The sequence below is a fragment of the Sorangium sp. So ce204 genome, assembly GCF_051526795.1.
GTDB classification, from domain to species: Bacteria; Myxococcota_A; Polyangia; order Polyangiales; family Polyangiaceae; genus Sorangium; species Sorangium cellulosum_B.
In genome coordinates this window covers 7738977-7854319 of the sequence record NZ_CP150317.1, presented here as the reverse complement: position 1 = coordinate 7854319, position 115343 = coordinate 7738977, and the positions used below count along the sequence as shown (strand labels likewise).

Sequence of the window (115343 nt, the reverse complement as noted above, 5' to 3'; positions counted from 1 at the left end):
GCTCGTCCAGCGAAACGCGCGGCGCGGGCGCGGCGGGGCGCGCAGCCCCCTCTGCCGGAGGAGCAGGCGGGCCGGCGATTTCCTCCAGTCAGGGTTCTCCCTCGCTCCCCGCCCTGCGCCGCGTCGGCGCCGCACCGAGAAGAGCGCCCACTGCCCGTCGCGCGCGGCGAGCTCGAGCCGCCGGCGCGCGCCCCCCGCGGGGGTCGCCACCGGGCGCGGGCGCGCCACCCCGCGCGGCGCACGATCACGACGCTCGACGCTGTTCGCGCGATGGAAGCTGCACGACGGCGGGACGAAGCCCGATCGATCCACCGCGTCGAGCCGGTCCCGGCGGCGCGCGCTGCTTCGATCTCGATACGCAAGTCCTTGCACAGGTGCGCAAGCGCCCGCTCCACACGTGTGGACTCCATCGCTCCGCGCTTGACCTCTGGACCGCAAAGTCAAGCCATCGCGCGTGCGGCACGTCGCTTGCCAATATCGGACAGCGAAACCGGACGCCATCCGCGTCCGTACCAGCAGTCGAGTCGGCCCGACCCGCCGTGGGGGTCCCGTGGCGCCGTCCGGCGGAGCTCACTGCGGTGCTGCGCGCCCTCGCCTGACCCGAGAGGGAAAGGCATGAACGAGAGGTACTTGTATGATGAGTCATCTGTCCACGAAGTCTCTTGGTCTCCTCGTCCTGTCGCTCGCGTCGGTCGGGTGCGCCGCCGGCGCGCCTGGGGGAGAGGAGATCTCCGAGCAGGTCGGCGATACAGAGGTGAGCTTCGACGAGTTCGAGGCGCGCGCCTATCGTGAGCCGGAGAGCGGCATCTACATCGTCGATGGCGACATTCCCGTCGAGGGCCTCGACGGGCTCCAGCGGTTCTACGAGCGCCACGTCCAGCGCGGAGCGCTCATCGTCGATCAGAGCCGTGGGAGGGACGTGAGGTGGAGCGACAGGGAGAAGCGGAACCTCAGCTACTGCGTGAGCGAGGCGTTCGGTGACGACCATGGCGCGGTGGTCTCCGCGATGGAGAGCGCCGCCGCGGCGTGGGAGGAGGTGGCGGGCGTCCGCTTCGTTCACCGCGCGGACCAGGACGACGCGTGTGATGCGCGCAACAAGAGGGTCGTCTTCGACGTGCGCCCGGTCGAGGGGCAGCAGTACTACGCGCGCGCGTTCTTCCCCGACAGCTCGCGCCGCGCGCGCAATCTCCTCATCAACTCGACCGCCCTCGGCCCGCTGGATCTCTGGACGCTCACGGGCGTCCTGCGGCACGAGCTCGGCCACGCGCTCGGGTTCCGGCACGAGCACACGCGGCCCGAGGCGGGCGCCTGCTTCGAGGACGGCGGCTGGCGCGCCCTGACGCCGTACGACGCGGGCTCGGTGATGCACTATCCGTGGTGCAACGGCACGAACTGGGGCGACCTCGACCTGACGGAGCACGACGCGCGCGGCGCCGCGGCCCTGTACGGCCCGCCCTGCCGGTGAGCTCCGCCCCGCGGCGCGCTGCGTCCCGCGCGCGCTGCGTCCCGCGCGCCGCGCCGGCGGGAGCGCCGGCGAGGTGTAGGGAGCCCGAGGGCCCATGGCGCGCGCGCGCCGCGCGTGAGATCATGGCGCGCCATGGATGAGGTCGAGCTCGGTGTCCGGCGATACTCGGCCGAGGTGGTCGCGCACCGCCACGCGCACCACCAGCTGGTCTTGCCTCTGGAAGGCGCGATAGCGCTCTCGATGGACGGTCGAGAGCTCATGGCATCCGGGCTCTCGGGCGCTCTCGTCCCGTGCGAAACCCGCCACGCCTTCGCGGCGCCGGACCGGAATCGCTTCCTCGTCATCGATGTGCCGCCCGCCTCCGCGGAAGCGCTCGGCGCCGCGCCGTGGTTCGAGCGGATCGCCGGCGGGTCGATCGCCCTCGACGCCGCTGCCGCGCACCTGGTCCGGACCGCGGCGGACGAGCTCGACCGGGGCGGCTCGGTCGCGCTGCGCCGGCGGTGGGCGGGGCTGCTCGTGCTCACGCTGGCCGAGCGCGGGGCGAGCGGCGCGCTCGGCGCGCTCGGCCCGACGCGCGCCCCGGAGAAGCTGCGCCGTGCGCTGCGCTTCCTCGAGGACCACGCGCACGAGCCGCTCACCGTCGCGGACGTGGCCGCGCGGGCGGAGCTGAGCCCGGGGCACCTCCACCATCTGTTCCGCACGGTCCTCGGGACGACGGTGCAGGAGCGCATCGCGGATCTGCGCCTCGCGCGCGCGACCGACCTGCTGTCCCGCACCGAGCTCGGGATCGCGGAGATCGCGATCCGCTGCGGCTACGCCGACCAGAGCTGCCTGACCCGCAGCCTGCGGCGCCGCCGCGGCGTGACCCCGGCGGCCCTGCGTCGCGCGGTCCGGGCCGAGCGTCGGGGCGAGCCGCGGCGCGGGCGAGCGTAGTCGCGCTGCTGGCGCGCAGCCTGGGCACAGCGAGCCGGGGCGCGGGTGAATGTCGCTGCGGCGCGGGCCCGTAGTCCCGGCACACGACGCCGGAGCCTGAGCCAAGACGGCGGCCGGCCGGCGCGCCATGCTCGGCGCCATGTCGGACACGACGCACGGCGACGCCCTGTCGGACGCGGTGATGGCTGCGACGCCAGCGGCGCGCCCCTCGCGGCGAGCCGCCACCCTGGCGGGCGTCGCGGCGATCGGGCTCTGGGGCAGCCTCGCCCTGCTCTCGACCGCGGTGCGCCGGTTGCCGCCGCTCCAGGTGCTCTCGTCGACGTTCGCTCTCGCGGCGCTCCTCGGCGCGGCGCGGCTCGCCCGGCGCGGCGGGGGCGGCCTCGGCGCGCTGCGCCAGCCGCTCGGCAGCTGGATCCTCGGCGTGGGCGGCCTGTTCGGCTATCACGCCCTCTATTTCTATGCGCTCTCCGCCGCGCCGCCCGTGCAGGTCAGCGTCATCTCATACCTGTGGCCGCTGCTCATCGTCCTGCTCTCGGCGGCGCTCCCCGGCGGGCGCCTGCGCGGCGGGCACGTGGTCGGGGCGCTGCTCGGGCTCGCGGGCGTCTGGACGCTCGTCGCCGGCGGGGACGCCGTCCGCCTGAGCGCCGCACACATGCCCGGTTACCTGGCCGCGCTCGGCTGCGCGCTCCTCTGGTCGACGTACTCGGTGCTCCAGCGCCGCTTCGCCGAGGTCCCTGCCGACGCCATCGCAGGCTCCTGCGCCGCGACGGCCGCCCTGGGCCTGGCCGGGCACCTCGCGTTCGAGCGCACGGTCGTGCCGACGGCCGGAGAGGCGCTCGGCCTGCTCGCGCTCGGGCTCGGCCCCGTGGGGGTCGCGTTCTTCGCGTGGGATCACGCGACGAAGCACGGCGACGTGCCGCAGCTCGGGGTGCTGTCCTACGGCGCGCCGATCCTCTCGACGCTGCTGCTCTGCGTCGCCGGCCACGCCGAGGCGAGCGCCCAGCTGCTCGCGGCCTGCGCGCTCGTGGCCGTCGGCGGCCTCGTGTCGACCGCGCCCGCGGCGAACGTCAGCGCCGGCACCCGCGGGCTGTCGACGTTCGCGCGCTGGATCACCCGCCCTCGATCGCGGCGCTGACGCGCCCGCGATCGAGGGCGCTCTCTTTCGTCGCGGCTCGTGGCTACGTGCGGCGTGTGGGGGTCGGCTCGTCGTCCAGCAGGCCCGCGTTCGCGCTCGGCGTCACGAACACCCCCTGCACGTCGTCGGCCGGAGCCCAGTGCCCCGCGCACATGAGCGCGCCCCCGGTGATCTCGGGCTGCGGCGAGAGGTGGGCCTGCACGTCGTCCGCGTGCACGCACACGTTGACGTGCAGGCGCGGGTCCGCTTCCGGTCGCTGGGTCAGCGCCCGGTGCACGGTGGTCGCGAGCTCGATCGCCGCGCGCCGCTCCCGCAGCGCCTCGGCTGCGTTTGCCGGGAGGAGGCGAACGCCGAGCACCTCGTTGCCGGTGATCGACGCGAGGATGAAGCCTGCGCGCGAGAGCTGCGACTCGGCGATGTCGAGCACCCGACCGATGTCGAAGGTCAGCGCGTCGTCCAGCTCGCCGGCGTCGCCGCGGGTCCGGACCTCCAGGTAGACCGCCACCGCGGGGTGCGTCGGGTCGGGCCCGCTCGGCATGCCCGACGCGGGCCCGCCGATGGCGTCCCTGAGGGCGCGCATCAGCTCCTCGACCGAGCCAAAGCGCCGCTCCCGCCGCTTCTCCATGCACCGCAGCACCACCGCGTCGAGCTCGATGGGCAGCGGGACCCGCAGGCTCGGGGGCAGCGGCTGCTCCTCCAGGTGCTTCCGCACCATCTCGTCCATGTCGTGTGTGTGGAACGGTAACCGGCCCACCAGCATACGATGAAGGAGGACGCCAAGCGCATAGACGTCCACCCGCGCATCGATAGGACCGCCGAGGATCTGCTCTGGAGCCATGATGGATGGCGTCCCGGGCATACGTCCGGCGGTGGTGAGCCATGTCGACCCCTCCTCGGGCGCCATCATCTTTGCGATACCGAAATCGAGCAGCTTCACGGTACGTGGCGGGCTCGAGCAGATGAAGATGTTGCTCGCCTTCACATCCCTGTGAACGATGCCCGCTGTGTGCGCGGCTGCTAGCGCTGCGCACACAGGCTCCATCAGCTCCAGGGTCTCGCGCGGCGTGAGCCGCGTCTGGGACCGGATCAGCGCGTCGAGAGTCTGGCCATCGAGGCGCTCCATGACATAGAATGGCTGATAGTTGTTCAGCTCACCTACCGCATAGATTTCCACGATGTTCGGGTGGGATATCGACCGCAGCACCTCGATCTCGCGTGCGAACCGATCGACAACGCGGCGAGAGTGCGCCACCGCCTCGCTCAGCACCTTGACCGCGGCGGGCCTGCCCGATCGGACGTGCCTCGCCCCGTAGACCACACCGCAGCCGCCACGCGCGATGAATCCTTCGAGGATGTACTCGCCCGCCAGGGTGCCCGGCGGGAACTCGCCGCGCGCGGACGACCTCTCGAAATCCGAAAACGGCCTGGTCTCGTCCTCTTCGTCGCTCATCTGCTCCTCCGCGCCGTGCGTCGCGATGCGTCGCGGCGCGTTACAGCTCTGCTGCCAGCGAGCGCTCTGGATCGAACGCATCCTTTACTAAAGCGCTATGCAGAAGCATTTCGAAATGGTAACTTAAACTTTGCGGCTACTCGACCTTAAACGCCAAATCGCGGCGATGAAAAGGGGGACCATCATGGTTCTTTGCTGTTCACGAAGTGTCGCGGTCTTCGCATTACCTCTGCTTACCGCTGCCTGCATCGGCGCCGAGATCGACGAGCAGGCGGAGGAGCTCGTCGGGGAAGCCGAGAGCGAGCTCGTTGCCAACAACGGCTACCTCTGGAACGGGTTGACCCCAAACGGCCTGACCCCGAACGGCCTGACCCCGAACGGCCTGACCCCGAACGCGCTGAACCCGACCGCGCTGAACCCGACCGCGCTGGCGACCATCAAGAGTCCGGGAACGAACGGCGCCCTGGCGCGGGAGCTCATGCGCTATATCGTGAGCTGTTCTCTGCGCCCCGACCAGACGTTCGCGTTCTCATGGACCGACAGCAGCGGGGTCGCCCACCCGGAGTTGTACCGCGGCGATCTCGGCTACGCGCACTGGTGGGCGACCAGCCCCATCAGTAACGATACATATGTCCAGCATCAGATCTCGGCCTGCATCGCCGCGCGGGTAAACTGGTACGGTGTTTCGGTGAACATCTCCCTTCGAAACAACGAGCTGACGTCGACTTGGGCGGAGCGCGCGGCCTATCCGGTGAGAGAGGGCGCGTTCTGGGGCAACCTGTTCGCCGCGACGCCCTACCTGGGCGCCTGCTACGATTCGGTGGGCTACGTTCGTGCGCGACAGGTGCAACGCGACTGCGCGGCCGGCCACGTCGAGACCGACCCTACCACCGGGGAAGTCACCTGGCAGCAGTGCGGATCCATGGTGATCTGGGGCTCGTGCAATCAGCTGTGCAACGGGGTCGACACCAACGCCGGCTTCTTCAGGGGGTGCATCACGAACTATTTCGTCAGCCCTTATGTGCGCACGGACCAGGTGGTGACCACGTTCTTGACGCCCGCCCCCTAGGAGCGGAATGCGCTCGGAAGCCCTGCGAGACGAGGAGCCTGAACGCGCGACCCGGGAAGGGGGGCGCTGTCCGGCTTGCGGGCGGCGGAATCAGGGCGCGTGCCCCGAGTGCGCGCAGTCCGCTCGGACGCCGTCCGGCCAGTCGTCGATTCCTCCGGAGATCACGGAGGTCGTCCCCGTCGCTTTGCCTCGTTTCCCCGGCTACTGGACCCGCAGGACGCTGGGGCAGGGCGGCTTCGGGCTCGTCTTCGAGGCCGAGCCGGAGGGCGGCGGCGCGCGCGTGGCCATCAAGCTCGCGCGCGCCGATCGCCGCGGCGCAGGCCAGCGCCTCCGGGATGAGGTCGAGGCGCTCTCGGCCATCGGCGCCCCCCACGTGCCGGCCGTGCACGCGTGGGGGGCGCTGGACGACGGCTCGCCCTACGCGGTGATCGAGCACATCGCCGCGCCCACGCTCGCCTCCCGCCTCGCGGCGCGCCCTGCTCCGCGGATCGAGGAGGCCGCCCGGCTCGGGCTCGCGACGCTCGCGACCCTCGAGGCCGTGCACGCGCGCGGCTACGTGCACTGCGACGTCAAGCCCGAGAACATCCTCGTCGACGAGGCGAAGGCGACACTCATCGACCTCGGCATCGCCCGCGTCGTGGGGTGGCGCTACGACGGGCAGGACGAGGACCTCGCCGTGGGGACGGCCGAGTACATGGCGCCGGAGCAGTCGGCCGGGTGGCCCGATCTCGACGCGCGCGCCGACATCTACGCGATGGGCGTCATCCTGTACGAGCTCTTCGCGGGCAGGCCCCCGTTCTGGGGGCCGCGCGCGGCGGTGCTGGAGGACCACCGGAGCCGCAGACCGCCGCGCCTGTCGGCCAGCGCGGCCGTGCCGCAGGCGGTCGAGGAGGTGGTGCACCGCTGCCTCGCCAAGGAACGGAGCGAGCGGTTCGCGAGCGCGAGCGAGCTCCGCGTGGCGCTGGAGCGCGCGCTCCGGGACGAGGTCGCGGCGAGCGTGCGGGAGGGGTCGCGCTCCGGGGCCGGCATCGAGCGCCGCGTGATGGGGCTCCTGTTCTTCGAGAGCGCGGCCGATCGCATCGCGGTGCAGCGCAGGCTCCTGGCGCTCGGCGGCGAGCTCGCGCACGCCTCCGGCGCTCGTTACGTGGGCGTCTTCGGCCAGGAGGGGACGGCGAGCCCCGCGCGCCGCGCGCAGCGGGCGGCCGACGAGCTCCTGCGACGCGGGCTGTGCACGCGGGTCCTCATCGATCTTGCGCCCGTGTCGATCCAGGCGCGCCCGGACGGGACGCGGCGGTTCCTGAGCCCGCTCTTCTCGCGCGCCGAGCGGTGGCCGTCCGCCGCCGGGCCGCTGGGGCCTTTCCTCACGCCCGAGGCGTCGGCCGCGCTCCCGGAGCCGTCGCACCCCACAGCGGGCGACGAGCTCCCGCCGGGCATCGAGGAGCAGTCGCGGGACGCGACGCGCCCCGGCGGGTTCGTCGGCCGTCGCGACATCCTCGAGCAGCTCTTGCAGAGCGCCGAGGAGGCGCTCTGCATGAAGAAGCCCACGGTCGTCTCGGTGACCGGCGGGCCCGGTCACGGGAAGAGCCGCCTCTTCGTCGAGCTCGGCAAGCAGCTCCGCGAGCGCCTGCCGCACGCCCGGATCATCGAGCTGCGCGGGCAAGAGCCCACGAGCGGCGCGTCGGACGCGACGCTCCACGAGCTCGTGCGCAAGGCGCTCTGCGTGCCCGAGCAGCCCCCGGAGAGCGGCGTCCGCGGGGCGCTCCCGGAGTCGCTCGGTGCCGTGCTCGGCGAGGAGCTCCGCTTGGGGCTGGCGATGGCGCTCGGATGGGTGGACGAGCAGACGGGCGTCGACATCTTCCCCGAGCTCGAGGCGCTCCGGGCCGCGCCCGGCGCGCTTCGCTCGGCGCGCGTGCGGGCGGCGGGCGAGTGCCTGCGCCAGTGCGCGGCCGCGTCGCCCGTGATCCTCCTCCTCGACGATGCGCACTTCGCCCACGACGCGACGCTCGCCGCGATCGAGTACGCGGCGCTCGCGGACGAGGCCACACCGCTGTGGATCTGCGCGATGGGGCGCCCGGCGTTCGCCGAGGCGCACCCCTCCTGGGGCGAGCGCGCCGCGCGACACGAGGCCCTGCGGCTCGAGCCGCTGGACGACGAGAGCGCGCGGGCGCTGTGCAGGCGGCTGCTCCTGCCCGCGCGGGACGTGCCGGAGCCGGCGATCGATCGCCTGCTCGAGCGCTCGCAGCGGGTGCCGCTCTTGCTCGTGGAGCTCGTGCACGGGCTCAAGCGCGAGGGGATCCTGCGCCGGCACCTGCGGGGTGACGCGTGGTATCTGGCGACCGACGAGCTCGAGCGCCTCCCTGTGCTGCCGTCGCTCGATCCGCTGGCGCACGCGGAGATCGCTGCGCTCGGGCCGGCGCTCGGGGCGCACGCGCGGCTCGTCTCGCTGCTCGGCGCAGAGGTGTCGATCGACGAGATCGCGGGCGTGCTGCGCCAGCTGGATCTCCGCGGCGACGGCGCGGCCTTCCCGCTCGATGCGCGCGTCGGGACCGAGCGGTTGCTGAAGGTGGGCGTGCTGGTCGGCGATCGGAAAGATCGGCTGCGCTTCCGGCACGCGCTGGTGCGGGAGGCGGTGGCGCAGGACGTCGCCGAGGCCGAGCGGCGGCGGATCCACCTGGCAGCGTACGAGCACCACCGCGAGGCGGCCCACGAGGGCCGGGAGCAGCGGCGGCTCAGGATCGCGCACCACGCGGCCGAGGCGGGGCTCGCGACGGTCGCGGAGGACGCCTACCTGGAGCTCGCCGAGCGGTCGCGGGCGCGGCACGCCTACGTGGAGGCGGAGCTCTACTACAGCCGGGCGCTCGCGCAGCCTGTCGAGGCGCCCGGGGTGCGGCGGAGGAAGGCGTACCGGGGCCGGGGGCTGATGCGCTACCGCCTGGGCCGCTACCACGACGCGCTCGGCGATCTCGATCGCGCGCGCACGATGGCGACCCTGGAGGGCGACGTGATCGAGCAGATCGAGATCCTGCTCGACGAGGCCACGGCGCTCGACTGGATGGACGACTACGGTCGATCGAAGCAGCGCGTGGAGGGGGCGGGGGCGCTCGCGCGCGGCGATCTGCCGCCCGCGCTGGCGGCGCGGCTCTCGATGGGGGTGGCGCGCTCGCTGCACCGTGAGAGCCGGGAGGAGGAGTCGGCGCAACAGTTCGAGCGCGCGGCGGCGCAGGCAGAGGGGCTGGGCGACGAGGGCTACGAGACGCTCGTCGTGTCGCTGCTCCTCCTGGGCGCCATCTACCCGGGGCTGGGAAAGCTGGACGAGGCAGGCGCCGCGCTGGATCGGGCGATCCACATGTGCGAGGAGCGCGGCGATCTCCTGCACCTCGGGCCGGCGTTCAACGGCCGGGCGCTGCTCAGAGCCTGCCAGGGGGACACCGAGGGGATGATCGCGGATCTGTGCCGCCTGCTCACCATCTCGCGCCAGCTGGGCCTCGGGATGCTGGAGCTCGTGAGCGAGTTCAACCTGGGCGAGTATCTCTACCTGATGGGCGCCCTGGACGCGGCCACGCCCCACGTGGAGCGGACCGTGGCGCTCGAGCGCCAGCAGCGCGGGGAGGACGCGCGGCCGGTGGTGCGTCTGCTCCTGGCGAGGGTGCTCCTCTACCGCGGCGAGGAGAGCAGGGCGCGCGAGCTCATCGAGGCGATCCGGGCTCAGCAGGCGAAGGCCGCGGCGGCGGGGCGCGAGGACATGGCGATGGCCCCCGCGGAAGAGGTGCACTGGTCGATGATCGACCTGGCGACGCGGGAGGCGAGCGCCGAGGAGTGGGACGAGCTGGAGGCGCGGTCTGCCCGGTTCTCCGTGGGGCAGGAGCGGATCGAGGTCATCGAGGCGCGGGCGCGCGCGCTGTCTCGGCGAGGCCGTCACGCGGAGGCGAGCGCGGCGCTCGCGAGGGCGATCGAGGCAGCAGGGAGCATCCCCAACATGATGCGGGCGCGGCTCGAGCGGCAGCGAGGGAGCTAGCCTCACCGCGGGACAGCGGCCGCGGCGCGGCGCGGTGGGTCCTCGCGGTGGGAGACGCCCGTGACGGCGCCCTTGGCGCCCGCGTGCGCAGCGAGGTCGCCCGTCGCGTCGAACAGGGCGAGCGCCCTCGAATAATCGAGCGCCGCCCCGGCGGTGTCGCCCCGCTCGCAGCGCAGATCGGCGCGCGCGTGGAGCACCGCGGCCTGGCCCGCGCTGTCCCCGAGCTCCTCGAAGAGCCGCAGCGCGTCCTCGTAGTCGCGCTGCGCGCCCGGGAGCGCGCCCCGCTGGCGGCGCAGGTCGCCGCGGGCCTTGAGCGCGGCGGCCTCGCCTCGGCGATCTCCGCTGTCCCGGTACAGCAGGATCGCATTGCCATAGTCGCGCGTCGCGAGCGCCGTCTGCCGCTCTCGCAGGCGCAGGTCGCCGCGGGCCTGCCACGTGCGCGCGTGGGTCTGCTCGCACCCGAGCGCCCGGAGGAGATCGGGCTGCGGGAGCACCTCGCGCGCGGCGCGGGCGCGTGAGCTCCCCCCGCGACGCTCATCGCGGCTGCTCGGCGGGGGCGAGCGCAGCTGGCTGAGGACGCGCTCCTCCACGCCCTCGAGGATGTAGAGCGCGCGGTCGTAGGCGCGCGCGGCGCCCGCGAGGTCCCCCTCCCTGAAGCACAGATCGCCCTGCGCCTTCAGCACGTTGGCCTCGCCCAGGCGATCGCGGCAAGCCCTGAGGAGCGTGAGCGCGCACCCGTAGTCGCTCGCCGCCCCCGCCAGCTCGTCCTGGTCGAGCCGGAGGTTGCCGCGCGCGAGCAACCCCATCGCCTCTCCGGCCCGGTCGGACGCCGCCTTGAACAGCGACAGCGCCCGCTCATGATCGCGCGAGGCGGCCGCGAGGTCCCCCTGCCGCCGGTGCACGTCGCCGCGGAGCAGGAGCGCCGTCGCCTGGCCACGCCCGTGCATGGCCGCCTCGAACCCGGCGAGCGCTTCGCCGTAGTCCGCCACGGCGGCCTCGAGCGCGCCCTCGGCGAGGCGCCGGTTGCCGCGCGCGAGCAGCTCCTTTGCGCTGCGGAAGACCTCGTCGTCGGCCGGCGGCGAGCTCCGCGCCGCCGCGCGCTGCGCGTTCGCGCGCACCGCCTTGCGGAGGGCGTCGCGGTGACCCGGGCGGCCGCGCTCGCGGGCGGCCGGCGTCGCGCGGAGCGTCCCGAAGGTGCCGCGCCGCTTGCTCGCGAGCTCGGCGCGACGCGCGCTCTCGAGCGCCGCGAGCGCGCGCTCGCGCAGCTCGGGGAGCGCGCCGCCCGAGAGCCGCGCCGCCTCGTCGAGCAAGCGCTGCTGGAGCTCGGCCGGGAGCCCGAGATCGACCACCGTGCAGGCGTCGACGAGCGCCCGCGCCAGCACCTCGGCGCCGCGCTCGCCGTCCCGGAACGGCGCGAGGTCGAGGGCCGCGAAGAGCTCGCAGGCGACGCGCCGGCGCGACGCCGCCTCCGGCCGCCCCTCGGCCGCGGCCGTCCAGAAGAGCAGCGCCTGCATCGCGTCCGCCGAGCCCCGGTGGAGCGCGTCCCAGCGCCTCGCGTCGGCCGCCGCGTCCTCGCGGGCCGCGGCGCGCACGGGGGGCGTCATCGTGAAGGTCTGCGGCCCCTGCTCGAGCGACACCACCCGCCCATGCACGAGCAGCTGGAGCGGCCGCGCGGCGGAGGGCGCCGGCTTCCCCGCCGCGGCGGCGACCACCTCCAGCGGAATGCCCGCCGCAGGCAGCACGGCGAGCGCATGCACCACCCGGCGCGCCTCCTCGCCGAGCGACTCCAGCGCGTCGCCGAGCACCAGACCCAGGATCTCCCCCTCGGGTCCCCCCGGGTCCAGCTGCGCCGCGTTCTTCCGCAAATACGCCTCGACCGACATTCCCGTCCGCCGCAGCGTGGCCGCGGCGATCTCGATCGCGGCTGGCAGATACCCGAGCGCAGCGACGAGCGCATAGGCCCACTGGACCTCCGCTGCGGGCGGCGCGTCCGTCCCCCATGCACCCTGGGAGAGGACGGACATCGCAGCGGATACGGAGAGCGCCGAGACGCTGAGCTCGGCCATCTTCCGATCTCCGGACGTGGAGCGGAACCTCAACATATCGCCTCTGTCATTCCAGAAGAGCTGGTTGTCCGAGCAGGCGCCGTCCGGCTCTCGGCCCGCGGCGACATGCCAGCTGGCCCCCAATCAGCCTGGAGATTGATGTCTCGAAGCCTGTGTCGAGGAGCTTAGCGCGGCGCGCGACAGGCTCAACGGCCTTCCAGGTTTTCATGCGATCCCCGCGGCGGATTCGCGGCGAACCAGCCCGCGCTGGCACGCGTCCGGCAACGGCTCGCCGATCATGGGAAAGCGCGTTCGACGAAGCGGAACGACGGGATCCTGCGCCGGACGCTCGCTCCTTTTCGCCGGCTCGTATGTCCCCCGGTCGGGTCGAGGAGAGAAGATCCTGCCCATCTCCGCGGGCCCCGCGGCGAGGCGGAGGGCTCGGGCGGAAGGCTGTGGGCGTGAGATGCGGGTCGGAGGCGAGATCCTTTATGTGACCGAGACGGGCACCGGCGAGCCCGCGGTGCTTCTGCCCAGCATGCTGATCGACGGCGCGACCTACCAGCCAGCGGTCGAGGCGATGGCGCGCCACGCGCGGGTGCTCGTCCTGGAGCTGCCCGGCTCGGGCCGCGCCTCGCGGCTCCGCGCGCCGTGGACCCTGGAGCGGTATGCGCGCTGCGTCGCCGAGGCCTTGCGGGCTTTGCGCCTCGAGCGCGTCACGCTGATCGGCCACTCGCTGTCTGGCGCCGTGGCGCTGATCGTCGCGGCGCTCCACCCCGAGCGGCTAACCGGGGTCGTGCTCGTCGATTCCATCGGATTCAACCCGCAGGGCTCGGTCCTCTCGCTCGTCCTCGCCCGCGCGGCCGAGTCGCTGCTCGAGCCTCGCTTCGTCGCGCGGGGGACGCCTGCGCTCCTCCACAACCTGCTCTTCCACGCGCGGAGCGCGCTGAGCCTGCTGCGGATCGCCGCGACCGCGGACCTGAGCGGCCATGCGGCGCGGGTGCGCGTGAGGACGCTGCTCGCCTGGGGCGCGCGCGATCTCACGGTGCCGATCCGCTCGGCCCTCGCCATCCAACGCTTGATCCCCGACTCGACCCTTGTCGTCTCCTCGAAGGGAAGCCACGACTGGATCGTGGAGCGACCAGCCGAGTTCGCGGGCGCGGTGGCGAGGTTCATGGCGGGCAGCGGCGGAGCAGCCTGAGCAGGGGGGTATCGTGGAGCGCCGCCATGCGCTACCCTTGGCGAGGCGGTCTTCGGCGTGAACCTCAGGGAGCATGGCGCGCGGCGCGAGCCGAGCCGCCATGGCAGGGAGCGGGGCTTGACTGGTTTGTTGCGCCTGCTGGAACAGGCCGCGAGGTGGGGGCGGCGCGCGGCCTCGCTCCTCGCGCTCCTCGCGACGATTGCGCTGTGCCTCCCTGCCCGCGGCGAGGCGGCGGCGCCCGCCGCGGTCCCGGGCGGCGCGGCCGGAGCCCCCGCGCCGCCGGGCCCGCGGCCGCTCCCGCCGATCCCCGGCGCGGGGAAGGTCACCGTGGTCGCGATCTCCGGGACGATCGATCTCGGCCTCTCGCCCTTCCTGGAGCGCGTCGTCGCCGCCCAGCAGGAGGGCGACCTCCTCGTGCTCGACATCAGCACGCTCGGCGGCCGCATCGACGCTGCGCTCGCCATCCGGGACGCGCTGCTCCGGGCGCGCGTCCGCACGGTGTGCTGGGTCAACCCGCGCGCGATCTCGGCCGGAGCGCTCATCTCGCTCGCCTGCGACGTCATCGCGGTCGCCCCCGGCGCCACCCTCGGCGCGGCGACGCCCGTGCAGATCGGCGAGGGCGGCGAGATGAAGCCTGTCGCCGAGAAGGTCGTTTCCTACATGCGGAAGGAGATGCGCGCGACCGCGGAGGCGAAGGGGCGGCGCGGCGACATCGCCGAGGCCATGGTCGACGCCGACGTGGAGGTCCCCGGCCTCGACGAGAAGGGGAAGCTGCTCACGCTGGACGGCGCGCAGGCGCTCGCGTGGGGCGTCGCCGAGGTGCAGGCCGGCAGCGAGGCAGACCTCTTCGGCGCCCTGGGCCGCCCCCAGCCCGCGGAGATCCTCCGCCCGCGCCCCAGCTTCGCCGAGGAGCTCGCGCGCTTCCTCTCGGATCCCACGCTCTCCGGGATCCTCATGACCCTCGGGATGCTCGGTATCCTCCTCGAGCTCTACGCGCCGGGCCACGGCGTCCCGCTCGCCGTCGGGCTCTCGTGCCTCGCGCTGTTCTTCTTCGGGCACCACGTCGTGAAGCTCGCCGGCTGGGAGGAGCTCGCGCTCTTCGCGGTCGGCGCGATCCTCATCGCGGTGGAGATCCTGGTCCCGGGGCACATCGTCCCCGGGGTCGCGGGCGCGGCGTGCGTGGCGAGCGCCCTCCTCCTTTCGCTCCTCGATCTCGAGCGCGTGCCGGTCGACGTCGCCTGGCACGCCGGCTGGCTGCCGCGCGCCCTCGCCTCGGTGTGCGGCTCGCTCGCTGCGACGGCGGCGCTCGCCGTGGGCGCCGCCCGCGTCGCGCCGAGGACGCGCTTCGGGCGGCGGTTCGTTCTGGACGCGGCGATCCGCGGCGTCGCCGTCGGAGGACCTCCCGAGGGCTCCGCGGCGCCCGCGTCGCTGGTGGACCGGCTCGGCACGGCCGCGACCGATCTGCGCCCCTCGGGCAAGGTCGCGCTCGACGGCCGCCGCGTGGAGGCGCTCTCGGAGCTCGGCTACGTCGAGGCCGGCGCCCGCGTGCGGGTGGTCCGCGCGGAGGGGGGCCGGGTCGTCGTGAGGGCGGTCGCGCGCAGCGCGGACGAGGAGCGCGGAGCGTGACGCCCGCGCTGCTCGTCGTCGCGCTGCTCGTGGTGGGGCTCGTGCTGCTCGCCATCGAGGTGCTGGTCATCCCCGGCGTCGGCCTCGTCGGGCTCCTCGGCGGCGCCGCCGTGCTCGGCGCGGTCGCGCTCGCATGGGCGGCCCTCGGGATCGGCTATGGCCTGCTCGCCCTGGGCGCCGGCGTCTGCGTGACGGGGCTCCTGTTCTGGGCTGTCCCGAGGACGCCGGTGGGCCGCAAGATGGTGCTGCTCGAGACCCAGCGGAGCGGGCGTGGCCCGGACGCGCGGCTCGCCGCGCTGGCCGGCAAGGAGGGCAGGGCGCTCACGCCGCTCCGCCCCGCCGGCACGGTCGAGATCGAGGATCGCGCGGTCGATGTCGTGACCGACGGCCTCTACGTGGAGGCTGGCACGCCTGTGCGGGTCGCGAGCGTGGAGGGGAATCGGGTCGTCGTCGAGCCGCGCAAGCCCTAGGGAGCGCGCGAGAGGCGGCCCTTCACGGACAGGGACGGGTGGAGAGGGATATGGAGATCATCTCGGTCATCGTGATCGGCGGGCTCGTGCTCGTCGCCATCGTCGCGACGCTGTACATGGTGCCGCTCCGGCTGTGGGTCGCCGCGCAGGCGTCGGGCGCCGGGGTCTCGATGCTCACGCTCATCGCGATGCGCCTGCGCCGGGTGCCGCCCGATCAGATCGTCAACGCGCGGATCAGCGCCGTGAAGGCCGGTCTCGAGGGGGTGTCCGTCGACATGCTCGAGGCCCACTACCTGGCCCGCGGCCGGGTGGAGGCGGTCGTCAACGCGCTCATCTCGGCCGGCAAGGCGGGGATGGAGCTCGATTTCTCGCGCGCGGCCGCGATCGATCTCGCCGGCCGCAACGTGCTCGAGGCGGTGGCGATGTCGGTGAACCCGCGCGTCATCGAGACCCCGAAGGTCTCGGCCGTGGCCAAGGACGGCATCCAGCTCCTCGCGATCGCGCGCGTGACCGTGCGCGCCAACATCGATCGCCTCGTCGGCGGCGCGGGCGAGCAGACGGTGCTGGCCCGCGTCGGAGAGGGCGTCGTCTCGACCATCGGCTCGGCCGACGACTACAAACACGTCCTCGAGAACCCGGATACCATCTCGAAGAACGTGCTCAAGAAGGGCCTCGACGCGGGGACGGCGTTCGAGATCCTCTCCATCGACATCGCCGACGTCGACGTCGGCTCCAACATCGGCGCGAAGCTCCAGACGGAGCAGGCCGAGGCGGACAAGCAGGTGGCGCAGGCCAAGGCGGAGTCGCGCCGCGCGCTGGCGGTCGCGCAGGAGCAGGAGATGAAGGCCAAGACGCAGGAGATGCGGGCGAAGCTCGTCGAGGCGGAGTCGACGATCCCGCTCGCCGTCGCGGAGGCGCTCCGCACGGGCAAGCTCGGCGTCATGGACTACTACAACATGCGCAACGTCATCGCCGACACCGAGATGCGCCAGGGCATCGCCGGCACCACGGGGGGCAAGCCCGATCCCGTCGGGGAGTCGTGAGGTGCCGCCGCGCGACCCACCGAGCCCGCTCCTCGCGTGGCTCGGCCGCCGCGACGCGCTCGTGCGGCGCTTCGTCCTGGCCGAGGTGCTCGGCCCGCCCCGGGCGCTGTCGCCGCGCGCTGCGCGGCCGGAGAGCCGCGCGGCCGGAGAGCCGCGCCCCGACGACGCTGGAGGGGCGCCATGCGTGACATCGACCTCGAGAAATACGTCGGCGTCCTCATCGGAGTGATCTGGGCGATCGTCAAGCTCGCGAGCCTGTACGGGAACCTGCAAGCCAGGCGCGCCGAGCGCGCTGCGCGTGCCGCCGCGCGGCCCGGCGGCGAGGACGCCCCGCGGCGCGAACCAGCGCTCGTCGACGTCGCGCGGGGGAGCGATACGGGGCTCGTCGATGTCGCGCCGTCGAGCGCTGCGCCGTGGGCGGGGATGCCGTTCGGCGCCCCGCGCGCGCCCGACGCCGACCGGCTGCGCGTGGTGCTCCTGCGGCTCGCCGAGATCGAGCAGAGCGCCGCGGCGCTCGGCGACGTGGTGCGTCACGAACGGGCGAACCGGCGCTTCACGGACGTGCTCGTCGGGGCCGTCCCGCACGAGATCGGGAGCCTGCGCGCCGCGGTCGACGCGGGCCTCACGGCGCGCGAGGCGGAGGCCGCGGCGGACACCATCGAGCTCGTCGTGGGCGAGATCGCGGTGCTCGTGCGGCAGCGCCGCGACCCGTCGCTCCTGCCCGATCTCGGCGACGCGGACGCCCTCGCCGACGCCTGCTACGCCCCCGTGATCGCGTTCGCGCGGGCGGAGGGGCTGCCGCTCCGGAGCGGAGCGCCGGCCACGCAGCTCACGGAGTTCGATCTCGCGATCTGGACTGGCTTCATCCCGACGTCGATCGCGCCCATCTTCCTCCCTGTCGACTTCTTCTCGACCCCGCTGCGCTGGCCCGCGCTCGCGCACGAGATAGGGCACGATTTCCTGGCCTCGGTCGACGGCCTCGAGCCGGCCCTGCGCCGCGAGCTCGGCCTGGGGGGCGAGCGGGCGCGCCCGCTCGCGCCGGACGGCGATCGCATCGGGGCTCCCGCGCTCAGGCGGGTGTTCGGCGTGTGGTTCGAGGAGATCTTCTGTGACGTCTTCGGCACGCTCATGTTCGGCCCCGCCTACGTGCTCACGATGAGCGAGCTGTTCTTCCAGGAGGACGAGCCGTACGCGTCCATCGCCGTCCAGACGGACGTGACCGGCGCGCGTTATGACGATCATCCTCCGCCGCACCTGCGCGTGCTCATCGGGTGCATGGTCCTCGAGCGGGGCGGGCTCAACGAGGACGCGCGCGCCCTGCGGGAGGCGTGGGCGCGCTGCCACGCCGAGGTGAGCCTCGATGACCTGCTCCTGCCCGTGAAGGGCGCCTGGCGACCGGTCCCGCTGGCGCCCTTCGCCGCCATGGCCGCGTGGATCGTGGAGCGCCTCTATGCCGGCCCGCTCACCGCCCTGTCCGGCTTCGGTCTGCAGGACATCAGCGGGCTCGACTACGGCCCGCACGAGCGCCAGGAGGCGTCGCGCGCGCGCGACGCGCTGCTCGCCGGCCGGGTCCCCGCCGTCCTCGACGCCCGGGCGCTCCTCGCGGGCGCGGTCCTGGCGGCGCACCAGGCGCCCGCGCAGTCGCTGTCGATCCTCCTCAGGGCGCGCGCCGCGATCCCGGCGCTCGGCACGAGCGAGCGACGGCCCGACGCGTTCGGGCCGCGCCTCGACGCGTCCAGCGTCGCGCTGGACCGCCGCGCCGTGGCGGAGGCCCTGCTCTTCCGAGAGGTCCTGCTGCCGCCGCGAGCGCTCCGCGCCCGCCGCCGCGCCCGCCTCTGAGCGGCGGTCACCCGCTTCGGATACGGGCCCACCTCGGCGTTTTCGGTGCTCAGCGCACTGGAGTGCGCTTGCGCGCCGAAAACGCCGATCTGGGCCCGTCTCCTGTGCGGGTGACCGCCGCTCTGCGACGGCGTACCCAAGGCGGGTCAGTGCGCTTGCGCGCCGAAAACGCCGATCTGGGCCCGTCTCCTGTGCGGGTGACCGCCGCTCTGCGACGGCGTACCCAAGGCGGGTCAGTGCGCTTGCGCGCCGAAGACGCCGAGGTGGGCCCGTATCCGAAGCGGGTGACCGCCGCTCTGCTGCGGCTCGGGATGGGGCAGAGGGGGCGGAGACCGCCGTGGAGCGGGGCGCCGCTCGGATCAGATGGCGTCGAGCTCGGCCGCGCCCTGCGTGGGGTGAGCCGTCTGGATCGTGGGCGCCCGCGGCGCAACGAGGCTGCCCGCCGCGATCAGGGGCAGCGACGCCCGCGGCGGGGGGATGCTCTCCGAGCGGAGCTTCATGAGCTCCTCGCGCTGGTGCTTCCACACGGTCCGGTAGCGGAAGAACGGCACGGCCGGGTAGAGGTGGTGGATCAGGTGATACGTCTGCCCGAAGAGCAGCACGTTGAACAGCGCGCTGTCGACCGCGCGCGTCGCGCTGTACCGGTCCTGCGTCGCCGTGATCTCGTGGGGGTAGTGAGGCAGGTAGTCGAAGGCGAACGCGAGGAAGAAGATCGCCAGCCGCGCCGGCAAGATCCAGTAGAGGAGCGCGAGCTCGCCATAGCCGAGCCCGAAGGCCAGCGCCACGAGCGCGAGCATGGCCGCGAGCGACGCGACCGTCTCGATCCGCTCCGCGCGCTTCTGCGCGTGGTAGGAGCGCAAAAATAGATAGTAGTAGTGGAGATCCTGTGTCGCCCAGCGGAGCGGCAGGAGGTACCACGGGCCGCGCCCACTCCAGTGGTCGGGATCCCGGTCCGCCTCGTTCGTGTGTTTGTGATGCTCGAGGTGGAAGTGACGCACCGCCACGAACGGCGCCCCGAGCAGCAGCCCGGACAGCCGCCCGATCACGCCGTTCAGCAGCGCGGAGCGCGCCAGCGACCGATGCGAGGCCTCGTGCATCGGCGTGAAGGCGGCATACGCGGCGACCGCCGCTGCGAGCACGGCCGGAACGGTCGACACCGAGCCCGCGATGCCCGCGTAGACGGCCGTCGCCCAGAGGGCGTACGACCCGGCGAAGAGCGCCACCGTCGGCCACTCGATCGTCCGGGTCTGCAGCAAGCCGCTGTCGAGCGGCAGGACGCTCCAGAGGGCCGGCCGCCCGGAAGGTCTCCCCGACGGCCTGCTCCCGGGCCGCCCTGACGGCCTGCCTAAGGGTCTCCCCGACGGCCTGCCCGAGGGGCGGCTCGGACAACTCTCGTCGTCGTTCCTCGTGAAACTCCAGACGGCTGGCCGCCCCGATGGCCGACTGAGTCGATTCTCGTCGTTGTTCATGGCGCTCAAAACTCCCGGGGAAGCTTCGGATCTTCACGTTGGTGACAGCGAACGGCGGACACCGGATCAAGCGCAAACGAACGTTCGACCACTCGGGACCGCGTTCCAGGGATGGCACCGAGAGGTCGTCAGGGGTTAGCGACCTCCAAGGCGAGGCCGTCCACGGCCATTCCCTCGGACGAACAAAGGGGCGCCATGGGCGGTCCCACTGCGAGAGAAGGCGGTAAACGCTCGCAGACGAGCACGAATTCAATCTAGCAGCCTAGCAACAGGAGCACAACGGGACTTTCGGAGCGTTGCGTCGGGCTTTCTGGTTGGCTGGATTCCAGAGGCAGCGTCGTTTGTTTCGGTTCGTGGTGGTCGCGTGGGTTGCGTCGGTTGCGTCGGTTGCGTCGGTTGCGACGCTTACGACGGTTGCGACGCTTACGACGGTTACGACCGTTGAGACCGTTGCGATGGACGCAACCGTTGCGTCGGTTTGCGACGACTTGCGCGCGTCAAAACAGTGCGCTCGGCACATTCCGCTAGACATGGCCGTGTGTCGACGCGTTGCCGTCCCGCAGCATTGCGCTCACCTCGTGGGCACAACCCCATGCCAGCGTGTATCCCGAACCGCCGTGGCCGTAGTTGTGGATCACACGGCCTTCTCGCTCGACCCGCACGGTGCTCCGGTAAGGGCGCAGCCCGGCGCGTGAGCGGAGCGAGCGGCCCGGCTTGAGCCCGGCCGCGCGCACCCGCTGGAGCATTGCGTCAGCAAGCTCGGGATCAGGCGTCAGCGGGCGATCATCGGGCGACGGGATGAAACAACCGCCAATCACGATCTCGCGACGCCTTGGGATGACATAGACGAGCGCCAATTCGTCCCTTTCATCACCCAGTGCGACATCTGGGGGGATCTCGCCTGGTTCGACGATCGCCACCTGGCCGTACACGCCGATGAGCTCGCCATCGCCGGTGAGCGCGCGCGCCCCGAGCCCGGTGCAATTCACGATGCAGTCGCCCTCGACCTCGGCGAGCGATCGCACGTGCTCGGTGCGCACTGGACAGTCGAGCTGCGCCTCCAGCCAGGGCAGGTGCAACGATGGCTCGATGCGCGGCGCCGTGAATCGCAGGCTGTACGGCGCGCCCAGCGGGTGGGGTCCAGGCTCGAGCGCGAGGTCCGGGACGCTCGGAGCCCACCACGGCAGGCGCGTGTCGTCCGCCGCCTCGCGCGCGGTCAGGAGATCCACGCCCGCCTCCGGGTGTTCGTTCGCGATGCGCGTGAGTTCATCGAGGCTCCTCGAGGACCACGCGTTGACGCGCTCGGGCGGGTTCGCCAGGAATGGGTGCCACAGCGCCGCCGCGACCGCGGACGTCGTGCGCTCGCCGCGCGCCGCTGCGATCACCTGCACCCGGTGGCCGTCGCGCTGGAGGACGACCGCCGTGGTCAACCCGATCACCCCTGCGCCCACGACGGTGATCTGCTGCCCTTGAGCCTGGCCCCGCGATGACGCCACGATCGCGCGCTCTAGCACGCCGCGCCTCAGCGTCGACATCGCACACAACGCCCGGCGTCGAATCCGGTCGTGTAGACGTTCCGCGACGTCCCGCGACGTCCCGCGACGTCCGATCCGCGACGGTTTCCGCCCACCGCAGCTACATGCCGCTCTAGATGTCTCGCGCGCAGCGGGCGCCGATGTTGTTTACGCGGTCGATGGGATAACTGAAGTCGCGGTTGCCTGCGCGCACGTCCGTCGCCGGCGCGCGGTAGCTCCCGCCGCGGGTGACCCGCGTCGCGTCGCGATCGCCGTCCACGCGATGCACGCAGTCGATGCACGGCGTGGGGAGCGCATCCCGCCACCAGTCCATCGTCCACTCCCAGAGATTCCCGGCCAGATCCGAGTGCCCCCATCGCCCGTCGCCACGCGGCTTCGACCCGACCGGCAGGATGTCGCTCAGCGCGCAAGCCCCCGCGGCGCTTCCATCCCCGGTGCAGTTGTAGGAGGCGCGATCGCCGTCGATCCCGGAGCCCCAGGGGTAAGGTCGATGCTCGTCGCCACCGGCAGCCGCATAGTTCCACTCCGCCTCGGAGGGCAGGCGGCCGCCGTCCCACGCGCAGAACGCGAACGCCTCGAACCAGGTGATGCAATTGATCGGCAGGTCCTCGTTCGACCCGGGGGCGTCGGTCCACGTCCAGAGGCGATCGCCATTGCACTGCAGCGCCGTCCGGAGCGCCGCGGTGTTCGGCGCGAGCCGCGAGCTCCACCCCGCGATCCATCCGCTGCCGCTGACGTGGGGGTGCCGGCCAGCCCCGATGGCCGGCGGGCTCTCCTGCACGCCCTGCCCGGCATCCACGAACGCTCGGAATCGCCCCACCGTGATCTCGTACCTGTCCAGGCGGAAGTCGCTGACGGCCGCGGGGAACGCGTCGTCCGTGCTCGGCGTCCCGTCGTAGCCCCTCAGGAAAGTGCCGCAGGGGACCATCCTGTTGCCGCAGCAGCTCGCGTCGCCCGGCCCGCAGCTTTCCCCGGCGCCCGGCCCGCCCCCCGCGCAGCTCGGGGGCATGACCATCACGTCCGTCGATCCGCACGTGTTCGGGCAACCCGGCTCCCCGCACTCGCATTGCATGCCGCCCGCGCACGTCACGCAGTCCCCGGTGCCATCACACGCCGCGCTGCCGTCTGCCCCGCAGGGGGTCCGCTCCGGCCTCGGCCGCTCCGCACACCCACCCTCGCTGCACACCGCTTCCATGCAGGCGCTCTGCGCAGGCGGGCAGTCCTCCACCGGGTCGACGCAGCCATCCGTCGCACCGCCGCTGCTGCTGCTGCTGCTGCTGGCGCCGCCGCCGCTGCTGCTGCTGCCGAGGCCGCTGCTGGTGGTGGTGGCGTCACTGCTGCTTGCGGTGGCGCTGCTGCCGCCGCCGGCCCCGCTTCCACCGCTCCCGACGTCGTGGTCACCAGAAAAATCACGCACCTTCGGGCTGCAACCCGAGACGAGAGAGGTGGCCACGATGAGCGCCAATTTTCTCATGTACGGCATCATACGCGACCGGGCGCACCCCCGTCGCGGTGGATGCCGTAGCGGCCCGGAGCGTTGCTGCGCCCGACCTGCGCCGGGCGCCGAGGCGCGCCGGGGGCCGGGGCGGTGGCCACCGTTCCACCGGCGGCGGCCGCCGCGCTGCGGGCGCTGTGTCCTCGTCCGCGCCTCGCCTGCGTGGCTCGGCGGCTGGACGCCGGCTGGAGCTCCGTTACTTGCGCTGCGCGGGGGCGGCCGCGGTCGCGCCGTCCCCGGCGCGCCGGCTGGGCTCGATCTGACCGACGTCGCGGACAGCGCCGTTGGCGGCGCTCGTGGCCATCAGCGCGTAAGCCCGCAGGGCAGGGGAGACCTTGCGGTCGCGGTTCGGCCTGAACGCATCGGCGCCGCGCGCCTCGGCGGCGCGGCGGCGGCGATCGAGCTCCGCCTCGCTGACGAGGACATCGATCGTCCGGGCGGGGATGTCGATCCGGATGCGGTCGCCCTCCTCGATGAGCCCGATGGTCCCGCCTTCGGCCGCCTCGGGCGAGACGTGCCCGATGCTCAGGCCCGACGTCCCGCCGCTGAACCGGCCGTCGGTGATGAGGGCGCACGCCTTCCCGAGGCCCTTCCCCTTCAGGAACGACGTCGGATAGAGCATCTCCTGCATGCCGGGGCCGCCCTTCGGCCCCTCGTAGACGATCACGACCACGTCGCCCGAGCGGATCTGGTTGTCCCAGATCGCGTCGCACGCCGCCTCCTGCGAGTGGAACACCCGCGCGGGCCCCTCGAACTTCCAGATCTCGGGATCGACGCCGGCGGTCTTCACGATGCAGCCGTCCGCCGCGATGTTGCCGTAGAGCACGGCGAGCCCGCCTTCGCGGCTGTACGCGTGGTCGACGTCGCGGATGCAGCCCTTCTGGGCGTCATCGTCGGTGTCGGCGAAGTACTTGTCTTGCGAGAACGCGACCGTCGTCGGCACGCCGCCCGGCGCGGCGAGCGAGCGCTTCTTCGCGGCGGCCGTCGCCGTGGGGCGGCGGATGTCGTTCTCGTCGATGGCCTCGCCCAGCGTGCCCGCGTGGACCGTGCCCACCTGCCGGTGGATGAGCCCCGCGCGGTCGAGCTCGCCGAGGATCGTCAGCACGCCGCCCGCGCGGTGCACGTCCTCGACGTGGTGATGCGACGACGGCGCGACCTTGCAGATGTTGGGCACCTTGCGCGACATCCGGTCGATGTCCGCCATCTTGAAGTCCACCTGCGCCTCGCGGGCGACCGCCAGGATGTGGAGCACCGTGTTCGTCGAGCCGCCCATCGCGATGTCGAGCGCCATCGCGTTCTCGAACGCCTCGAACGTCGCGATGCTCCGCGGCAGCACCGAGGCGTCGCCGTCGACGTAGTGCCGCTGCGCGAGCGCGACGACGCGCTTCGCCGCCGCCTCGAAGAGCTCCCAGCGCGCCGCGTGCGTCGCGAGCAGCGTGCCGTTGCCGGGCAGCGCGAGGCCGAGCGCCTCGTTGAGGCAGTTCATGCTGTTGGCCGTGAACATGCCGGAGCACGAGCCGCAGGTCGGGCACGCGGACCGCTCCATCGCGGCGAGATCCGCGTCGGTCACCTTGTCGTCGCTCGCGGCGATCATCGGATCGATGAGGTCGAGCTTCCGGATGAGCGGCTTGCCGTCGCGGTCGTGGGTCCCGACGATCTTGCCCGCCTCCATCGGACCGCCCGACACGAAGACGGTCGGGATGTTGAGCCGCATGGCGGCGAGGAGCATGCCGGGCGTGATCTTGTCGCAGTTCGAGATGCACAGGAGCGCGTCCGCGCAGTGCGCGTTCACCATGTACTCGACGCTGTCGGCGATGAGCTCCCGGCTCGGCAGCGAGTACAGCATGCCGGCGTGGCCCATGGCGATGCCGTCGTCGATCGCGATGGTGTTGAACTCGACGCCCCACCCGCCCGCGGCGTCGATGACCTTCTTCGCCCGCTGGCCGACGTCGTGGAGGTGGACGTGCCCCGGAACGAACTGCGTGAAGCTGTTGGCGATGGCGACGATCGGCTTCTCGAAGTCCGCGTCCTTCATGCCGGTGGCGCGCCACAGCGCGCGCGCCCCTGCCATGTTGCGCCCCTGGGTGGATGTACGACTGCGGTATCCGGCCATGCCGGGAACCTACTCCGTTCCGGCCTTCGCGCCTAGCCGGCAGGCGGGGCCGGCGCCAGCGCACCGCCGCGCGCGCTGCGTCCACCGCCGCGCGCTGCGTCGCTGCGTCGCCGCGTCGACCGGCGGCGAGGTCGCTCGAGCGGCCGAGGCGGCGCGCACCAGGTCTCTCGGGGGCCTGGGCCCGCGACTCCGGGCGTCACCGCAGCCCGGGTCCGGCCCTTCGATCATCGGCCCCGTGGCTTGGACCACCGATCCACGGCGACCATCGCGGCGCCCAGCCCGTCGATGTAGGTGCCGTGCCGGAACGTCGCGCGCTTGAGCGCCACGACCAGCGTGGCCAGGAGCTGGCGCGCCTCGTCTCGTTCTCGCCGCAGGTCCTGGACCTCATCCCGCGACGGCCGGTTGACGACCGCAGCTTGCCCGGCGTCGTTCGTGCCTGTCTGACTCGCATTCTCGGACATGGGTCTCATCCTCCCATATCAAGTTAGCGCCGCGTCGCCCGCGCCATCAACCTCCATGAAATGTATTTGAATGGGTGTTCGTATCCCGGCCCACGTCAGCTCAGGAGCGCGCGACGAGGGTGACGAGGCCGCGCGCGATCTCGCGATGGATGACGCGGAGTCCGGCCGCGTCGAGCCTGTCGCAGACCCACTCGGGGGCGAGGCGCAGCTTGCGATAGAAGCTCGCTGACAGCGTCCACCGGCCGTCCTCTCGGCCGCGCGTGTGAACGAGGTCGTGCACCTTGACGGTCTCGGGTTCGTACTCGAGGAAACAGGTCATGATCACATCCGCGGAGTCGTGTACTGGGATGAACCGGTCGGCGCCTTCGAGCTCGCGGGTGAGGTCACGGAACGTGAGCGCGAGGTGGCCACCGGGCGCGAGTCGCCGGGCGCAGCCGGCGAACATCCGCTCCACGTCCGACTTGCTGCCGAGGTGGGGGAGCGTGTCGCCCATGCACACGGCGAGCGCGCAGGGGGGGCCCGAGCGCTCCAGCGCGTCAAGGAGGTCCCCTCTCACGATCTCGACGGCGAGCGGCCCGCGGCGCGCCTCGAGCTCGGCGAGCAGCGTGTCCGACGTGTCCACGGCGGTCACCCTGAACCCGAGCTGCGCCAGCGCGAGGGACTGAAAGCCGGAGCCGCACCCGAGGTCGATGGCCTCGGGCGAGCCTTCCGGGCGCAGGCCGAGGCGCTCGAACAGCGCCCGCTGCTCGGCGACCTTGGCGTCGTAATCCCCGAACATCCTCGAATAGTGCGCGGCGAGGAGCTTGTCGTAGTGATCGGCGACCGTGGGCATGGGCTCTGTTCCTCCGCGGCCATCCTACAGCGGCAGGGCTCGCCGGCGCACGCTTGCGCCGGCACACATGGACGCACGGGGGCTCACCAGAATCGACTGCGTCCGAAAATTTCTGCTCTGCTTTGACGAAGACATGATATCTTGGTTGAAACGCGACTCTTACTCCGACATCGATTTTCGGGTCGGCGGTGTTGGAAGGCACCGGGAAGGTTCCCGGAGCGAGGTTGGAGAGGGAGAGATCGCGTCGCTGTGCGCAGCTGGTTTCGTCGGACGGGTGGGAATGAGGTACGGCGGGCTTGGACCGAGCCAGCCTGTCGCTCGCGCGGGTGCTTTGCTCTTCGAGAGCGCGCCTCGCGAAGCGCGCTGATGGACCTGTCGGAGAACCAGCGAGGCGAGCCGGAGAGCCCAGGCAGGCGGTCACGCCGGGCGACCAGGCAGCCGGAACGACGGGCGAGCCAGATGACCAGGTGAGCTCGGGCGAGCCGCGCCGCGCTCCTCGTGCGCCGCGCAGCCGGAGCCCGGTCGGCCTCGCCGACGCGGCCAGCACCTGAATCTGAGCGAGGCGCGCCCGAGCGCTCAGCGCGGAGAGAAGCGGAGAGACGCGGAGAGAACCAGACGAGCAGCTGACGAGCTGTCGGCGATGAACGACGGACGACGGACGACGGACGATGAACGACGGACGATGAACGACGGACGATGAACGACGGACGATGAACGACGGACGATGAAGAAACGGCTCATGAGCGCAAACGCCGTCGAGATCGAGAAATGAGTTGCGGAAGGTGTCTGTTTGCGTCATGATGTGAAGTTTTGTAACTGCGGTGTTTGCGAACCTGCGGAGTTCGCGCGGGTCGTGGGATCGCGTCGAAGTAGCGAAGGAGCGTGGTGCATGAAGACGGTTGGTGATTGGCTCTCCAGGTGCTCGCGATCGCTCGTCGCCGCGGGCGCGGCCGCGCTCCTCTCCGCCACGCCGACCGCGGCCTCGGCAGATCACCCCGCCACGCCGCGGCAGGCTCCGCCGGCGGCGGCGGCCGGCGCGGAGAGCGCGCCTACGGCAGAGCCCGCCTCGGCCCCCGGCGCGGGCGAGTGGGACACCTTCTCCGTGGAGGTCTATGGCAGGCTGGTCTCGCGCGCGGGGAAGGTCGCGACCCTGCTGCCGCTCGTCTCCACGACCGAGAAGCCGGTCGCCGCGGGGACCAAGGCGGTGCTCTTCCGCAAGGTCGAGGACCCCGGCGGACCGAGATCCACGAAATGGGTCGAGATCGCCAGGGTGACCATGAAGAAGATCGAGTCGACCGGCAACATGCAGCTCACCATCGACTCGGAGCCGCAGGCGCCGCCCGGCGAGAAGGGCAAGACGCCTGGCCACTTCGTGAAGGGCGCTCGGCTCAAGCTCGCGATCCAGTAGCCCGGCGCCGCGCGCCGCGGGCGTGAGCCGGGTCGCACCGCTCCGAGGAAGGACCGCGCGGTCGCCGCGAGCGGGCACGGTGGGAGGGAGTCGGCGCGGGGGCCACGGCCGAATGTCGCCTCCGTCGCACGACATTTTGAAACGCGGCGCCTCATCGTTGATAGAGTCGGCTTGCGGAGACGAGCGACGACGATGAACGCCCTTCGATCCTGGCTCTCGCAGCTGAACCGCCCCGAGGTGACGGAGTTCGCCGTGGCCACCGGGCGCATGCCCAGCGTCAAGGTCTCGGGCACCTTCCAGGCCGTCGATCCCGGGGCCCTCTCGACGGAGGACATCCTCATGCTCCTCAGCGCGCTCGGCGGCGGCCGCCACATCGAGGCCCTCGGCGCGAAGCCGTCGCAGTGGCACATCCGCATCGAGGGCATCGGCGCCATCTCGGTCGTCGCCGCGCGCCAGGGCGACCTCGTGCACGCCCGCATGACGCGGATGCAGTCGTCCGCCGCATCGGGGACCGCGGCCGCCGCGCCTCCCGCGCGCCCCTCGCAGCAGCTCTCCATGCGGGAGCACCTCGCGCCCGAGGAGGGGCAGCGCCCACCGCCGCGCGAGCAGGACGCGAAGCGCACGAGCTCCTCGGAGGTCGCGCTCGACCTCCGCTCCCCGCCGCCGCCTGCGGAGCCCCGCGCCAGCCGGCCCTCGGTGGCCCGCTTCGAGGCGCGCGCCGACGATGCGCCGGCCGCCGAGCGCGCCGCGCCGGCCGCCCGCCCGTCAGCGCCGTCCCCGGAGCCCCGCGCCGCCGCGCGCGCGGTCGCCGCGGGCGGGCGCGCGCGGCCCTCCTCCGCCGAGGTGCCGTCGGCCGCCCTCGACGGGCTGCTCGCCATGGCGCGCGATCAGGGCGCGAGCGATCTGCACCTCGTCGCTGGCCGCCCGCCGCTCCTGCGCGTGGCGGGCGAGCTGATGCCGCACGGCGAGCCGCTCGACCCGGCGGCCGTCGAGTCCCTCCTCCTGCCGCGCGTCCCGGCGCGCCTCTCGCGGGTGCTCGAGGTCGAGGGCTCCTGCGATTTCGCCCTGGAGCTCGGCGCGCTCGGCCGCTTCCGGGTGAACATCTCGCGCCACCGGCAGGGGTACAAGGGCTCGTTCCGGCTGATAGCGCGCACCATTCCGACCCTCGCGTCGCTCGGCCTGCCCGACGCCATCGGGCTCGCCACCCGCCACCACCAGGGCCTCATCGTGATCACCGGGCCGACGGGCCACGGCAAGACCACGACGCTCACCGCGATCGTCGATATCCTGAACCGCGAGACCAGCCATCACATCATCACGGTCGAGGATCCCGTCGAGTTCGTCCATGCGCGCGGCAAGGCGATGATCAGCCAGCGCGAGGTCGGGACGCACACCCGCTCCTTCGAGAACGCCCTCAAGGCCTCGCTGCGCGAGGACCCCGACGTCATCGTCGTCGGCGAGCTCAGGGACACGGCGACGGTCCGCATGGCGCTGGCCGCGAGCGAGACCGGCCACCTCGTCCTCGGCACCATGAACACGCCGAGCGCGGCGAAGACCATCGATCGGCTGATCGATCTCTTCCCGCCCGGCGATCAGCAGCAGGTGCGCGTCACCCTCGCGGGCGGCCTCCGGCTCATCGTCAGCCAGCGGCTCCTGCCGAGCGAGGGCGGCAGGCGCATGGTCGCCGCCGCCGAGGTCCTGCCCGGCTCCGTCCCGCTCTGGAACCTCATCCGCGACTCCAAGACGTTCCAGATACCGAGCCTCCAGCAGCGGGGGAAGGGCCTCGGGATCATCCGCCTGGACGACTCGCTGGCCGAGCTCGTCCGCGCCGGCAAGACGACGCTCGAGGCCGCGCTCAAGGTGGCGGAGGCCCCCGACGAGCTCGAGGCCGTCCTCGCCGGCAGGCGGCAGCCCATGCTCACGCCGGACAGGCGGCCGCCCGCCCCCGCGCCCGACGCGTCGAAGTCCGCGCCCGTCGAGGCGGGCAAGGGCCTCTTCGAACGCGCGGGCGCGCTCTTCGGGAAGAAGGGAGCGTAACGTGGCCCGGATCGATCGCCTCTTCGACGAGCTGCTCGCCAGGAAGGGCAGCGACCTGCACCTCGGCATCGGCTACCCGCCGCTCGTGCGCGCCCGAGGCGAGCTCATCGCCCTGCGCGACACGCCCCTCGACACGGCCGAGATGGAGGCGCTCCTCTTCGAGATCACGACTCCCGAGGAGACGCGGCGGATCGTCGACGAGCTCGATCTCGACTTCGCCTATTCCTACGCGGACAGGGCCCGTTTCCGCGCGAACTACTTCTACAAGACCACCGGGCTCGCGGCCGTCTTCCGCACCATCCCGAGCAAGATCCTCTCGCTCGACGATCTCGGCTGCCCCGAGATCGCCCGCCGGCTGTCCGAGCGGACGAGCGGGCTCATCTTGATCACCGGGCCGACCGGCTCGGGCAAGTCCACGACGCTCGCGGCGATGATCGATCACATCAACCGCTCGCGCGCGTGCCATGTCCTCACGATCGAGGATCCGGTCGAGTTCGTGCACAGCCCCATCAAGGCCCAGATCACGCACCGCGAGGTCGGCCCCGACGCGGGCAGCTTCGCGAGCGCGATCCGCAGCGCCGGGCGCGAGGACGCCGACGTGATCCTGATCGGCGAGCTCCGGACCAACGAGACCATGAAGCTCGCCTTGCAGCTCGCGAGCTTCGGTGTCCTCGTCTTCGGCACCGTCCACACGAACAGCGCCGCCGCGACGATCGACCGTATCATCAACGCGTTTCCCGCCGACGAGCAGCTCCAGGTCCGCGGCATGCTCGCCGAGAGCCTCGCCGCGATCATCGCCCAGCAGCTGCTCCGCACGAAGGACGGCGCGGGCCGCGTCGCCGCGCACGAGATCCTCGTCGGATCGAGCGCGCTCTCCGCGATGATCCGCGAGGGCAAGACGTTCCAGATCACGAACCTGATGCAGGCGGGCCGCTCCGCCGGCATGCAGACGATGGACATGGCGCTGGAGCGGCTCGTCAAGAAGGACACCATCTCGGTCCAGGCGGCGCTGGAGAAGGCGATCGACAAGGACAGCTTCCAGAAGCTCTTCCCCGACGCGCAGGGGGCGTGACGCAGGATCGAGCCGCGGAGACGAAAGGGGGAGAGTGAACCGCTCGCTGCCGCTCTCCGGGCGTCCAGGCGCTCTGTCTCGCTAGGCCGCGACACCCCCGCTTTTCGGCGGGCCTCCCGAGGCAGATGACGTGGCGCCGTGACGCGGCAGATCCACGGTGAAGCAGGCGCCCTTGCCCTTCTCGCTCGACACCTGGATCGTGCCCCCGTGCGCCCGGACGATCTCGTTCGCGATGTAGAGCCCGAGCCCGAGCCCGCCGTAGGACCTCGACGAGACCGCCCGCTCGAACCGCTGGAAGATGCGATCCATGTCCTCCGGCGCGATGCCGGGCCCGTGATCGCGCACGACGACCCGCGCCGCGTCGCCGCGCTCGGCGACGGTCACCTCGATGGGCCCGCCCCTGCCGAACTTGATCGCGTTGTTGAGCAGGCTCCTCAGGACCTGCGCGACGCGGAGCCGATCGAAGCAGCCGAGCACCGGGGGCCCCGCCGCGATCTCGATCCGGCAGCCCGCCCGCGACAGGGGCTCGCGGAGCTCGCTCACGACGTCGCGGGTCAGCGCGGAGAGGTCGACCTCCGCGAGATCGAGGTCGAGCTCATGGCGCGCAATCTGGTTCACGTCGAGGAGGGCCTCGATGAGCCGCTCGATCCGCTCGACCTGCCCCAGGCTCACCGCGACCATGCGCTCGAGCGAGGGGTTCACGATCTCCGTCGCCAGCTCCTTTTGCATCATCCCGAGCTTCAGCCTGAGCGGCGTGAGCGGCGTGCGGAGCTCGTGGGACGCGACGGCGAGGAACTCCTCGCGGATCTGGACGGCCTGCTGCGCCTCGCGGTAAAGGCGCGCGTTGTCGAGCGCCATCGCGGCCCTGCGCGCGAGCTCCTCGATGAGCGGCGCATCGGCCCGGGTATAGCGCGGCGTCGCTCGGGTCCGCATCAGCGAGAGCACGCCGAGACAGCGGCCGCGGGTCACGAGCGGCGCGTTCATGTACGCCGCGGGCGCGAGCTCGAAGAGCGCCTCGGGGCGCGCTGCACCCGCGGCCCAGCGCCGCATCAGGCCGTCGTCCACGAGGCAGAGCTCGGCACGATCCGCGCCGAGGACACGGTGGGGATCCCCCGGCGCGCCCGGGGACGCCGCGGGATCGCCGGCGGGCGCGGCGAGCTCGCGCAGGCGCGCGGCCTTGGCCGGGGAGTCCGCCGCGACGGCCGCCGGCTGGAGCGCGCCTGCGTCGTCGAGCACGTAGAGCGCGGCGCCCTCGGCGAGCTCGGGCACCGCGATCCCCGTGATCGCGTCCAGCGTCGCCTCGTAGCCGAGATCGGCCGCCAGCCGCCTGCTCGACTCCGCCAGGAAGCGCTCGGCCATCTCCGCTCGCTTGCGCTCGGTGATGTCCGTCGAGATGCCGCAGAGGGCATAGACGGCTCCGGCGGCGTCGTGCAGGGTGAACTTGAGGGACAGGTATGTGCGCGGCTCGTCGTCCACGACCATGACCTCTTCCAGGTCCAGCGGGCTGTCCGCCTCGATCACCTTGCGGTCGTACGCGGCGAACGCGTCTGCCAGCTCCGGCGGGAAGAGCTCGTGATCCCTCTTGCCGATCACCTGCGCTCTCGACAGATGAACGAACTGCTCGAACCGCCGGTTGATCAGGAGCAGTCGGCCCTCCAGATCCTTGACGTAGATGGCGGCCGGCGAGCTGTCGACGATGCTTTGGAGCAATGCCTCGCTCTTCTTCAGGGCCGCGTAGAGCGATGCGTTCTCGAGCGAGATGGCGGCCTGCGACGCGAGCAGATCGAGCACCGAGAGCGTGTCCTCGGTGAACGCGCCGCGCATCGCGGCGTTCTCCAGGTAGAGGATCGCGTCGACCCCGGGGCGCCGCGCGATCGGCATGCACAGGACCGATCTCGGCCGGGCCAGCGCGATGTACTCGTCCGCCGAGAACCGCGTCTCCGCCGCGTCGTCGAGGAGGACCGGCTCGCCCGTCCGGACGACGTAGTTGACGACCGACAGCGGTAGCACCGCGGAGGAAGCGGGCGCGCGCGCCTCGCCGGCGAGCGACTCCACGAACGGCTTTCCTCCCTCGATCCTCGCCCTCGCCCGGATCGACGCGGCGCCGCGGCGAGCCTCCAGCAGGTAGCCCCTCTGCGCGCCCGCGTGCGCAAGGACGACCCTGAGCAGCGCTTCCTCGAGCCGGGGTATCAGGATCTCGCCCGAGAGGCTCTGAGATGCCCTCACGATCGCGAGCCGATCGAGCTCCTCGGCCGGCATCGTGACCGTGCTCGTCGCGGCGAGCGGGCGCGCCGCGAGGTGCGGAAAGAGCCTGTCGAGCTGCTTCACCTTGCCGTCGGCGCCCCAGCGGGCGTAGCAGCAGCGGGCCGCGCGGAGGTAGGCATCGGCGATCAGGTCGAAGCCGCGATCGCGGTAGAACGCCGCTGCGAGCTCCTGGCTCAGCGCCTCGCCGTGGACGAAGCCGCTCGCGCGCGCGGCCCGGATGGCCTGCTCGTAGAGGCGCATCGCGGAGAGCTCGTCGCCCGCGATGCGCGCGATCTCGGCCGACACGAGCGCGTGGCGGTCTGCCTGGTTCGCGGGCTGGACCTCCGCCCAGCGGCGGAGATCCGCCTCGTGCGCCCTCAGGGCGGGGACGAGCTCTCTTCGCTGCTCCTCTGGCAGGGCGCGGGCATGGCACGAGAGCGCGAGCGCGGCGACGTAGGCTTGCGTGCTGACGTGGAACTGGTCTGTCACGATCCCGAGCAGCTCGCCCGCCGCGCGCGACGCGGCCACGGCTTCGCCATGGCGACCGAACAGGAGCGCCGCCTCGGCGGCGTAGAGGCGCTCGTGGAAGCGCGTGATCCGCTCCGCCGCCCCGCCCGGCGGTCCCTCGATGTCATCGGCGCCCTCGCTCTCCCAGCCCGGATCGCGCCCGCGCAGGCGCTCCACGAACCGATGCACGACGGCCAAGGAATCGTGGATGACATCGTACCGGGCCCGGCGCGCGAAGTCCATGTGGCGCTCGGCCTCGGCGACGACGTCCGCCAGCGGATCGCCCGCGGCGAGGCGCAGCGTCACGCCCTGAAACGAGCAATACGACGCGTAGAGCAGCGCGCCGGTCTCGACGGCCTCGTCAAATGCCTTGTAGAGGAGGCCGACCACGTCCTGCAAGGGGCGGATCCAGGGGTCGATGAAGGTGCTGATCATATGGAGGATCTGTGCCCGGTTCCCGGCCCGGCCGCTGGTCTCCAGCAGCGCGCGGGCGAGCTCGCCGAAGCGGTAGCTCTCCCGGTAAAGGCCGAGGACGCGGCCGATGGTTCCGCCGAACGCGACGTATCCAGGCGGAGAAGCGTCCGAGTTGCCCGCGCGGAGGCTGAGCTGGACGATGCGGCACGCGATGAGGCTGTAGAGGTGCGGATCCGAGAAATAGGCTGACGGGAGCGCCGTCGACAGGGTGGTCGCCACGGCCAGCATGTCCGGATCGACCATGCGCGGCAGGCCGACAAGCTCCTCGATGCGGCGGTCGCACACCTCGCCCCAGATCTCGCGCGCCGCGCGCTCCACCGCGCCGCGCGTCGGGTGGAGCGGGATGTCGACGTCGAAGCGGCGCAGGCAGGAGAGGGCGCTCCGCGCCGCTCGCTCGAAATCGGCCCGGGTCGTGTGGAGGACGATCTCGATGCCGTGGACCTCCGAGAGCTCGATCCGGCTCCGGGCGCGCTGCATGAGCACGTCGACGAGCCGTTCCGAGGCGGCGAAGTCGCCGCTCAGGAAGGCGCAGCGCGCGCTCTCGCAGTGGAGGTCGAGCGCGAGCGCGCGCTCCTTGTCCCACGCGTCGTCGCCGAGCAGCGCCATGCCCGCCGCGAGGTAGCTGGCCGCGGCTGCGTAGGCTGCCGAGGCCTTGGCTCGCCGGCCCGCCGCCAGGTTGAGCCGGGCGATCCGGTCCTTCTCGTGCCGGTCGGTCACGAGGGCAGCGCCCAGGTTGAGGTGGCCGGCGATCTCGAAGACGCGCGCGTCGGCCGCGTCGGGAGGCGCGTGGGCGGCGAGCAGCTGCCCGATGCGGAGGTGCACCGCTGCCAGCTCGGCCTCCGGAATGAGCGCGTGAGCCGCCTGCTGGACACGGTCGTGGAGGAACCGGTACGTGTCGCCGGACCTGAGGAGCAGCCCCTCGCGCACGAGCTCCCGGTGCTCCTCGTGAATGGCGTCCTCGGACCGATCGCGGATGACGGCGAGGGGGCCGGCATCGACGGTATTCCCCACGCAGGCGGCCAGCGTGAGCGCCTTCTGGGCCGACGGGGAGAGGCGCTTGATCTTCGCGATCATGAGATCGACCACGTTGTCGGCGAGGCCCTTGCCGCGGATCGCGTCGATGTCCCACCGGAAGGCGCCTGCGCGCAGATCGACCTCGAACAGGCCCTGTTTGTGAAGCATGGTCAAGAACTGGGTGGCGAAGAACGGATTGCCGGCGGTCTTCTCGTAGACGAGGCGCGCGAGCGGGGCGGCGCGCTCTCCGCTCGTATGGACCGTATCGGCGACGAGCCGCTGCACATCCCCCTCGGACAGCCGAGAGAGCTCGATCTCGAGGAGCCTGGTGCCGGCGCCCCGCGCGCGCTCGATCATGCGCGTGAGCGGGTGGAGCCGATTCACCTCTTCATCGCGGTAGGCGCCGATGGCGAGCAGGCGCTGCGTCTCGGGGTGGGTGACGAGGTGCTCGAGGAGCGCGAGGCTCGCCGGGTCTGCCCACTGGAGGTCGTCGAGGAAGAGGCAGAATGGGCGCTCCTCGCGGCAGAAGGCGCCGACGAAGCGCCGGAACACCATCGCGAACCGGCTCTCTGTCTCGGTCAGCGGCAGCTCGGGGACGGGCGGCTGCTTGCCGAGGATGAGCTCCACCTCCGGGAGGACGTCGACGATGAGCTGCGCGTTCTTGCCGAGGGCCGCGGAGAGCCGCCTCCGCCACTCGTCCATGACGTGCTCGCTCCCGCTCAGGATCTCGCGCACGAGCTCGCGGAGCGCCTGGACGATCGTGCCGTAGGGCGCGTGTCGGCGCTGCTGGTCGAATTTGCCCGCCGCGAAGAGGCCCCGCTCCCGGACGGCCTTCCGGTAGAGCTCCTGCACCAGCGAGGTCTTGCCGACTCCGGCATTGCCGGAGATGAGGAGAAACTCGGGGGCTCCGCGCAGCGCCACGCGCTCGAAGGCGGCGACGAGCGCGCCGAGCTCGCGCTCGCGGCCGTAGAGCGCCTTCGGGATCTGGAAGAGACCAGAGAAATCGTGCTCTCCGAGCGGGAATGGGTCGATGCGCGCGCGCGTCGTGAGCCCCTCGAGGCACCGCTCGAGATCGAGCGTGAGGCCGCGCGCGCTCTGGTACCGATCCTCGGGGGCCTTGGCGAGGAGCTTCATGACGAGATCGGACACGGGCGAAGGGAGCCCCGGGACGAGCCCCGACGGAGGCCGGGGGAGCACCGCGGCGTGACGGTGGACCCACTCCAGGGCATCGCCGGCCGAGAAAGGCAGGACGCCAGTGAGCATCTCGTAGAGCGTGACGCCCAGCGAGTAGAGGTCGGTACGGAGATCGACCGCCCGGCTCGTGCGCCCTGTCTGCTCGGGCGACATGTAGGCGAGGGTGCCCTCGATGACGCTCGGGCGCCGCGCGTCGGGGTGGTCCTCGGGGAGGAGGGAGGCAAGATCGAAGTCCGCGATCTTCACCTCTCCAGACATGGAGTCGACGAGGATGTTCTGCGGCTTGATGTCCTTGTGGACGACCCCCTTTGCGTGGATGTCCGCGAGGGCTGTCGAGATGCTGGCGGCGATCGTCAAGAAACGTCCGAGATCCATCGGCGCCCCGAGCTCCCGATCGAGCGAGCGACCGTTGAAGTCTTCCAGGACGAGCGCCGGCCGGTCCCGGTACGTGGTGAGCTCACAGGGCCTGATCGCGGAGCGGCCGCTGAGCCTCCGTCCGATCTTGAGCTCGTGGCGCAGCCGCGCGGCGTCCCGGCCGTCGAGGGGCTCTGCCCGGGGGATCTTGAGCAGGACCGGACAACCGTCCTCGTTCCGGAGGCCGCGATGGACGACGAACCTGGTCCCCTCGCGGAGGATCTCCGTCACGGTATAGCGGTCGGGCGCGGGCATGTCGTTCGACCGGCGGCGACCAGGCCGCGCCGGGCGTGCTGCCCAGTCCGCCGCCGCTCGGGGTTGTGATCATCCCGGCGCTCCACGGACCGACCTTGCGCAGAGAGCCATCGAGCGCTCTCCGCAGCGAAGCCACGGAGCGGCCCAGCGCAGCCTGCATGGGTTCGATGGTCCTGCTCCACCGCCGTCAATGTGCTGACCGGCGCGTTGACGGTCAAGCGAGGGGCCGCGTATCCTCGCTGCACCGATCCAATGCTACCTTCCACACAGGACAGCGCATCGCTCGACCTCGACGCTTACCTCGCCCGCATCGGCTACCGCGGCGCGCTCGCCGCCACGCGGGAGGTCCTCGACGCGCTTCACGCGGCGCACGTCTACTCCATCCCTTTCGAGAACCTCGACGTCCTGCTCGGCCGGCCGATCCGCCTCGACCTGGCCAGCGTCCAGGCGAAGCTCGTCAGGGCGCGCCGGGGCGGCTATTGCTTCGAGCACAACACGCTGTTCGCCGCGGTGCTGCGCCGGCTCGGGTTCAAGCTCACGACGCTCATCGCGCGCGTGCGGTTCCAGCGCAGCGACACGGGCCCTCGATCTCACATGCTGTCGCTGGTCGAGCTGCCCGAGGGGCCGTTCATCGCGGACGTCGGCTTCGGCGGTCCGGGGCTCTTGCGGCCGCTCCCGCTCGTCGAGGGCGAGGGGCATGCGCGGGTGTTCGACGTGATCGGCTTGCGCCGGGAGGGCTCGTCATGGGTGCTCGCCTCCAGGGCGGGCGAGGTGTGTCAGGACATCTATGCGTTCACGCTCGAGGAGAACCTCCCGATCGACTACGAGGTGGCGAACCACTACACGTCCACGCACCCGAGCTCGCTGTTCGTGAACAACCTCATCGTGGCGCTCCCGTCGCCGGAAGGCCGGGTGACGCTGCGCAACCGCGAGCTGGGGTTTTGGCGGGTGGAGGGCGTCGAGCGCGTCTTGCTGCGCGACGACGCGCTCCTCGACGTCCTGAGAGAGCGCTTCGGGCTGGAGCTCCCGGCCGGGACGCGGCTCTCCTGCGCGGGACTCGATAGCTGAAGGGACGGCGCGTCCTCCTCGGGGCCCGCCCGGGAGGCCGGGCGGGCGCGGCTCGCCGTCCGCGCCCGCCGCCCCTCGCGCCGGGGCGCTACCGGATCAGTGGACGCGCCCGATGCCGTGGCGGATGAACGCCGAGCGGCTCGCGGCCGCGCTGGCCGCCGCGCCGCCCGTCGGCGCGGCCCTGAGCGCCGCGAAGGCCGGGGCGGGCTCGCAGACCAGCGCCGTCAGATCCTGATTCCGGCGCCTCAGATCGTTCAAGGTGCGCGGCTCACCGCTCACCGGGTCACCGACCGTGATCCCCGTCATGAAACCCGACAGCGACGCTTCGTTCCCGAGCGACCTCGGGTTCACGTGCAGGAACCCCGTCCCGGTCTCCTGCGCGCCGTGGCACCCGTTGCAGGTGTTGAGCGAGAACTTGTGCCGCGCCTCGTTGTTGAGGATGCCAGGAGCGGTCCAGGCCGTGAGGTTGTTGAACGACGAGCCGCCGAGGAACGGGTTCCCCTGGAACGTGTCGGGCACCGTGTGCTGCTCCGCGATGATCGCGGCCTCGTTCTGGTTCACGAAGTCAGCGAGCGTGGGCGATCCGTCGAAGCCGAGATCCGGCGTCAGCTTGACGGTCTCCGGCCGCAGGAAGCCCGTGTCGGGCGAGAGGACGAACTCGCGCAGCTCCCACGGCCCCGCGAGCGCGATCTCGTTCGTGCGGAGCTGCCCGAGCGAGCTCCCGTTCGGCTTGCCGGGCGCGGCGTTCCGGCCTGCGAACCGCGTTGTGATGTCCTGGAGCGCCGCGTTGTAGTCCTCGGACGGGAAGGGCAGGCTGCCGAGGGCGTGCCAGGAGCTCGCCCAGTCGAGCACGTCGGCCTCGGTCGACGCGGGGAGCTTGTACTCCAGGATCACGGTGAACTGCTGCGGGAAGCCCTGGCTGACGACGCCGAACACGAACCTCCCTTCGCCGGCGTGGCCTTCGGCGAGGTTGCGCACGTCGATCCTGTTGACGATGCCGAGCAGCAAGAGCGGCGCCTGCTGCAGGTCGAGCGACCCGTCAGGGCTCCTCGGCCACTCGTCGAGCACGACCTGCTGGATCGCCGTGCGCGCCGGCACGGTGAAGCCGTTCACGACCTGATCGGTCAGCCAGGTGCTGAAGAGCTCCTCGACCATGGCCGGCGCGTCGGCGGGCGTGGGCGCCATGTCCTCCATCAGGCGCGCGAAGGTCCATGCGCCCGTGCGGGGGTCGCCCGGCGGCCCATTGAACGTCGTGCGGAGGGGATCCTCGACCACGCTGAGGTCCTTCACGAAGATCTCCCGGCTCGTCCGGACGAAGCACCCCGTCGGCTCGGCCAGCTCGAAGTCGAGGGCCCCGGAGGCGACGATGAACTCGGGCGAGTTGAAGTCGATCACGGAGAAGGGGATCACGTGGGCGCCGGGATCCGCGTCCTCGGTGCCGGTGACGGTGACGGGGAACGTCGCCGTGCTCCCGGGCGGGACGCCGGGGAAGAACGAGGGATCGCTGGAGACGTCGATGCCCGCCGAGGGGCTGAAGACGTCGAGGAAGTAGTCGCGGCCCGCGCACGAGCCGACATCGTTGTTGGTGACGGCGATCTGGTACGCCACCGGCGTGTTCGGGGCGACCAGGCCGCTGCTCTGCGGCGTGACGACGGCCGTCGTGGGGCGCCTGAGGCAGGAGAGCTGGGCGATCTCGAAGGCGGTCGTCGGTGAGGCGGAGAGCCAGACCTCGTCGAGCAGGCCGGTGAAGCGCTCTTTCTGCACGTTGTTGCCGATGCGGATGGGCGCGTCGATGTCGTGGAGCGTGCCCGCCGCGCTGATCTGGCCGGCCTGCTCGCCGTTCAGGAAGAGCCGCACGAATGTGCCGTCGTAGATCCCCGCGACGTGGGTCCACACGCCGGCCTGGATGGGGGCCCGGGAGGTGACCGTCCGCCCGTTGGTCAAGGTCACGGTGAACCGCGCGTTGCTGTTCCGGATGTCGAGCGAGAAGCTCGTCTCTCCGCCGCCCTTCTCCTGCACGATGGTCCGCGGCGTCGACCCTGAGACCGCGGTCGGCTTGACCCACGCGGCGACGGCGAGGTGCTGTCCGAACGTGAAGCTGGCATCGTCGTCGACGAGGATCTTGTCGTTGTCCTTGTTGAAGGCGACGCCGAGGCCGCTGACACCCTGAGCGCACGCCACGTTGGCCGAGCGGGTGGCCGTGTTGCCGTTGCCCGAGGAGTCGAACAGCGCCGTGGTCGCGGCGTTGCAGTCGTCGAGCTGCCAGAGGCCGACGGCCGGCGGCCCCACCGGGGGCGGATCGTCGGGGTTGCCGCCGCCGACGCCGGTGGTGGTGGCCGAGCTGCTGCTGAAGCCGCCGGTGCCGACGCCGGTGGAGCTGGTGACCGAGCCGCCGCCGAAGCCGCCGGTGCCGACGCCGGTGGAGCTGGTGACCGAGCCGCCGCCGAAGCCGCCGGTGCCGACGCCGGTGGAGCTGGTGACCGAGCCGCTGCCGAAGCCGCCGGTGCCGCCGCCGCCGACGCCGGTGGTGGAGGTGGCGACCGCGCTGCTTCCGAAGCCGCCGGTCCCGGTCGCGCCGACGCCGGTGCCGACGCCGACGCTGGTGCCGACGCCGGTGCCGACGCCGGAGACGGTGCCGCTGATGGCGCTCGACCCGCTGGCCGCCGCTTCGAGCGCTAGTTCTGCATCGTTGAGTGAACCTTCATCGACGTCATAGCTTCCGCACGCGGCGCCCGAGGCGAGCAGGGCGAGGATCGCGGCCGAGCTGGTTTTGATTGAGAAAGGATGGGTGAAGCCGAAGGAGAGGTTCCGCATCTGCGTTCTCGTTGGGTAAGAGTTGACTGCACGAGCGCCGTCCGGCCGCAGCTCGAGCTGCGGCCGGCGACGCGAACAGGCGTCTGTCTGACCCGACCGGGCCGTTCGGGTTTGGGCGCTGGTGCGGAGCACCCGATTGGCAATTGATATGCCCGGTCCCAGATCGTGAATTTCGCCTTGTCGCGTCGAACCCAGCGTGTCTGGGCATGTCGGCGGACTCCGACACTGGCACATCTGGCACACCCATTTTGCGGCCCCAGGCGGGGGCTCGAGATCAAACAAGCACGCTTCCGACGCGTCCGAATGGTGCGCGGCGGAGCGCGGCAAAGGGAGACAACAAGGTTCCTTCTCGCAGCCGCACGCCCGTCGCACTTCGTCCCGGCCGCAGCCCCGCCGTCTAGCGGCCATCCATTGCGCCGCTTCTATATGCCGCGCCGCGCCGCCTCCTCCACGCATCGCGCCACCATCTCAATGCATCGCGCCGCGCCGCCGTCGCGCTATGCCGACATCTCTCTATAAGGAGGTGGGCTGCAGCCGTCTCCAGCTTGCGCCCTCCGCTCCGCCGCGCCCGGCAGGTTTCCGCCGCGCGATCCTCTCCGCTCTTTCTCCGAGCTCTGATACACCCGTTAGCGGAGCTCTCCCGCACAGGAGACGGGCCCAGATCGGCGTTTTCGGCGCGGAGGCGTACTCTGGTACGCCGAGCACCGAAAACGTCGAGATGGGCCCGTATCCGAAGCGGGAGAGCTCCTCAGGAGGAGGACCAGCGGGGCCCGCGGGGGGTATCTTCGAGCACGACACCTGCCTCGGTCAGCAGGTTGCGGATGGCGTCCGCCTTGGCGAAGTCCTTCGCCTTCCGAGCCTCCTGGCGCATCGCGATCAGCCGGTCGATCGCGGCGTCACCCCCGCGCCCAGCGGCGCCCTCGGCAGGGGCGAGCGCGTAGTCCGGAACGAGCTCCGGATAGAGCGCCGGCTCGGCGATCTCCACCCCGAACACCGCGAGGTGACGCACGATGGCCCGGTAGACCGCGAGCAGCGAGGGGCGGTCCTCACATTGCTCGATCCTCGCCGAATAGAGCGCGCTCACGTAATCGAAAAATGCAGCCACGGCGTTCGGCGTGTTCAGATCGTCATCCATCGCCTCGATGAAGCGCGCGATGAACCGCTCGGTGAGCTCCCCGAACTGGCCGTGAACGTAGTGGTGGCGCATCCTCGGGAACCGCTCTTCCTCGGGTCGCTGCGACGCGTACGCGCCCGGGGCGAGGGGGGCCTCCGTCGCGCCGCTCAGCTTCTCGGCGAGGACCGTCGCGAGCTTCTTGATGCGCGCATAGCCCTGAGCGGACTGCTGCAGCAGCTCCCAGCCGAACGGGAGCTTGCAACGGTAATGCTGCGTGACGAAGAACCACCGCGCCTCGTCGTGCCCGTGCCTCGACAGGAGCTCCTCGACGGAGATGACGTTCCCCAGGCTCTTCGACATCTTCATGTCCTTGAGATCGAGGTGCTCCGGGTGCAGCCAGTAGCGCACCCAGGGCCGCCCGCAGAGCGGCTCGCTCTGCGCGATCTCGTTCTCGTGATGAGGGAACATGTTGTCGATGCCGCCCCCGTGGACGTCGAAATGGTCGCCAAGGAGCGCCGTGCTCATCGCCGAGCACTCGATGTGCCAGCCGGGGCGCCCGGTCGGCCACCCCTCCTCGCCGGTGCGCCAGCTCGGCTGGCCCGCGCCTGTCGGCTTCCAGAGGCTGAAGTCCGCCGGGTGCCGCTTCCGAGCGAAGTCCTCCTCGACGCGGCCGCTCGCCCCGACCTCCTGCTCGTCGACCTTGCGCCCCGAGAGCTCACCGTAGGACGCCCACGTGCCGACCTCGTAGAAGACCTCGCCGTTCACCGTGTAGGCGTGGCCCTTCTCGATCAGGCGCTTCGCCATGTCGACCTGCTCGTCGACGAAGTCGGTGGCGCGCGTGTAGACGGCGTAGTCCTTGATGTGCAGCTTGCGGCAGTCGCGCCGGAACGCTGCGATGTTCCGCTCGGCGACGTCGACGGCGCCCTCGCGCTCGCACGCGCGCTGCATGATGCGATCGTCGATGTCCGTGTAGTTGATGATGCTCAGCACGTGATAGCCGCGGTACTCGAGGTAGCGGCGGAAGACGTCCCAGAAGCAGTACGTGCGCGCATGGCCGATGTGCATCGGGGCGTAGACCGTGAGACCGCACGTGTAGATGCGCACGACCTTCGGCCGGGCGGAGACGAAAGGCTCCTTCTTCCTCGTGAGCGTGTTATGAACCTTGAGCGGCATCGGCCACCTGCGTGAGTGTGCGAGCTCCCCCCCGGGGCCGCGTACGCTACCCTGGCCCCGCCGCCCGGTCAACGCGGAACCTCGCCGGTTTTCCCTGTGGTTTCGCGGTGTCTCGCCACGTCTTGCGGCCGTCCTGCCTCCGGTCTACGCAGCAGCGCATGCACATCACTTCAAGGACCTTGCTGTTCGTCCTCGCTGGCGCGCTCTCCGCCTGCGCGGGGAGCCCGCCGCCCGTCGAGAGCGCCCCGCCGCCCCCGCCGCCGGCCCCCACGCAGGCGCCGCCGGCCGCCGCGCCGGCCGCGCAGCCCGAGGCGGCGACGCCGCCCAAGGCGGACCCGGAAGCCGAGAAGAAGCAGGCGGAGCTCGCCAAGCTCGCCGAGGACATGAAAGCCATGGAGGCCAAGGCCGACAAGGAGGCGGCGCGGTTCGACGACGCGCTCAAGGCCGAGGTCAAGGCGCTCATCGCGGCCAACTACCCGAGCGCGGGCGCCGCGCTGCGGGCGGCGCTCAAGGGGAAGCACCGCGCCCCGGGCAACGCCGAGCGCGACGCCGCCCGGCACCCGGTCGAGAACCTGGAGTTCTTCGGCCTCAAGCCGACGAGCACGGTCATCGAGCTCGGGGCCGGCGAGGGCTGGTACACCGAGCTGCTCGCGCCGGTGCTCGCGAAGAAGGGCAAGCTCATCATCACGTCGCTCGATCCGAACGGCCCCGCGGACTCGCGCAACACGCTCTATGGCAAGCGCGTGAAGCGCCTGATCGACAAGTCGCCCGAGCTGTTCGGCAAGGTCGATGTCGTCGTGATCGATCGCGACAGCCCGAAGCTCGGGATCGAGGGCAAGGCCGACCTCGTCATCGCCATTCGCGAGGCGCACGGCTGGCACCGGAACGGCAAGTTCGACGCCTACGTCGCCGAGGCGTTCAAGGCGCTCAAGCCGGGCGGCGTCTTCGGTCTCGTGGCGCACCGGGCGAAGCCCGACGCCAACCCCGATGAGAGCGCGAAGCAGGGATACCTCCCGGAAGCGTGGGTGATCCAGAAGGTCGAGTCGGCGGGCTTCAAGCTCGGCGGCAAGTCCGAGATCAACGCGAATCCGAAGGACACGAAAGACTACCCGGAAGGGGTCTGGACCTTGCCGCCGAACTTCCGGCTCGGCGACAAGGACCGCGCGCACTACGCCGCGATCGGCGAGAGCGACCGCATGACCCTCAAGTTCGTCAAGCCCGCCCGCTGACCCATCCCGCGCTAGAGCGACGGTCGCCCGCTTCGGATACGGGCCCACCTCGACGTTTTCGGTGCTCAGCGCACAGGAGTGCGCTTGCGCGCCGAAAACGCCGATCTGGGCCCGTCTCCTGTGCGGGAGACCGCCGCTCTGCTCTGCATCTCGCGGAGGTGGGCGGAAACCGCTCTAGGCGGGGGCCGCGGCGCGGCCCGGCGGCCTCACGAACACGCGGCGCATCGGGATCGTGGCGCCGGCGGCCCCCGAGACCCGGTGGGACAGGAAGGCGACGCCATCGAGCATCGCCGGCGACGCGTACACGCCCGGCTCCGCCGTCTCCGGCAGGCACGAGGAGAGCTCGAGGAGGTTCCCGCCCACCGGGGCGCCGTCCTCGGTGAGCACCACGTCGCCCGCGTGGAGGCAGAAGCGGACGCTGATCCTGGGATCGCGCTGGGCCGGCCCGGCGAGCCGCGTGTGCAGCGCGACGGCGGCCGCGATCGCGCGGTGGCGCGCCTCTTCCTCCGGCGTGCCGCGCTCGCCGCGCCGGGAGGGCGCCGCGAGCAGCACGCTGGTGCTCGTGATCGCGAGCGGCGAGAACCCCGAGGGCGCGAGCGCGGCCACGGCGTCCGGGACCACGGCCTCGAGCTCGGCCAGGAAGGCGTCGGTGGGGGCCTCGAGCGCGCGGCTCTCGGCGAGGACCTCGACGAGCAGCCCGATGGCGAGGCGCCGGATGTGCCCCGCCTCCACGGCGCCGGTCCGCGCGATCCGCGCCGTCGCGGCCCGCACGTCGCCCAGGAACGCGGCGACGTCCGGGTGGCGGCCGGCGGGATCCTTGCTCATGGCCCGCACGACGATATCGTCGAACGCCGGGTCGACCGGCGCGTGCAGGCTCGGGCGGGGCGGCGCCTGGTGCAGGTGCAGGTGGCGCAGCACCGGGTACGTGGTCGCCAGGAACGGCGTGGATCCCGCGATCATCGTGTAGAGCAGCGCGCCGAGCGCGTAGACGTCGGTCCGCATGTCGACAGGCCGGTTGAGGAGCTGCTCGGGCGACATGAACGCCGGGGTCCCCACGACGTGCCGCGACGACGTGAGCGAGAGATCCGTCGCGCCGAGCAGCTTCGCGATCCCGAAGTCGAGCAGCACCACCCTGAGCTCTCCGCCGTGCTCGCACAGGATCACGTTCGAGGGCTTCACGTCGCGGTGGATGATCCCGAGCGCGTGGACCGCGGCGAGCGCGCTGCAGAGCGGATCGAGGATCGCGAGCGCCTCGTCCGCCGAGAGCCGGCCGCGCGCGAACAGGTGCTGCTCGAGGCTCTTGCCCTGGAGGAGCTCCATCACATAGTAGGGCCGCCCGTCGTCGAGCCGCCCGACGTCGAGGATCTCCACGACGCTCGGGTGCCGGATCCGCCCGATCGCGTCCACCTCGCGCTGGAAGCGGAGCACCACGTCGGCGCGCGAGATCAGGTCGGCGTGCATGATCTTGACCGCAGCCGGCGCCCCGCTCGTCGCGTGCACCGCGCGGTGGACGACGCCGAACCCACCCTCGGCGATGACGCCGTCGAGGAGGTACTCGCCTGCCCGCAGCGCCGCGGCGCGCGGGGCGCCAGGACCCGCGCCCTCGCGATCGCGCGTGTCGGGCGTGCGTTGTTTGCATGTCCGCGACGTGACGATCGGCGGCTCGCCCGTCGCGGGGGCGCCGGCCGGCGGCGCGGCGGGGAACGGCTCATCGTTCTGGCCAGGGTTCTTCATGGGATATGCGACAGCCGCTTACTTCCTCAATGACAACTGCTGAGCCCGCACATTACAGTATGCGTAAGCCGGTATCGAATGCGACCCCCGGCTGCCGGCAAGCAACCGAATCATGCACCGTTGCTCCGTATGTCACGGGCGGCTCGCCGCTGACGCTCCGTGCGTCAGAGATGGCTTTATCCCCCCGCCCGGTGAGCGTGACATCGTGGCGCGCGCGGCGCCCGTGATAGAGGGCTTCTCGCTGCTCGGTCCGCTCGGTCACGGCGGCTTCTCCGACGTCTGGGCCGCTCAGCAGGACTGCGATGGATCGCCGGTCGCCATCAAGGTAGGGAGGCACGCGGCGTGGAGCCTGCGCGAGCGGTTCCGGCGGGAGGCCGCGCTGCTCGAGCGCGTCGGCGCGCCGCACGCCCCGCGGCTCGTCGCTCGCGGCGAGCTCCCCGGGGGGCAGCCCTATCTCGTGATGGAGAGGCTCTTCGGGCAGACCCTCGCCGAGGAGCTTTCGGCGCTGCGCGCGCCGCTCGATCCGGAGCTCGCCGCCGGGCGCGCGGACGCGATCCTCGCCGTGATCGAGGCGGCGCACGCGCGCGGCGTCATCCATCGCGATCTCAAGCCGGAGAACCTCTTCCTCCTCGGATCGAGCGGGCGCGCGGTGCTGCTCGATTTCGGTCTGGCGCGGCTCGCCGAGGGCGGCGAGCCGCCGCCGATGTCCGCCGGCGTGACGCGCGCCGGCGACATCGTGGGGACGCCGGAGTACATGGCTCCGGAGCAGCTGCGGGGCGACGCCGCGCGGATCGACGCGCGCGCGGACATCTATGCGTTCGGCGTGATCCTGTTCGAGCTGATCACCCTGCGCCCGCCGTTCGTCGGCGGCGAGACGGCCGTCGAGCACGGCCACCTGGCGCTGCGCCCCCCGCGCCCGAGCGATTTCGTGGACGTCCCCGAGGGGCTGGAGGCGCTGACGCTCGCCTGCCTCGCCAAGGACCCGAGCCGCCGCCCGGACAGCGCCGCCGCGCTCCGGCTCACCCTGCACGCCCTGCGCGCGCGGCCTCGCGCCGACTCGATCCCGCCTCCGTCCGCGCCGCGATCGCAGCGGCAGGACGACGGCGCGGCGGCGGCCGTCGCCGAGGGGCGGCAGCCGGTCGCGCTGCTCTTCGCGGAGGGCGGCGCCGGGCCGGTGATCGCGGCGATCGGCGGCCGCCGGGGGTTCGTCGCGCGGCAGCGGGGGCAGCGCTGCCTCGCCGTGTTCTCCGCGCGGGACGTCGACGACCCGGCCCGCGCGGCGCTGGCCGCGGCGCGCGATCTCGCGCTGAGCGGTGGCGTGCGCGTGGCGCTGCACCTCGCCAGCGTGCGCCTGCGCAGGATCGCCGGCGGGCTGCACGCCGCCTACGGCGCGCCGGTCGAGCGCCCCGAGGCGTGGTTGCCGGCCGAGCCCTGGGGCGGGCTCGTGATGACCGAGGAGTTCGAGCGCGCGCTGCCCGACGACGAGCTCGCCCCCACGCCGCCGGACGACCCGGAGAGCCTGCGCGAGCCGGCGCTGCTCGGCCGCGACGACGTGCTCTCGGCGCTCGCGGCCAGCGCGACCGACGCCTTCGACGGGACGTGCCCCGGCCTGTTCACGCTCATCGGCGACGCCGGTCTGGGCAAGACGCGCCTCGCGGCCGAGGCGGCCAGCATCGCCGGCGTGCCGGTCCCGGACGTGCGCGTGGTGGCCGCGCGCGCGCTCCACCCCATCCACGGCGGCGCCGCGCAGGCCGTGCGCGCGCTCCTCTGCGTCGCGCTCGACGCGCCGAGGGAGAGCCCCGGAGACCCGCGGCAGTTCTGCGTGGAGCGGCTCGGCGAGACGCTCGGCGGCGCGACGTGGGAGGCCGTCGCCGCGGCGCTCGGCTGGGCCGGGCCCCGCGGGGGGCGCCTGTCCGGGGACGCCCGCAACGGCCTGATGCTGGCGCTCGCCGAGGCGCTCCGCCGCGGGGCGCGCCGCGGCCCTCTCGCCGTGATCCTCGACGACGCCGACCAGGCGGACGACGTGCTGCTCGACGCGCTCGAGTACGCCACGCTCGACGGCGAGGGCACGCCCCTCTGGGTGGTCGTGACCGCGCGCCCTCGCTTCGAGCAGGCCCGCCCCAGCTGGGGCCAGCGCAACCAGCGCCACACCCGCGTGACGCTCGCGCCCCTCGCGGAGGAGGCGGCGATGGATCTCGCCTCGCGCCTGCTCTTGCCGGCCGAGTACCCGCCGGCGGAGATCCTCCGCCGGCTGGCCGACTGGGCGGGGGGCAACCCGGATTGCCTGCGGCAGATCGTCCGGTCGCTCAAGCGCGCGGGCGTCGTGCGCCGGCGCGCCGGCGGCGGCTCGTACGTGGCGACCGCGGAGATCGAGGCGCTGCCGCCCGCGCCGGCGTGGCAATGGCTCGCGGCGCAGAGGCTCGACGATCTGCCGCCGGAGCTCGCGACGTGCGCCCGGGTCTGCTCGGCGCTCGGCATGTCGTTCGATCGCGCCGAGCTCGAGGCGGTGCTGGACGGCCTGGAGCGCGCGGGCGGCGCCGGAGCGATGGTCGACGCGGGCTTCGGGCTCGCGGCCCTGGTCGAGCGGCGGATCCTGCTGCGCGACGGCCAGGGCCGCGGCGGCGGCGTGGACGAGCGGCACGCGTTCCAGAACGCGGTCCTCCAGGAGGCGGTCTACGAGATGCTCGACCCGGCGCACCGCGCCGCGATCCACCGGAGCGCCCTCGCGTACTGGCGGGCGCAGGTGGCGGCCGGCTCGACCGACGGCCTCCGCGCGCTCGCGCGCCACGCGGCCGTGTGCGGCGAGCGCGCCGAGGCGGCCGACGCCTACCTGGCGCTCGGCGATCTCGCGTCCGCGCGGCACGACGCCGTCGAGGCGGACCGGCGCTACGACGCCGCGCTCCAGATCGCCGAGCCGGGCGACGCGCCCCGGCGCGCGCGCGCGCTCGCGGGCCGCGGCAGGAGCCGGTACCGGATGTGCCGCGTCCGGGAGGCGCGCGGCGATTTCGGCGACGCGCTCGCGCTGGCCGAGGCGCTCGGCGACGCGCGGGCGAGGGCGGGCCTCCTGCTCGAGGACGCGACCGTGCTCGACTGGGCCTTCGAGTTCGAGGCCTCGGCGCGCCGGGTGGAGGAGGCGCGGCCGCTGGTCGACACGCACGCGCGCGCGCAGGGCTCTCCCGAGCTCGCGCTGCGCCTCCGGGTCGCCGAGGCCCGCACCGCGTGGCGGCGGGGGAGGACCGAGGAGGCCATCGCGGAGCTCTCCGCGTGCGCCGATCGCGCCGCGGCGTCGGGAGACTACGACGCGCGCGTCCCTGCCCTGATCATGCTGTCGTTCCAGCTCGCGAGCGCGGGTCGCCGCGACGAGGCCGAGCGCGCCTCCGAGGACCTGATCGCCCTGGTCACGGCCGCCGGCGATCGGTTTCACCTCTGCGGGGCGTACATCAACCGCATCGCGCTGTGGGCCTGGCGGTGGTCGCTGCCGGGCGCGGTCGGCGACCTGCGCCGCGCCGTCGATCTCGCGCGCGAGATCGGCAATCCGTGGCTGGAGAAGATGGCGTCGTACAACGTCGCCGTGCTGCTCCACTGGAGCGACAGGCAGCGCGAGGCGCTCGCGCTCCTGCGGCGCGCCCGGTGGCTGGAAGAGCAGGCCTCCGAGCGCCCGATGCCCCAGACGGCGATGCTGCTCGCGCAGATCCACCTCGCGCTCGACGAGTACGAGCAGGCCAGCCAGCTCGTCGAGTGGATCCAGCGATCCTGCGCCCTCGAGCCGGGCGACCTGACGGAGTACGGCTTGCTCGAGCTCGTGCTCTCGGAGATCGGGCTCCGGCCGGCGCCTGCGTCGCCTCTCGCGTGGGACGAGGCGATCCGGCTGGTGAGAGACCAGTCGATCGCCGAGCAGACGCTGATGTTCCTTTACTGGCGCGCTCGCATGGCGCTCCGTCGCGGACACGCGCGTGAGGCGGGGGAGGCGCTCGCGAGCGCGCGGGAGCACCGCGGGGAGAGCCCCCTGTGGCTGTCCCGCTTCGTCGAGCTGGAGCGCGGGTTGGCGGAGGCGGAGGCGGAGAGAACACGGGCGCCGGACGCTCATCCACCCGTGCCGGACTGATGGGAGCCTGTCGCGATAGGGTTTATTCCGCGTCGTGCTCAGGCGAGTCCGTACTTTCACACAACCGCCGTATACCGATTTTCAGCATTGCGCGTCTTCATCGAAGATGGGAGACTGCCAATTTAAGAAAGATCGATATTGCTGGTCGATGTCTGAACCTGGCCCTGAGCCTGGCTGCGCGACCACCACGGAGGAGAGCCGAATGTCATCGACCCGTTTCATCGCGGTTGGTCTCCTTGGCGCCGGTGTGTTCACGGCGGGATGCGCCGCCTCGTCGGACACCGGCCCCGACGCCCCGTCCGACGCCGACCCCGTCGAGACGGCGGAGCTGCCAATACGGCGCACTGCGGTGCCCATCGGATGCAACGGCCTGCTCCCCAGCGATTTCTGGGCGCCGGCGAACCGTACGGCGTTCCGCGCGCTCGGCCAGCGCGCGCTCGCCGGCGCCAACGACGTCGTGGTCCCGACGGCGCTGCTCGGCACCTCCGGCGGAAAGAGCGTGCTCGACTACACCGTGCGCTGCGCGCTGTCCTCTGAGCAGGTCGTCTACGGCCCGGACGGGGGTGAGTTCTACGGCGCCTTCGGGTTCGCGCCGGAATGGACCGAGCGTGCGCTCACCCCCTCGGAGCAGCGCTGGGTCTCGGCCTGCATCTTCCAGCACCTGAACGGCACCGGCGAACATGTGGATATCTTGCTGCAGGGCGGCCACCCGGCCCTCGATGGCTCCTTGAACGAGGAGCCCTACACGGAGTTCGTCGTCAACGACGCCACGATGTACGGGAACGCGTTCCTCTCCGGGACCATCGCCGGGTATGCCTGCATCGATCCCGATCTCACCGGGCAGCTCTCGGCGCTCTCGCTGAGCTGCCCGCTCGATCTCAGCCTCCTCTCGCTGGAGCGGCTCTGCGGCCACGTGCCGACGTGCGGTATCGCCTTCCTCGGGCTCTGCGACCTGACCTGCGTGAAGAGCGCCGCTGGCGGCCAGACGTGCTACCCGCTCCCGCTGCTCGGGGCGATCCTGGGGCCGCTGCTGGGGCCGAGCGTCCCGAGCTACTCCGAGACGATCCAGAGCGAGGTGCGCGACAGCGATCTCCTGCCGCTCTACAACGGCTGCGGCCTGCTCTGAGCGACCCTAACCGACGCCGGAGCGCGATGGCGTGAAAATCCCCATGATGGCCCCGCTGGGGACCGCGGGGGATACCTCGCGTCCGGGCCGGGAACGGCAGCGGACGGGTCGCGTCCGGGCTGGAAGCGACAGCGGACGGGTGGTGTCCGGGCCGGGAACGGCAGCGGACGGGTCGCGTCCGGGCTGGAAGCGGCAGCGGACGGGTGGTGTCCGGGCCGGGAACGGCAGCGGACGGGTCGCGTCCGGGCTGGAAGCGGCAGCGGACTGGTCACGTCCGGGCTGGGAACAGCAGCTGCCGGCGAGCGCCAAGCTGGGCCGGGTGGCGGCCGGAAGGCGTCCTGATCGGGCAGGAGAGCGGACGCTGTGCGGCGAACTACACCGGGATGATATCCCTCCAGACGGAGGCTGCGCTCAAGGGGAGGCGCTCGCCGGCCCCTCCTCGTCGTCCGTCGGCTCCTCCGTGACGACTTCCTCTTCGCCCTCGCCGTCGTCCGTCGCGGCCGAGCGCGCGGGGGGTGGGTAGCGATCGAGCAGCGCGAGGAAGGGAGCATGGAGCGCTTCGAGCTGCTGCCGCTGCTTGCCGCCGGGCGCGGAGTGGGCGAGGAGCCACGTGATCTCGTCATGGATGGCGTTGAACGCCGTCACACACCCGCTGATGGCCGCGCGCAGCCGCTTCGCCCGCGTCCCCGGCCGCTTCTCCCCGCCGCCTCGACCGATGCCCCTGGCGAGCGCTTCGGTGGCCTTCTCGATGCGCTTCAGGTGCGCACCGGCGCCGATCTTCTTGAGGTCGGCCTCCATCGATCTTTTCGCCGCCGCCACCTGCGAGCGCCCGAAGTCGACCTCGGGGTCGTACCCGAGGCGCGTCTGCTCGGTGCCGTTGCCCTTGAGCATGACGGCGCGGATCCGGGATGCTGCCTCGCGGACCGCCGCGTCCTCGCCCTCTTCGGCCGACGCGACGAAGTGGTGCAGCGCGCGCTGCGCCGCGTCCCACTCGGCGTCGAGCGCGGCGAGCTCGGTGGCCGACGCGATGCCGAGCGCCTCGTCGAGCGCGGCGATGCACCACGTGGCGCGGAGCTTCCACGCGACGGGCCGCGGCGCCTCCACGAGCTGCGGCGGCATGCGATCAGGCGTGTCGTACTTCTTGATGGAGACGTCTTTCCACGCGCCTCCGTCCAGATCGCGTGAGAAGGCGCTGAATCCCCGGTCGGGGACGAAGCTGTACCCGTATCTGGCCATGTGTCCTCTTGTTTCTCCCTAGCCCCGAAGCTCTGATTACAGGGGAGGCCGGCGGCTCGTTCAAGCGCTTTTCGTTTCTGGACGTCGCCACGCGCTCGACCCCGACAGAGAACGGGCCGCTGCGCTTGTCCGCACGGCGCGCGCCATCCGGGATCTGCCGGCCTCCTCCGCCTCGAGGCGTGCGGGCACGCGCCTGCGGACCCGACCCCGGCCCTCGGCGCTGCGCATGGGCGAGCGCGCCGCCTCGGCGTACAGCCCTCGTCGCCTCGGTTCCGGCCCCGAGCGCGATGCCGCGGCGTCCCTTGCCCGAGCGGGAAAACGGGCATAACCTACGCCGGCAACGCGCGCCGGCGAACCATCCATGAAGCTGACGACCCTCCGAGCAGACCGCTACCGCAGCCTCAAGCACGTCGACACGTCGTTTGGTGGTCTGAACGTGCTCATCGGCACCAACGCGAGCGGCAAGAGCAACGTCCTCGACGCGCTCCGTTTCCTGTCGGAGGGCATCAGGTCCAAGGACTTCGCCGACAGCGTCGCTGACCGCGGCGGTATCCTGCACCTCGCCTGGAAAGGGGAAAGCGCCGGTGAGGTTTCCCTCGAGACGCGCTACGAGGATGAGGGGAAGCGCTACGAGTGGACCGTAGGCCTCCGGCGAGCGAGCGGCGGCTTCGCGACGTGGGAGCGCCTCTATCAGATCCATGATGAGGGCCCACCAGGCCACCTGCTCGAGGCCAACGCCGGCAAGGCATGGTGGTATTCGAGCCAGGCTAAGAGCAACAAAGTCAGCCTGGCGCTCGCTCCCACCACCTGCGCCCTCGCCGTCGCCAGCGCGGACGAGTCGTTTCCGGCGAGGCGCATCGGCGCTTTCGTGCAGCGGTGGGGGTTCTTCGATCCGAGCCCGCCGCTTCTGCGGCGCGCCTCGAACGTATCGGACGCCGACCGGCTCGACACGTTCGGGCGCAACCTTGCAGCGCGGCTCTATGCGCTGCAGAAGGGGCCGGACGGCGGCGAAGCATTGAATCGGATCGTCATGGCTACGCGCCGGGTGCTCGGCGTGCCGGAGCAGCTAGACCTCCGGGTGTCGGACATCGACGGGCGCGTCTACTTCGTCCAGCGCGAGCCCGGTCTTTCCTACAACGTGCACCAGGTAGGCGCGTCGAGCGGCACGCTCCGTATCCTCGCGATGATGACCGCGCTCTTCGGCGAGGCGGACGCGAGTCTCGTGGGGGTCGAGGAGCCGGAGAACCATGTACATCCCTCGGCGCTCAGGGCCTTCGCCGCGTACCTCCGCGACGCGAGCGAGCGCGTGCAGATCCTGGTCACCACCCACTCTCCGTTGTTGCTCGACTGCTTGCCCAGGCCCGAGGAGGTCGCCGTCGTCCGGCGTACGCCGGACGGCACCACGATCGAGCGCGAGCAGCACCCAGAGGCGGTAGACGAAGCGCTGGATGCGTCCGGTTTCGGACTGGGTGAATTTTACGAGACCAAGGGGTTCGGGGCCTGATCCATGGCCAAGCGGGTCGTCGTCATCGCTTCAGGAGAGACCGAGCGGCTCGCTTTGCCACATCTCCTGCGGCACCTCGGCGAGGAGGGCGTTCTCGTCGACGAACCTATCCGAACGCCATCGCGCAACCGGGCCATCACCGGCGAGAATGCATGCAGGCTCCTCCTTAGCGCGTGGTACGAGAAGCCGCCGGCCGATCGACCTGACAAGTTCGTCATCCTGCTCGACGCCGACGCGAAGGATCCGCAGGATGTCGTCGCTCGGTTCGAGGAGGACTTGGAGCTGACGGCGGTGCGGCATCGCGTTTCGGTCCCCGTCCTCGCCGTCGCGGCGAAGTGGCACCTCGAAGCCTGGTTCTTTGCCTGTGCGGCATCGCTCCGTGATTACCTCGGGCGGGACCTCGGGAAACTCGACACCAGCCAGCCTGACGAGATCGTGAACCCCAAGAGACACCTGATCCACCTGCTCAAGGAGGGGCCGGGAGGGATCTACACGGCCCGTGTCTCCGAGGAGATCGCGCAGCGGCTCTCGGTGCAAGAGCTGCGGCGCAGCCCGAGCTTTGCTCGCTTCGAGTCAGCGGTCCGCAACGGCCCGAAGCCGGCATGACGAGGGGGCCCGCGGCGCGGCGAGAGCTGCGGCGAGCTGCTCGGGCCCTCGGGGACATCGGTGTGCCGGGTCGCCGGCGGTGGGGCGCCGCGCGCCGGTCACGTCCCGAGGCGCGTCTTCAGCTGCTGAATCGCGTCGGCGATCGCCTTGTCGTCGCGGAAGCAGCACGGATCGTTCCGCCTGCACCGCGCGCCGTGCAGCACCTGGAGCTCGAAGAGCATGCGCTCGTCCCCCTCGGTCGCGGCGCGGCCGAAGAGCGCCCGCTTGCCGCCGCAGCTGGCCTTGCGGAACGCGAAGAGGACGCGGAGCGCGGGGGTCGCGCGCGCCATCACCTCGGGCCGGGCGAGGATCTCGCTGGCGCGCCGGGCCGCCTTGGTGCCTCCGCGCGCGCGCACGAGGTCGAGCAGCACGTCCAGCCCGCCGCTGCCGAGCCGTTTCGTGAGCAGGTCGAAGACCTCGTCCGCCAACGGGTTGTCTTCCTCGAACCCGATGCCCGCCACGGTGGAGAGCACCTCTTCGCGCAGGCCCCTGCTCAGGGCGAGCTCCGGATCGGCCTCGGCGAGGGCCAGCAGCGACCGCGCCCCGAGCACCCAGTTCCTGGTCGCCACCGCCCGGCTGAGCTGCGCGCGCGGGCTCGGGGCGCCGCGGGCGTCGTCCTCGGGCGCCGCGCTCGCGGACGCGGGAGGGGGCGGCGCCGCCGGCGCCGGCGGGGGCTCGACGGAGGCGGCGGCCGACGCCTCCGTGGTCGCCGCGGGCCGCCGGACGACGCGCCAGAGCGCGACGCCGAGCGCGAGCGCCGCCAGGGCCGAGAGCGCCGCCGCGAGGGGCACCCAGCGCGCCGAGGCCGTGGGCCCGCGGTGCGCGCGCGCGAGCAAGGTCGCCCGGGGCCCCGGCCAGGCCGACGGCGCCTGCTCCCTGGGCGCCGCCTTCGCGGCCTGCGCGGCGGCCCCGCCCGCCGCGCTGGCTCCGCCCGCCGCCTGGCCCGCCGCGATGCTCGCGCCCGCCGCCTGGCCCGCCGCGATGCTCGCGCCCGCCGCGATGCTCGCACCTGCTCCCGCCACGGCGGCCCCGCTCGCCGCGCTGTTCCCGCCCGACGGGGGCTGCCCAGCCGCGGCGATCCCGCCCCCTGCCGGCGCCGGCGGCGCCGCCGAACGAGCGATCGCCGCGAGCCCCTCATCGAGCGCCGCGATGGCGTCGGCCGCCGTCTGGAAGCGGAACGACGGATCGTGTTCCATGAGCCGCATCACGGCCTGCTGGACCTCGTACGGCACCTCCAGATCCGGAGCGCGCACGCGGAGGGCCGGCGGCCCTCCCGGCCCCTGCTGCTTGAGCCGCTCGACCACGTTCTTCGTGTCGAAGGGGTGCTGTCCGGTGAGCATCTCGTAGAGCACGAGCCCGAGCGCGTACAGATCCGCGCGCGCGTCCACCGCGTCCATCCCGCGCAGCGCCTCCGGCGCGAGGTACGCGAGCGTGCCGAAGACCTCGCCGGCGCTGGTCAGGGCGGGGCTCGGCGTCGCCGTCTTGCGGCTCTGGCTGGACAGGAGATCGACGTTCACCTTCGCGAGCCCGAAATCGATGAGCCGGACCTGATCGTGCGCGTCGAGCAGCACGTTCTGGGGCTTCACGTCGCGGTGGACGATGCCCTTCTCGTGCGCCGCCGCGAGCGCCGACGCGATCTGACGCGCGATGCGGAGCGCCCGCGCGGGCGGGAGCCGTCCCCCCGCGATCGCCTCCTTGAGAGGCGTCCCCTCGACGTACTCGAGGATCAGGAAGAACGACGCGTCGTCCAGCTGACCGAAGTCGATGGCCGCGACGACGTTCGGGTGCCGGATGTGCGCGCCCGCGACGGCCTCGCGCTCGAACCGCACCACGAGCTCCGGCATCCGCCGGGCCAGGGGCCGGAGCAGCTTGATCGCGACCTGCTTGCGGAGGTGCACCTGCTCGCCGCGGTAGACGGCGCCCATCCCGCCCTCCCCGATGAGCTCGTCGACGCGGTAGCGCCCCGAGATCAGGCTCCCGATCAGCGGGTCGCCGCCCGCGCCCGCGCCCCGGGCCGCGGCCGCCTCGATCGCCTCGATGTCCTCGGTGAGCGCCGAGCTCGAGAGCTCCTCCATGGGCTGCGCGGCCGGCGCGCCGAGCCTCGGTACCGTGAGGTCCTCCTCGACGAAGGCCGAGCCGAGCGTCTCTTCGGATCGCGGCGTCTCCGGCATGCGGCGCAGGATATCAGGTCGGCCGGCGTCGCGGGGAAGCGGTGAGGAGGGGCGCGGGGGCGCGCGACGCGGGCGTCCGCGAGCGCGCGAAATTCACAGGAGGAACGAGACGCCCAGCGAGAACGCGGGGTATCCGAGCCGCATCGTGAGCGTCACCTTCTCCGTGAAGTGGAAGCGCCCGCCGACGAACAGGGCCGGTGCGACCCCGAAGACCCCGTTGCGGCCCACGTCGCCGAGGTACAGCGACAGCCCCGGCTCGCCGAAGACCGACCACTTCCGGTGGAGCCAGAAGTTCCACTGCATCACGACCGAGCCGAACACGTAGTTCGAGGGCGCCCCGTACCGGTCGACCTCGGTGCAGATGCGCGTGCCCGCGGGCCCGTTCTCGAAGCGGGTGCACTCGCCGCGGTAGTCCGCGTCCCCTCCGTAGTGGACGCCGTCAAGGCCAAAGCCTATCCCGACCGAGTCGTTGATGCGCTTGATGAAGCCGTCGGGCGCGATGTCGATGGTGGCGCGCATCCCGGCGCCGAGGCCGTTCCCGGCGCCGGGGCCGCTGAGCGGCTCGAACGGCGTGAGGAGGAGGTGCGGCTCCAGCTCGACCTTGTAGTCGGGGCGATCGCCGGGGCGCTTGATCGTCATCTGCGCCTCGCCGACCTCGGTCCACCCGATCGTCAGCGCCGCGAACGAGAGCGCGGCGGCCATGAGGCGCGGCGCGCGAAGCTGCGATGTCATCGCTCTCTGCATCGGTCTCGGTCTCCTCAGCATCCGCCGCACGAGCGCGAGCCGTTCGGGCACACGACCGCAGCCTCGCCGCCGGGGCAGGTGACGCGGCACTCGCCGCCCACGTTGTCGCAGAACACCTCGCATGAGCCCCGGCACTCGACCTCGCACGTCGCCACGTTCCGGCAGGTCACGACGCTGCCCGAGCCGACGCTGACGCCGCACCGGCTCGTGTCGTGGCACTCGTACCGGCAGCCGCGGTCGCAGATGGCCCCGCACGCCGTGGTGTTATGGCACCGCAGATCGCAGTCGTCTCCGCAGGAAGCCGAGCACTCGTCGACATCGAAGCACTCGAACGAGCACCCGTGCTCGCAGACGGCGCCGCAGCGGTTCATCTGGAAGCAGCGCTGGTCGCAATCGTCACCGTCGCAGCCCAGGTAACACTCGTCACCCTGGGAGCACTCGCACGCGTCGCCCTCGACGCAGCCGCCGTTGTTCCAGCAGCTCGCCAGGCAGAGGCTCGCGAAGAGCGTCAAAAAAGTCAGTGCATAGAAGCGCATGGCCGGGGCAGCATACCCGACCCTCCCGGAAATTGTCACGAAATCCGCGAAGGTACGCGCGTGGGTACGCGCGGAGGTACGCCTGAGGGCCCGGCTCACCACCGTGTCCAGCGAGAGATTCGCCGCACCCGGGTATACCGCGTATTGTCGTTCGCGAGCCTGGCCTGATCCGCGATGTGCGTGCCGAGGTGGGGACCCCAGCCGCCGTCGTCGAACGGTACGTCCCCGTCCGCGCCGAGGTTGTATTCCCAGCACTGCGCGTAGTGCTGCGTGACGTTCAGGGCTGCGATGGCGCAGTTATTGTCCGGGGCAGTGTCGCCGTCGTGATCGGCCGACGACCACCCCGAGAGGAAATGGGAGAAGAAGACGTCGGCGTCCCCGGAGACGTGCAGGGGGCGGAGGAGCTTCATGGTCGTCGTGTCGATGCCCTCGGCGGTCGCCCGCATGACCTCCGCGACGGTGCCCTCGATATCCGCGATCTCGTCGCGGTACTCCCGGCCGACGAGGTAGAGGGAGCCCTTGTAGAAGTTCCGCTCGAGCGCCGGCTCGCCCTTGGTCCCGAGCCGCTGGGCGTACGGGATTTCCCAGAACGACAGCGTCGTTCCCTCCGCCGAACCGACGCTGTTGTAGACGAGCGCCCACCCTCCGCCGTCCGTCTCCAGATCGCACACCACGGGGAACTCCGGATCTCCCCCGGCCCCGTCCAGATCGAGGGAGTACACGCCGCTCGGCAGGCCGCGGGGGACGTCGGCGCACCGGGCGTAGGCGCACCCCGCGTTGACCGCGCCGTCGCAGTCCTCGTCCTCGGCGGTGTCGCAGCGCTCGGCGGCGGGCAGCACCTCTCCGGCGCACGGGCCGAACCCGTTCCCTTCCTCGTCGCAGATCTTCACGCCGGCGCGGCAGGCTCCGCGGTTCAACGTGGCCGGCGGACCACCGTAACAGGCCTCCTGGCGACCGGGCTCGCACCCGCCCCCGCCGCTCGACGCAGAGCCGCCGCCCGCGCTCGAGGCAGAGCCGCCCTCGCCGGCGCTCCCGGCCGAGCCGCCGCCGGCGCTCGACGCCGAGGCGCTCCCGCCGCCTCCGGCGTCGCCGTCTCCGAACCTCCGCACCCTGGTCGAGCAGGCCGACACGGCGGTGAGCAGCACGATGGCCGCGCAGCAGGCTCCCGCGACCGAACCTTGGCCGAGCGACATGCGACCTCCGGGGACACGAACACACGCCACGCGGCCTTATACACCAGCCCCCCCGGCGCGCGCATCCGCCCCGCGCGGCCGGCTGCTCCGCCGCTGCGCGTCGGCACGTTTCCGACGCTTTATTGGGCGAGGGCCCGTGGCGCGCCCTGGTCGCTTTGCAGCGCAAAGGCGATGGCGCTCTGGAGCGTGCTCTTGGTCAGGAGGCCCGCCAGGTCGAGCGAGAGCCCGACGAGCGTCTGCGCCACCGCCGGCCGGATGCCGGTCAGGATCGTCCGTGCGCCGAGCAGCTGGAGCGCCTTCGCCGTGTCGACGAGGCCGGCGGCGACCCGCGTGTCGATCTCCTTGAGCCCTGTCACGTCGAGGATGACCGCCTGAGCCTGGGTGGACTGGACTCCAGCGAGCGCGGCCGACATCACCTGATCGATCCGCTCCGAGTCCATCTGGCCCACGAGGGGCATGACCATGATGCGATCGGTGATCGGGATGAGCGGCGTCGACATCGCCTGCATCGTGTCGCGGAGCCGCGCGAGCGTCCGCTCGAGCCTGTCGAGCAGCTCCCTGTACGGCGTGACGTCGTGGGCGGTGCCATAGACGAGGCGGCGCGACGGCTCCTCGGCCGCGTCCAGGTGAGCGGTCCACGCGAGCCACCTGTAGGAGCCGTCCTTGCACGCGTACCGGTTGTCGAACTTGATGGTCGTGTGGCCCTGGAAGAGCGCGGCGGCCTCGGCGAGCGTGGCCTCGCGGTCGTCGGGGTGGACGAACTCGATGAACGGCTTCGCGATCATCTCCGAGGGGGACCAGCCGAGGGTGCGCTCCCAGGCCGGGTTGGCGTGGCGGAAGTACCCCTCTGCGTCCAGGGTCACGAGCAGGCCCACGGAGACCCGGAACAGCTTCTCGTAGACCGTGGTCAGATCCATCGCCTGCGTGAGCTGCTCCGTCCGCTCCCGGTCGCTCGTCAGGTCGAGCGCCGTGGCGACCATGAGGCGCTCGGAGGGCGCTTCGGCCATGTCCACCCGGGCGGTCCAGCCGAGCCAGCGGTACGAGCCGTCCTTGCACACATAACGGTTGTCGAACCGGCCGTTCGCGCGACCCTGGAAGAGCGCGGTGGCCTCGGCGAGCGTGGCCTCGCGGTCGTCGGGGTGGACGAGCTCGATGTAGGGCCTGGCCCTGAGCTCGTCGAGGGACCAGCCGAGGGTCTGCTCCCAGGCAGAGCTCAGATCATGGAAGTAGCCACGCGCGTCCGCGGTGGCGAGGAGTCCTGACGAGACCTGGAAAAGTCGTTCATAGCTCAAGCCCATGTCGTCCCCCGCGCGGGCAGACGCGCGCCCGTCGTCGAGGCCGCCCGCCATCAGCGATTCTCCTGTCCGAACGCCGGCGAGCGCCTCGCGCGCCGCCTGGCCAGTGCGCGCACGCGCAATCCCCAGGCGGCGCGACGTCGACCCCACCGCGCGTCGAAGCCTGCTTGTCCACGAGAACGGCAATTGTGTCAAGGGTATCTGGAGGCTCGTTAGCGGGCGTGCAGGGCCGGCTGAGCCAGAAGGGACGCCCTGGGCTGGCGAACACGCGCGCGCCCGGAGGTCGCCACTGTCATGTCGCCGAGGTTGCCAGCCCACGATGAGGCGAGTACGGTCCGCGCCCCAAAGGAGTGGACCATGACCGTCTCTGCGATTTTCAACCCGGCGCGCTGGCGCGAGGTCGATGGGTTCTCGTTCGAGGATCTCACCTATCACCGCGCCGTGGACCAGGGCACCGTCCGCGTCGCGTTCAACCGCCCCGAGGTCCGCAACGCGTTTCGTCCCCGCACCGTCGATGAGCTGTACACAGCGCTCGAGCACGCGCGCACGACCTCGGACGTGGGTTGTGTGCTGATCACCGGCAACGGGCCTTCTCCGAAGGACGGCGGCTGGGCGTTCTGCTCCGGCGGCGATCAGCGCATCCGCGGGAAGGACGGGTACAAATACGAGGGTGAGAGCGCGGGGCAGGCCGACCCGGCGCGGCTCGGCCGGCTCCACATCCTGGAGGTGCAGCGGCTCATCCGGTTCATGCCCAAGGTCGTCATCGCGGTGGTGCCCGGCTGGGCGGCGGGCGGCGGCCACAGCCTCCACGTGGTCTGCGACATGACGCTGGCGAGCCGCGAGCACGCGATGTTCAAGCAGACGGACCCGGACGTCGCGAGCTTCGACAGCGGGTATGGCTCGGCGCTGCTCGCGCGGCAGGTCGGGCAGAAGAAGGCGCGGGAGATCTTCTTCCTCGGGCTCGATTACACGGCGGAGCAGGCGGCGGCGATGGGGATGGTCAACGCCGTCGTCCCTCACGCGGAGCTCGAGGAGGAGGCGCTGCGGTGGGGCGCGATCATCAACTCGAAGAGCCCGACCGCCATGCGGATGCTGAAGTACGGCTTCAACCTGCCTGACGAGGGGCTCGTCGGACAGCAGCTCTTCGCCGGCGAGGCGACGCGGCTCGCCTACGGCACGGAGGAGGCGAAGGAGGGTCGAGACGCCTTCCTGGAGAAGCGCCGCCCGGACTTCACCCGTTATCCCTGGCACTACTGACAAGGGCGCGCCGCCCGCTCCCACGCCAGGCGGCCACCATCGCGCTTGACACCGACATCCACTTCATCGATGGTGGCGGCGCTGTAAGATTCCGTGCGCGCCGCCTGGCCGCGCGGCTTCAACTTCACCTGGAGATACGCATCATGCTTTGTTCTTTTGCTGCGAAGTCGGCTCGTCGGGAGCGTTCCTGGCTGTGTTTGGGTGGGTCTCTTCTTCTGGCGCTCGCGGGCGGCCTCACCGCTGTTGGCTGCGGCGACGATAGCCCCTCGGACGGCGCGGGTGGCGCGGGGGCTTCCGGTGGCGCGGGGGCTTCCGGTGGCGCGGGCGGCGATGGCGGCGCTGGCGGTGCGGGGGCTTCTGGCGGCGCGGGCGGCACGGGCGGCACGGGGGGCGAGGCGCCGATCGAGACGGTGCCGCCGTCGGGCACCGAGCTGATCCGCGTCAACCAGGTCGGGTACCTGCCGGCCGCCGCCAAGGTCGCCACGGTCGTCGCCGCGGCCGACGAGCCGCATGCGTGGGAGCTCGTCGACGCCGGCGGCGCGGTGGTCGCCAGCGGGGCGACCCGCGTCGTGGGCGACGACGCGAGCTCCGGCGAGCACGTGCACACCATCGACTTCAGCGGTTTCACGACCGTCGGGGAGGGGTACACCCTCCGTGTCGGGGAGGTGTCGAGCCACCCGTTCGACGTGGGCCCGACCATCTACTCTCAGATGAAGTACGACGCGCTCGCGTACTTCTATCACAACCGCTCCGGCATCGAGATCCTGGAGCAGTACGTCGGCCCCGACCACGCGCGCCCGGCGGGGCACCTGCCGGACGAGGCCCCTTGCGGCGCGGATATCGGCTGCACGTACACGCTCGACGTCACCGGCGGGTGGTACGACGCCGGCGACCACGGCAAGTATGTGGTCAACGGCGGTATCTCCGCCTGGACGTTGCTGAACCAGTACGAGCGCTTCGTCGCGCTCGGGTCCACGGCGGACGACTTCGGCGACGGCAAGCTGAAGATCCCCGAGAACGCGAACCAGATCCCCGACCTCCTCGACGAGGCCCGGTGGGAGATCGAGTTCATGCTCGCGATGCAGGTGCCGGAGGGCCAGGCCAGCGCGGGCATGGTGCACCACAAGATCCACGACCTGGAGTGGACCGGCCTGCCGCTGCCGCCGCACGAGGATCCGCAGCCGCGCTTCCTGCGCCCGGTCAGCACGGCGGCGACGCTCAACCTGGCCGCCACCGCGGCCCAGGCCGCGCGCATCTGGCGCGAGCTCGATCCCACGTTTTCGGCCCGGTGCCTCGAGGCCGCGACGCGGGCGTGGACCGCGGCGAAGGCGAACCCGAAGGTCGTGCCGGACGAGAGCGGCGTCGTGGGCGGCGGCGGCTACGGGGACGCGGAGCTGAGCGACGAGTTCTACTGGGCGGCCGCCGAGCTCTTCCTCACCACCGAGGACGCCGCGGTTCAGGCCGAGCTCGCGGCGTCGCCGTACAGCCAGGAGCTCGGCGGCGTGGACGGCACGTTCAGCGCCATGACGTGGGGGCAGGTCGACGGGCTGGGCGCCATCTCGCTCGCCGTTGTCGAGGCCGAGCACGCCGCGGCGGAGCGTGAGGCGGCCCGGACGAAGCTCGTCGCCATCGCCGACAAGTACCTCGAGGTCATCGGGGCGGAGGGCTACCGGGTGCCCTTCAAGGCGAACGAGAGAGGGTATCCCTGGGGCTCCAACTCCTTCGTGCTCAACAACATGCTGGTCCTGGCGCTCGCCCACGACTTCACCGGCGAGCAAAAGTACTTCGACGGCGTGGCGTCGGGCGCGGATTACCTCCTCGGGCGCAACCCGATGGACAAGTCCTATGTCTCCGGCTACGGCGAGAACCCGCTCGAGAACCCGCATCATCGCTTCTGGGCGCACCAGCTGGACGCGTCGTTCCCGTCCGCTCCGCCCGGCGCGGTCTCCGGTGGGCCGAACTCCGGGCTGGAGGATCCGGTAGCGAAAGAGGCGCTCGACGCGACGGAGGACCGCGCGAAGTGCGTCCCGCAGAAGTGCTACATCGACCACATCGAGGCGTGGTCGGCGAACGAGATCACGATCAACTGGAACAGCCCGTTCGCGTGGACGGTGGCCTGGCTGGACGAGAAGGCCAAGGCGAGCGCCCAGTGACATTGATCCGGAGCGCGGCGGTGAGGCACGTCGACTGAAAGTCGAGGCTTTTGAGCCGCCAAGGACGCCAAGGACGCCAAGGACGCCAAGAAAATCTCAATAATATTGGCGTCTTATGGCGCCTTGGCGGTTCCATCATCCCGGCAGGGCGGGGGAGTTCCCCGCCGGCCGTAGCGCCGCGCTGCGCTACGCCGCGCCACGCTCGGTACGCGATTGGCCGCGACAACCGTCCAGGTTCTGCTAGGTTGCGCGGCTTTCATGAATCCAGCCTCATCGCTCGACGCCTTGCCCGCGCCGCTCGCGGGCGCCCTCGCCCGCCGCGGCTTCACCTCCCTCACCCCCGTCCAACAGGCTGTCCTCGCCCCTGAGCTCGCCGGGCGGGACCTTCGTGTCTCGTCGCAGACCGGCTCCGGAAAGACCGTGGCCATCGGCCTCGCGCTCGCCCCCCGCCTCGAGCGCGCCCTCGCCGACCGCGCCGCCGCGGCCGCGCCCGACGGCGCGCCCCGGGCCGCGGCGGCTCCGGCCGCGGTGATCATCGCGCCGACGCGCGAGCTCGCCGCGCAGATCGCCGGCGAGCTCAGCTGGCTCCTCTCGCCCCTCGGCGCGCGCGTCGCGTGCGTCACCGGCGGCACGAGCTTCGGCGCCGAGGCGCGCTCGCTGCGGCGCGACCCCCTGGTCATCGCCGGGACGCCCGGCCGCCTGCTCGATCACCTGGACCGCGGGACCCTCGACCCGCGCGGCGTCCTCGCCCTCGTGCTCGACGAGGCGGACCAGATGCTCGACCTCGGCTTCCGCGACGACCTCGAGGCGATCGTCGGCAAGATGCCCGGGGATCGCCAGACCCACCTCGTGTCCGCCACCTTCTCCCGCGAGGTCCGGGCGCTCGCCGATCGCTTCCAGCGGGACGCGGTGAGCGTCGAGGGCACGCGCCCCGGCGCCGCGAACGGCGACATCGCCCACGTCGCCCACCTCGTGCTGCCGGCGGAGCGCGACGCGGCGGTCGTGAACCTGCTGCTCCTCGCGCCCGGCGAGCGCACGCTCGTCTTCGTGCGCACCCGCGAGGGCGCCGCCGAGCTCGCCGACAAGCTCACCGCGCTCGGCCTGCCCGCGCGCGCCCTGAGCGGCGACCTCGAGCAGCGCGAGCGGACCCGTACGCTCGACGCGTTTCGCTCGGGCGCCATCACGACCCTCGTCGCGACCGACGTGGCCGCGCGCGGCATCGACGTCCCCGAGGTCGGGCGCGTCATCCACGCCGATCCCCCGGGCGATCCCGAGATCTTCACGCACCGGAGCGGCCGTACCGGCCGGGCGGGCCGCAAGGGGACGAGCGTGCTGCTCGTCGCGCCGTTCGCGCGAGAGCACGCGCTGAGGCTGCTCCGTCGCGCGCGCGTCGAGGCCACGTTCCGGCCGGCGCCGTCGCCGGACGACGTGCTCCGCGCCGCCGACGAGCGGCTCGCCGCCGAGCTCGCCGCGGTGCGCCTGGAGGGCGCGGCAGCGGGCGATGCGGTCGCGGGCGACGCGGCCGCGGTCGACGCGGCCGCGGTCGATGCGGCCGTGGTGGATGCGAACGTGCGCGGCCCCCGCGAGGCGTCCGGCCCCGCGCCCGAGGCGCGGCACAGGCAGCTCGCTGCGCGCCTGCTCGCGGACATGGACGCGACCGAGCTCGTCGCGGCCCTCCTTGCGCGGGCGAAGCACACCGGCCCCTGCGCTCCGCAGCCCGTCACCGCCGTCGCGCCGCCCCGCTCCGAGCCGCCTCCGTCGCGCGCCCGGCCGCCTGCGCCGCCCTGGTCCGGGGCCCCGTCGCGCGCCCGGCCGCCTGCGCCGCCCTGGTCCGGGGCCCCGTCGCGCGCCCGGTCCTCCGCGCCGTCCTGGTCCGAGGCGCCGACGCGCGCTCGCCCCGCCGCTCGTCAAGGCAACGGGGAGCAGCCCCCGCGCCTCCCCTTCGTGCCTTTCCAGGTCAACTGGGGGGAGCGCCACGGCGCCGACCCCCGGCGCCTGCTCGCGCTCGTGTGCCGCCGCGGCGGCGTGTCGAGCCAGCAGATCGGCGCGATCCGCATCGGCTCCACCGCGTCCGTCGTCGAAGTGGCGTCCCCCGCCGCGCCCGAGTTCGCGCGCGCGGTCAACCAGCCCGACGCGCGTGACGCGCGGATCCGCATCGTCCGCGCGAGCTCGATGCGCGTCGAGTAGCGCCGCCCGCCGGAAGGCCGGCCAGGCATCCGGAGAGAGAGCCGGCGCGAAGGCGCGAAGGGCGCGAAGACGCAAAAATTCACGGCAATTGTTCTTTCTTTTGCGCCTCTGCGTCTTTGCGCCTTTGCGTTGAACTCTCTCCCTCTCCTCTCCCTCTCCCGCTCCGCTTGCGAGGCAGATCCCGCGCTACGGCTGTGATCGCCTGCGAGGCCGTGGGGTTTCCTGATTTCTCGGAGACCTCGGGTGTTGTACAACGGCCGGGTGAACCGAAGCTCGAACAACAAGCCACCCCTACGCCGCCTCGCGAGCCCGGCCGCGGTGCTCGCTGCAGTGCTCGGTCTTGCGCTCGCCGCGTGCGGCGGCGCCGTGCCTCCGCCGAACGACCAGCTCGCCTCGTCCCAGGCCGCCATCCGCGCGGCCGACGAGATGGGCGCCGGGTCCGACCCGCAGGCCACCCTCCACCTGAAGCTCGCGCGCGAGCAGCTCGAGAAGGCCAAGCAGCAGATGCAGGCCGAGGACAACGAGTCTGCCACGCGCCTCCTCCAGCGCGCCGAGGCCGACGCCGAGCTCGCGCTGGCGCTCGCGAAGGCGCGCTCCACGCAGGCCGAGGCGCAGGAGGCGCTGAAGCAGGTCGAGAAAATGAAGCAGGCGGGGGTCAAGTGAAGCGCGAGGTGATGGTGATGGCTTCCCTGGTGAAGAACCCGTCCTGGCCTGCCCGGTCTCTCGCCCTGTGCGCCGCGCTCTACGCCGCGTCGGGGTGCGGCGCGGCGGTCCCGCCGAAGGAGCTCGTCGACGCCCGCGCGAGCTACAGGCGCGCGGCGGAAGGCGCCGCCTCGCGCCTCGCGCCCGCCCAGCTCGACACGGCGAAGCAGGCGCTCTCCCGCGCCGAGGGGGCGTTCGGCGAGGACGCCGAGGCCCCGCAGACGCGCGATCTCGCGTACATCGCCGACCGCAAGGCCCAGGAGGCCGAGGCGGCGGCGGCGCTGCTGCAGGCGCAGCGCGACAAGGCCGCGGCCGAGGACGCCTTCAAGGACCTCTCGCAGCAGCAGCTCGCCAGCGCGAGGGAGGCGCTGCACAGCGGCCAGCAGCAGATCGAGCGGGAGCGGCACGCGCGCGCCCAGGCCGAGACCGCGCAGCAGCAGGCCGAGAGCGCGCGGCTCCAGGCCGAGAGCGCGCGCACCGCGGCCGAGAAGGCCCGCCAGGAGGCCGAGGCGGCGCGGCGGGAGGCCGAGCGCGTCGCGAACGCGGCGCTCGCGAGCCTCAAGGAGATCGCCGCGGTGAAGGAGGAGAAGCGCGGCGTGGTCATCACGCTCTCCGGCGCGGTGCTCTTCGCCTCGGGCAAGTCCGAGCTCCTGCCGATCGCCAAGGAGAAGCTCAGCCAGGTCGCGGCCACGCTGAAGGACCAGGGGTCGCCGCCCATCAGGATCGAGGGGCACACCGACTCGACCGGCTCCGCCCAGGCGAACCGCAAGCTCTCGCTGGAGCGCGCCGACGCCGTGAAGGCCCACCTCATCACGGCGGGCCTGCCCGGGGACAAGATCGCGACCGTCGGCCACGGGCCGGACCGCCCCGTGGCGGACAACTCGAGCACCGAGGGCCGGGCCAACAACCGGCGCGTCGAGATCATCGTCAATCCCACCACCCAGCAGTAGAAGCGCCTGCCCCACGGGTTGTGCCGGGGGCGCCGGCGGTGATAAGCACGGCGCGTGATCGGACGCTTTTTCCGCCGGATCTGGCAGGAGTACGTCATCGACCTGCGCGACCGGCTCGACGCCGAGGCGGCGCACCACCGGGCCACAACGCCCGCGGGGGAGGTCACCCGCCAGGTGGCGTGCGTGTTCCTCACCGTCATCGGGGTGCTCATCTTCGTCCGGTTCGCTGGCAACGAGCACGACACGCGCTGGATGGTCGATGGTCTGCGCGCCGTGGGCCTCGACGGCGCCGCGGCGAGGCTCCACGACGCGCTGAACACGTCGCCGGATCGCCGCTTTCACCAGCGGATCGTCTGGGCGGCCGGCCGCCTCGTCGGTTATCTGATACCGACCCTCGTCGTCGCGAAGCTCGTGCTGCGGGCGCCGATCCGGAGCTTCGGCCTGCGCGTCCGCGGGACGGCGCGGCACCTGCCCGTCTACGGCTTCCTGTTCGCCGTCATGGCGCCGTTCCTCTACGCCGCGTCGCTCTCGCCGGCCTTCCAGGCGAAGTATCCCTATTACAAGCTCGCGCCGGGCGAGGGCCCGTGGCCCTGGCTCTGGGCGTGGGAGGCGCTCTATGCCGCGCAGTTCGTGGCTCTCGAGTTCTTCTACCGCGGCTTCTTCCTCCACGGGATCCGCCGCGCGCTCGGCTACTCGTCGATCTTCGCCATGATGGTGCCTTACGCGATGATCCATTTCGGCAAGCCGCTGCCCGAGGCGCTCGGCTCGGTGCTCGCCGGGTTCGTCCTCGGCACGGTGAGCCTGAAGAGCGGCTCCATCTGGGGCGGCTGCGCCATCCACATCGTCGTCGCGACGTCGATGGACCTGCTCTCCCTGTGGCATCAAGGGCGTCTATGACGGCGCGCGGCCGCCGCCTCGCCGCGTAGAGCAGGCGTCTCGCGGCTGGCCGCGCTGCGCGCTCCTCGCACGAACTCCATTTCCCGCCGGGAGGGACCGCGATATGCCTCCTGCGACGACGATGGGGCGAAGGTCGCGACGCGCGCTTCTTCTCGCGATGAGCGGCGTCCGGGTCAAGGACGAGGAGCTCGCGCGCCTGGGGCTGACGCTGCCGGGCTTCGTCGAGCGCAGCGAGGTCATCGCGTCGCTGCCGAGCCTGGGCCTGCTCACGATCGCCGCGCACACGCCCGAGGGCTGGGAGGTGGAGTACCGCGAGCTCGACGCCATCGCCGACGCGGACGTCGCGCGCATCGTGGACGGCCGGTACGATGTCGTCGCCATCTCGTCGCTCGCGGCGCGCGCGCTCGACGCCTACGCGCTCGCCGACCGGCTGCGCGCCGAGGGCGTCACCGTGGTCCTCGGCGGCCTGCACGCCTCCGCGCTCCCCGACGAGGCGGCGCAGCACGCCGATTCGGTCGTCCAGGGCGAGGGGGAGCTGCTCTGGCCGGCGCTGCTCCACGAGCTCGGCGAGGGCCGGCTGCGCCCGCTGTACAGCGCCCGGAGCGGCGCGTGGCCCGCGTTTCAGATAGAGGGCGCGCGGGTGCCGCGTTATGACCTGCTCGACGTCGCTCGGTACAACCGGTTCACGCTCCAGACCACGCGCGGCTGCCCGCTCGCCTGCACCTTCTGCGCCGCCTCGCGGCTCATCAGCCCCTACAAGCGCAAACCCATCCCGCTCATCCGCCGCGAGCTCGACGCCATCATCGAGGCGTGGCCGCGGCCGTTCCTCGAGCTCGCCGACGACAACACGTTCGTGCAGAAGCCCTGGGCGCGGGAGCTCGCGCGGCTCTTCGTCGAGTACAACGCGCGGCGAGCGCGCCCGATCGCGTGGTTCACCGAGACGGACATCTCGGTCGCCGACGATCCGGAGCTGCTCGATCTGCTCGCCGAGTCCAACTGCGCCGAGCTGCTCATCGGCCTCGAGTCGGTCAACCCGACCGCGCTCCGGGCCGCGGAGCCGCGGGGGTTCAAGGCCGCGGAGCGGGCCCGCTACGTCGACTCGGTCGGCCGCATCCAGGAGCGTGGGATCCCCGTGAACGGCTGCTTCGTGCTCGGCTTCGACGAGGACGATGACGGCGTCTTCGAGCGCACGCTCGCGTTCGCCCGGGAGTGCGATCTCGCCGAGGTGCAGATCACGGTGCTCACGCCGTTCCCGGGCACCGCGCTCCACCGCGCGCTCGAGGCGCAGGGGCGGCTGCTCCGCCCCGTGTTCTGGGACGCGTGCACGCTGTTCGACGTGACCTTCAGGCCAGCGCGCATGAGCGTGGAGGAGCTCGAGCGAGGGTTCCGCTGGCTGATGGGCGAGCTCTACAGTCCGGGGGAGACCGCGCGCCGGCGCAGCCGGTTTCGCCGCGCCACACGCGCCCGCAGGGGACGGCATGCGCGATCCTGATCGACCGTCGTTCGCCCGCGCCGCGGGGCGGCTGCTCACCTTCCGGCTCTCGCGCGACGACCTCGCGCGCCTCGACGGGCGGCACCTCGCGCTCGGCCTGGCCTGCACCTGGCTTGTCGGCGTCGGGCGGTTCTGGGACGATCCGGTCGCCAGCGCCTGGCGCAAGACGGGCCTTGGCTCGGTCGTCTATGCCATCCTCCTGAGCGCGTTTCTCTGGATCGTCGTGGCGCCGCTCCGGCGCCCGGACGAGCCGCGGCTCTCGTACGCGAAGCTCCTGACCGTCATCACGATGACGGCGCCCCCGGCGGCGCTCTATGCGATCCCGGTCGAGCGCTTCACCTCCATGCCCGTGGCCATCCAGCTCAACCTCGGGTTCCTCTCGGTCGTCGCAGGCTGGCGCGTCGCGCTGCTCGTCCACACGCTCCGGCGTGGCGTGGGGTTGCGCTGGCCCGCGGTGATCACCGCGACGCTCCTGCCCCTCGCGCTGATCGTGGCGGGGCTCACGTATTTCAACCTGGCCACCGGCGTGATCGAGATCATGGGAGGGCTGCGCGATCGCGCCAAGAGCCCGGACGACGGCGTCAACGGCGTGCTCCTCGCGCTCGCGCTGCTCTCGCACCTCGCGGTGGGTCCGCTCCTTGTCGTCTACGGGGTGCTCGTCGTGAAGGCGCGGTGGTGGCGCGGCGGAGCGGTTCGCCGGAATCGCTGACCCGATCCACGGGGCAGGGGACGCGCGGGTCCTGCGCTCCCTCCCTGGGGCCGTCAGGCCAGGGTCCTGCCGCCGTTCACGGACAGCTTCTGGCCCGTGATGAACTCGGCGGCGTCGGACGCGAGGAAGGCGACGGCCTCGGCGATGTCGTCCGGCGTGCCCATGCGCCGGAGCGGGTTGCTCGCCCGGTAGGCCTCGATGGCCTCGGCGCTCGCGCCCTCCTGGAGGTGGCGCTCGACGACGACCCAGCCGGGGGACACCTGGTTGACGGTGATCCCGTGCGGGCCGAGCTCCATCGCCCAGGAGCGCGTGAGGCCGAGCTGCGCGCCCTTCGCCGAGACGTAGCTGGAGAACTCGGGGACGCCCTGCTCGAAGACCTCGGACCCGACGTTGATGATCCGCCCCGACCGGCGCTCCTTCATCCCCGGGACCACCGCCTTCGCGAGGAGGAGCGGGCTCTTCACGAAGAACTCGAGCTGGTCGAGGCAGTGCTTCCAGGTCAGGTCCTCCAGCTTGACGAACGGCTGCGGGCCCGTCGCGTTGAGCACGAGCACCTCGACGGGGCCGAGTCGGGCCTGCACCTCGCCCACGAGGCGGGCGACGTCCTGCTCGTCGCGCACGTCGGCCCGGAACGCCTCGGCCTCGCCGCCGCCCTTGCGGATGTCCTCGACCACGCGCGCCGCCTGCTCGCCGCTGCCGAAGTAGTTGACCGCCACCCGCGCGCCCGAGGCCGCGAGCTTGCGGGCGATGGCCGCCCCGAGGCCGCGGGAAGCGCCGGTGACCAGGGCGACTCGTTTGGATAGTTGGTGCGCCATTCAGGCTTCTCCAGGAGATGGGTGACCGCGGTTCGCTCGCCGCTGCGAAGGAGATCGGCCGCACAGGCGCGCCTCCAGGGGCCTCCCTGCCGCGCGGGCGCGGACCGCTCGCCGCGCGGGCAGAGAAGCAGAGAAGACGAGGACCGACAGCGGGTCGAGGTCGGCCACCCCCAGCTGTAGACGAGCACGATCCAGCAATACAAGATTTTTCCGCGCTTGGACTTGATAAGGGGTCTTTCCGGCAGCATAATTGAAGTTTTTCAATTCAATCGCTGCTGGGCCCACCGGGGATGGTGTACGCTGGGCCACATGAACAAGCGTGCGATCCGGCAAGCCTTGCGGCTCCTGGTGATGCTCGCCATGGGGCCTGTGTTCTGTGCGGCGGTCGGGATCACGGTGATCCACGCGTGGCTCGACGTGCGGCGCAGGCCGCCGGGGCGGCGTCCTTTCGCGCGCGCCGGGGTGCGGTATCGCCGCCTGCGCCTGCGCGAGCAGGCGCCGCTGTGATCGGCGCGGCGCCTGCTCCGCGTGGCGGCGGGGCGGGGTCGCGCCGCGCCGGCGCGGCTCAGCGTACGAGGAGGAGCCAGGCCAGCGCCGCGGCGGTCGAGGCGAGCGTCACGGGGACACCCACCCTGGCGTAAGCGCGGAAGCCGATCTCGCGCTCGGCGCCCACCGTCTCCACCACGATGATGTTGGCCACCGAGCCCAGCAGCGTGAGGTTGCCCGCGAGCGTGGACACCAGCGCCGTCGTGATCCACGCGAGGTGCGGATCGGGCTGGCTGCGGATGTACGAGTCCGCCAGGAGGATGAAGGGGACGTTCGAGACGATCTGGCACCCGGCGAGCATCGCGATGCTCAGCCCGAGCAGGCCCATCGTCGGCCCGGCGGGGAGGAAGGGGCTGGCCGCGCGCAGCGCCTGCTCGGGCATGCCGGTCTTCTGGAGGCCCGCCACGACGATGAAGAGGGCCCCGAAGAAGACGAGCACGGTCCACGACACCCGCTCGAACAGGGCGTTCGCGTCGCGCCGGTGGAGCAGGATGACCGCGGTCGCGCCGCCGATCGCCGTCCACGCGAGGTTCGCGCCGAGCACGAACATCACGGACACGACCACGATGCAGGCGAGCGGCGCCAGGGCGCTCGGCCGGGCGCCTCCCGCCGGCAGGGGCGCGGGCGCGGGCTCGGGCGCGGGCGCGGGCGTCCGCACCGAGATGCGGCGCCGGAGCAGCAGGTGCAGCGTCACGGCCGTGACGGCGAGCCCGATCAGCGCGGCGGGGCCCGCCTCGAGCAGGTACGTGCGGTACGAGATGCCGGAGAGGTGGCCCACGAGCATGTTCTGCGGGTTGCCGGCGAGCGTGAGCGCGCTGCCGGCGTTGGCGCCCATCGCGAGCGCGAGGAGGTACGGCGCCCGCTCGAGCCCCGCGCGCCGGGCGGTCCGGTCGACGAGCGGCGCCAGCATCACGCAGACCGAGTCGTTCAGCAGCACCGCGGAGGCGAGCCCGGAGCCCACCGTGACGAGGTAGAGCAGGCGGACCGGCGACAGGTCCCGCTGCGCGACCCACGCGGCGGCGCGCTCGAACACCCCCGCGGCGTCGAGCGACGCCGCGAGCAGCATCATGCCGAGCAGGAGGCCGATGGTGTTCGGCTCGATCGCGGCGAACGCTTCATGCGGGTCCAGGCCGGCGCCCGGCTGGATCGCGCTCAGGAAGACCATGGCGCACGCGCCCGCGAGCGCGCCGGCCGGGCGCCCGATGGGCAGGATCGACAGGCGCCGCGCCGCGATGAGCATGTACGTCACGGCGAATACGAGCAGGACGGACAACACGGCGCGGATCTAGAGTGGTCGGGGGGGATCCTGTCAAACTGGGAATGCCAAGGCATGGGCAGGCATCTCTCGACCCCCACCGCGATCCTTCTCGGCAGCGCCATGATCGCCGCCGCGGTCTACCTCGGCCTTCGTCACGGCCCAGCAGGCGTCCCCGCGGACCCGCGCCCCGCCGGGGAAGCGCCGTCGCCGCCTGCCGATGCGGTGTCCTCCGCCGGGCCGGCGGCTCGGGCGCCTGGAGCGGGCGCGTCGGCGCGGGCGGCTGGACCGGACGCGCCGGCGCGCCACGTCCAGCCGCCCGCGCCGAGCGCGGCGCGCGACGAGGTCGCGACGCAGGCCGCGCGGGCGCTCGAGGCGCACCGGCCCGCCCTGATCGAGCGCTGTTACAAGCCGGCGGTCGCGGCGCAGCCGGCGCCGCGCGGGGTGAAGTTCGTCTTCAACCTCACGTTCGACGCGCAGGGCCGGCAGCTCGCGCGCGGCATCATCGAGGACCGCGAGGCGTCGCGCCCCGAGGTCACGGCCTGCCTGGTCGACGCGCTCCCGCCGGTCGCCGTCGCGCCGCCAGGGGCGAACGTGCGCGTCGATGTCCCGTTCTCACTGCCGTGATCGAGCGGAGGGCCGGGCGCGCGGGCCGGGCGCGCGGGCTCGCCGGCGCCGGGCGTGAGCGCGGCGCCCTTGACGCACCCGCCTGAACGCCCGATGCCGGAGCGGTGACGCCCGACCAAGCCTTGAAGGAAGCGGCCACCGGAGCCCTCCGCCCCGTCTACCTCGTGCTGGGGGAGGAGCGCTGGCTGGTCGATCGCGTGGTGACCGCGATCCGGGAAGCGGCGGCCAAGGGGGGCATCGCCGGCTTCAACGAGGACAAGTTCACCGCGGGCGACGCGCCTGTCGAGTCGATCCTCGGCGCCGCCCGCATGCTCCCGATGATGGGCCCGCGCCGCTTCGTGCTCGTCCGCGGCGTCGATCGCTGGGAGAAGAAGGACGAGGGCGACGACGGCGAGGGGGACGACGACCGCGGCGCGAGCGGCGCGAGCGGCGCGAGCGGCAAACGGGGCGTGTCGAAGCAGCTGAGCCCGCTCGACGCGCTCGCGGAGTACGCCAAGGCGCCGTCGCCGAGCGCGGTCCTCGTGCTCGTCGCAACGAAGCTCCACGGCCAGCGCCGCCTCGTCACCGCCGCCAAGAAGGGCGATTTCCTCGTCGGGTGCGAGCCGCTGAACCGCCGCGCCTTGCCCGGCTTCATCGCGACCGTCGCCCGCGAGAAGGGCAACCCGATCGCGCCCGACGTGGCCGATCAGCTCGCCGAGCTCGCCGGGCCCGAGCTCGGCTACGTGGTCGACGCGCTCGAGCGGCTCTCGCTGTACGTCGGGCCGAAGCAGCCGATCACCGAGGACGCGATCGCCCAGGTGGTCATCCGCGTCCGGCAGAGCACCGTCTGGGAGCTGATCGACGCGCTCGGGAAGCGGCGCCTCGACCGCGCGCTCGCGGCGCTCGCCGACGCCTACGATCCGCGCGACGGCGGGCTGCGGCTGCTCGGGGCGGTCTCGTGGTCGGTGCGGCAGATGGTGAAGTTCGAGTCGGCGCTCGCCGGGGGCGCGAGCCAGGCCGAGGCCGCCCAGCGCGCGGGCGTGGCCCCGTTCAAGGCGAACGACGTGGCGCAGTCGGTCCGCCAGCTCCCGAAGGGCGCGCTCGCCGGCTGGATGCGCGTGCTCGCAGAGACGGATCTCGCGCTGAAGAGCAGCCGCCGCCCGGCGCAGGCGGTGCTGGAGGCGATGCTGATGGAGATGTGCGCGCGCTGAGCTGAGCTCGGTGACCGCCTCGCAATCCAGGGCTCGAAGCCTTCACTCCTCGACGCTGCGCCGCACTGCGAAGGCGAGGCCGCAGCCCTCGATCTGCTCGCGATGGAGCACGCCCGTCGGCGAGAGGCCTTGCTGGTCGACCCGCCGGCCCAGGCGCAAGAGGACCTTCTTCGCCGCGAGATCCACGAGCGAGACGCGCGCCGAGCTCGCGGACGTCGCGCTCTCGACCGGGCTGTCGGCCACGACGATCAGCACCTCCGCGCCGGCCGCCTTCTTCGCCAGCTCCATCGGGGAGTGGTCCAGCTCCTTGCGGTGCCTCTTCACGGCCGCGACGTCGCGGGCCGCGCGCACCGAGCCCTCGAACGCGGGGCCGAGCACCGCGAGGCCGAGCCGCGCCTCGGAGAGCCGGCGGACGTTCGCTGTCTCCTCGTCGACCTTGGTCCCGCCGAAATACACGCCTCGCACCTTCGTGAGCAGATCGCGCTCCTCGGACGAGGGCGGAGGTTTCAGGAGGCACAGGAGGAACGCATCCTTGTCGGAGCCGCGCGCGGCGTCGTCGATGCCGCGCGCGTCGCGCAGCTCGGCGCGAGGAGCGCGCACGTACACCGCGGGCCGGCGGAGCAGGGCGTCGAGCGCCCCTGGGGCGCGGAGCGAAGGGTCGACGACATCGGCCGGGTCCCCCTCGCTCGCGGCCTCGCCGATCCAGCGATCCGTCGCCTCGACGAAGCCCTCGTGGCCCGCCGGGAACTCCGCGCGGCGCTCGTCGAGCGCGGCCAGCAGGGCGCGCCGCTCGGCCTCGACGGCGCGGCGATCCTGGACGTACATCGCGATCGCGAGGAGCACGACGGCCGCCGCCGTCAGCAGCGTGAGCAGCCGCGCGCGCCCGAGCCGCTTGTCGCTCGCGAACGTGCCCTTGATCCCGGCGCGAGCCGCGTGATGGCGCGCGCGCGCCCGGTGGCTGGCGGCCCGCTCCACGCGCGCGCGGAGGGCGGGGTTCATCCGCTCCGTCGTGAGGAACGTCGCCACGTCAGCTCTCCCGACCCACGGCGGAGGGACCCGCGAACGCGGAGTCCCGACCCACGGCGGAGGGACCCGCGAACGCGGAGTCCCGACCCACGGCGGAGGGACCCGCGAACGCGGAGTCCCGACCCACGGCGGAGGGACCAGCGAACGCGGAGTCCCGACCCACGACGGACAGCGCCCGGGAGGCGAGCTGATTGCGATCGATGTTGCGATCGATGAGGCCCTCGAGCTCGCCGCGGGTCACGCCGAGCCGCGCCGCGGCCTGGGCCGCGAGCGAGGTCGCGGCCACGCCGTCGACGAACTGGTACGTGGGCTTCTGCGCCGCGTCGAGCTCGACCTGGACGAACCGGAGGTTCCTTATCGCCTTCTCCCGCTCGAGCCGCGCCGCGAACGTCAGGAAATGCGTGGTGATGAACGCCTGCGGGCGGAGCTTCTCGAGCAGCGTGACGACGAGCTCGAAGATCTCCTCCCCCTCGGACGGGTTCGTCCCCGAGCAGAGCTCGTCGAGGATCACCATCGCTCCCGGGCCGAGCTCCTCGAAGAGCGCCCGGATCCGGAGCAGCTCCATGCCGAGCCGCCCCTCGCTCTGATCGAACTTCGTCTCCTGGATGAGCGACACGACGAGCCCCGGGACGCGGGCCACGCTCGCCCTGCGCGCCGGCACGAACATGCCCGCCTGCGCGAGGAGCTGCGTCAGCGCCACCGACTGGAGCAAACGCGTCTTTCCGCCCGAGTTCGGCCCCGTGACAAGGAGCGTCGTGTCGGCCCGATCGGTCACGACGTCGCACGGCACCGCCTTCCCTCCGCCGGCGACGAGGAGCGGATTGAAGAGGCCGAGGAGCACGCGCTCGCCCTCCGCGGCGGACCGGAGCTCCGGCAGGCAGACCTCGAGCCCCGCCGCTTCGGCGAGATCCCGGAAGCCGAGCGCTCCCAGGTAGACCTCCATCTCTCCGACGAGCGGCACCAGCTTGACGACCTGATCCTCGACGCCCTCGAACACCGCGTCGACGAGCCTCGCCATGACCTCTCCGTCGCCGAAGCTGTACCCGCGGAAGAACATCTCGAGCTTCGCGAGCCAGCGCCGCACAGGCGACAGCACGAACGGGTTCTCCTGCCGCTCCCGGACGGTCACGACGTCGAAGCCCCGGATGCGGCCGTCGGCGCCGACGCGGATGTCCAGGCGGAGCGTCGCGAGGTGCTCGTCGTAATCGAGGAGATCGGCCATCGATCGATATCCCTCGGTCGCCTGCACCGCCTGGCCGAAATCGCGCAGCCGGGAGAGGCCCGATCGCGCGCCCTCGAACGACCCGCTCATCAGGTCGAAGACCTCTTTGACGATCGCGAGCACGTCGAGCTGCCGCCGCGTCGGATCGAACTTCTTCCCTGCCACCGCGCCCTCGAGCGCGCCCCGCATCCGGCACGAGGCCGTGTAGAGCCGCTCGAGCTGCGTGCGAAACGTGGGTGAGCCCGAGAGCTCGTGGAGGACCCCCCTCCGGAGCTCGGTCACGCGCGTGTCGCTCGGGGGCCGGGAGAGGACGCGGAGGATGAAGCCTCGGTTGACGACGGCCTCGTGCCCCCCGACGCGGACGCGGAAGCACCGGGCCACGAGCTCCTCCAGGAACAGGTCCGGCGCGAAGCTCTTCGGATCCCACGTGGAGGGCGCGATGGGCGCCCGATCGAGCGCCTGGCTGAAGAGCCCGCCGGAGACGCCGCTGGTGAACGCGAACGAGAGGGACTGTCGCAGCTCGTCGAGATCGGTCCGCGCGGGCGGGTCCACGAAGAGCAGGCTGGGGATCTTGTCCGTGGACGGGAGGGCGGGCGCGTGGGGCACGTCGGGCGCGTAGGGCTTACCGGGCTCGGGCGGGCGGGCAATGCTCTCGGTGGGGACCTGCGCGCGGATCGGGTGCATGAGCAGACGACCCGCGCCCGCGGGAAAAGTTCCCCGTCTCCCGCGAAAACCCGCGCCTCCCCCGGTGCCGCCGTGGGACCGCCTCCGCGACCGCGCTGATGTACCCTCGGGCGAGCCGCCCATGACGACCGCAGCCCCCTCGCCGCCCGCTCGCCCCGCTTCCGAGATCCCTGTCGCTCCCTCGATCCCGCTGCTCGGCAGCCTGCCGTGGATGGCGGTCGACGCCGCGGGCTTCCTGGAGCGCGTCGCCATCGAGAAGGGGCCGATCGCCCGGATCCCGTTCGGGGCCGCGGGCATGGTGATGCTCACCCACCCGGACGACGCCCGCTACGTGCTCCACGAAGCGGCCAGGAAGTACCTGCGCGGCGACAAGTCGAGGGAGACCGTACAGCCCGTCTTCGGCAACGGCCTGGCGATCAGCGATCCTCCGTTCTGGCTGCGGCAGCGGCGCATCATGCAGCCGAGCTTCTCTCGCGCGCGGATCGCCAGGATGACGGCCGCGATGAACGCGGTGGCCGAGCGCCACCTCGCGCGCCTCACCGATGGCCAGGAGCTCCACGCCCACGATCTCATGCTCGGCATCACGCGCGACGTCATCGTGGAGACGATGTTCTCGCAGCAGCTCCCGTCGGACATCGCCGCGCTCGACGGCGCGCTCGCGGAGATCGACCGCTACATCAAGATCCGGATGCTGCTCCCGTTCCGGGTGCCGCTGTCCTGGCCGCTGCCCTTCAACGTGCGCATCCGGGAGGCGACAGCGGCGTTCGACCGGGTGGTGTACGGCATCATCGACCGGCGCGAGCAGGGCGGAGAGCGGCCGGGGGACCTGCTCGACGCGCTCCTCGACGCGCGCGACGAGGAGACCGGCGAGCGCATGTCGCGGAAGGAGCTGCGCGACGAGGTGCTGCACATCTTCTTCGCCGGGCACGAGACCACGGCGAACACGCTGACGTGGGCGACTGTCCTGTTCACCTTGCACCCGCGCGAATGGGAGCGGGTGCGGGGCGAGGTGGACAGCGTGCTCGGAGGCCGCGCGCCCGAGGCGGAGGACGTGCCCAGGCTGACGCGGACGGCCATGGTCCTGCGCGAGACGCTGCGGCTCTACCCGCCGGCCTGGATGATCGTCCGCGAGGCGACGGAGGACGACGAGATCCGCGGTTATGCCATCCCGCGCGGCACGTCGGTCCTGATCTCCCCCTTCGCGATGCATCGCCACCCGTCGCTCTGGCCCGAGCCGCGCCGCTTCGATCCGGAGCGCTTCGCGGGCGATCCGGCGACGACGGGCGCCGGCAAGAACTGGGCATACATGCCGTTCGGGGGCGGGCCGCACGTATGCATTGGCAACCACTTCGGGCTGACGGAGATGGCGATCGTGCTGGCGCGGCTCGCGCAGCGGGGGAGGCTCGTCGCGCTGCGGCCAGAGGAAGCGCGACCGCGCGGCACGACCGCGCTCGGGCCGTCGGGTCGGGTGCCGGCGCGATTCGAGGCGCGGAGGCCCACGGGCGCATGCTGACCGGCTCAAGGTGGAACAAGAAAAATGACCTTCAAAAGCGCAGTCATTGGACACACGACGCAGACAACCAGCAGGATCTTGGCCATCTTCGAGAGGCCCAAGGCAAAAGCACAACTGGCATACCAGGATGACAATGGCATTCGCACGCTCGACGTACCAATCCACAGCGCACCTCCCTACGGGCTCGCCACGTTCGAGCTGAGCGAGCTGAGCGGAGAAAGGATCCGTTACGGCATCGTCGAGCACGATACAGGAGAGCCGCTCCCGACGCCCGCGGACAGCCTGAGTGTCAACGGCTCCGCCTTCCGCACCGTGCCGGACGGGCCGATGCGAATCGGCCTCGTGAGCTGCAACAACATCGACGATCACGCGTTTCCCAAGGAAAGGCGGACGGCGATGTGGCGAGCGCTCAAGGCCCTCGTGGACGAAGGCAAGGTGGACCTCCTGGTTCACGCCGGAGATCAGATCTACGGCGACGGCGACCCAACGGGCTGGTCGCCCTCGGAGGGACGAGCCGCCGCGTACCGCAGGCACTACGTGCAAACGTGGTCGCACCCCGACGTGGCGGCCGTCCTCGGCAGCTGCCCGAGCGTCATGATGTGGGACGACCACGAGATCTACGATGGGTGGGGGTCGAACCCCGAGGACGGCACCCCTCCGACCGTGGAGCGCTACAGGGCCGCGGAGCAGGCATTCAAAGAGTTTCAGATGCCTCTGAATCCGAACCGCCTGAGCAAGTCAGGGTTCGGTTGGCTCGCGCAGCACGGCGACATCGCGATTCTCGCGGTCGATGGGCGGTCGCAGCGCTCATGGAAGAGCGGGACGATACTCGGCAAGCAACAGCTCGACGACCTCGAGACCCAGCTCGGTCAGCTCGCAGGGCTTCATCTCAGGCATCTTTTCGTCGTCGTCGGCGTGCCCGTCGTCACCGTGCGACTCGCCCTCGCCGAAACGGTCGCGAGCGCGTTTCACTTGGAGATAATCGACGACGTTCGGGATGGCTGGGTAGCCTCCAACAACCAGAACGAATGCAGGCGCTTCCTGATGTCCCTCATGAATTTCGCCGGCTTCAGTCCCAACACCCAGGTGACCCTCCTGGGCGGCGACATCCACGTGGGTACCCTCGCGCAAATCGACACGGCGCTCGGATTCGGACAGCCACGCTCTCAACCGCACATCTTCCAGGTGACTGCATCCGGCATGTCGACCGCCCCTCCCCGGGGACTGGAAGCCACGTTCTACTCCGCGCTGATGAACGGCAAATCCATGAACCTGGTCAACAAAGACATTACCGGATTCCTTCACAGGATCGCTGGCTCTGATCACAGGTATTGCGTCATTCAGCGCAATTTTGCCATCATCGATCCGACCGATGGCGGGGCAGGTTGGGATAGAAACAACAACCTGACGGTGCGCTTTCACGCGGAGAGGAACAGCGGCGCCATCGGCGTCCTCGAACAAGTCCTCCAGAGAACCCACAGGTGAGCGCCGGATCGGCTCTTTAGACGATGAAGAGGGGCTTGCCGAGCGCGCCGTACGGCGGTCCGGACAGTGCTCTCAATCGTCGGCGTCGCCTTCACCCGGGATCTGGTGCTTGATGTACGTGTCCCAGAGATCGCCGAAGAAGAACGCGCCGAGGCGCGACACCGCTGCCGCGCGGCCGCTGAGGGTGGGCACGTTGCGCGCCCTGAGGGTGGCGAGCTGCCGCAGGAAATCCGCGAAATGGACGTGCAGGATGCCCTGCGCCACGGGTCTGCCCTCGACGCTGGATCCCTCTCGGATCGTCGTGAACAGCGTCGTCGTGTCGGGCCAGACGTCGAAGCCGGGATGGTCGTGGATCGTCTTGAACCCGTCGAGGAGGTAGCGCTCGCCGTCCTCGCCCGTGAACTCCAGGCGGTAGATCATCCGCTTCGTGCGGGCTTCCGGATCCTCGATGAACAGGTTGAAGCGCCCTCGCTCCACGAGCGCGCGCGAGCCGAAGCCCGCGCCGTCCACGTAGCCCTCGCACGTCACCTCGTGCTCGCGCGACTCGATGAACTTGTGGAGATCGTCGATCACGATGGTCAGCCGGAACTCGAAGGCTCTCCCTTCGCTCTTCGCCAGCGCCTCGGCCGCCCCGTATTCCTCGGGCGTGCTCGCGGTCGTGACGGACCGCGTCAGGTGCCCGCGCATCTTCTCCGTGAACTCGACGCCGGGCGCGGGCTCGGCGAAGGCGGGGACCTGGAGCGAGACGGTGGTCGGTACCTCGATCCGCCCTGTAGCGCGGCCGTGGATCGCGTCGGCGACGCGCTCGGCGAACGCGGAGATCGTGAGGAAGGGGTTCACGCCCAGGCTCGTGGGGATGATGGCGCCATCGGCGACGAAGAGGCCTGCGTGCGTGTCGCCGCTCTCGCGGAACGCCTGGCCTGCGTGCGTGACGGCGCCTAGCTCCGCGGTCTCCCCCATCGGGCAGCCCCCCAGCGGGTGCACGGTGATCGGGTTCTTACCGAGCGCCTTGCTCCAGCGAGGGTTTGCGACGTACGTCCCGCCGTGCGTCTTCGTGAGCTCGTACATCGCGCTGGAGATAAGCTTGAAGACGTCCCGGTGGCCGACTGCGCCCCAGATGACGCGAGGGTTGCCCTCGGAGTCGAGCGTGACGCGCCCGTCCGCTCCGTCGTGCCCGATCCCGAGGTGGACGAGCGAGTGGTTCAGCGCGCCGCTCCGCGTCGCCGAGAAGGTGTCGGCCACGACGCGCTTCAGCTCACCGGCCTCGTCGAGCCAGCCGCTGTCGGTGTCTCGGCCGGAGAGCGCGGAGATGCTCGCTATCTTCCGCGCTGCGTCCACGAACGCGGATGGAATCGCGCCCTCCATCACGATGAAGTCGGCCGCGCCTGTGCCCCCTGGGCGGCGGAAGTCGACGAGGCGCATGATCGTGGGGCCGACGTCCGCGTGGCCTTGCTGGCGGCCGAAGCCGAGCGAGTCCTTCGGTGGACCGTCGGTATTGTAGGCGCAGCCGAACTGGTCGGCGTTCGAGCTGAAGTGGTGACCGATACGCCCGGAGAGGTCCAGCCCGCGCTCGCGGGAGCGGAGGAGGACGCCGGTCGAGCCCAGCGACCCGGCGCCGAGGACCACCGTCCGCGCGAAGACGATGCGATCCAGGGGCGGCGAGGACGGGTCCGCGCGGTGGCTCAAGAAGACGTAGTAGCCGTTCTTCGCCGGCGCCTCGACGAGGAAGCGGACCTCCGTCTGCGTGAAGATCCGCGCCCCCGCGGCGCGCGCCATCGGGAGGTAATTCATCATCAGCGTGTTCTTCGCGCCGACATTGCACCCCGAGACGCAGTCCCCGCACTTCGTGCACATGCGGCGGTGGACGCTGTGCGCGTCGAGACCCTCGTGCGTGGAGTTGATCGCGAGGTTGGGGACGAGGACCGGCCTGCCGAGCTTCTGGCCCGACAGGGCGTGGGCGTCGGCCTTCGCGGTCGAGAACGCGGCGGGCGCGATGCCGAGCGTCTTTTCGGCCTTCTCGTACCAGGTCCAGAGCTTGCCGCTCCGGGCCTCGGCCTGGATCGCAGACGGGAAGCGAGCGCTCGCGAACACCTCGACCAGCGGCCGTATGGCCACGTTGGCGTTGATGAGGGACGTGCCGCCGAGGCCGTTCCCCGAGAACACGTCGAGGTCGTGGCCGAATTGGTAGTCATAGAGCCCCAGCGGGTTCGCCGAGGTCCGCAGCTCGAGCGCCGCCTGCGCCGGGTCCTCGGGGAACGTGCCGACAGGGAACTCCTTTCCCCGCTCGACGATGCACACCGAGTGTCCGTGCGCGGCGAGGCGCGCCGCGACGATCGCTCCCCCGTAGCCGGACCCCACGACGACCACCCCGTAGCGATCCTGCAGGTCCAAAATGGACGAAGAGAGACGAGGCCACATCACACACCTCCCGCCCGCCGGTGCCGGAGTCCATTCCCACAGCACGGCGCGTGCACCCGACCCGACTCTACAGCGGTGCGGGCCCCCGCGTATACGCCGATGATCGAGGAAGGGCGGGAGAGGCAGCCAGGGGGTGGGGCGCGGCACCACGCCTCCGCCGCCGCGGGGCCCGGCCGCGAACCGCCCGACTACGCCCCCTCTGCCCACGAGCAGCATCGCCTGTCCGAGGGGGCCGATTCCAAAGGCCGAGCCGCCGCACTTGTCGTGGGAAGGAACGAGTACCGCGCGTCGCGCCCAATCGAGAACGACGTCCGCTTGCCGAACGAGACGCCCAGCGAGAACGGCCAACTATCATGACACCCCCGCGGCGTGCAGCGCGATGTGGCGCATGTCCTTGAGCCCTTCCTTGCACTGGCGCTTCGGCGCGTACATGCGGTCCGCGTGCGTCCACGTGGCGAGATGTCCGCCAGTGCACGGTCGCACCCCGGCCAGTGCACGGTCGCACCCCTAAGGACGACGACGGGCGGTGTGCTTCCGTGCTAGCGTTGCAAGGCGTGGGTGCCTTCCTCAGAGGAGACGTGACTGCGGTCGCGGAGCACGCCACGCGGAAGAGGGCCCGCGATGGATGAGCCCTTATTGGAGGGAGACGGCGATGATGCGGCATCGAAATGACATTCCAGGCGCGCCCGCGCGCGGGCTCCTCGGTGGTCCAGAGCATGAGCATGACCCGATCGGGGTTCGCCCTGCTCTCGAGGCCAGGCTGCGTCGCGCGCCGTGTATCCGGCGAGGGTCGCGGTTGGCTGTCGCCCGTAAGCCCGTCACGTTGAGAGGGGACACGCGGCATCCTCCCTGTCCTCGCGACGGGCATCGCTGAGCGGTATCGCCGTGCTAAGCGCCTTCCAGTACGCGCTCATGGCCCTCGTGCAGGTCACGCTCGGCGTCGCCCTGGTGTACAAATGGAAGTTCGATTATCCCGAGCAACCCTTCGGTGAGTTCGCTCAGAGCGCTCCCACCCTGGTCAGCGGCATGCTCGGTGTGCCCCTGCTGTTCGGAGCCGTGTACCTCTGGATGCGCTATGGTAGCCAGGAGGTGTGGCCCAAGTTACGAGAGCTGTTTGTTGTCCTTGCTCAGAGTATCCGAGCCGTCGTCGCTTCATGCGTGATCTTGGCAGCCGTCACTCTCTGGTTGGTGGTGCGGCTCGCCACCAGTGGTCCCATCGAGATCAAGCTCAACTCGGGCCTGAGCGCGCGCGCGTACATCGATTGCTCGGACACCAGCGCCCCAGCGACGACGTGCGCGCCAGCGCGCGAGGTGAAGGAACGCGTCGTCCTGCGAGTCGGCCGGGGCGGGATCGACACTGTATGGGACATGGGCGAAGAGAAGATCTTCCGGCGCATCACGGAATCTACGCTGATCGAGCCCAACGTGAGCATCGCCGCGCCGAGCGGCTCGACCAAGCTGGCCATCCTGCTCTGGCAGCTCCAGAGCAAAGCGCGGTCGAGCAATTTCGGGGAGCTGGTCAAAACGGTGGCCAACGATCTGGGCACCATAGCGCGAGACTCGGACTCGGTCGTCGAGTGTATTGAGATTAATCATACATACTCCGATGCTGCCTTGACGGTCTGGAGGAAAGCTCACCCCGAATTGAGCGTTGTGTCCGTCTCTGGGACCTTTGATGACGGGCTGATCAACATCGACATAAATTCCGAAAAGTCGTCGTTCCGCATCCGGCTTAACAACCCGCCTGACGGACGCGAGCTGGGCAGCTCCAGCCAGGCCGACGTGCAGGCCGAGCCCGGGCGGAACAGCGGGTCGGAGCAGGGCGGTGACGAGGAAGCGCAAGGATCGCTCATCGGTCTGTTCCTGGATATCTCACTTCGTAACAAGACCTCGTTGAACTTCGCTCTCGGAAGTCATGGTGGTCCGGTCGCGAAGTCCCCTGAGGAGATCGGGGCCAAGATCGGCACGCGCGTCGCCCTGGAGCGCCTCGCCTCGGGCGAAGTCAAGGAGGCGCTCGCGTGGCTCGATGGCGCGACACGGTGGCAGCCGGCCAGCGACATGCGAACGTACGATGAAGATCTTCGCGACGCGCTTCGCATCATCGCGGTCAGCCGTCTGGCGAACCCTGCGCGATCCTCGATATCTCCTTGGTCGGATCTGCTCGCTGCTTACCGTAAGGACCGGCGTCGACCGGTGCTTGTCGGAAAGGCGGCGGAGGAGAGCCTCGCCGTTCTCGTTCGGGCAGCCTCCGTCATCGCATGGAGTCGTGTTACCGCGCGCGTCCAGCCATTGTTGATTCAAGCTCTTGAAGGGAACCCTTCGGTGAGTCCACGTGATATAGCGCCTGCCTTCCGAAGGGCCCTCAGAGAGGAGCTTGGGGCGAGCGAGCCGCAGGCTGTGGAGTACATGATCGATAATTACCATTTGGTAATTGCCGACAATGTTCGAAACATCTCCGCGTATTTCGAAGCACAGGATGATAAGGAGCGGTACGCGAGGCATATGGACAATTTGAAGCACGTCGCGGCCGATCTGGCGGAGGACGTTCGTGAAGGTGGTATGTTTCGGTGTGGAGAGGCGTTTTCGGTTGGCGGCACGAGAACCTCGCCAGTCGTGATCTACCCTCGAGACGTTATTGTTCGTGTGCTGGACAATGTCATCGCTTGCCCCGTGTCAATGTGCGGATATCCCGAGTGGGTGGGAGAGCTGGCGAGAGCGATGAGAGGCATGCCGGGATGCAACTGAGCGGTGAGCGCGATCTTGCGTCGGGGCGCCGCCCATGTGGAGCCCTCACGTGGCGATCTGCAAGCGGATCTGCGCTCCGTGCGCATCGGAGGTCCGTTACGGCGGACCCGAGGCCGCGCAGGGGGGCGGCCTGCGCCACGGCGGCCAGCGCACGTGCAACCTGACCGGCACGGCGCGGGGCCCGGCAGCGGCGAGATGAGGCCCGCGACGTGTCGAGCAGCTCCCCGTCGAGCAGCCGTCCCCGGTGGGGCGAGCTGAGGCGACCACGACGGACGGGCAGCGGTCGAGCAGAGACGGTCAAGCAGAGGATGGCTGAGAGCGAACCTCGTGGGCCAGGGGAGATCGTGATTGACGCCGGGCACCTCGTCCCTCATGCCACCATGGCCTGCGCCACGAGCCTCCTCGTGTCAACAGCAGCATCCAGCAGCTCAATCCGGGGCGGATCCCCCAGAGAAGCATCCTCCGCATGGGCCGGCGCCGTTTCGCCCTCTTCATCTTCGCGCTCCTCGCCGCCGCCGCCGGCCTTGCAAGGCACGTGGTCCGCGGCCGGGCCGCCGCGCCGCTCGACCGGTTCCTCGCCTTGTCCACGGTGCTCACCGGGGTTGGCGACCTCGCCCGGGACCACGCGCAGATCTACCTCGACTGCCTGCTCGCACGTCCGGAGCAGGCCGCGGCGCTCGAGGACCTCTATACCAGGGTGGGGCTCGCCGGCGACGCTCCGGCGTGCCCCCTCGATGACCTGACGGCGCGGGGCGTCTTCGCCGACGCGCGCCTGCGGGCGCTCGCGGACGAGATCCTCCTGTTCTGGTACACGGGCCAGTACCACGCGGCCGGCGGGCGCGCGCTGGCGACCTACGTGGGCTCGCTCGCGTGGAGATCGCTCGCTTACACCAGCGCACCGGGCACCTGCGGCGGGGCGATGGGGTCCTGGGGAGAGCCGCCCGCGGGGTGAGGCGGCGGGGCGCGCTGCCGCCGCCCGGATGGAGCTCGGTATGGGGGACAGGCTGCAAGCGGATGTGGTCATCGTGGGCGCGGGCATCGCGGGGACGCTGGCCGGCTACCGGCTCGCGAAGGCGGGCGCCAGGGTGCTTGTGCTGGAGTCGGGGCCGCGGGTCGACCGCGACAGGGCCGCCAGCGCCTACCGGAGCGCCGTGGTCAAGACGCTGGAGGCCCCTTTCCCGCGCTCCATGGCCGCGCCTGCGCCCAGCGAGGGCGCTCCCCGCGGGTACTACGTGCAGGAGGGCCCGGACCTCTTCAAGAGCACGTACCTCCGCGTCGTCGGCGGGACGACCTGGCACTGGCTCGGGACCGCGCTCCGCTTCCTGCCCGACGATCTCCGGATGAAGACCCTTTATGGAGTCGGCGTCGACTGGCCCATCGGGTACGACGTGCTCGAACCCTGGTACGTCGAGAGCGAGATCGAGATGGGCGTGGCTGGCGATGACAGCCTCGGCTCGCCGCGCAGCGCGCCTTACCCCATGGCGCCCATCCCCCACAGCTACTCGGATCTGCGCATCGCCGACAGGATCTCGGCCCTCGGCTATCCGGTGACCGCGACGGCACAGGCGCGCAACAGCGCCGCGTACGGCGGCCGGCCCGCGTGCTGCGGCAGAAAATCCTGCATCCCCATCTGCCCGATCACGGCCCGTTATGACGCCTCGGTGCACGTGAAGAAGGCCGCGCTGGCCGGCGTGCGGATCGTGGAAGAGGCCATCGCCACGGCCGTCGGCATCGGCCCTGACGGGCGCGTGTCGCGTGTCCTGTTCAAGCGCCCGGACGGCACCGATCACGAGGCCTCGGGCAAGGTCTATATCGTGGCGGCGCACGGGATCGAGACGCCCAAGCTGCTCCTGATGTCCCGGACCGACGCGCTGCCGGACGGGGTCGCGAACAGGAGCGGCCAGGTCGGGCGCAACCTCATGGATCACCCCATCCAGCTGAGCTGGGCGCTCGCCGGGGAAGCGCTCGGGCAGCCCCGCGGACCGCTCTCGACGGGGGGTATCGACGCCACGCGGAACAGCGCCTCTCGGGGGGTGCACGCCGCGTTCCGCGTGGAGCTCGGCAACAGCGGGTGGCAGTGGCCGATCGGCGGGCCCGAGGTCGCCGCGGCCGATCTCGTGCGCAAGGGGCTACGTGGCCAGCAGCTCGCTGCCGAGCTCGCGTGGCATTGCACCCGGCAGCTCTGCGTGTCCAGCTTGATGGAGCAGCTCCCCGATCCCGACAACCGCGTCACGCCTGCCTTCGATCAGCGCGACGCGCTCGGGTTGCCGCGGCCGCGCCTTCATTACCGGATCGACCCCTATACCCGCGACGGCATGACGGCCGCGCGCGCGATCCACGACCGGATCTTCGACGCGCTCGGGGCCACGTTCCGCGAGCACCGGCTCGAGCACGAGGGCGCCGGGCACATCATGGGCACCTACCGGATGGGCGATGACCCGAACACCTCGGTGGTCGACCGGAATCTGCGCGCGCACGACCACGACAACCTCTACCTGCTTGGCAGCGGCGTTTTCCCCACCGGCGGCGCCGTGAACCCCACGCTCACCATCGCCGCTCTCGCGCTGCGCGCCGCGCATTCCATCGCGACCGCGCTCGGGCGCTGACCCCGGGCGTCGCGAGGAACATTGCCGGCGCTGGATGCAACATGTCGTACAGAGTTGTCTCCGCCCCGATGCGCCGCTCCCTCACCCTGGGCATGCTCGGCCGTTCGGTATCCCGGGGGGTAGGTCATCTTGGAATTTTCGCGGACTTGTGGTCTGAGATCAAACGGCCGGTTATGCGCGCTTCATGTCGCAGAGGCACCCTGTCGTATCGGCGCCGCAGCGGTCAGCCGGCCGCTCGTCGAGAGATCTCGGATCTCAACCGAGCAGCGCCTCGAGCGCGCCCCTCGCCCGGAGGTCGGTGAAGCTGTGGGTCGGGGCGCATGCGGCGAGCTCTGCGAGGGCGTAGGTGCCGGTGGCCACGGCGATCGACTCGGCGCCGATCGCCCGGGCCGCCGCGATGTCCTTCGGGGTGTCGCCGATGACGACGACGCGGCACGCATCGAGCGGCGCCTCGAGCATCGCCGCCCCGCGCGCCGCGCCGATGCGCAGGAGCTCGTCGCGGCGCTCGTGGTCGCAGCCGAAGCCGCCGAACGCGAACCGCTCGTAGATGCCGACCCGGGTGAGCTTCGCCTGCGCCCCGGCGCGGACGTTCCCCGTGCCGAGGCCGATGGCGCACTTCGCGCGCCGGGCGGCGGCGTCGAGCGCCTCGATGACGCCGACGTGGACCCGGGTGTCGCCGGCGAGCGACATCTCCTGCGCGAGGATCTCGACGTAGATCGCGAGGAGCGCGTCGATGGCGTCCTCCGTGGCCTCGCGCCCGACCGTCTCGAGCCCTGTCCGGATGATGGCCCGGTCGGTCATGCCGGCAAACGAGAACGCCTCGCACGCGTCGCGCCGGTCGGCGTACCGGGCGAACGCGTGCTCCATGGCGCGCCGGCCTGCGCCGCCGGTGGAGAGCAGGGTGCCGTCGATGTCCCAGAGGAGCACGGTGGGGCGCATGTCCCCATGGTATAGACCGGCGCTGCCCCAGGGCGAGCGCGGAAGGGCGGCGGGCGCGACGGCCTCGTCGCGGCCTCGACAGGCGGCTGGGCCGGGGACCGGGCGTCCAGCCAGCGGAGCGCCGGTCCGCCCGATCGCGGCGCGGCTGTGACGTCGGCGCGGGGCTTCCAGCGGCTGGTTGGGGGCCGCTGCGTCGGCCGCCCCGCGCCAGCTTGTCCAGGCCGGGAATTTCTGGAGCGTCGGCTCACCCGGGTTGAGGAGCCGCCCCGCCAGCTCACCCAGGTTGAAGAGCCGCCAGCTCCCCCGCCAGCTCACCCAGGTTGAGGCGGAGGCACTAGCTCAGGTCGAGGCGCCAGCTGAGGCGCCAGCGCACCCAGGTTGAGGAGCGGCGTCGCGTCGGCTGACCCAGGTTGAGGATTTTTGGAGCCTCAGCTCATCAAGTGCGAGAAATTTGTCTCGATCGATGCAATGCAATGTTCTCGTGCTGGTGTCCAGCCTACACATTGAGTGGTTCGAACGCAGCTGTTCGGTGATCTCGATCGTCAGCTGGCCCAGGTTGAGAACACAGTCAGAATTTTTTGAGCGAAATCTCACATGATGTGAGAATTTTTGTTCGATAACAGCAATGCGTGTTGCTGGTCCTGGCGCGTTCTTGTCGTGTCGTTCGTCCTCACATCTTCTGTTGGTGTCGAGCGTTTCGAGCGCAACCGTGCGGTGATCTCTGGTAAGAAAGGCGCTGGAAATCGAGAGAGCGCGTTGCCCGAGCTCCCGTGTCCAGCCTCGACCCTGAGCCCGAGGCGCACCGCGCCTGCGACGCCCTCGCGAACTCTGCAGGGCGACCTCGCCGCGCGGAGGACCCCCGGAACACAAGATCATGCGATGCCCGCCGCTCAGCCCGATCACCGCGCTCCTGCTGCTGCTCACCTGCGCAGCGCCGGCGACGGCAGCGCCGCTCCCGCGGCGGCCGCCGCCGACCGGGCCTGACGGTTACAAGCGTCGGTTCAACGAGAACTGCGAGGGGGCATTGGCTTCGCTGTACGTGTCAACTGGGCACTTGCAGCGACGGCCGGCGAATGGGCCTGAGCCGAAGGAGGAGAGATTCGCTGCAATCCAGCCGCGAGGGAGCAGGGGCCTCACCCGAGCAGAACTGGCGGCGCAGCCGTCTCTTACAAACACATCGGAGGGTGGAGGAAATCATGCGCGACATCATGTGGCTGGCTTTGATCACCGTCCTGGGCCTTTCCGGGACTGCGTGTGGCCCGGACGAGTACCGGCCCCTTGCGGAGAACGAGGCGGTCGTCTTCCGGGTCTACGGATACAACGAGCCGATCGTCCGCGATGGCGCCGAGTACCTGGGCGAAGCGGAGGCCTTCGTCCGGAAGGTGGACGCCAGCAGCGCGTTCGGCGTCCGAGACCCCGGGGACGGGGAGTACCTCCCCGACAGGTTCATCGTGAGCAACGGCTCGGAGGAGGCGGAGCTCGCCTGCTACTGGTGGCATGACAGCAATCCGGACGACGACCTCATCGCCGCCAGGTGCCGCGGTTATCTCAAGCACGCCGAGCCGGGCCGCGCGATCCGCGCCCGGTTCAACGATCTCGACGGCTGGGAGATCGTGATGCCCGAGCTCTCGGAGCTCACGTCTCCCGAGCCGGAGAGCGTGTTCAGCCTCGGCTCCGGCGAGGATCTCGTGCTGGCGTGGGAGCCGCTGGGCAAGGACGACATGATGAGGTGGTCCATCGGACCTGTCAGCTTCGATGAGCCGGGTCCCTGTCTGGATGACGTATCCTGGGTCGACTCGTCGGGGGACCTGGACGACACCGGCTCGTTCACCGTTCCCGAAGGCTCGTACCCCACGGGGCTCCCCGCCGAAGGGTGTCAGGCCTTCGTGCGCTTGAGCCGCGGTCGGGACGGGACCATCGATCCTGCCGCCCCGGAGGGCGTGATGTTCGGCATGCAGGTCTACAAGATGCGGATGACGCTGAAGCCGTAGCTCCGTCCGGCAGGCGCGCGCGCAGGTCGGGCCCGCCAGATCTTCGCTGGCCTTTCGCTGGCGCAGCGAAGGGAAGAGCTCCTTACTATCCAGCGGCCTGCTCGGCGGAGAGCGCCGGCGCTCGCCTCCTGCTTCCGCCGATGTCATCATGGCGCTCATGCCCCCCGCGCCGGCGATCCAGCGAGAAGACCTTGTGGGCGGGGGCCGAGCGATCTTTTGCTGCCGGCAGCCCTCACCGGTGCAGCCGGTCATGCGGGCGCCCGTGACCCACGCCTTCGCCGCGCTGGCGTTCTACACGAGCGGCGCTTCTCGGATCGATCAGCGCGGTCGATGGAACGTCGAGGCCGGAGACGTCCTCCTCGTGCCTGCCGGACAGCCGCACCGCTCGATCGAGAAGGCGGCCCCGGACTGGATCGGCGTTGGCTTCTGTGTCCCCTGCTTGGCCGCCGAGGAGGCGGGCAGCTTGCTCGAGCCGTTCGAGCGCGTGCGCTCCGGCGCGTCCCCCGTCGTCCGGGTGCCCGCGGATCGTCACGCGCACATCGACATGCTCCTCCGGGAGCTCATGCGCGCGACGGAATCGCGCGATGGCGGCGCTCCCGACGTCGTCCAGCGGAGCCTCCTTGTGCTCATCCTCGACGAGGTTCGGCAGGCCGCGCGCTCGCAACACCCTGCCTCGCCGTCGCCGGGAGTCGTCGTCGATGCCCTTCGCTTCATCGAGCGAAACTGCCTTCGGCCGCTCTCGCTGAAGGACGTCGCGCGAGCGGTCGGGCGGAGCCCGGCGTACGTGACGACGGCGCTCTCCCGGGCGACGGGCCGGAGCGCGGTCGAGTGGATCGTGGCCGGGAGAATGGCGGAGGCTCGCCGCATCCTCCTCCACTCCGACGAGAGAGTCGAGTTCATCGCCGAGCGCGTCGGCTACGCGGACGCGACGCACTTCATCCGCATGTTCCGTAGAGAGCACGGGGCGACGCCGGCGGCGTGGCGCGCCGAAGCGCAGAGCAAGGGCCGCACGCTCACCCAGGAGACGGTGTCCGGCCGCATACGCTGAAGACGAGGTCGCCGACGAAGGTGGTATTGGCCTTCGTCCGTTCGGCGGCGAGGCGTTCTTCCAGGGTGTCCACGTCGACCTCGGCCTCCGACGCCACGCCTTGCTGGACGATCCGCGGGAGCATCGCGCGAACGATGAGCGCGAGCGGATGCTGGAGCTTCGGCGTCTGCACGATGGCCTCGGCCCTCACGAGCTGCACGGTCAGGCCCGCTTCTTCGAAGACGCCCGGCATCTGGAGTCCCATGTGGAGGCTCGCGCCCTCACGCTCGACGGTCCGCCAGATCCACTGGTGCAGCTGGCGATGTAGATCCATGGGCACGAGGCTGCCCTGGCCCATCGTCGGGTCGTTCTCCTGGAGCAGGATCAGGCCGCCGGCGCGCACGGCGCCGGCCATGGCACGGACCGCGGCGACAGGATCCGGCTGGTACATGAGCACCCTCCGGCCGACGGCGGCATCGAAGCGCTCGACGGCGGGGGAGAGCGCGCCGAGGTCCCGCTCTTCGAAGGCGACGCGGTGGAGTCCCAGCTCGGCGGCTCGCCGGCGAGCGACCGCGATGGGCGCCGGATCGCGGTCTACGCCGAGCACACAACCCCCTTCGCCGACGATGCGGGCGACCATGAAGCTCACGTCGCCTCGGCCGCACCCCACATCGAGGACGCGCATGCCGGGAGCGATGCCGGCATCGCGCAGAAATCGTTCGGTCATGTCGTTGACCAGGTCTGTCATCGTCGACTCCGCCAGCTCGTGTCAGCTCGCCCGTCGTTGCTGGTTTCACGCCGGGCTCGTGGGTCAGCATCCCTGCTGTCTGCGGGACTGTACGGGGTGTCTGTCCTGTGCGGCAGGGCGTGTCTTTGTGCTGGATCGGCGTGGTTTGCGATCGGTCACCCCGCTCGGCCCCGCGCACCGCGGCTCAAGTTGCGCTACTCCTCCACCTAGATGGTGCTCCAACCGATTCGCGTGCCCGCGCTCGCCCTGGTGGCGGCGCTTGTCTTCCTCGGATCTCCGGCGTGCAAGAAGGGCGGGGAGGCCTCGCCCGAGCAGGGGCGCAAGCCCGCGAAGCAAGGGCTCAGCTTCCCGGTCGAGGTCGTGCCCGTCGCGGCGGAGCGGGTCGAGTACGCCGTGCCGGCCGTCGGCGCGGTCGAGGCGTTCGAGCAGGTGCAGCTCACCGCGCGCGTCGCCGGCGTCGTCGAGGCGGTGCGGTTCATGGAGGGCGCCGAGGTCAAGGCAGGGCAGGTGCTCGTCGAGATCGACCCGGCCCGGTACAACCTCGCCGTCCGCGCGGCGCGCGCGACGCTCGAGCGGATGACCGCCACCCAGGCCGAGGCCGCCGCGGGGCTCGAGAGGCGCGAGGCCGAGGGCGCCGACGGCGTCTTCAGCAAGGAAGACGTCGCGTCCTGGCGCTCGAGGGCGGCGACGACCGCCGCGCAGGTCGCCGAGGCGAAGGTCGCCGTCGACCAGGCGCTCCTGAACCTGCGCGACGCCTACGTGCGCGCCCCCATCCAGGGGAAGATCCAGACGCGCACCGTGCAGACCGGCCAGCACGTGCCTGTCGGCACCGTGCTCGCGACGCTCCTGCGCCGCGACCCGCTCCTGCTTCGCTTCCAGATCCCCGCCGCCGACGCCCCGCGGGTCAGGCCCGACATGGAGGCGCGCTTCACGGTGAAGGGCGACGCGCGGACCTACAACGCCAGGCTGACGCACGTCGCCGACGCGGCGGATCCGGCGACGCGCATGGTCGCCGTGACAGGCGAGGTGCAGGGCGAGGGCAAGGAGCTGCTCCGCCCCGGCACCTTCGCCGAGGTGACCGTGCCCGTGGGCGCGAGCGGCGACGCTCCCGTCATCCCACTCACGTCCGTGCGACCGAGCGAGCGGGGGTTCCTCGCGTACGTGGTCGACGGCACCACCGCGCGCGAGCGCGTGCTCTCGCTGGGCCTGCGCACGCCCGACGGGCGCGTCGAGGTCAAGTCGGGCCTCTCCGTGGGAGAGCTCCTCGTGGCGCGCGGCGCGGAGGCGTTGCGCGAGGGGGCGCAGGTCCGCATCGCGGCGCCCGGCAGCGTGCCGGGAGGCCAGGCCGCGGGCCACCCCCCCGAGGGAGGCGCAGGCGCGAGCGCGTCCGCGGCCGGCGCGTCGCCGCCGCCCGCCGCGTCGTCCGGCGCGTCGCCGCCCGCCGCGTCGTCCGGCGCGTCACCGCCCCCCGCCTCATCCGGCGCGTCGCCGCTGACCGCTCCCGCCAGCTCGTCACGGAGCGTGCCGTGAGCCTCACCGAAGCCTGCCTCAGGAAGCCGGTCTTCGCCTGGATGCTGATGGCCGCGACCATCGTCTTCGGCCTCGTCGCCGTGTCGCGCATCGGCATCAGCCAGTTCCCCGACGTCGACTTCCCCACCATCACCATCTCCGCCACGCTGGAGGGCGCCGCCCCCGAGATCATGGAGCACGACGTGGTCGAGCCGCTCGAGGAGGCGGCCGTCCAGGTCGAGGGGATCCGATCGATCACGTCGACGTCGCGCCAGGGGAGCGCCTCGGTCACCATCGAGCTCGACCTGTCGCGCGACGTCGACGTCGCGCTCCAGGACGTTCAGACGAAGATCTCCCAGGCGCAGCGGCGGCTGCCGCTCGACCTCGACCCGCCCGTCGTCTCCAAGACGAACCCGGAGGACCAGCCGATCATGTGGGTCGGGCTCTCCGGCCCCTTCTCTCCCCAGCTCGTCGCCGACATCGCGCGTTACCGGCTGAAGGAGAAGCTCCAGACGGTGCCCGGCGTCGGAGAGCTCACGCTCGGCGGCTACCTCGAGCGCAATGTCCGCATCTGGATCGACGCCGATCGACTCGCGGCGAAGGGGCTCACCGTCGCCGACGTCACCGAGGCCCTGCGCCGCCAGCACATCGAGCTGCCCGCCGGCCGCATCGAGACCGAAGGGCGGGAGCTCAACGTGCGGGTGATGGGCGAGGCGCTCGATCTCGCGACCTTCAAGCGGATCGTCCTCCGCGAAGGCAACGCCGTCGCGGCCGCCCAGCCGGGCGCGGCCCCCCAGGCGGCGGGGCCGCCGTCGTCGGCGCGCGCCACGGTGTACCTGGAGGACGTCGCGCTCGTCGAGGACGGCTTCGAGGACGTGCGCCGCCTCGCCCGGGTGAACGGGGAGCCGGCCCAGGGCCTCGGCGTGAGGAAGCAGCGGGGCTCGAACGCGGTCGAGGTCGCCCGGGGGGTCCGGGCCGCGCTTGCCGAGGTCCAGAAGTCCCTGCCCGAGGGGATGGAGGTCGGCGTGAACTTCGACTCGACGAAGTTCATCGAGGAGTCGGTCCACGAGATCGAGCTCGAGCTCGGCATGGCCATCGCGCTCACGGCCCTCGTCTGCTGGATGTTCCTCGGCTCGCTCTCGAGCACGCTCAACGTCGTCCTGGCCATCCCGATGTCGCTGCTCGGCACGGTCGCCGCGATCTACTTCCTCGGCTTCACGCTGAACACCTTCACGCTGCTCGGGCTCTCGCTCGCCGTCGGCATCGTCGTCGACGACGCGATCATGGTGCTCGAGAACATCCACCGGCACGCCGAAGGGGGGAAGGACCGCGTCCGCGCCGCCCGCGAGGGCACGGCCGAGATCACCTTCGCGGCGCTCGCCGCGACGCTCGCCGTCGTCGCGATCTTCCTCCCGATCATCTTCATGGAGGGGGTGGTCGGCCGGTTCTTCCTCCAGTTCGGCGTGACCCTCTGCATCGCCGTGCTGCTCTCGTACCTCGAGGCGATCACCCTCGCGCCCGCCCGCTGCGCGCAGATCCTCGACGTCTCCCGCGAGGGCCGGAGCCGCCTCGGGCGGCTCGTCGATCGCGGCTTCGAGGCGCTCTCCCGCGGCTATGGCTGGCTGCTCGCCCGGGCGCTTCGGTTCCCGGTCGCGGTCGTCCTGCTCGGCGCGCTCCTCTTCGCCGGCGCGATCGTCGCCATGCAGCGCCTCCCGACGGAGTTCGTCCCGTCGCAGGACCAGGGGCGGCTCCTTGTCCGCCTGCAGACGGCGGTCGGCTCGGACATCGAGGAGACCGACCGGCTCTTCCGCCGCGCCGAGGCGGCCGTGGGCGCGCACCCGGCGGTGGAGCGGGTCTTCGCCGTCGTCGGCGGCTTCGGCGGAGGGGGCGGCGTCAACACGGGCATCCTGTTCGTCACGATGAAGCCGGCGGACGAGCGGGCGCTCTCGCAGGCCGATCTCCAGGGCGCGCTCCGCAAGGAGCTGAACGGCTACCCCGGCCTGCGCGCCGTCGTCCAGGACCTCTCGCAGTCGGGCTTCACGGCCCAGCGCGGGTTCCCTGTCGAGTTCTCGATCCGCGGCCCCGACTGGGACGAGCTCACGAAGCACAGCGAGCGCATCCGGGCCGAGCTCGCGCAGAGCGGCGTCGTCGTGGATCTCGACTCCGACTACCAGCTCGGCATGCCCGAGCTCCGCATCGTGCCCGACCGGGCGCGCGCCGCGGATCTCGGCGTGAGCGTCGAGGCCATCGCGACGACGCTGAACACGCTGATCGGCGGCGGGCGCGTCGCCAAGTACAACGACAGCGGGCGCCGCATCGACGTCCGCGCGCGCCTGCTCGCGGAGCAGCGGAGCCGGCCCGAGGATCTCGCGCGCATCCAGGTGAGGAGCGCGTCGGGCGCGCTGGTCCCGCTGACGTCGGTCGTCACCTACGACGAGCGCCCGGCGCTCCAGGCGATCACGCGGCGCGACCGCGAGCGCGCGATCTCGGTCTTCGGCAACGTCGCGCCGGGGCGCTCGCAGGGCGAGGCGGTGGCCCGCGTCGAGGAGCTCGGCCGGGACCTGCCGGCCGGCTACCGCCTGGTGCTGGGCGGCGCGAGCGTGACGTTCCGCGAGTCGATGGGCGGCCTCCTCTTCGCGCTGGTGCTCGGGATCCTCGTCGCTTACATGGTGCTCGCGTCCCAGTTCAACTCGTTCCTGCACCCGGTCACGGTGCTGACGATCCTGCCGCTGTCGATCGCGGGCGCCGCCTTCGCGCTGCTGCTGACGGGGCACACGCTCAACATCTTCAGCATGATCGGGATCCTCCTGCTCATGGGGATCGTGAAGAAGAACTCGATCATCCTCGTGGATCACGCGATCGAGGTGAGGCGCGGGCACGGCGAGGGGGCGGGGGAGGTGATGGACGCCCGCGAGGCGATGCTCCGCGCCGGCCCGGTGCGGCTGCGCCCCATCCTGATGACCTCGATCGCGACGCTGATGGCCGCTGTCCCGTCCGCGCTGGCGCTCGGCCCCGGGGCCGAGATCCGGGCCCCGATGGCCGCCGCGGTGATCGGCGGCCTCGTCGTCTCGACGGCGCTCAGCCTCCTCGTCGTGCCGGCGTTCTACGTGGTCGCGGACGACCTGCGGGCGCGCCTTGCGCGGCTCCGGCGGCCGGGGTCCACGGCCGCCGCGAGCTCACTTGGGGCCGTGGATCGGTGACCAGTCGGGGGGCGGGTTGAAGGCGAGGTCGATGAGCGATCCGAACGCCTCGCTCGTCAGGACGGTGGCTCCCGCTTCCACATCGCCGCCCGCGACGAGCTCGGCCTTGGCGATCGCCGCCGCCGAACCGGCCCGGGAGGGCAACCACAGGTTCCCCCTCTGATCGAAGGCGATGCTCTCCGGAAGCGCCAGCACCCCCACTCCGAGTTGAACCTCCGGGGTGAGCTCCGCTGACGCTTCGAGATCGCGGGGCTCGAACTTTGCGATGGTGTTCGAGGCCCAGTAACCCACCCAGAGCGCGCCCTGCTCGTCGAACGCGAGCCCCGTCGGCTGGCCCAGCGGCCCGATCACCGGCTCGGGGGTGAGCGCCTTCAGCACCACGTCGGCGGGATCCCCGTCGTCCGCGGCGAGCCGCTCGGCCGCGTACATCAGCACCGCGTCCTGCTCGGCGCTCGCCACCCACAGGTTGCCCGAGCCGTCGAACGCGAGCGCTTGGACGTTCTCGATCTCGTCTCCGGTGATGGTCACGGAGGGCTCCACCACGCCGGAGCCTTCGAGATCGGCCGCGTCGATCCTCAGCAGATGGTCGCGGATCCCGACCCAGAGGTTGCCCGCCGCGTCGAACGCGAGGCCGCCCGCGGCGCAGGGGATGACGCCCGCGCACACCTCGGACACGTCGAGCACGCGGTCAGGGGCGGCCTCGCTGCTCTCGCCCAGCGTGTCGACGAGCCGCGCGGTGATCTGGCCCGCGTTGGCCGAGACCCACAGGTTGCCGGCCCCGTCGAAGGCGATCGCGCCCTGGTTGATGATCTCGGCGCTCCCCTGGAACGCGACGCTCGGCGTGACCTCGCCCGACTCGAGCAGCGCCTCGCCGTCGAGCGCGCCGACCAGCTGGTCGCCGTTCTGCGCGGTGAACCAGAGCTTGTGGCTCCCGGGCGTGGGCTCGTAGTTGAAGGTGACCTCGGTGGTCGCGCCGTCGGCGACGCAGGCGGTCTGCTCCGGGTCCTCGGGCCGATAGACGAAGCCGACGCGTTCGCCGTCCGGGTAGTCGGCCACGCTGCTTGCGCGCAGCGTGTACTCACCCGCCGGCGTGTCGAGGGACGCGCTCGAGACCACGCGCTCGTCCGGCGCTCCCGGCGAGGTCACGGCGACGTCTCCGGCGTCGTTCGGGCTCACGATCTCGACGTCGAGCGTGCCGTCGCCTCCGGCTTCGCAAGCCGCGCCGCCACCTGCACCGCCGCCGCCGTCACCGCCCGAACCCGCCTCCGACGGGTCGCCGCCGTTGTCCCCACAGCCCACGGAAACCAGCGCCGCGAGCAGCACCCAGGAAAGTCGTCTCATGGGTCACGAGTCTAGGAACCCCGGGCAAACACCGCAAAGGGCGCGTGCCCCCCCGAACGCTCGATTTCGAAAAAAAAGCGTGGATCCGCCGCCGATCCTCCCGCCCCCGGGCGCTCCCGTGTGATCTGGACGCCCGCGCCGGGGTGCGGCGCGGCCGGCTTCAATACTCCACCGTCCCCTTGAAGAACAGCGCGCGCCCAGGCTTCTGCGCGCCGAAGAAGTCGTACGCTCTGGCGTCGGTGAGGTTCTGCAGCTCCATGCTGGAGCTCACCTGAACGACGCTCCGCACGAGGTAGGTGAGCGCGATCGAGTGAATCGTCTGGCTGTCGATGATCTGCTTGTCCTTGCGGAACCCGGCGCTCTCCCAGCCGCGGAAGAAATCATGGACATAGCGGGTGTTCCAGGTGAGAGACAGCTCGTCGTTCACGGCGTTCACGCCGGAGAACTGGAGCCGCAGGGAGGCGTTGGCGAAGAGCCAGGGGCGGTTCGGGATGCGATCCCCCTCGAACTCCGAGAACTCACCCTCGTCGGATGTGTTCCTGAAGTCGACCCACGTCATGTTGCCGTCCAGCCAGAGGTAATCGCCGGGCGATGTCCAGCCGGCGGCGGCCTCGACGCCGAGCGATCTCGCTGTATAGACGTTCATGTACTTGCTCAGGTTTGTGTTGACCGGCTGCAACGCGATCAGCTGCTGCGTGCCGCGGAGAAAGCCGTTCAGCTCGCCACGAAACGCTCCTGCAGCGGTGTCCTTGGCGTCGATCATGACGCCGATGTTGGCGTTGTGGCTCGTCTCCGGCTCCAGCGCGAGGTTGGGCACGATGGCGGTCCCGCTGCCGAAGACCTCGTCCGGGCGGGGCAGGCGTGTGGCGTACTCGTAGGAGGCCTTCGTCCAGAGCCAATCGAGCGCGCGGAAGCGCAGCGCGTCGCCGAAGCCCTGCGTGTGCGTGGCTCGCTCGACGGGCGTGATGGCGCCCCCGGGGGACGTGCGCTCGCCCGACGCCCGGTAGAGGTAATCCTTGGCGAAGAGGACGTTCTCGATGCGGCCGTCGAGGGCGGTCAGCTTGTGGTCGATCCCGCCGACGACCGTGAAGAGCTCGCGTTCGACCGACAGGGGATCACGGACCGCGGACGAGGTGTGCAGCCGGTTCCTTCCATCGCGCGTGGAGAAGCCCGGAGATACGGCGACGTGCAGCTCTTGACGGTGCGGAAGCGAGTAGCTCACCTCCAGCCGACCGTGGACGCGGTGCTCCAGGTAGGTCGCGTCGGTCGCGTCGCCGATCTCGGCGAGCGGCTGGCTGCTGTCGAGGCGGGCGACGCGCCGGCCGAACCAGTCGACCCGCCACGGTGATCTGTCGACGAAATCGATGGTTCGGCGCGTATATCCGCCGAGCAGGGCCAACCTGAGGCCGCGGACGAAGAGATTGGGCTTCTCGTAACGCAGGGTCCCCCCCTGCGCGAGCTCTCCCGACGTCACTTCGCCGTAGGGCACCTCCATCACGGGATTGTTCTGGAGCTCCTTGTCGTGATCGGCCACGAAGAGCCGGAGGAGCAGCCGCTTCGCCCACGGCCTGTCGATGACGCCGAGCTCCAGGTTGCCGCCGTAGGCCCTGTAGTCGTCGTGGAAGCGACGTACGCGCGCCGGATACGGCCTTCCGAGCTCGTCGGCCGCCGTGACGTCGACGAGGTAGTCGTTCTTGGTGGCGTCGAAGAAGGCGCTGGCGCTCGCGAAGACGCCTGTCGGCTCGAAGAGATGCCGGCCAGAGGCGGTGAGCCGGTGCGTGCCGAAGGACCCCAGCTGGTACGAAGCTGCGGCGCGCGTGCCCCTGTAGCCTTGATCCGTCACGAGGTTCACGGCGCCGCCGAGCGCATCGGCGCCGAAGCGGATCGGGACCACGCCGCGGTAGATCTCGACCCGTTCGATGAGGTTGACAGGAACGTTCTCGAGGCCGAGCCCGTAGCCGGCGAGCTCGAGCGGGACGCCGTCGAGGAAGAAGCGCACCTGGTCGTCCGTGAGCCCGTTCAGCGAGACGCGGGCCCTCGTGCCGAGCCCGCCGCCACGCCGCACGCCGACTCCCTGGCTGCGGCTCAGGACCTCCCCGAGGTCGGCGCTCTGGCGCCGTGCGTCCTTGGTCTCGATCACGTGCACCGCCTCCGCGGACCGGCGCAGCTGATCGGCCTTTGTCTCGCCCTGCACCTGCACTTCGATGGGGCGTAGAGGAGGCCCTCCTGCCTGGGGGGGCGGAGATCCGGCCTTGTGCTCCGTCGCGGCCGGTCCTCCCGGGGGCGTCCCCTCGGGGACATTCGAGGCCCCGCTCGGCGGCGCCGGCTCGGGCGCCTCGGTCGCCGGTTCCAGGCGGAACGCGTAGTCATAACGGATCTTCGCCGCGACGGGCCGCCCCGCCCGGCGCGCCGGCTCGAACCGGAACCTGAGCGCGGCGCCCTGCGCTGCTTCGTCGAAGCCGTACCCCTGCGGCTCGATCACCTCGGCCTTGATGACCGCTCCCTCGCTGTCAATCGTGAGGTGGAGCGGGACGACGCGTTCGAGCCCGGCGGTCTTGGCCTCGATCGGATACTCCGCTGGCACGAGCTCGAGGAGACGGGGCATCTCCACCTCGGGCCTGGACGGCGCCGCCTCGGCCGCCGGTGCTTCCGGCGCCGGCGGCGGAGGTTCTTGCGCCGACGCGTCCTGGAGCGCCAGAACGACGGCCGGCGCCGCCATCAGGGCGAGGCATCGCTCGATAGCGCGTGGACGATGAAGCGGCTGTGGGGTGGGTCTGCAGCAGCCAGACCTTCGCATGTGACGGCTCATCGCAGGCGAGCGAACATCGTCACGAAGCCGTTGAAGGTGAACGTCGGCACAGGCTCGGCCGCGCTCGTCAGATCGAACAGCGTCGTGTCACGCCTGAACGTCGGGTCGGTCGGCTGTTTTCCGATGCTGGCAAAGACCTGCCCCTCGGGCAGCTCGTAACCGTTCGGCCCTGATGAGCTGAACCAATCGATCGAGCTCACCTCGCGCCCCGCGCCCGTCTCGAGGTCGATGTTCCACAGGCGCCAATCGTTCGCCGCTTTATCCCAGAGCTCCGAACGATCCGTCACGTCCACCCGCTCTTCGTAGAGCACCTGGACGTACGCGGTGCCGCCCGGGCCCTGCGTCCCACAACAGCCGATGCGCCCGCCGGTCGCCTCCGAGATGTTCAGCAGGAAGTCCGGATCGAACTCGTCTTCGCCGGCGCGAATGCGCAGCGCGCACGCCGGGATCGACGGGTCGGCCGCGTTCACGTTGAGGATGGCCGCCGAAGGGAAGAAGTACATGTCTCCCGAGGGCGTCATGGCAGAGGACTCCAGGCCGACGCAGCGGGTATCCGTGATCAATTTGACGACCTCATCGCGCGCCGTGTCGATCACCAGCATCCCCGGCGTGGAGTTGAGCTGCGTGTCGTTGCTGTACCAATCCACCGGCACGAACAGGAGGTCGTCGCGTTCCCGCGCGGCGTCGCGATCGGTGAAGACGTAAGGCGTGAACCCTTCGCGCTGGATGAGGGAGATGTCGATCCGCGTTCCGGTCAAGATCATCTCCGCCGGGTCCCAAACGAAGATCGTCGACAGGTCGACGTCGAAGGTATATGCCTTGTCGTCGCTCAGGACGATGCTTCTGCCGCGTCTCGAGCCGAGGGCGGAGAAGTCCAGGGCAGGGCCTTCCTGGAGACCGCCGTCCGCCGTGGCGGTATAGCGGGTGATCCGCGGGGCTTCCGAGCTGTAGACGAAGACAGAGTCCTTGTGAGCAAACGGATAAATCAGGCCCTGGAACTCGATCCCGTTCTGAAGAACGTCGATCTCCTGCTTCTCGGTGCTCGACACCGTGAGAAGGTAGGTCTGGCACGACTCGGTCCCGCAGAGCCCCGACGCGGCGGCGTAGAGCGGCCCGTCGCCGCCCCCGGTCCCCGTGGTCCCCGTCCCCGGGCGATCCGCGTCGGGATCGCCGCTGCATCCCACTACCGCGAGGACCGCGACGACTGCCCCCATAACGTGGCGTGACTGGTTCATTGCTGGGTTTTCCGGGTGGGCTGGGTGATCTTACTGAAAATGACAGTCAAATTCACCCGGAACGTATTGTTCCTACATGCTGCTCGCCTCGGCGTCAACCGGGAATTTCGTCCACCGGAGGGGGCGGTTTCACCCCGATCGGCGCTCCGTGAACCGCCTTCCCGCGTGTCACCGCCGCGCCGCCGCGGCGCGCTGCGAGCGCCGATGACGGCGCCACCCGGCGAGCGCCGCGCGACATGTCCGAGGAGGGCCGCAGCCGCCGGAGGTCCGACAGGGCGGCGCACCTCGTCGGGAAGGTGATCTTGATTTTTGCTTTCAAATTGGCTACGGCCAAACTCGTCCATGGACGTCAGCTCGGTTTCCTGGCGCCTGCATCCCGAGCCGCGGGTCGGGTCCAAGATCGACGGGGGCGGGCGAGATCCTTCCGCGCTTCGGAGCCCGCTTGCAGGCGTGTCGACCTCCCTGCGTGCCGGCGTGCACGCGCCGGCACGCGCTCAGGACGGCGGCCTGCCGGCGGGGCGCGCGGGGGAGGGCCGTGAGGCGAGCCCGCGCGCGCCTGCTGTCGGCGCGACGGGGGGCGAGCGTCCGCCGGCCGCCGGGGCCGCGGAAGCAGCGGGCCATCGACGTGGACGACGGGGGCTTCACCCTCGGCGAGGAGAGCGGCTCCACGGAGAGCGCGCTGCTCGAGCTCACGGCCGAGTGAGGCCCGGCGATGGGCCTGACGGTGCCGGGGTGCCTGCGCGGGTTGGCGAGGGGGAGCTGAGGTCGCGCGGCGCGCTGCGCGACGGGACAGGGTGACTCGCGATGGCCAAGAAGCTCTCCCGACATGCCTTCACGACCTTCTGGGACGTGCACGCGTGGGCAGGTGTGATCGGTGGGCTCTTGCTCTATGTGATGTTCCTGACGGGGGGGATCGCGCTCTTCCGAAAGCAGCTCGAGGTGTGGGAGGAGCCCCTGGCCCAGCAGCGCTCCTCCGTCGAGCAGGCGGGGCTCCAGGCCACGCTCGATCTGGGGCTCGCCGCTGCCGGCACGGCACCGGAGGAGATCTGGTTCGACCTGCCGGCAGGCGGGCTGGGCGCCGCGCGGCTCGCGTATTCCTCGCAGGGCGAGGCGGTCTCATCGTGGGTCCACGAGGGGCTGGTGCCCGAACGAGAGTGGCTGTCCGCCTTCCTTTACCGGCTGCATTTCCTCCAGCACCGGGTGACGGGCGTCTGGCTGTTCTACACCGCCGGTCTCCTGTCCGTCGCGTTGCTGCTCGCGCTGGCGACCGGCGTGCTCATCCACCTGAAGGACCTCGTCCGTCAGTTGCATCAGTTCCGACCGGACAAGGCGCGACGTGTCCTGTGGTCGGACATGCACAAGGTGCTCGGCGTGATGGGCCTGCCGTTTCAGCTCGTCTACGCTTATACGGGCGCGTTCCTGGTGTTCGTGGGGTCGCTCGTGCCGGTGTTCACCGGGCCCGTGTTCGGTGGAGACGCGGGGCGGGCGGACCGGGCGGTCTGCGGGGTGCCGTTCGTTGATCTGCCGGCGCGCGGTGCGCCCGCGCGCGGTCTCTCGCTGGACGAGCTCATGGCCCGCGCGCGCGCCGCGGAGCCCAGGCTCGCCCCCGAGGGGTTTTATCTCCGCCACCACGGCCTCGACAGCGGGACCGTCGATATCCGCGGAGCGATCGAGGGCGTCCCGTTCGGGCGAGGCGTCGTGCGCCTGCGGGCCATCGACGGGGCGGTCGTCGCGCGCGACGCGCCGGGCGCCGAGGGCGCGCGCAGCGGCGTGTTTCGCTGGATCTATGGCCTCCATTTCGCCGATTTCGGCGGCGCCACGCTTCGCGTCGTGTTCTTCGTGCTCGCCCTGGCGACGTGCGCCACGATCCTCACCGGCAACTGGATCTGGCTCGCTCGACGGGAAGCGCGGCGAGAGCGGCTCGGCAACCGCCTCCTCGCGCGGCTCACCGTGGGCTTCGGCGCGGGGACCTTCGTCGCGATCGCGGCGCTCTTCCTGGCGAGCCGGGCGTTCCCGCTCGACTGGAGCCGCCGCGGGGCGGCCGAGGAGCTGACGTTCGTGGGGGTGCTCGGGCTCTGCATCACGTGGGCGCTCGCCGCGCGTGAGGGCGGGCGCCTCTGGTGGCAGCAGCTCGGGCTCGCCGGGCTCTTGCTGCTGCCGGTCCCCGCGCTCGCGGCGCGCTGGTCGGCGGCGGGGCTCTTCGGCGCGGGGCCGAAGGTCGGAGCCGTCGTCGCCGTCGACGTCGCGCTCCTGTTGACGGCTGCGGCGCTCTGCGCGTCGGCCTGGGCGCTCCGCCGGGCGACCTCGCGACCTGCGGTGCAGCTCCTGATGACGCGCCGCGCGCCGCCTTCGCTGGCGCACGGCGGGGCGGGGCTCGTGGCCAGGCGGCAGGCGGCACCTCATGGTTGAGACCGCGTCGGTCCTCTCGGCGTACCTCGCCTTCGCGTTGCTCCACGGGGCGCGGCCAGAGCGCCTCCCGCTCGTCATCGCGGCGCGGCTGCGCGCGTGGCGCGCTTGGCGCGCCGCGGCCCGGGTCCTCTCCGTCGCCTCCTTCTCGCTGTCGGTGTGGCTGTGGAGCCGAGCCGAGGCCGGCGCGGCGGCGTACCTCGTCCCCCTCGCGGCGCTCCTCTGCGCCGCGAGCCTGTTCGTCCTGCTCGCGCCCGTGTGGCCGCGCGTCGTCTGGGGCCTCGCTTTCCTGTGCCCGCCGGCCATCGCCGCGCTCTCGCTCCTCGGAGCGCGCCATGGCTAGCCACCGCCTCGCCCGGCTCGACGGCACGCTGCGCGTGCTCGCGGCGCTGATCGGGACCCTGCCGCTCGCCGTCCTGGGCGGCGTATGTCTCGCGCGGTTCGCGCCGCTCGCCGAGGCCACGCGGTCTGCCCTCGGCTTTGCGCTCGTGGTCCCGCTCTGGCTCGCGGCGATGTGCGTCGCCTTCCTGGCCCGCAGCGCGGCCCGCGCGTGGAGCGTCTGCGCGGCGATCGGCGCCGTGCTGCTCGCCCTGGCCTACGCGGTGCCGCCGTGACAGGCGCGCCCCCCTGGACACCCCGCTTCCGGCGCGCCTAGCCTGCACCAGGTTCGGCGAGAGACCGCATGACCGCTCCCCAGAATCCCCTCATCCACGATCGCGACGTCGAGTTCCTTCTTTACGAGGTGCTCGACGCGCCGCGCCTCTGCGCGCTCCCCTATTTCGCCGATCACGCGCGCGACACGTTCGATCTCTACCTCCAGAGCTGCCGGCGCTTCGCGCGGGAGGTGCTGTTCCCGACCTACAGGCAGGTCGACGAGGCGCCGCCGCGCTTCGAGGGGGGCGCCATCACGGTGCACCCCGCCATCCAGCGGGTCTTCCGGCCGATGGTCGAGCTCGGGGTGCTCACCGCGGCGCGGCCGGCCGCGGTGGGGGGCCAGCAGCTCCCGCTCGTCGTCGCCACGCTCGCGGGCGCCTACCTGCAGGCGGCGAACCTGAGCGCGTGCGGCTACCTCAGCCTGACGGCCGGCGCGGCGCACCTCATCGAGACGTTCGGCGACGACGCCCTGCGGTCCACCTTCATGACCCGGATGTACGCCGGCGAGTGGACCGGGACGATGGCGCTCACCGAGCCCCAGGCCGGATCGAGCCTCGCCGACGTGCAGGCGAGCGCGGTGAAGACCGACGCGGGCCACTACCTCGTCCGCGGGTCGAAGATCTTCATCTCGGGCGGCGACCACGACCTCACCGAGAACATCGTCCACCTCACGCTCGCGCGCATCGAGGGCGCGCCTCGGGGCATCAAGGGCGTGAGCCTGTTCGCCGTCCCCAAGCGGCGGCCCGAGGGCGGGCAGCTCGTCCCGAACGACGTCGAGGTCGCCGGCATGATCCACAAGCTCGGCTGGCGCGGGCTCCCCAGCCTGTCGCTCAGCTTCGGCGAGAAGGGGGACTGCCACGGCTACCTCGTGGGCAGCCCCCACCAGGGCGTCGCCTGCATGTTCCAGATGATGAACGAGGCCCGCATCCTGGTCGGCGCGAACGCCGTGGCGACCGCCTCCGCGGCCTACCACGAGGCGCTCGGCTACGCGCTCGTCCGGCCGCAGGGCCGGCCGCTCGGCGCGAGGGACCCGGGGGCGCCGCAGGTGCCCATCATCGAGCACGCCGACGTGCGCCGGATGCTGCTCCGGCAGAAGGCCATCGTCGAGGGCGGCCTCGCGCTCGTCTCCACGACCGCGCTGTACGCCGATCTCGCGGCGCACGCCGCGGACGCGGCGGAGCGGGAGCGCGCCCAGCGGCTCCTCGACCTGCTCACCCCCATCGCCAAGACCTTCCCCGCCGAGAAGGGCTTCGAGGCGAACGCCCTCGCGCTCCAGGTCCACGGCGGCTACGGCTACTCGAGCGAGTACCTCCCGGAGGCCTGGCTCCGGGATCAGAAGCTCAACGCGATCCACGAGGGCACGACGGGGATCCAGGGCCTGGACCTGCTCGGCCGCAAGGTCGTGGCCGGGAACGGCGCCGCGCTCATCGCGCTCGGCGGCGAGATCCGGCTGGCGATCGCCCGGGCGCAGCGGGCCGGCGTCGAGCCCGCGTGGGGCGAGCGCCTTGGCGCGGCGCTCGCGCTGCTCGGCGAGGTGACGGTGCAGCTCGCCGAGGCGGGGATGCGCGGCGACACCGAGCGGATGCTGCGGCACAGCGCGGATTACATGGAGCTCGTCTCCGTGGTCGTGGTGGCCTGGCAATGGCTCGCGATGGCCGCGGCCGCCCGCGAAGGGCTCGCCAGGGGCGCCGCTCCGGCCGACTTCTACGAAGGCAAGCTCTGCGCGGCGCAGTACTGGCTCTCGACGGAGCTGCCCCGGGTCGAGGCGCTCGCCGCGCTCTGCCGCTCCGGCGAGGACTCGTACGCCAGGATGCAACCCGGGTGGTTCTGAGGCGGGCGCGCGGCCCCCGGCCTCCCCGGCACCCCCGGGTGCTTCCGAAGCGGCGGCCCTCGGCTTTCTCGCCGCTCGGACGGCCCGCCGGCGCCTCGTTGGTGAGTTGGCTCACGGCCAGCGGTGCGGCGGATCGCGCGGGGACGAAGCAGATCGGCTGCTCCTCGTCGCTGACCGGCTGCTCCAGGTATGTCCTTGGAGCAACATCTTGGAGAGCTTACCTTGTTCCGGCCGGGTGCTTACGCTACCTGATTGACGCCACCTTCAGGGGTGGCCGGACAAGGGCAGGGCAGCGGGTTACCCAGGCGCGCTCCTTGCTTGACAGGCGACCCAGGATTCCTCCACCAGGAGAGCGAGATGCACGTCCCGACGACGGCGATCCGGCCTCAGCTCGATATTCGTGCCCAGGCGCCCGTGCCCACGAAGCACGGCGTCTTTCAGATGTTGGTGTTCCACTTCGGTGGGACGACGAGCCCCGACCAGGGGCTGTCTCCCGATCACGTCGCGCTCGTCATGGGCGACGTGCGCGGCCGGTCGGACGTGACCCTGCGCGTCCACTCCGAGTGCCTCACGAGCGAGGTGTTCGGCTCCCTCAAGTGCGACTGCCGCGAGCAGCTCGAGGCGGCCCAGGCCGAGATCGGGCGCCGCGGGCTCGGCGTTGTGCTCTATCTCCGGCAGGAGGGGCGCGGCATCGGGCTCGCCAACAAGATCCGGGCGTACCAGCTCCAGGCGTTCGGCCACGACACGGTCGACGCGAACCGCATCCTCGGCCTGCCGGACGACGCCCGCGGCTACGAGCCCGCGGCCGCGATGATCGAGCACCTCGGCATCGAGTCGATCCGGCTCCTCACGAACAACCCCGACAAGGTCGACGCGCTCCGCGCGCTCGGCGTCCGGATCGCCTCGCGCTCGGCGGCCATCGTCCCGGCCAACCCGTTCTCCGCGCCCTACCTCGAGGCGAAGCGCCTCCGCATGGGCCACGTCATCCCGTCGCTGCGGGACGGCGAGGGCGCCGCGGTCAGCGACGCCGAGTAGCCGCGGCGGCTGATCTCAGCCCCGCCGCAGCGCCACGGCCGCGGCGCGCTCGAGCACGCGGAACGTGAAGCTCTCGGTGAGGAAGAGCTCGACGACCTGTCTGTCGTGCCCGTCGTAGCCGATGGACAGGTCTTCCCCCACGGTCAGCTCGAAGTCGCCGCCTCGCGTGCTCAGGAGCACGCCGCCTTCGAGCGCGGGCGCCCACACGATCGGCCCGTCGATGAGCTGGCGCTCGATGTGCTTGAGGAGCGGGTAGCCGTCCTCCGCGGCCGCGGCCAGCTCGTCGTACGCCTTCGGGCCCAGCGCGAGCGCATAGGGACCGTCGACGCCCGCGGCGCGGAGCACCTCTCTCGCCGCCACCACGGCGCGCGGCCACGCCTCCGGCGCGGGGATCACCACGGGGTTGTGCGGCGAGACCTCCAGGATCCCTTCGATCCCGGCGGCCGCGAGCCCGTTGAAGATGGCGCCGTCCTCGAAGCGCGCGGCGTGCTCGGCGGCGCGCACGACGTCCTCGATGTTGGGCTCCTGCGCGCCGCGCCCGACGGCGTCGAGCTCGGCGAGATCGAGGCGGATGGGCGCGCGGAACTCGACGAGCGGCCGCACGAGGCGGACGGCCGCGCTCACCGAGGACGCCTCCTTCCGCTCGATCGCGCGCAGGCGGCCCGTGTTGACGGCGGCGTATTCCCAGCCGAACGGGCCGCGGAAGTCCACGACCTTGCGGCCGGCGAGGTGCAGCTTGAGCACGCGCGTCGCCTCGTGATCGATGAGGTCCCACGCGGCGGGGAGGATGGGAGCGAGCTCGCGCTTGAGAAGATCCATGATCATGCCCCCTTCAGGCTCCCGATGCCGAGCGCGCCGCTCGGCGGCGCCGTGGCGCCCGTCTTCGCCGCGGCGCCGAGCTTCGCCGCCTCCTCGGCCGCTTCCACCTCGGTGATCGGCCCCTGGCTGTTGAGGTAGATGTCGATCTTCTCCTGGAAGACGCGATCGTTCCGCCGGAGCCACTCGAGGTTCATCATCGCGTGCTCCACCTCCTCCTCGAGGTGGTGGAGCAGCACGGCACGGAGCTCCGCGTCCGAGCACGCCTCGGCGCGCTGCTGGTACCAGTCGATCGCCTCGAGCTCCTCGATCAACGAGACGATCGCGCGGTGCCGTTCCTTGGTCGCCTCGGACAGGAGCTCAGGCAGCTCGTGGTAGTTCTCGCTCGACACGTCGCTTCGTCCTTCTGCCTAGGCGCTCTTTCGCGCCGTTTGCACCTGGAACGCCACGATCTCCGGCTCGACGTTCGAGCGGCCGCAGGCCGTGCACTGGACCGTGCGCTCCCGCTTCAGGCGCTCGAACTCGGAGAGCGACGCGACCACCTCGAACTCGGCGCCGCAGTCGTTGCACTTGAACTCGTACGTCGGCATGGGGCTCCCTGTCCTGTAAATGTGAACTGAATCACATACGTGGGCACAAGCGAGATCCGTGCCCTCCCAGGATTCGAGCCGACCCAGGTTGCAGCCGGACGAGCACGGGTGTCTCCGGCGTCGCGCGAAAATGACCTGCGCGGTCGCTGCCGGAGGCCGAGCTACAGCCGCGGCCGGAAGCTCGGGCCGGATCGCCGATGCGCTCGCCGCGCGGCTCCGGCGCTGGGAGGTGTGATCCCGGCGGGTCGGCCGGTCGCCTCGCTACCGGCCCTCACCGTGCGTGAACAGCACGGGCCGCGTCGACCTCGCCCGCTTCTGGTCGGTCATCTGCGCTTCTCGGCGACGCCATCCACGTGCGATAGGGCGATTCCGGGCCTACTTCTTCGCCGCGTCCTTCAGCCGCGCCTTGAGCCGCGTCGCGTAGCCCTCCTTGTTCTCCTGCTTCACGCGGCCGATCGCCAGCGCCTCGTCCGGCACGTCGCGGGTGACGGTCGTGCCCGTCGCCACGTAGGCGCCCGCGCCGATCTTCACCGGGGCGACGATCTGCGAGTCGCTGCCGATGAAGGCGCCGGCGCCGATCTCGGTCCGGTGCTTCCGGAAGCCGTCGTAGTTGCAGAAGATCGTCCCGGCGCCGACGTTCGCGCCCTCGCCGATGTCGCCGTCGCCGAGGTAGGCGAGGTGGTTCGCCTTCGCGCCCTTCCGGACCACGGTCTTCTTGGTCTCGACGAAGTTGCCGATGTGCGCGTCGGCCTCGATCTGGCTCTCCGGGCGGAGGTGCGAGAACGGCCCGATCTGCGCGCCGGCGCCGATCGACGACTGCGAGGCGACCGTGTACGGCTTCACCGAGGCGCCCGCCTCGACGACAACGTCCGTGAGGACCGAGCCCACGTCGATCCGCGCCCCCGCGCCCACGCGCGTCCGGCCCCGCAGGACCACGGCGTGCTCGATCACGGCGTCCGGCTCGACGACCACGCCCGCGTCGATGCGGGCGTTCGTGCGGATCGTGACGCCGCTCTTGCGCAGCCGGTCGGCGATGCGGCCGTGGAGCACCTCCTCGGCGGCGGCGAGCTGCGCGCGGTCGTTGATGCCGACGAGCGAGCCGACGTCCCTGGCCACCACCGCCGCCGCGCCGCCGGCCTTCGCCGCCTGCGCGACGATGTCGGTCAGGTAGAGCTCGCCCTGCGCGTTGTCCGTCGTCAGCCCGGCCAGCGCGCGCCCGAGGAACCCGCTGCGGGCGAGGTACACGCCGGGGTTCACCTCGGTGATCGCGCGCTCCTCGGCCGTCGCGTCCTTGTGCTCGCGGATGCCGATCACGCGGCCCGACGCGTCGCGAAGGATCCTGCCGTACCCCGTCGGATCGGAGACCTCCGCGGTCAGCATCGCGATCGGCGCGTCGCCCGCGCGGTCGAGCGCCCCGCGGAGCTGCGTCAGCTGCTCCGGATCGAGCAGCGGCGTGTCGCCGCACAGGATCAGGATCGCCTCGGAGGTCGCGTCGATGTGCGGCATGGCGCACCGCACCGCGTCGCCCGTGCCGCGCTGCTGGGCCTGGAGCGCGGTGCGGACCTTCTTCCCCTGGGCGCCGAACGCCTTGTCCAGGGCCGCAGAGACCTCTTCGCGGCCGTGGCCGACGACGACCACGACGTCCGAGGCGCCGGCGGCCAGCGCCGCGTCGACGACGTAATGGAGCATCGGCCGGCCGCAGAGCTCGTGGAGCACCTTCGGTCGGGCGCTCTTCATCCGAGTCCCTTGTCCAGCAGCGAGAACGACAGCGGTGAGCGGGGTGGGTTGGGTCGCCATCGCTCCACAGCGTATACCCACGAGCCCGCCGCCGTCCTCGTCGCAGCGCAGTGAGCCTGGAGAACACGCGCTCCGGCGTCGCCCACCTGACACCCGCAGGGGCGCCAAGCCCCTACGCACCTGGAGTGGAATAGTCTACCCTGGAGGCAACTGGGGGAGGTTGTCGTCATGCGCAGGCGCGCGCTGGGTTCCTCGGCCGCTGTCGTACTCCGGCTGGTCGCGCTCATCGCGGCCGGCGGGGCGATCGCCTCGTGTCACGAGCCGCTCGACACGACGCGGGTGGCGCCTCCCAAGGTCACGGAGGGCGGCGGGCTGGGCGACGACGTCTTCGGCATGCTCTGCGACCGCGTGGGCGCGTCGAGCCTCCACGAGGACCACACGGGCGCCTCGTACCAGCGCGTCTGTCACTACGACCGCGAGGGCCGGTACGAGGACGAGGTCGACGTCTCGCTGCTCCCGCCGGTCTCGGGCGAGCGGGCGGAGCAGGCGCGCAGGCTGGGCGTGGCCAAGGTCGAGGCCATGGCGCGGTGGCGCAACGCCCTCGTGGACGCCGTCAACGCCGCGGTGCCGGACATCGAGATCGACAACGTCGCGCCCGGCGAGGGGGGCGGCAAGATCCGGCTGCACGATGCCGTCCTGAGCCTCTCGCAGACCCTCGCGCCGCTCTACGAGACGAACCCGTTCGACGCGGCGGGGCCGGCGGTCCTGCCCGCGTCGACCCGGGGGATCGCCCGGCTCCTCGACGCGCTCATCCACGGCGGCGAGGAGAGCGCGCGGCCGGAGGAAGAGGAGGGCGACAAGAAGAGGCAGCGGGAGCGGGCGCCGATCGCCTGCGACAGGGCAGAGGGGCGGGAAACGCCCGTCTGTGCGCTCGCGAGCATCTGGGGGCGCCAGGGCTATCGCCCGGCGGAGGTGGGGCTCGGCATCGCGGGCGCGGCGCTCGCGTACCCGGGGCTGCGCCCGATGACCGTGGCGGCGCTCGACGTGCTCGGCCCCGGCGGCCCGGGGGCGCCCGCGCTCCAGGCGCTGCTCGCCGCCGGCGAGCAGGAGCTGGCCGCGCTGTCGCTGCCGGAGCGGGCCCCGCTCGCGATCGACGCCGCCACCGCGCAGCCGAGCCGCCCGCGCACGACCCTGGAGCTCGCGCAGGCGGCGCTGCTCGCGGAGCACCCCGAGCTCGCCGCGCCGCCGTCGATCTTCATCGCCCGCCGCGATGGGCGCGGGTGGGTCCTCCCCCAGGGCGACGGGGTCCCCGCGCCGTTCGCCGACGCGGACGGCGACGGCCTCGCCGACGTCGACGCGTCCGGCAGGTTCGTGGACCGGACCGGCGCGCCGCTCGCGATCGAACCGCCGTTCGCCATCCCCGGCGTCACCGAGCCGCCGCGGGACCCGTTCGGGGGCCTCGCGCCGGAGCTCTACGCCTACGTCGACACCTCCCGCACCGTCCTCGGCGCGGCGCTGCGGTCGATCGTGCCGCTCGTCGACGGGACCCGGTACGCGGGCAAGGGCGATCCGGAGCCGTGGAAGACCGAGCACGAAGGGCTCATGTACGCGCTCTCCGGCGCGTACCTGCTCTTCGGCGACCGCGAGGAGGCCCGCTACGACGTCCGCCGCGGCAGGATCGTGCCGGCGGACGAGCGGTGCGACGGCTGCCTGTCGTACCGCCGCTTCCGCGGCGAGGACTCGCCGCTCGCCGACCTCGCGCACGCGGTCGGCCAGGTGCTCGCCGACAAGGACTCGGACGTCCTCCTGCTCACGCTCATCGATCTGCTCGAGAACCGCGAGGCGGAGCTCGCGCGCGTGACCGCCGCGGCGCTGCGGATCCGGGGCGTCGCCCGCGAGCACGACCGGCTGGCCGCCCAGGGCAAGGAGGCCTCCGCGCGGATCGACGACGAGGCGCCGCTCTGGGACGAGCTCGCGGCCGTGCTCGGCGGGGCCGTGGAGCACCCGGGGCTCGTGGCGCGCTTGATCGAGGCGATCGCGGGCGGCGCGCTCCTCACCCCGCACGGCGGCGCGCGGCACGCGGGCGACGCGATCGCGGCGATGCTCACGACCCGCGACAAGTACGCGTACAACCCGTCGGACCTGAACGGCCCGGCCATCAACCTCACGGTCGGGGCGCCGTCGACGGCGGCCCCGAAGACGCCGGTCGACCCGAAGAAGCCGAGGGGCGGCGACAACCGCTCGGGCATGGAGCGGCTGATGCAGCTCATGCACGACACCGCCGGCGTCAGGCAGTGCAACAAGGAGGGCGCCGTGGTGAGCGCCTTCGAGGTCACGGTGCCCTTCGTCGAGTTCGCCGAGTGCGAGCTGTTCCAGATCGACGACCTGGCGGCCTTCTACCTCGACTCGCTCCTCCCCGACGGGGACCCGAAGCGGGCCGAGCTCGAGGTGAAGCCCTCGGCCCTGGCGCTGCTCGTGACCGACTCGGTGCTCG

Annotated in this window: 78 protein-coding genes (1 of these 78 only partly in view); 46 read left to right on the top strand and 32 right to left on the bottom strand. The window is 71.5% G+C overall.

The features are described from left to right. The first annotated feature begins 634 nt into the window (after positions 1-634). The 3 genes from WMF22_RS29160 to yddG all read left to right on the top strand — a co-directional run bounded on the left by WMF22_RS29160 (position 635) and on the right by yddG (position 3533). On the top strand, positions 635-1465 hold the full coding sequence (locus WMF22_RS29160; RefSeq protein WP_438031897.1) for a matrixin family metalloprotease: 831 nt from the start codon (positions 635-637) through the stop codon (positions 1463-1465). A gap of 132 nt (positions 1466-1597) precedes the next feature. Further along, the gene (locus tag WMF22_RS29155) at positions 1598-2398 is read left to right on the top strand and encodes a helix-turn-helix domain-containing protein (protein WP_438031896.1); all 801 of its coding nucleotides are present in this window, start codon (positions 1598-1600) and stop codon (positions 2396-2398) included. A gap of 139 nt (positions 2399-2537) precedes the next feature. Next, the gene (gene yddG / locus WMF22_RS29150) at positions 2538-3533 is read left to right on the top strand and encodes an aromatic amino acid exporter YddG (protein WP_438031895.1); all 996 of its coding nucleotides are present in this window, start codon (positions 2538-2540) and stop codon (positions 3531-3533) included. A 43-nt stretch (positions 3534-3576) separates the two neighbouring features. Here the strand turns inward: yddG and WMF22_RS29145 are convergent, their stop codons facing one another. Continuing rightward, positions 3577-4983, bottom strand: a complete 1407-nt coding sequence (locus WMF22_RS29145) for a serine/threonine protein kinase (protein WP_438031894.1) — start codon at positions 4981-4983, stop codon at positions 3577-3579. Positions 4984-5113: 130 nt separating this feature from the next. Between WMF22_RS29145 and WMF22_RS29140 the strand changes: the two genes are divergently transcribed. Together WMF22_RS29140 and WMF22_RS29135 are read left to right on the top strand one after the other, a co-directional pair. Further along, complete coding sequence (locus WMF22_RS29140; RefSeq protein ID WP_438031893.1) at positions 5114-6052, top strand: hypothetical protein; 939 nt, start codon at positions 5114-5116, stop codon at positions 6050-6052. A 7-nt stretch (positions 6053-6059) separates the two neighbouring features. After that, positions 6060-10067: a serine/threonine-protein kinase gene (locus WMF22_RS29135; RefSeq protein ID WP_438031892.1), complete on the top strand. Its 4008-nt coding sequence runs from the start codon at positions 6060-6062 to the stop codon at positions 10065-10067. A 2-nt stretch (positions 10068-10069) separates the two neighbouring features. Here WMF22_RS29135 and WMF22_RS29130 read toward each other — a convergent pair whose 3' ends face one another. Beyond that, entirely contained in the window at positions 10070-12133 is a 2064-nt protein-coding gene (locus tag WMF22_RS29130) for a hypothetical protein (protein WP_438031891.1), read from the bottom strand. Positions 12134-12578: 445 nt separating this feature from the next. Here WMF22_RS29130 and WMF22_RS29125 point away from each other — a divergent pair, with 445 nt between their 5' ends. The 5 genes from WMF22_RS29125 (at position 12579) to WMF22_RS29105 (ending at position 18291) form a co-directional block, all read left to right on the top strand. Then, entirely contained in the window at positions 12579-13313 is a 735-nt protein-coding gene (locus WMF22_RS29125) for an alpha/beta fold hydrolase (RefSeq protein ID WP_438031890.1), read from the top strand. A gap of 117 nt (positions 13314-13430) precedes the next feature. Next, positions 13431-14939: an NfeD family protein gene (locus WMF22_RS29120; RefSeq protein WP_438031889.1), complete on the top strand. Its 1509-nt coding sequence runs from the start codon at positions 13431-13433 to the stop codon at positions 14937-14939. Further along, on the top strand, positions 14936-15409 hold the full coding sequence (locus WMF22_RS29115) for an NfeD family protein (protein ID WP_437293276.1): 474 nt from the start codon (positions 14936-14938) through the stop codon (positions 15407-15409). Before WMF22_RS29120 ends, WMF22_RS29115 begins: the two co-directional genes overlap by 4 nt. Before the next feature lie 50 nt (positions 15410-15459). After that, entirely contained in the window at positions 15460-16452 is a 993-nt protein-coding gene (floA, locus tag WMF22_RS29110; protein WP_438031888.1) for a flotillin-like protein FloA, read from the top strand. Positions 16453-16632: 180 nt separating this feature from the next. Then, entirely contained in the window at positions 16633-18291 is a 1659-nt protein-coding gene (locus WMF22_RS29105; RefSeq protein WP_438031887.1) for a hypothetical protein, read from the top strand. A gap of 359 nt (positions 18292-18650) precedes the next feature. Here WMF22_RS29105 and WMF22_RS29100 read toward each other — a convergent pair whose 3' ends face one another. The 6 genes from WMF22_RS29100 to WMF22_RS29075 all read right to left on the bottom strand — a co-directional run bounded on the left by WMF22_RS29100 (position 18651) and on the right by WMF22_RS29075 (position 26196). Next, a complete protein-coding gene (locus tag WMF22_RS29100; RefSeq protein WP_437293273.1) occupies positions 18651-19547 on the bottom strand; it encodes a fatty acid desaturase in 897 nt (298 codons plus the stop codon). A 737-nt stretch (positions 19548-20284) separates the two neighbouring features. Continuing rightward, positions 20285-21295 (bottom strand): FAD-dependent oxidoreductase, encoded by a 1011-nt coding sequence (locus WMF22_RS29095; RefSeq protein WP_438031886.1) that lies wholly within the window; start codon positions 21293-21295, stop codon positions 20285-20287. A 112-nt stretch (positions 21296-21407) separates the two neighbouring features. Beyond that, positions 21408-22769: a formylglycine-generating enzyme family protein gene (locus WMF22_RS29090; protein ID WP_438031885.1), complete on the bottom strand. Its 1362-nt coding sequence runs from the start codon at positions 22767-22769 to the stop codon at positions 21408-21410. Between the two features lie 217 nt (positions 22770-22986). Next, positions 22987-24903 (bottom strand): dihydroxy-acid dehydratase, encoded by a 1917-nt coding sequence (ilvD, locus tag WMF22_RS29085; protein WP_437293270.1) that lies wholly within the window; start codon positions 24901-24903, stop codon positions 22987-22989. 224 nt (positions 24904-25127) lie between these two features. Continuing rightward, complete coding sequence (locus tag WMF22_RS29080) at positions 25128-25364, bottom strand: hypothetical protein (RefSeq protein ID WP_437293269.1); 237 nt, start codon at positions 25362-25364, stop codon at positions 25128-25130. Positions 25365-25464: 100 nt separating this feature from the next. Then, positions 25465-26196, bottom strand: coding sequence for a class I SAM-dependent DNA methyltransferase (locus WMF22_RS29075; RefSeq protein WP_437293268.1), 732 nt, complete (start codon positions 26194-26196; stop codon positions 25465-25467). Positions 26197-27085: 889 nt separating this feature from the next. Between WMF22_RS29075 and WMF22_RS29070 the strand changes: the two genes are divergently transcribed. The 3 genes from WMF22_RS29070 (at position 27086) to WMF22_RS29060 (ending at position 30713) form a co-directional block, all read left to right on the top strand. Then, the gene (locus WMF22_RS29070; RefSeq protein ID WP_437293267.1) at positions 27086-27604 is read left to right on the top strand and encodes a hypothetical protein; all 519 of its coding nucleotides are present in this window, start codon (positions 27086-27088) and stop codon (positions 27602-27604) included. A 192-nt stretch (positions 27605-27796) separates the two neighbouring features. Beyond that, positions 27797-29641 carry a type IV pilus twitching motility protein PilT gene (locus tag WMF22_RS29065; protein WP_437293266.1) on the top strand — a complete coding sequence of 615 codons (1845 nt, stop codon included), beginning with the start codon at positions 27797-27799 and terminating at the stop codon, positions 29639-29641. A gap of 1 nt (position 29642) precedes the next feature. Then, a complete protein-coding gene (locus WMF22_RS29060) occupies positions 29643-30713 on the top strand; it encodes a type IV pilus twitching motility protein PilT (protein WP_437293265.1) in 1071 nt (356 codons plus the stop codon). Between the two features lie 81 nt (positions 30714-30794). Here the strand turns inward: WMF22_RS29060 and WMF22_RS29055 are convergent, their stop codons facing one another. Continuing rightward, complete coding sequence (locus WMF22_RS29055) at positions 30795-36815, bottom strand: AAA family ATPase (protein ID WP_438031884.1); 6021 nt, start codon at positions 36813-36815, stop codon at positions 30795-30797. 252 nt (positions 36816-37067) lie between these two features. Between WMF22_RS29055 and WMF22_RS29050 the strand changes: the two genes are divergently transcribed. Beyond that, the gene (locus WMF22_RS29050; protein WP_437293263.1) at positions 37068-37883 is read left to right on the top strand and encodes an arylamine N-acetyltransferase family protein; all 816 of its coding nucleotides are present in this window, start codon (positions 37068-37070) and stop codon (positions 37881-37883) included. Between the two features lie 96 nt (positions 37884-37979). Here the strand turns inward: WMF22_RS29050 and WMF22_RS29045 are convergent, their stop codons facing one another. Together WMF22_RS29045 and cysS are read right to left on the bottom strand one after the other, a co-directional pair. Continuing rightward, entirely contained in the window at positions 37980-40697 is a 2718-nt protein-coding gene (locus WMF22_RS29045) for a LamG-like jellyroll fold domain-containing protein (protein ID WP_438031883.1), read from the bottom strand. A 748-nt stretch (positions 40698-41445) separates the two neighbouring features. Then, positions 41446-42984 carry a cysteine--tRNA ligase gene (gene cysS, locus WMF22_RS29040; protein ID WP_438031882.1) on the bottom strand — a complete coding sequence of 513 codons (1539 nt, stop codon included), beginning with the start codon at positions 42982-42984 and terminating at the stop codon, positions 41446-41448. Between the two features lie 158 nt (positions 42985-43142). On the opposite strand from cysS, the gene WMF22_RS29035 reads away from it, so the two are divergent. Beyond that, positions 43143-44213: a class I SAM-dependent methyltransferase gene (locus WMF22_RS29035; RefSeq protein ID WP_438031881.1), complete on the top strand. Its 1071-nt coding sequence runs from the start codon at positions 43143-43145 to the stop codon at positions 44211-44213. A gap of 174 nt (positions 44214-44387) precedes the next feature. Here the strand turns inward: WMF22_RS29035 and WMF22_RS29030 are convergent, their stop codons facing one another. Then, the gene (locus WMF22_RS29030; RefSeq protein WP_438031880.1) at positions 44388-45947 is read right to left on the bottom strand and encodes a serine/threonine-protein kinase; all 1560 of its coding nucleotides are present in this window, start codon (positions 45945-45947) and stop codon (positions 44388-44390) included. A 205-nt stretch (positions 45948-46152) separates the two neighbouring features. Between WMF22_RS29030 and WMF22_RS29025 the strand changes: the two genes are divergently transcribed. Continuing rightward, a complete protein-coding gene (locus WMF22_RS29025; RefSeq protein ID WP_438031879.1) occupies positions 46153-50052 on the top strand; it encodes a protein kinase domain-containing protein in 3900 nt (1299 codons plus the stop codon). Between the two features lie 202 nt (positions 50053-50254). Beyond that, positions 50255-51178 (top strand): hypothetical protein, encoded by a 924-nt coding sequence (locus WMF22_RS29020; protein ID WP_438031878.1) that lies wholly within the window; start codon positions 50255-50257, stop codon positions 51176-51178. Positions 51179-51589: 411 nt separating this feature from the next. On the opposite strand, the gene WMF22_RS29015 is transcribed toward WMF22_RS29020, so the two are convergent. Further along, positions 51590-52414, bottom strand: coding sequence for a hypothetical protein (locus WMF22_RS29015; protein WP_438031877.1), 825 nt, complete (start codon positions 52412-52414; stop codon positions 51590-51592). A gap of 361 nt (positions 52415-52775) precedes the next feature. On the opposite strand from WMF22_RS29015, the gene WMF22_RS29010 reads away from it, so the two are divergent. After that, a complete protein-coding gene (locus tag WMF22_RS29010; protein WP_438031876.1) occupies positions 52776-53918 on the top strand; it encodes an AAA family ATPase in 1143 nt (380 codons plus the stop codon). A gap of 3 nt (positions 53919-53921) precedes the next feature. Beyond that, the gene (locus WMF22_RS29005) at positions 53922-54524 is read left to right on the top strand and encodes a DUF4276 family protein (RefSeq protein WP_438031875.1); all 603 of its coding nucleotides are present in this window, start codon (positions 53922-53924) and stop codon (positions 54522-54524) included. Between the two features lie 98 nt (positions 54525-54622). On the opposite strand, the gene WMF22_RS29000 is transcribed toward WMF22_RS29005, so the two are convergent. The 5 genes from WMF22_RS29000 to WMF22_RS28980 all read right to left on the bottom strand — a co-directional run bounded on the left by WMF22_RS29000 (position 54623) and on the right by WMF22_RS28980 (position 60556). Further along, positions 54623-56734: a protein kinase domain-containing protein gene (locus WMF22_RS29000; protein ID WP_438031874.1), complete on the bottom strand. Its 2112-nt coding sequence runs from the start codon at positions 56732-56734 to the stop codon at positions 54623-54625. Positions 56735-56827: 93 nt separating this feature from the next. Continuing rightward, positions 56828-57466, bottom strand: coding sequence for a hypothetical protein (locus tag WMF22_RS28995; protein WP_437293255.1), 639 nt, complete (start codon positions 57464-57466; stop codon positions 56828-56830). 26 nt (positions 57467-57492) lie between these two features. Continuing rightward, positions 57493-58014 carry a hypothetical protein gene (locus tag WMF22_RS28990; protein ID WP_437293254.1) on the bottom strand — a complete coding sequence of 174 codons (522 nt, stop codon included), beginning with the start codon at positions 58012-58014 and terminating at the stop codon, positions 57493-57495. Between the two features lie 95 nt (positions 58015-58109). Further along, positions 58110-59207 carry a fibrinogen-like YCDxxxxGGGW domain-containing protein gene (locus WMF22_RS28985; RefSeq protein ID WP_438031873.1) on the bottom strand — a complete coding sequence of 366 codons (1098 nt, stop codon included), beginning with the start codon at positions 59205-59207 and terminating at the stop codon, positions 58110-58112. A gap of 119 nt (positions 59208-59326) precedes the next feature. After that, positions 59327-60556 (bottom strand): PAS domain-containing protein, encoded by a 1230-nt coding sequence (locus WMF22_RS28980; RefSeq protein ID WP_437293252.1) that lies wholly within the window; start codon positions 60554-60556, stop codon positions 59327-59329. Between the two features lie 303 nt (positions 60557-60859). Here WMF22_RS28980 and WMF22_RS28975 point away from each other — a divergent pair, with 303 nt between their 5' ends. From WMF22_RS28975 to WMF22_RS28940, 8 genes are all read left to right on the top strand, one after another. Next, positions 60860-61759: a 1,4-dihydroxy-2-naphthoyl-CoA synthase gene (locus tag WMF22_RS28975; protein WP_437293251.1), complete on the top strand. Its 900-nt coding sequence runs from the start codon at positions 60860-60862 to the stop codon at positions 61757-61759. Positions 61760-61956: 197 nt separating this feature from the next. Then, complete coding sequence (locus WMF22_RS28970) at positions 61957-63912, top strand: glycoside hydrolase family 9 protein (protein ID WP_438031872.1); 1956 nt, start codon at positions 61957-61959, stop codon at positions 63910-63912. A gap of 258 nt (positions 63913-64170) precedes the next feature. Further along, positions 64171-66099, top strand: coding sequence for a DEAD/DEAH box helicase (locus tag WMF22_RS28965; protein WP_437293249.1), 1929 nt, complete (start codon positions 64171-64173; stop codon positions 66097-66099). A gap of 261 nt (positions 66100-66360) precedes the next feature. After that, positions 66361-66762: a DUF4398 domain-containing protein gene (locus WMF22_RS28960; RefSeq protein WP_437293248.1), complete on the top strand. Its 402-nt coding sequence runs from the start codon at positions 66361-66363 to the stop codon at positions 66760-66762. Between the two features lie 17 nt (positions 66763-66779). Then, on the top strand, positions 66780-67751 hold the full coding sequence (locus tag WMF22_RS28955) for an OmpA family protein (RefSeq protein ID WP_438031871.1): 972 nt from the start codon (positions 66780-66782) through the stop codon (positions 67749-67751). 54 nt (positions 67752-67805) lie between these two features. Then, the gene (locus WMF22_RS28950; protein ID WP_437293246.1) at positions 67806-68648 is read left to right on the top strand and encodes a CPBP family glutamic-type intramembrane protease; all 843 of its coding nucleotides are present in this window, start codon (positions 67806-67808) and stop codon (positions 68646-68648) included. A 157-nt stretch (positions 68649-68805) separates the two neighbouring features. Then, a complete protein-coding gene (locus tag WMF22_RS28945) occupies positions 68806-70140 on the top strand; it encodes a B12-binding domain-containing radical SAM protein (protein WP_438031870.1) in 1335 nt (444 codons plus the stop codon). Next, positions 70127-70849 (top strand): hypothetical protein, encoded by a 723-nt coding sequence (locus tag WMF22_RS28940; protein WP_438031869.1) that lies wholly within the window; start codon positions 70127-70129, stop codon positions 70847-70849. The genes WMF22_RS28945 and WMF22_RS28940 overlap by 14 nt, the downstream gene beginning before the upstream one ends. A 53-nt stretch (positions 70850-70902) precedes the next feature. On the opposite strand, the gene WMF22_RS28935 is transcribed toward WMF22_RS28940, so the two are convergent. After that, complete coding sequence (locus WMF22_RS28935) at positions 70903-71664, bottom strand: SDR family oxidoreductase (RefSeq protein WP_437293243.1); 762 nt, start codon at positions 71662-71664, stop codon at positions 70903-70905. A gap of 309 nt (positions 71665-71973) precedes the next feature. Between WMF22_RS28935 and WMF22_RS28930 the strand changes: the two genes are divergently transcribed. After that, positions 71974-72171, top strand: a complete 198-nt coding sequence (locus WMF22_RS28930; RefSeq protein ID WP_437293242.1) for a hypothetical protein — start codon at positions 71974-71976, stop codon at positions 72169-72171. A 58-nt stretch (positions 72172-72229) separates the two neighbouring features. On the opposite strand, the gene WMF22_RS28925 is transcribed toward WMF22_RS28930, so the two are convergent. Continuing rightward, positions 72230-73486: an SLC13 family permease gene (locus WMF22_RS28925; RefSeq protein ID WP_437293241.1), complete on the bottom strand. Its 1257-nt coding sequence runs from the start codon at positions 73484-73486 to the stop codon at positions 72230-72232. 54 nt (positions 73487-73540) lie between these two features. Between WMF22_RS28925 and WMF22_RS28920 the strand changes: the two genes are divergently transcribed. Next, positions 73541-74092 (top strand): hypothetical protein, encoded by a 552-nt coding sequence (locus WMF22_RS28920; RefSeq protein WP_438031868.1) that lies wholly within the window; start codon positions 73541-73543, stop codon positions 74090-74092. A 104-nt stretch (positions 74093-74196) separates the two neighbouring features. Beyond that, positions 74197-75282, top strand: coding sequence for a DNA polymerase III subunit delta (gene holA, locus WMF22_RS28915; RefSeq protein WP_437293239.1), 1086 nt, complete (start codon positions 74197-74199; stop codon positions 75280-75282). Positions 75283-75324: 42 nt separating this feature from the next. Here the strand turns inward: holA and WMF22_RS28910 are convergent, their stop codons facing one another. Together WMF22_RS28910 and WMF22_RS28905 are read right to left on the bottom strand one after the other, a co-directional pair. Beyond that, positions 75325-76308 carry a hypothetical protein gene (locus WMF22_RS28910; protein ID WP_438031867.1) on the bottom strand — a complete coding sequence of 328 codons (984 nt, stop codon included), beginning with the start codon at positions 76306-76308 and terminating at the stop codon, positions 75325-75327. 1 nt (position 76309) lies between these two features. Continuing rightward, complete coding sequence (locus WMF22_RS28905) at positions 76310-78214, bottom strand: MutS-related protein (protein ID WP_438031866.1); 1905 nt, start codon at positions 78212-78214, stop codon at positions 76310-76312. A 121-nt stretch (positions 78215-78335) separates the two neighbouring features. Between WMF22_RS28905 and WMF22_RS28900 the strand changes: the two genes are divergently transcribed. After that, on the top strand, positions 78336-79727 hold the full coding sequence (locus tag WMF22_RS28900) for a cytochrome P450 (protein ID WP_437293236.1): 1392 nt from the start codon (positions 78336-78338) through the stop codon (positions 79725-79727). 78 nt (positions 79728-79805) lie between these two features. Then, positions 79806-81212: an alkaline phosphatase D family protein gene (locus tag WMF22_RS28895; RefSeq protein ID WP_438031865.1), complete on the top strand. Its 1407-nt coding sequence runs from the start codon at positions 79806-79808 to the stop codon at positions 81210-81212. A 72-nt stretch (positions 81213-81284) separates the two neighbouring features. Here WMF22_RS28895 and WMF22_RS28890 read toward each other — a convergent pair whose 3' ends face one another. Continuing rightward, positions 81285-83630, bottom strand: coding sequence for a GMC family oxidoreductase N-terminal domain-containing protein (locus WMF22_RS28890; protein ID WP_437293234.1), 2346 nt, complete (start codon positions 83628-83630; stop codon positions 81285-81287). 912 nt (positions 83631-84542) lie between these two features. Here WMF22_RS28890 and WMF22_RS28885 point away from each other — a divergent pair. The 3 genes from WMF22_RS28885 (at position 84543) to WMF22_RS28875 (ending at position 88981) form a co-directional block, all read left to right on the top strand. Then, positions 84543-86375, top strand: a complete 1833-nt coding sequence (locus WMF22_RS28885) for a hypothetical protein (RefSeq protein ID WP_438031864.1) — start codon at positions 84543-84545, stop codon at positions 86373-86375. Positions 86376-86841: 466 nt separating this feature from the next. Beyond that, complete coding sequence (locus WMF22_RS28880; protein WP_437293232.1) at positions 86842-87327, top strand: sugar dehydrogenase complex small subunit; 486 nt, start codon at positions 86842-86844, stop codon at positions 87325-87327. 40 nt (positions 87328-87367) lie between these two features. Next, complete coding sequence (locus WMF22_RS28875; protein WP_438031863.1) at positions 87368-88981, top strand: GMC family oxidoreductase; 1614 nt, start codon at positions 87368-87370, stop codon at positions 88979-88981. A 255-nt stretch (positions 88982-89236) separates the two neighbouring features. Here the strand turns inward: WMF22_RS28875 and WMF22_RS28870 are convergent, their stop codons facing one another. Beyond that, positions 89237-89920, bottom strand: coding sequence for an HAD family hydrolase (locus WMF22_RS28870; RefSeq protein ID WP_438031862.1), 684 nt, complete (start codon positions 89918-89920; stop codon positions 89237-89239). A 1196-nt stretch (positions 89921-91116) separates the two neighbouring features. Between WMF22_RS28870 and WMF22_RS28865 the strand changes: the two genes are divergently transcribed. Beyond that, entirely contained in the window at positions 91117-91911 is a 795-nt protein-coding gene (locus WMF22_RS28865) for a hypothetical protein (protein WP_437293229.1), read from the top strand. A gap of 250 nt (positions 91912-92161) precedes the next feature. Then, entirely contained in the window at positions 92162-92959 is a 798-nt protein-coding gene (locus WMF22_RS28860) for a helix-turn-helix domain-containing protein (protein WP_438031861.1), read from the top strand. Here the strand turns inward: WMF22_RS28860 and WMF22_RS28855 are convergent. Then, positions 92925-93686 (bottom strand): methyltransferase domain-containing protein, encoded by a 762-nt coding sequence (locus tag WMF22_RS28855; RefSeq protein ID WP_438031860.1) that lies wholly within the window; start codon positions 93684-93686, stop codon positions 92925-92927. The genes WMF22_RS28860 and WMF22_RS28855 overlap by 35 nt on opposite strands. A gap of 210 nt (positions 93687-93896) precedes the next feature. Here WMF22_RS28855 and WMF22_RS28850 point away from each other — a divergent pair, with 210 nt between their 5' ends. Together WMF22_RS28850 and WMF22_RS28845 are read left to right on the top strand one after the other, a co-directional pair. Further along, positions 93897-95216, top strand: coding sequence for an efflux RND transporter periplasmic adaptor subunit (locus tag WMF22_RS28850; protein WP_437293226.1), 1320 nt, complete (start codon positions 93897-93899; stop codon positions 95214-95216). Then, a complete protein-coding gene (locus WMF22_RS28845) occupies positions 95213-98395 on the top strand; it encodes an efflux RND transporter permease subunit (protein ID WP_438031859.1) in 3183 nt (1060 codons plus the stop codon). Before WMF22_RS28850 ends, WMF22_RS28845 begins: the two co-directional genes overlap by 4 nt. On the opposite strand, the gene WMF22_RS28840 is transcribed toward WMF22_RS28845, so the two are convergent. From WMF22_RS28840 to WMF22_RS28830, 3 genes are all read right to left on the bottom strand, one after another. Beyond that, positions 98372-99736 carry a Vgb family protein gene (locus tag WMF22_RS28840; RefSeq protein WP_438031858.1) on the bottom strand — a complete coding sequence of 455 codons (1365 nt, stop codon included), beginning with the start codon at positions 99734-99736 and terminating at the stop codon, positions 98372-98374. The two genes, WMF22_RS28845 and WMF22_RS28840, sit on opposite strands and share 24 nt — an antisense overlap. 160 nt (positions 99737-99896) lie before the next feature. Continuing rightward, positions 99897-102455 carry a TonB-dependent siderophore myxochelin receptor MxcH gene (gene mxcH / locus WMF22_RS28835; RefSeq protein ID WP_438031857.1) on the bottom strand — a complete coding sequence of 853 codons (2559 nt, stop codon included), beginning with the start codon at positions 102453-102455 and terminating at the stop codon, positions 99897-99899. 86 nt (positions 102456-102541) lie between these two features. Continuing rightward, a complete protein-coding gene (locus tag WMF22_RS28830; RefSeq protein WP_437293222.1) occupies positions 102542-103759 on the bottom strand; it encodes a hypothetical protein in 1218 nt (405 codons plus the stop codon). A gap of 556 nt (positions 103760-104315) precedes the next feature. On the opposite strand from WMF22_RS28830, the gene WMF22_RS28825 reads away from it, so the two are divergent. The 6 genes from WMF22_RS28825 (at position 104316) to ribA (ending at position 109706) form a co-directional block, all read left to right on the top strand. Continuing rightward, entirely contained in the window at positions 104316-104483 is a 168-nt protein-coding gene (locus WMF22_RS28825) for a hypothetical protein (protein WP_438031856.1), read from the top strand. A gap of 101 nt (positions 104484-104584) precedes the next feature. Next, on the top strand, positions 104585-106189 hold the full coding sequence (locus WMF22_RS28820; protein WP_438031855.1) for a PepSY-associated TM helix domain-containing protein: 1605 nt from the start codon (positions 104585-104587) through the stop codon (positions 106187-106189). Next, the gene (locus WMF22_RS28815; protein WP_437293219.1) at positions 106182-106529 is read left to right on the top strand and encodes a hypothetical protein; all 348 of its coding nucleotides are present in this window, start codon (positions 106182-106184) and stop codon (positions 106527-106529) included. Before WMF22_RS28820 ends, WMF22_RS28815 begins: the two co-directional genes overlap by 8 nt. Then, on the top strand, positions 106522-106800 hold the full coding sequence (locus WMF22_RS28810) for a hypothetical protein (RefSeq protein ID WP_437293218.1): 279 nt from the start codon (positions 106522-106524) through the stop codon (positions 106798-106800). Before WMF22_RS28815 ends, WMF22_RS28810 begins: the two co-directional genes overlap by 8 nt. Positions 106801-106868: 68 nt before the next feature. Beyond that, a complete protein-coding gene (locus tag WMF22_RS28805) occupies positions 106869-108671 on the top strand; it encodes an acyl-CoA dehydrogenase (protein WP_438031854.1) in 1803 nt (600 codons plus the stop codon). Positions 108672-109028: 357 nt separating this feature from the next. Then, complete coding sequence (gene ribA, locus WMF22_RS28800; RefSeq protein ID WP_437293216.1) at positions 109029-109706, top strand: GTP cyclohydrolase II; 678 nt, start codon at positions 109029-109031, stop codon at positions 109704-109706. A 15-nt stretch (positions 109707-109721) separates the two neighbouring features. Here the strand turns inward: ribA and WMF22_RS28795 are convergent, their stop codons facing one another. The 4 genes from WMF22_RS28795 to glmU all read right to left on the bottom strand — a co-directional run bounded on the left by WMF22_RS28795 (position 109722) and on the right by glmU (position 112849). After that, positions 109722-110525 (bottom strand): family 1 encapsulin nanocompartment shell protein, encoded by an 804-nt coding sequence (locus WMF22_RS28795; protein ID WP_437293215.1) that lies wholly within the window; start codon positions 110523-110525, stop codon positions 109722-109724. Between the two features lie 2 nt (positions 110526-110527). Continuing rightward, entirely contained in the window at positions 110528-110914 is a 387-nt protein-coding gene (locus tag WMF22_RS28790; protein WP_437293214.1) for an encapsulin-associated ferritin-like protein, read from the bottom strand. 18 nt (positions 110915-110932) lie between these two features. Then, positions 110933-111112: an FmdB family zinc ribbon protein gene (locus tag WMF22_RS28785; RefSeq protein WP_437293213.1), complete on the bottom strand. Its 180-nt coding sequence runs from the start codon at positions 111110-111112 to the stop codon at positions 110933-110935. A gap of 375 nt (positions 111113-111487) precedes the next feature. After that, positions 111488-112849 (bottom strand): bifunctional UDP-N-acetylglucosamine diphosphorylase/glucosamine-1-phosphate N-acetyltransferase GlmU, encoded by a 1362-nt coding sequence (gene glmU / locus WMF22_RS28780; protein ID WP_438031853.1) that lies wholly within the window; start codon positions 112847-112849, stop codon positions 111488-111490. A gap of 228 nt (positions 112850-113077) precedes the next feature. On the opposite strand from glmU, the gene WMF22_RS28775 reads away from it, so the two are divergent. Next, on the top strand, positions 113078-115343 hold the 5' portion of the coding sequence (locus tag WMF22_RS28775) for a hypothetical protein (protein WP_438031852.1). Its footprint extends 1595 nt past the window's final position; 2266 of the gene's 3861 nt are visible here — the first part of the coding sequence; the start codon lies at positions 113078-113080; its stop codon lies beyond the right edge, outside the window.

Excerpts from the sequence above, each read along its gene's own strand:
- WMF22_RS29010 (WP_438031876.1), top strand. The coding sequence starts at position 52,776 with ATGAAGCTGACGACCCTCCGAGCAGACCGCTACCGCAGCCTCAAGCAC.
- WMF22_RS28985 (WP_438031873.1), bottom strand. The coding sequence starts at position 59,207 with ATGTCGCTCGGCCAAGGTTCGGTCGCGGGAGCCTGCTGCGCGGCCATC.
- WMF22_RS29035 (WP_438031881.1), top strand. The coding sequence starts at position 43,143 with ATGCACATCACTTCAAGGACCTTGCTGTTCGTCCTCGCTGGCGCGCTC.
- WMF22_RS28980 (WP_437293252.1), bottom strand. The coding sequence starts at position 60,556 with ATGGCGGGCGGCCTCGACGACGGGCGCGCGTCTGCCCGCGCGGGGGAC.
- WMF22_RS29125 (WP_438031890.1), top strand. The coding sequence starts at position 12,579 with ATGCGGGTCGGAGGCGAGATCCTTTATGTGACCGAGACGGGCACCGGC.
- WMF22_RS29135 (WP_438031892.1), top strand. The coding sequence starts at position 6,060 with ATGCGCTCGGAAGCCCTGCGAGACGAGGAGCCTGAACGCGCGACCCGG.
- WMF22_RS29005 (WP_438031875.1), top strand. The coding sequence starts at position 53,922 with ATGGCCAAGCGGGTCGTCGTCATCGCTTCAGGAGAGACCGAGCGGCTC.
- WMF22_RS28815 (WP_437293219.1), top strand. The coding sequence starts at position 106,182 with ATGGTTGAGACCGCGTCGGTCCTCTCGGCGTACCTCGCCTTCGCGTTG.
- WMF22_RS28785 (WP_437293213.1), bottom strand. The coding sequence starts at position 111,112 with ATGCCGACGTACGAGTTCAAGTGCAACGACTGCGGCGCCGAGTTCGAG.
- WMF22_RS28830 (WP_437293222.1), bottom strand. The coding sequence starts at position 103,759 with ATGGGGGCAGTCGTCGCGGTCCTCGCGGTAGTGGGATGCAGCGGCGAT.
- WMF22_RS28935 (WP_437293243.1), bottom strand. The coding sequence starts at position 71,664 with ATGGCGCACCAACTATCCAAACGAGTCGCCCTGGTCACCGGCGCTTCC.
- WMF22_RS28860 (WP_438031861.1), top strand. The coding sequence starts at position 92,162 with ATGCGGGCGCCCGTGACCCACGCCTTCGCCGCGCTGGCGTTCTACACG.
- WMF22_RS28865 (WP_437293229.1), top strand. The coding sequence starts at position 91,117 with ATGCGCGACATCATGTGGCTGGCTTTGATCACCGTCCTGGGCCTTTCC.
- WMF22_RS28965 (WP_437293249.1), top strand. The coding sequence starts at position 64,171 with ATGAATCCAGCCTCATCGCTCGACGCCTTGCCCGCGCCGCTCGCGGGC.
- WMF22_RS28850 (WP_437293226.1), top strand. The coding sequence starts at position 93,897 with ATGGTGCTCCAACCGATTCGCGTGCCCGCGCTCGCCCTGGTGGCGGCG.
- WMF22_RS28995 (WP_437293255.1), bottom strand. The coding sequence starts at position 57,466 with ATGACATCGCAGCTTCGCGCGCCGCGCCTCATGGCCGCCGCGCTCTCG.
- WMF22_RS28820 (WP_438031855.1), top strand. The coding sequence starts at position 104,585 with ATGGCCAAGAAGCTCTCCCGACATGCCTTCACGACCTTCTGGGACGTG.
- WMF22_RS29030 (WP_438031880.1), bottom strand. The coding sequence starts at position 45,947 with ATGAAGAACCCTGGCCAGAACGATGAGCCGTTCCCCGCCGCGCCGCCG.
- mxcH (WP_438031857.1), bottom strand. The coding sequence starts at position 102,455 with ATGGCGGCGCCGGCCGTCGTTCTGGCGCTCCAGGACGCGTCGGCGCAA.
- WMF22_RS28940 (WP_438031869.1), top strand. The coding sequence starts at position 70,127 with ATGCGCGATCCTGATCGACCGTCGTTCGCCCGCGCCGCGGGGCGGCTG.
- WMF22_RS28880 (WP_437293232.1), top strand. The coding sequence starts at position 86,842 with ATGGGCCGGCGCCGTTTCGCCCTCTTCATCTTCGCGCTCCTCGCCGCC.
- cysS (WP_438031882.1), bottom strand. The coding sequence starts at position 42,984 with ATGCCGCTCAAGGTTCATAACACGCTCACGAGGAAGAAGGAGCCTTTC.
- WMF22_RS28930 (WP_437293242.1), top strand. The coding sequence starts at position 71,974 with ATGAACAAGCGTGCGATCCGGCAAGCCTTGCGGCTCCTGGTGATGCTC.
- WMF22_RS28890 (WP_437293234.1), bottom strand. The coding sequence starts at position 83,630 with ATGTGGCCTCGTCTCTCTTCGTCCATTTTGGACCTGCAGGATCGCTAC.
- WMF22_RS29015 (WP_438031877.1), bottom strand. The coding sequence starts at position 52,414 with ATGGCCAGATACGGGTACAGCTTCGTCCCCGACCGGGGATTCAGCGCC.
- WMF22_RS28805 (WP_438031854.1), top strand. The coding sequence starts at position 106,869 with ATGACCGCTCCCCAGAATCCCCTCATCCACGATCGCGACGTCGAGTTC.
- WMF22_RS28945 (WP_438031870.1), top strand. The coding sequence starts at position 68,806 with ATGAGCGGCGTCCGGGTCAAGGACGAGGAGCTCGCGCGCCTGGGGCTG.
- floA (WP_438031888.1), top strand. The coding sequence starts at position 15,460 with ATGGAGATCATCTCGGTCATCGTGATCGGCGGGCTCGTGCTCGTCGCC.
- WMF22_RS28905 (WP_438031866.1), bottom strand. The coding sequence starts at position 78,214 with ATGCACCCGATCCGCGCGCAGGTCCCCACCGAGAGCATTGCCCGCCCG.
- WMF22_RS28855 (WP_438031860.1), bottom strand. The coding sequence starts at position 93,686 with ATGACAGACCTGGTCAACGACATGACCGAACGATTTCTGCGCGATGCC.
- WMF22_RS28840 (WP_438031858.1), bottom strand. The coding sequence starts at position 99,736 with ATGAGACGACTTTCCTGGGTGCTGCTCGCGGCGCTGGTTTCCGTGGGC.
- ribA (WP_437293216.1), top strand. The coding sequence starts at position 109,029 with ATGCACGTCCCGACGACGGCGATCCGGCCTCAGCTCGATATTCGTGCC.
- yddG (WP_438031895.1), top strand. The coding sequence starts at position 2,538 with ATGTCGGACACGACGCACGGCGACGCCCTGTCGGACGCGGTGATGGCT.
- WMF22_RS28870 (WP_438031862.1), bottom strand. The coding sequence starts at position 89,920 with ATGCGCCCCACCGTGCTCCTCTGGGACATCGACGGCACCCTGCTCTCC.
- WMF22_RS29000 (WP_438031874.1), bottom strand. The coding sequence starts at position 56,734 with ATGCCGGAGACGCCGCGATCCGAAGAGACGCTCGGCTCGGCCTTCGTC.
- WMF22_RS28975 (WP_437293251.1), top strand. The coding sequence starts at position 60,860 with ATGACCGTCTCTGCGATTTTCAACCCGGCGCGCTGGCGCGAGGTCGAT.
- WMF22_RS29075 (WP_437293268.1), bottom strand. The coding sequence starts at position 26,196 with ATGCCCACGGTCGCCGATCACTACGACAAGCTCCTCGCCGCGCACTAT.
- WMF22_RS29045 (WP_438031883.1), bottom strand. The coding sequence starts at position 40,697 with ATGCGGAACCTCTCCTTCGGCTTCACCCATCCTTTCTCAATCAAAACC.
- WMF22_RS29050 (WP_437293263.1), top strand. The coding sequence starts at position 37,068 with ATGCTACCTTCCACACAGGACAGCGCATCGCTCGACCTCGACGCTTAC.
- glmU (WP_438031853.1), bottom strand. The coding sequence starts at position 112,849 with ATGAAGAGCGCCCGACCGAAGGTGCTCCACGAGCTCTGCGGCCGGCCG.
- WMF22_RS29130 (WP_438031891.1), bottom strand. The coding sequence starts at position 12,133 with ATGGCCGAGCTCAGCGTCTCGGCGCTCTCCGTATCCGCTGCGATGTCC.
- WMF22_RS29070 (WP_437293267.1), top strand. The coding sequence starts at position 27,086 with ATGAAGACGGTTGGTGATTGGCTCTCCAGGTGCTCGCGATCGCTCGTC.
- WMF22_RS29080 (WP_437293269.1), bottom strand. The coding sequence starts at position 25,364 with ATGTCCGAGAATGCGAGTCAGACAGGCACGAACGACGCCGGGCAAGCT.
- WMF22_RS29105 (WP_438031887.1), top strand. The coding sequence starts at position 16,633 with ATGCGTGACATCGACCTCGAGAAATACGTCGGCGTCCTCATCGGAGTG.
- WMF22_RS29160 (WP_438031897.1), top strand. The coding sequence starts at position 635 with ATGATGAGTCATCTGTCCACGAAGTCTCTTGGTCTCCTCGTCCTGTCG.
- WMF22_RS28920 (WP_438031868.1), top strand. The coding sequence starts at position 73,541 with ATGGGCAGGCATCTCTCGACCCCCACCGCGATCCTTCTCGGCAGCGCC.
- WMF22_RS28795 (WP_437293215.1), bottom strand. The coding sequence starts at position 110,525 with ATGGATCTTCTCAAGCGCGAGCTCGCTCCCATCCTCCCCGCCGCGTGG.
- WMF22_RS29145 (WP_438031894.1), bottom strand. The coding sequence starts at position 4,983 with ATGAGCGACGAAGAGGACGAGACCAGGCCGTTTTCGGATTTCGAGAGG.
- WMF22_RS28955 (WP_438031871.1), top strand. The coding sequence starts at position 66,780 with ATGGCTTCCCTGGTGAAGAACCCGTCCTGGCCTGCCCGGTCTCTCGCC.
- WMF22_RS28810 (WP_437293218.1), top strand. The coding sequence starts at position 106,522 with ATGGCTAGCCACCGCCTCGCCCGGCTCGACGGCACGCTGCGCGTGCTC.
- WMF22_RS28900 (WP_437293236.1), top strand. The coding sequence starts at position 78,336 with ATGACGACCGCAGCCCCCTCGCCGCCCGCTCGCCCCGCTTCCGAGATC.
- WMF22_RS29065 (WP_437293266.1), top strand. The coding sequence starts at position 27,797 with ATGAACGCCCTTCGATCCTGGCTCTCGCAGCTGAACCGCCCCGAGGTG.
- WMF22_RS29090 (WP_438031885.1), bottom strand. The coding sequence starts at position 22,769 with ATGAGAAAATTGGCGCTCATCGTGGCCACCTCTCTCGTCTCGGGTTGC.
- WMF22_RS28885 (WP_438031864.1), top strand. The coding sequence starts at position 84,543 with ATGGCCCTCGTGCAGGTCACGCTCGGCGTCGCCCTGGTGTACAAATGG.
- WMF22_RS29095 (WP_438031886.1), bottom strand. The coding sequence starts at position 21,295 with ATGTCGACGCTGAGGCGCGGCGTGCTAGAGCGCGCGATCGTGGCGTCA.
- WMF22_RS29055 (WP_438031884.1), bottom strand. The coding sequence starts at position 36,815 with ATGCCCGCGCCCGACCGCTATACCGTGACGGAGATCCTCCGCGAGGGG.
- WMF22_RS29020 (WP_438031878.1), top strand. The coding sequence starts at position 50,255 with ATGTCATCGACCCGTTTCATCGCGGTTGGTCTCCTTGGCGCCGGTGTG.
- WMF22_RS28875 (WP_438031863.1), top strand. The coding sequence starts at position 87,368 with ATGGGGGACAGGCTGCAAGCGGATGTGGTCATCGTGGGCGCGGGCATC.
- WMF22_RS29155 (WP_438031896.1), top strand. The coding sequence starts at position 1,598 with ATGGATGAGGTCGAGCTCGGTGTCCGGCGATACTCGGCCGAGGTGGTC.
- WMF22_RS28990 (WP_437293254.1), bottom strand. The coding sequence starts at position 58,014 with ATGCGCTTCTATGCACTGACTTTTTTGACGCTCTTCGCGAGCCTCTGC.
- ilvD (WP_437293270.1), bottom strand. The coding sequence starts at position 24,903 with ATGGCCGGATACCGCAGTCGTACATCCACCCAGGGGCGCAACATGGCA.